Here is a 111,924-nt window from a genome sequence, read left to right as displayed (position 1 = left end):
CTTTAATCCGACGCTGAATACGTGGGCACTGTCGTTTCAGGATTTCGATATCATGTGCGAAGTGAAAATGAAGAATCTGGCGCGGGAACAACTCTATCAGTGGGGGATAACGCAGAAGCTGATAGCTAATCCCCTGGCCGAAGAGACCAGGGAATCGGCGAACGTTAAATAATGGCCACACCGCCCGTCACGGCGATGGTCGCACCTGAAATGTAGCTGGCTTCATCACTGGCCAGCATCACATAGGTTGCAGCCAGTTCTGCAGGCTGACCGGCACGCTGCAGCGGCACTTCGCTGCCAAAGTTCTTCACCTGTTCAACCGGCATGGTCGACGGGATCAGTGGCGTCCAGATGGGGCCAGGCGCGACCGCATTGGCACGGATACCTTTTTCAGCCAGTAAGGCTGCCAGGCCGCCAGAGAAATTAACGATGGCGGCTTTGGTGGCGGAGTAGGCGAGCAGCTTCGGTTTCGGCTGGTCAGCATTGATCGAGGCCGTATTAATGATCGATCCACCAGCAGGCATATGCCGTGTTGCCGCTTTAGTGATGTAAAACATCGCGTAAAGGTTGGTCTTCATGGTCCGGTCAAACTCTTCGTCGCTGATCTCATCCAGCGATTCGCGCGTCATCTGATACGCCGCGTTGTTCACCAGAATATTAATCTCACCAAAGGCTTCGACGGCTTTATCGACCAGGGCGTTGCAGTGTGACGCCTCGGTAATATCGCCAGGCACCAGAACCGCTTTCTGTCCCGCTTCTTCAACCAGCCGGGCGGTATCCTGCGCATCCTCATGTTCATCAAGATAAGAGATCAGGACATCGGCCCCTTCCCGGGCAAAGGCAATGGCGACGGCCCGGCCAATGCCGGAGTCGCCACCGGTAATAATGGCTTTCTTACCCGCCAGACGGCCTGAACCCTGATAACTCTCTTCGCCGTGATCGGGCTGAGGCTGCATAGCCGCGGTAGTGCCAGGCCAGGTCTGCTGCTGTTCGGCAAAAGGGGGTTGTGGACGCTGAGTGGATGACATGACTATTCCTCCGTCAAAAGGTGGGACAAGCCTGTCAGGGCATCAAACCCTGACAGGCGAGTCATTACAGTTTCGGTGGTGTGACGCCGTCAATCTGCTCTGACTGCGCACCCGAACCGGGACGGGCATTGCCGAGCAGCGGCTCATCACCCAGAATATCTGGCTGCTGTTTCGCGCTGAACTGACCATGGCCATCGTAAGCCGGGCCACTGCTCCAGCGACCTTCCGGCAGCGGTTTCTCCAGCGAGGTATTCAGACAGTAGTAAGAGTGCTCCTGCGCCTCATGCTCCTGCGGGAAGCTGTTCGGGATCGGCAGCGACGCGTTCAGTCCGCCCATCTCTTCGATCACCGCCAGCCACTGCTGCTGGTGCATAGTGTCACGGGCGATCAGGAAGGAGAGGAAGTCCTTCATGCCCTTGTCTTCCGTCATATTGTAGAGCCGGGTAGCCAGTACGCGGCCCGTGGCTTCTGCGGTGACGTTAGCCAGCATATCGGCCGCCACGTTGCCGGACGCATAGATATGACTCATATCAAAAGGCATGCCGTTGGCGTTAACCGGCATCGCAGCCAGACCGGAAGAGAGGATATGGCGCGGGTTCATTCCACCCAGAATTGCATTAACTACCGGATCTTTCGCTGACGCTTCCTGGTAAGAGAGCGGGGCGCCTTCAAGGTTAAGCGCCACGGCGTAGCCCAGCATTTCGATATGGCTCAGCTCTTCGGTAGCGGTCGAGATCAGCAGATCACGAATCCGCACATCACCGCGCGCGCCCATCGCCTGGAAAAAGTATTGCATCGCTACACGAATCTCACCTTCGACGCCGCCGATGGCCTGCTGGAGCAGCATGGCAAATTCTGGATCGGGTTTCTCTACACGAACCGGGAATTGAAGTTTTGATGAATGATGAAACATGATTATTTTCCTCGTCTGCGTTTGCAGTGGATGCAGAAAAAGCCTGGACACAGATATCGGATAAATAAAGCGAAACGACAGCAATTAACCGGAATTTCAGGTTGAATAAATGGCGAAAACGGTGTTTTCCGGAGCTATATCTGGTCCGGTGGGGCAGGCAATCTTAGCGGTGTGAAGGGGACAAGTGATTCAGAGCAGGAGGAATAAAAAAAGCCCCATAACAGGGGCTGATTCCGGACGGGAAAAGCATCCATGCTAATTCGCGTTCCCTCATAACAGACACAGATTTTTAGCTGTCGCTGGTCGCCGAAGCGCGCTGCAGAACATGTTCAAGCGCCTGACGGTAAATATCCTGCTTAACCACGTCACGCTCACTCTCCAGGCGGTGAATCAGGCCCAGCACAATGTCTTTATCGGAGACATGGGTTTTCGCATGGGCAAGTTCGGCATGGACTGCGGCGATAACCTGTTTTTCAGTGGTCAGCGCTGTGCCAGAGTTCATGAAGTAATCAGAAATCTGAGACTCTGTATTCATCGTTGTTTGCATGTCAGGCCTCATAAGAAATGGGGGGAAGAATGCGTCGATTCAGATCCGGTCACCGGCTGACGCAAAAAAAAATGCATCTGAAGGTGGAAATCCACAACACCTTCAGATGCGGTGCAAAGCACCTTTCGTTACAAGTGATTTAACATCACGAGACAAAGTTATACAAGAATCGCAAAGTTGTACAATGAAATTTGACAAAATTTAACTGGTCGGTGGTGTATGTAAAAAGCATGTTTAAAATGAAAAAAGAGGTTTTCGATGGTTAATTGAATAAATACAGTGAGTTGGTGAGGTTTTCAGAGGGGTGGCGATTTTCAGGCCAGCAGGCTGGGGATTGTGCTGACGACACATCAACGCGTTAAAATCGCTTTTTTCCGCAGATTTCAGCCAAAGTTGTACAGGTTTCAACGCTGGAAAAGTGGCGGGTGCGATTGTGCTGCTGCAATCCTGGCCGTCTGACAGGCCATGCCGCATAATTCACTTCCCACGCCTGATGCAGAAGGCTAAGGTTGACCCCTTATTTATCACAAGGAAATGATCATGGTTCACGACTATTTCGCAATTCCGCCTGCGGGCATGACTCAGGAACAACATAAACGTTCGGTCGCCGTGGCTGCTGCTCTGTCAGTGGCAAAGGAGTCCGTCAGCGCCTCCACCTCTGCAACCGGCTCAAAAACCGCCTGGGATCTGCAGGCCGTGGCGAATGAAGTTGCTAATCTGGCCGACGCGATTCAGGATGCGCTGGAGAGTGACAGCGAGGTGTAAACACTAACCGGTATCGTCTGAGGCTGCTGCGGAGGCGATGCAGGACAGGGCGGTGGCAGCGTTCAGGAGCCGATAAAGTCCGGCAATCGGACGCTGCCGGAAAATCCGCTTATTCCATTGCGGGTGGCTCATATTTAATATACTGACGCAGGGCATCATGGATAGCCTGGTTATTGCCCTCTTCCAGACCGCGTTCGGCATACTCTTTCGCCAGCGCCGCCAGTACATCGTCAAACTTCCCTTTGTAATTGAGATTATTCAGCGCAATTTGCTGACCGAGTATCGCTTTTAATACCGTAGTCTCAACCCTTAACTGCGCAACTGCCTCTTCCAGATGTTTGATTCGATCGTCGTCTGCCATAATCCCTCCATGCTTAAAAAAGCAGAATAACCAGCCCGCCCGTAATATTCAAACCTCTCCGAATGCCAGAGAAGCGTTGTCAGATTTTCCTTAAGTAAAAATAATCAGCCGGTGAATTTATAAGATTCTTTACTGTAAGAAGAAATCGACGCTATTCCGGCGATGCGGCGAAAGTAACCCGTTTCCGCTTACTCTGACGGCAATGCGAAAAAACGTTTAAAAAAAAGTGCATTACCATCAACCCTTTCGCTTAAAGATGTTCCATGTCACTTGATTAAAAGGGGGATTAGCTATTACTGTGTTTATATACAGTAATCTGAAAAAGGAGCGAAATTATGGAATTCATTAAACCTGCGGACATTCGTGCCGTTATGCCTTTACCGCTATATATCGAACGTGTGCCGTGCGGGTTTCCATCCCCGGCGCAGGATTATGTCGAACAACGTATTGATCTCAATGCGCTGATGGTCCAGCACCCCAGCGCCACCTATTTTGTCCGGGTCAGCGGCGAGTCAATGATTGAGGCGGGCATCAATGATGGTGACATGCTGGTGGTCGACAGTTCACTCACCGCCTCACACGGCGATATTGTGGTCGCCGCGGTCGAAGGTGAATTCACCGTTAAACGTCTCCAGCTTCATCCCTGCCTGCAACTGATGCCGATGAATACCAAATTTAAACCGATCGCTATCCAGACCGAAGATGCGCTGGAGGTGTTTGGCGTTGTGACCTTTGTTATTAAAGCGACCCACTGACCATGTTCGCGCTGGTCGACGTAAACAGCTTTTACGCGTCGTGTGAGACCGTTTTCCGGCCTGATCTTAAAGGTAAACCGGTAGTAGTGCTGTCGAACAACGACGGCTGCGTGATTGCGCGCAGCGCCGAGGCAAAGAAAGTCGGCATCAAAATGGGCGCGCCCTATTTTAAGATGCGTGAAGAACTAACGCGTCACGCGGTGCAGGTCTTCAGCTCAAATTATGCGCTCTACGCCGACATGAGCCATCGGGTGATGACCATACTGGAAGAGATGGCGCCGTCGGTGGAGATCTACTCGATCGACGAGGCGTTTATGGATCTCACCGGCGTGCAGAACTGTATGGCGCTGGAGACCTTTGGTCGCCAGGTCAGAGAACGAATAGGCAAAGAGACCCATCTGACCGTGGGCGTCGGCATTGCACAGACCAAAACGCTGGCCAAGCTGGCGAATTTTGCGGCCAAAAAGTGGAGCAAAACCGGCGGCATTGTCGACCTGTCGGACCCTGAACGACAAAAAAAGCTGCTGGCGCTGATTGATGTGGCGGAAGTCTGGGGCGTGGGTCATCGGATCGGCAAACGGCTCAACGCCATGGGCGTCATGACGGCGAAAGATCTGGCCGATCAAAGCACCGAGGCCATCCGCAAACAGTTCAGCGTCGTGCTGGAGCGCACTGTCAGAGAGCTGCGTGGCGAATCCTGCCTGGAGCTGGAGTCAGTGACGCCGGTAAAACAGCAAATCATGTGTTCGCGCTCGTTTGGCAGCCGTATCTCCGACTACGATCAGATGCGCGAGGCTGTCTGCGCGTATGCCGAGCGCGCGGCGGAGAAGCTGCGCCGTGAGAATCAATATTGCCGTCAGGTAGGGGTATTTGTGCGCACCAGTCCGCATGCGACTGACGAACCCTTTTATGGCAATCAGTCGATGGAGCAACTGCTGATTCCGACGCAGGACACACGCGACATCATCAGAGTTGCAATGGCGTGCCTGGATAACATCTGGATTGAGGGACATCGCTATATGAAGGCGGGCATCGTGCTGGGGGATTTTTTCAGCCAGGGCGTGGCTCAGTTTGATCTGTTTGACGAACATCAGCCACGCCGCAATAGCGAAGAGCTGATGAAGCTGATCGACACAGTCAATAAGCTCGGCAGCGGGAAGCTGTGGTTTGCCGGGCAGGGGATCAACAAAGCCTGGTCGATGAAACGCGAGATGCTGTCGCCTGCCTATACCACCCGGATAACCGATCTGCCTGTGGTTGCGCTTAAGTGAAGGCTGACCCGATGTTCCTCTGCTGCTGAAGCCGCGGCCTCTGCTAAAAGCTTTTTTTATCACGCGATTAAAGTGGCAGGAAGTTATGCTTTGCCTGACCCGGTGAGTAGTTTTTCATCGGGTATTTTAAGCAAATTACCAGGTAAATATAATGGATTTCAGGCAGTTTGAAGCCAGAGTGATGCTCTGGCCCGCAATACATTTCACAGCAATCATAAAATCCCGCCATCATGACGAATATGAGATTTATGCGATCGACGATAACAGCAATATAAAAACCCGACTCTTTCTCTGTTTTGCTGACAATGAAAACCACGCCAGCCTGCTTATTAAGCAATTTACGTTATGGCTGATAAAAATAAACGCGCTGAAGCGCAGCCAGCAGCGGGAAAAAGGCCGCACAGAGACAACATCCTTATCTGAATGAATCGCGTCCGGCTTGCACCGCAGACCAGACTGCGGCGAATCATACTAACGCGTCCGGGAAATAACGGGCCGTCTGCGCGTGACGGGTGGCGGACGGCCTGGCTTGTTACCCGCGCCTGGGATAGAATCGCCATTGATTTTGACAGCAACACACCTCCCCAGGCCGGTAACAATGACCACGACAGCCACAACGTATAAAAACAAAGAGCGGGGACGCCCCAGAGAGTTCGGGATCGAACAGGCTCTGGATCACGCCATGATCGTTTTCCGGCAAAAAGGGTATCACGCGGCCTCAATGAACGATCTGGGTGAGGCGATGCATCTCTCCGCAGGCAGCATCTATAAGGCGTTTAAAGATAAGCGCTCGCTCTTCCTGCTGGTATTCGAACGCTATCTGTTGCTAAGAAATAGTGAGTTGCACCGTCGTCTGGCACCCTGTGCCAGCGGGCGGGGGAAAATAACCGAGCTACTGCAATTCTACCTGGATTCGGCGCGTGCCACAGAGGGGCGTTGCGGCTGTCTGGTCGTCTCCAGCGCGATTGCGCTGCAGACGATGGATCAGCCACTCGCGCAGCGCATTGATGAGGTCGTTCAGCGTAATCAGCGCTTCCTGGTCTCGCTGCTGGAGCTGGGGCAACAGGATGGATCTATCGATAACACGCTGGACAGCGAGGCAGCAGCCGGTTTAATTCTCTGTATTGCTTTTGGATTGCGGGTGGCAGGTAAGGTCAGCGATGTGACTAACGAAGAAAAGACGCTGGCGCTGGCATTGAAAGTACTGGGGTAACCTGCTAAGGCTGCTCAATCAGTAAACAGACTTCCCGGACCGGGGCTTCCAGACAGAGAAATTCTGCACTTTCCTTTCCCCTCATCTGATTATGTGCCAGGCTTTCACGCTTTATCCTGTAGCGAAGAAAATTAAGGCGCGTTTCGTGAAAACCTCAATCTTACTGACACTTGTGGCAGCCATTGGCTGTTCTGTTTTTGCTGCCCGTGGTGGGTTTGAAACCCCTACAGCGAAACATCCAAAAACGCTGCAGGTGACTGAAAACGGGGAGCCGCTGACGCGCTGACCGTGAAGACAGGTGGGGAGAAGCCGACGAGGACCGGTTAACGACCAGATGGCCGGCCGATGAGTGCAGAGCAATAGCACTCATCAATCTGCGTGGAAGCCGTTTCAGGCCGATACAGGAGCCGGGTGCAGAGCGTTGCAATTCACGTTCTGGTCACGTTCTGGCCGACATGCACTATTCCACTGCCACGCTGTCCCTGCTTCTCTGGCTGAGAGGCCAGGCGCGTGCCCGGCACCCAAAATAAACAGCAATGACCCGCACATAACTAACGATAATCTTTAAGGGAAACCGGTGCCTGCCCGGTTTCGACCAGCCAGTTTAATTCGGCACGGTCGCGCGTTGAGGATTCGATAAAACCTTTGAGCCAGTTGCGCGCATCGGCAATCTGCGTGACCCGCTCATCGTTGCGCTCCTGTTCGGCCATTTCGCTCAACTGGCGAATCAGTGCTACCAGCGTAATCTCCTGTTCGTCAAAAGCCAGATTAATTGCAGCTTCACCAAGAATCATATGACCCGTTGTTTTGTCGTGATAAACCATCTGCACCCTCCTGATTAAGTAGCGATATAAAGAGTCTAGTTAAAGGCGCTCTGGACTAAAAGGTGGGAAACAGCAGGGCGCTATGATTAAAATTTACCGAAAATAAAGTGAACCTTTAATCGAGGCGGTAAACCACTCATATCAAAGCATAAAAACAGGCTGAGGTTTTTTGTGAGAAATAAGATGAACTATTATGCTGGTTAAAAAAGCTGGGAGTTGCCGGAAATTCAGATAAGGGCGGAACAGCGCATTTCGTTATCAGATTATTATCTGCACCACTATCCGCACGGTTGCCTGCCATATTATGGCCAAGCCGTAGCGGATATTTCTGATTTATAAACCACCGGGGAATAAAACCAGGACTGTGCACCACTTCGTGCCAGGCGCAGACAAAAATAAAGCCGCCCATGGGCGGCTTTATTCATCGGGCAACAGCGATCGGATTATTTCTTCGGTACTTCAGAGACCGCTTTAACGTCCGCTTTATTAATCTGCTGCTTCACGCCATTTGCATCGGTATAAGCCAGCAGGCCGGCATCCGATTCAGAAGGCTTGCCATCACTAATAATGGTGCGTCCATCGTTAGTCTGAATCGCATAACTGGTACGGGTGCAGCCGGTTAATACGGTCATACCAATCAATGCGGCGAGAGGTAAAATCAGCGCTTTTTTCATCTTATTCACCTTATATTAGTTGTCGAGTTCACTCATATTACTGATCTCATTACGATTGATCTGCTCAGTTTTTCCTGTCTGAGCATCGCGGTAAGAAACCAGACCAGTATCTGAATCAATCTGCGGTTTGCCATCGGTGACAATCGTGCGGCCATCGGTGGTCTTAATCGACTGGTTTGAGGCACAACCTGCCAGCGTACCTAAAGAGAGAGCCAGCAACGCAATGGCTGACAGGGATTTCATTTTCATTTTTTCTGCTCCATGAAGTATATCCGAACGTTTACAGCATAGTCGGCTTTATCAGGTTTGCTGGCCCTGTCGCGTCTCGCTGCCTGTTTTTTAAACAAAACCGGAGTGTGTGGTGCTGATTAGGGGGTATGACGACGTGAAATAGCATTTATTGCAAATGTACCCAGCCGTTCTGTGCCATTTCAGCAGAAGATGCGCTGTATCAAAATAAGATCGATGCTGATGCGGGAAATAAGCACGGCAGCCAGAGCGGATATTTCCGTAAAAGCCAGAATAGCTGTGCGGAAATAGTGAGCAATGGGGTGAATGTCTGGCGGGATTCACAGGTCCGATACCCTGAAGGCTATCGGACCCGTGGAGAAGCGGATCAGAGGATGGAGTCTTCGCCCGCTTTGGCGGCCGCTTTTTCTGCTTTCATGGCGCTGACCGGGTCTGATGCGCTCAGCCAGCGGTCAAATTTCTGGTAGGTGTCGATAAAGGTTTTAAAGTAGCTGCTGGCGATGGTGGCATTCTCTTTGTGGTTCATAAACGCCACTGCCAGCTTAAATGCATCTTCGTTATCAAATTTCATGTTTGTCTTCCTCGCTTAAGATCTATAGAGCGTAGCCTGAGAACGCGGCCTGTGCATTCAGACAACCGTCTGAAAAGGCGCAATAATTCAGCCTGACTGACAGCATCTGCCAGATTGGCGTGGATTCCCACTTACTTCGCGCCCAATCCTTCTTATAATGCCAGCTTCACTCGTGAAGGAGACCCGCTTATGTTGAAAGGATTAACCGTTGCCGCGGTGCTACTGCTGTCAGGCTGTAGCCTGATGCATAAACAGCCGCCGTCGCCGCAGACCCTGCACTATCGCTGCGGAACCATGCCCCTGACCGTGACGCTGGACGAGGCGCAGCAGCAGGTCAGTTTCATCATGGATGGGCAGCCTCTGACGCTGAAGCAGACGGTATCCGCTTCCGGCGCACGCTACAGCGATAACACCTATGTGTTCTGGTCCAAAGGAAACGGCGCATTTATCGAACGTAACGATAAAATTGTCGTGAATGATTGTGAGCTGCAACCTGCCAGCTGACTTGTTATCTGAATAGGCGAGCATTATGAGCGACAGCGAAACGCTACACACCATTGCCCATCTGCGGCGTGAATATACCCGCGGTGGATTGCGTCGTAAGGATCTGCCGGACGATCCGATCGCGCTATTTGAACAGTGGCTAAGCCAGGCCTGCGAGGCAAAACTGCCCGATCCTACCGCCATGACCGTGGCAACCGTAGATGAGCAGGGCCAGCCGTGGCAGCGTATCGTGCTGCTGAAGCACTACGATGCGCAGGGCATGGTGTTTTACACCAACCTCGGCAGCCGTAAGGCGCTGCAGCTGGCGCACAATCCGCGCATCTCTCTGCACTTCCCGTGGCACTATCTGGAGCGTCAGGTGATGGTGCTGGGTGAAGTGGAAAAACTGTCGCCCCTCGAGGTGCTGAAATATTTCCACAGTCGTCCGCGCGACAGTCAGATTGGTGCCTGGGTGTCGAAGCAGTCAAGCCGTATTTCGGCACGCGGTATTCTGGAAGGAAAGTTCCTGGAGCTTAAACAGAAGTTCCAGCAGGGCGAAGTGCCGCTGCCCAGCTTCTGGGGTGGCTACCGGGTGAAATTTCACACGATGGAGTTCTGGCAGGGTGGCGAACATCGTCTGCACGATCGTTTCATCTATCAGCGCGATCACGACGGCTGGAAAATCGACCGTCTGGCACCCTGAATCTGCACGATTCGCCCCTATCAGCGCTGGCACAGAAAGCGTCAGCGCTTTATGCTATAGCCCTGATTTTTTTCGATTCCGCAACTCAGCGGAAAGCTGTGTACCAGCATAGGTGCAGTCTGATCAATTTGGAGTCAGTAATGACCAGCAGTAACCTGATACAACAATTGCAGGAGAGGGGCCTAATCGCCCAGGTGACGGATGAAGACGCGTTAACAGAGAAACTGGCGCAGGGGCCAATTTCGCTCTATTGCGGCTTTGACCCCACTGCTGACAGCTTGCATTTGGGCCATCTGGTACCGCTGCTCTGCCTGAAGCGTTTTCAGGATGCCGGCCACAAGCCGGTGGCGCTGGTCGGTGGTGCAACCGGCCTGATTGGTGACCCGAGCTTCAAAGCCGCAGAGCGTAAACTTAATACCAGTGAAACCGTCAACGAATGGGTTGAAAAGATCCGCCAGCAGGTGGCGCCATTCCTCGACTTCGATTGCGGCAGCAACAGCGCCATCGCCGCCAACAACTACGACTGGTTTGGCGGCATGAACGTGCTGACCTTCCTGCGTGATATCGGCAAGCACTTCTCCGTTAACCAGATGATCAACAAAGAAGCGGTGAAGCAGCGTCTGAACCGTGACGATCAGGGCATCTCCTTTACCGAGTTCTCCTATAATCTGCTGCAGGGCTATGACTTCGCCTGTCTGAACGAGCTGCACGGTGTGTCCCTGCAGATTGGTGGTTCTGATCAGTGGGGCAACATCACCTCCGGTATCGATCTGACCCGTCGTCTGCATCAGAACCAGGTCTTTGGCCTGACCGTTCCGCTGATCACCAAGTCTGACGGCACCAAATTCGGTAAAACCGAAGGCGGCGCAGTCTGGCTGGATGCGAAGAAAACCAGCCCGTACAAGTTCTATCAGTTCTGGATCAACACCGCGGATGCTGACGTCTATCGCTTCCTGAAGTTCTTCACCTTCCTGAGCATGGAAGAGATCAACGCGCTGGAAGAAGAAGATAAAAACAGCGGCACCGCGCCACGTGCGCAGTACGTGCTGGCTGAGCAGGTGACGCGTCTGGTGCATGGCGAAGCCGGTCTGTCGGCGGCGAAACGTATTACTGCCAGCCTCTTCTCCGGATCCGTGAGCGAAATGACCGAAGCCGATTTTGAACAGCTGGCGCAGGATGGTATGCCAACTATCGTGCTGGGCGCTGACGATGATCTGCAGCAGGCGCTGGTGAAAGCAGAGCTGGTGCCGTCCCGTGGCCAGGCGCGCACCATGATCGGCTCCAATGCCGTTTCACTGAACGGTGAAAAGCAGTCCGATGCGGAGTACCGCTTCAGCGACAGTGACAAACTGTTTAACCGCTATACGCTGCTGCGTCGCGGCAAGAAACATTACTGCCTGATTAACTGGCAGTAAGATTTCAGGGCCGGTTTCCGGCCCTTTTTTTATGGCAAGGCAGGACAGGGCAAACAAGTGAAAAATATTTTAGCGATTCAGTCGCACGTTGTTTTTGGTCACGCCGGTAACGCGGCGGCTGAGTTTCCGATGCGCCGTATGGGCGCAAACGTCTGGCCGCTGAATACCGTGCAGTTTTCCAACCATACACAATATGGCCACTGGACCGGCACGGTGATGCCTGCAACGCATTTAACCGACATTGTTAAAGGCATTGCTGACATCGACCGCCTGAAGACCTGTGACGCGGTCCTGAGCGGTTATCTGGGCTCGGCAGAGCAGGGCGAGCAGATTCTGCAGATTGTCCGTCAGGTCAAAGCGGCCAACCCGAATGCCTGGTACTTCTGCGATCCGGTCATGGGCCATCCGGAGAAAGGCTGCATCGTGGCGCCGGGTGTGGCGGAGTTTCACTGTAAAATGGCGATGCCTGCCAGCGACATTATCGCCCCGAACCTGCTTGAACTGGAGATGCTGAGCGAGCGCACCGTCACGGACGTCGACGCGGCGGTAGACGCTGCGCGGGCACTGATTGCCCAGGGACCACGCGTAGTGCTGGTGAAGCATCTGGCGCGTGCGGGTCGTCGCAGCGATCGCTTTGAAATGCTGCTGGTGACGGCGGAAGATGCCTGGCACATCAGCCGTCCGCTGGTCGATTTCGGTGTCCGTCAGCCGGTCGGCGTGGGCGATCTCACCAGCGGTCTGCTGCTGGTGAATCTGCTACACGGCAAATCATTGCAGGATGCGCTGGAGCATGTCACCGCAGCGGTATACGAGGTGATGCTGAAAACCCATCAGATGGGCGAATATGAACTGCAGCTGGTGGCGGCACAGGATGCCATCGCCACGCCGACGCAGCACTTCGCGGCAGAAAAACTGTAACGCATCAGGGCCGGATAACCGGCCCTGTTGACTCAGGCTAAGCCTTCCGCCTTAAGCGCCGCCTGCACCGCAGGACGTTCCGCGACACGATCAAACCACGCGCCCAGCGCCGTAAAGCCGGATAAATCCAGTCCCAGCGCTTTTGCCCAGCGCGTCACCACAAACAGATAGGCATCCGCCACGCTGAAATGCAGCCCCATCAGCCACTGTTTGTCGCGCAGTGACTCATCGACATAGCGGAATTTTGCTTCCAGCTGGTTGCGGGTCTCCGCTTTCACCTCATCGGAGTAACCGGGACGAAACAGTGGCCCAAAGCTTTTATGCAGCTCACTGCCGATGTAGCTGAGCCACTCCACGGTGTGATAACGCGTCAGGCTGCCAACCGGTGCCAGCAGATGGCGATCGGGCTTCAGGTCTGCCAGGTACTGAACAATAGCGACGCCTTCCGTCAGCACAGAACCGTCGCTGAGCTGCAGCGCGGGCACCTGGCCTTTAGGATTGATTTGGCGGAAGTCATCGCCCCGTTCAGTGATTTTTGTGGCCAGATCAACACTCACCTGAGTGAAGTCGAGTCCGCATTCACGCATAACAATATGGGGTGAGAGAGAGCAGGCACCCGCTTTGCAAAACAGTTTCATGACCAGGTACTCCTTGTTGCAATGGGATCCTTGCATAGTAAAGAGTCAAAGCGGGATTACCAGTGACAAAGATCAGGGATCTGCGAAGGGCGTTGCGGCAAGCCATAAAAAAAGCCGGGCAGAGCCCGGCTTAGCTGAAGTGCAGCGTGAATTACGCCTGCACGTTATTTTTTTTCGCGTCAGGATCCTGCGCCATGCGGTTCAGCATCGGCGCCGTAATCAGCATCAGCAGGGCGATCACCGCCGTCACGATACCAATCTGCTGGAATACGCGGCTGTAGGTCGCCAGCGAAATCAGTGGATCGGTAACGTTTTCAGGCACGGCCATCAGGTTTGCCACTTTACCGGCGATCACCGCCGCGCCAGCGGTAGTCAGGAACCAGGAACCCATGATAAAGCCCATCAGACGCTGAGGCACCAGCTGTGCCACCATCGCCAGGCCGAGGCCAGAGATCATCAGCTCACCGATACTCTGCAGCGCATAGCTCAGGATCAGCCAGTTAACGGAAACGATACCGGCATCGCTGGCGAACTTCGCACCCACCGGCAGCACCAGGAACGCAGCGGAGCAGAGCACCATACCAAAGGCAAACTTGTGCGGCATCGGCAGTTTATCGCCCAGCTTGTTATAGAGCGCCGCCAGCAGCGGACTGGCCAGCATAATCCAGAACGGGTTCAGCGCCTGGAACTGCTCGGGGGCAAAAGTAATGCCGAGAATGGTGTGCTCAACGTTGCGGATAGCAAAGAAGTTGAGTGACGTTGGCATCTGCATATAAAGCACGAAGAACAGAATCGCTTCGACCATCAGCAGGAAGGCAACAATCATCTTACGACGTGCCGCACCCTGCAGTGCAAAGGCCTCTTTGGCAAACACCAGCACGATACCCAGGGCAATCACCGCCAGCACCAGTCGTGCGATAGACTGGTGATGCAGCATCCAGTTGGCCAGTGCGATCAGTACGACGATGCCGACCAGCGTCATCAGCAGTTTTCCGATCTGCAACGGAGCGAAATCGGGTTTAGAACCGTAATCCTTAACCATGCGTTTGCAGAACAGGAAGTTAAACAGGGTGATGATCAGACCGATAACGCACAGTGAGAAGGCTACGCTATAACCATATTTCGCCGCTAACCACGGTGTCAGCATCATTGAGAAGAGTGAACCGATGTTGATCGACATATAGAACATGGTGAAAGCACCGTCGAGACGCGGATCATCTTTGTCATAGCAGGTAGAGAGCAGCGAAGAGGGGTTTGCCTTAAACAGGCCGCTACCCACCGCGATGGTCGCCATACCGATGTAGACAATGCTGACGTTATGACCGGAGAACGCCACCAGCGCATAGCCCAGCGCCAGCACCAGGACACCCAGCACGATGACGCGTTTGGTACCCAGCACCTTATCACCGAGCCAGCCGCCAATCGCGACCAGACCATACACCAGCGCACTGAATGAAGAGAACAGGGTAATGGAGTCTGATTCAGACAACCCCAGTTGCTTCACCAGGTAAACCGCCATAATGGCCTGCAGGCCATAGAAGCCAAAACGTTCCCATAACTCAATCGAGAAGATTAAGTAGAACGCCTTCGGCTGTTTAAACGCATTGAGACTGACAGCCTCATCAGTGTGTTTGTTTGCAGTTGACACATGTACCTCAGTTTTTTCATACCCTGTTTCGGGACAGGAATTAAGTCCGCGTCATGTGAGTTTTCCATGCGCAAGATTGTTATTAGAAGGGAAAAGCGGCGACTAATTTGGCTGATTACGGGCGGCAGGGCAAGAATTTTCTGACAACCCGCCCGACCCTGGAATGTTGGGTTAAAAAACTTATAGCAAACTGTTAATTGGTTTTTAATTTTGAGTGTAGTGAAAATAGCAGCGCATTAACGCTGGATAAGCGCCTCGCACTGGAGAGTATTAACATTAACTGCTAATGCGCGGTTAACCAGATAAATAGTTTGCTGAATGATAATCAGGCAGCACTAATGGCAGGTTGCTGGTTAATTCACAGTCAATCTGCCGAATTATCGGACATTACACGCCTGGCATTGCCGCAAAAAACGTCAAATGATGATCCTGTGCACAAACAGATGATTTATTTCAGAAAGGAAAAAAAGAAACCGGTTGCGTCGTCTCGTCTGACGCGGGAGCTGAGGGGGCTCGCAGGCGCAGGCAAGATAAAAATCAGCTCAGCCTGCCGGTGAAAAGCCGCCCGTGCGTGTTAAAAAACGTATCGCGATAATCCGCTTTCAGCTCGCCCTCGACAGAAAATTAACATTACTGTAACCTCTCCATTTCCCCGAGAAGGATCTGTTTATGTCGTCCCCTCTGCGTTTATCTCTGGTTGGTGACTACCGCGCCGATGCGGTTGCCCATCAGGCTATCCCCCTTGCTATTGAACGTGCTGCCCGCTGGCTGAATATCACCGCTGAAGCGGAGTGGATCGCCACTGACCGACTGGATGAGTCAGAACTGCAACTCAGCGACGCCGTCTGGGTGGTGCCCGGTAGCCCCTATCGAAATGATGCCGGCGTGTTTGACACACTCCGCTGGGTGCGTGAAACCGGAAAGCCTTTTCTTGGCTCCTGCGGTGGATTCCAGTATGCGCTGATCGAATATGCGCGCAACGTACTGGGCTGGCAGGATGCCAGTCATGCCGAGACAGACACCGAGGGAAGGATGGTGATTGCCCCGCTGAGCTGCTCGCTGGTGGAACAGCGCGGCGCGGTGAGGTTCGGACCCGGGTCACGCATTGCCAGAGCCTATGGCGCGCTGGAGAGTGATGAAGGTTATCACTGTAACTTTGGTGTTAACCCGGAATTCAGTGCAGCGCTGGGCGATAATACGCTGCGCATTACTGCCTGGGACAACGCGGGCGATGTGCGTGGCGTCGAGCTACCGGATCACCCATTCTATGTCGCGACGCTGTTTCAGTCGGAACGCGCCGCCCTGCAGGACAAAGATTCTCCGCTGGTGATTGCCTGGATGCAGGCGGCGCTGGCGCAACGCTAAACGCGATCACCCTGTGACACTGTCACAGGGTGATGCTCGTCAGCGCAGCATGGCCGGGCGTTTTGCGTTAAAGGACCAGTTATCGATCAGAAACTGCATGCCCAGCGCATCGTTTCGGTTTTTATCCGGTAGCGAGTTGTAGAGTGCATGTGCCGCTTCAACCCGTTCCATATTCAGGGTAATCCCCAGCCCTGGCCCCTCTGGCAGTTCCAGATAGCCATCCCGAATCTGCGGCGCATGCTGCGTCAGCTGCTGCCCATCCTGCCAGATCCAATGGGTATCAAAGGCGGTCAGGCGATCACCGGGTGCGGCGGCCCCCAGATGCGCCACCATCGCCAGCGACACGTCAAAGTGGTTGTTTGAGTGGCAGCCGGTGGTCAGGCCCCACTCATGGCAGAGCTGCGCCACGGTGTGTGCGTTACGCATCGTCCAGAAGTGTGGGTCGGCCAGGGGAATGTCGATGGCATTGAGCTGCAGCGCATGCTGCAACTGTCGCCAGTCATTGGCGATCATATTCGTGGCAACCGGAATGCCGGTGGCCCGCCTGAATTCTGCCAGCGTTTCCCGACCGGAATAGCCATGCTCCGCGCCGCAGGGATCTTCCAGATAGGGGATGCGGCCCGCCAGCTGTTTGCCATAATAAATGGCCTCATCCAGCGACCAGCTGGCGTTGGGATCAACCGTTACCCGGGCCTGCGGGAAGCGCGCCAGCAGGGCGTTGACCGTCTCCACTTCCACTTCGCCGTGATGCACACCGCCCTTGAGTTTGAAATCGCGGAAGCCATAGCGATCCGCTGCCGCCTCCGCCAGCCGCACCACGCCTTCCGCGTCCATCGCTTTCTCATGACGCAGTTGCAGCCAGGCATCACCACCCGCGTGGCCCGCCTGATAGTTCATGCTGGTCAGATTACGGTCGGCGATATAGAACAGATAGCCGAGGACCGGCACCCGATCGCGCTGCTTGCCGCTGGCAAGTAACTCGGCAACCGGCAGATTCAGGTGCTGTCCCAGCAGATCAAGCAGCGCCGCTTCAATCGCCGCGGTGGCGTTGTAAAACTTCTCCGGGTTCATCTGCGGAATATGAATGTCGTCGGTATGCGCGGTCTGCTGGTGTCGCGCGTCGCTGGCAAACAGCGTGGCGATGGTGGCATTCAGCCGCAGGAGTTCGCTGCCCTCAATCTGCGGACGAAAACGCTCAAGCAACGCCAGCGTTGAAGCGTGACAGGGACTTTCGCCGACGCCGGTACGGCCAGCCGAGTCAGTCAGGATCACCAGGATACGGGTAAAGTAGCAGTTGTGTGCGCCGCCAATGTTCAGCAGCATGCTGTCATATCCGGCGACCGGCACTACCCGCATTGTTTTAATGACTGGACTGTCTGACATGTTGATTCTCCATAGGATCGAGGGAAGGCGGGGATGGCTTGCGGCGCAGCAGCAGCCACAGTCCGGTCAGCAACGAGACGCTGGTCAGGGCATAGAGACCGCCGGTAGTGGAGCCGGTCTTCATCTCCAGATAGCCAAACACCGTCGGTGCGAAGAAGCCGCCAAGGTTGCCAACGGAATTCACCAGCGCAATGCCGGGCGCGACAATCGAGGCGGGCAGCTCTCCCTGTGGCATCGGCCAGAAAAAGGTCGCACTGACTTTCGAGCCGATACAGGCCACGATCATCGCCAGGAAGCCAAACCACGGGGAACCCAGCGTGGCCATAAAGGTGCCGCAGGCCGCTACCAGCATGGCGACACCCAGCGCTTTATCGAGTTTGTCGCGGTGGCGGTCTGAAAAGCGGCTCAGCAGGTTAATGGCAATAATGGCGCACAGCCAGGGCACGGCGGTGAGAATGCCGATGCCAAAACTGCTGAAGCCCTGAATGCGCTGAATAATCTGCGGCAGCCAGAACACCAGCGTATAGCCGGTCATGGTCATAGTAAAAAAGATCGCGCAGAAGAACAGCAGGCTGCGATTACGTAGCAGCGACATTTTGCCTGGCTCGCGGTTAAGCTCGTCACGCTGCGTCTCTTCATTCTGCAACTGCTGTACCAGCGCCTGTTTCTCCGCGGCACTCAGCCAGCGCGCCTCGCCAGGTCGTGATACCAGCACCCAGGCAGCCAGAATGCCGACCAGCACCGACGCACCGCCTTCGAGAAACATCACCCACTTCCAGCCAGCGATCCCCAGGAAATTGTGCATCATCAGAATCGCGCCGGTGATGGGGCCGGAGAAGAGAAAGGCACCAGCGGTGGCACTCAGCACCATCGCGGTGGCGCGGCCGCGCCAGGCATTGGGCACCCACTGACGGAAATAGAACAGCACGCCAGGAAAGAAGCCTGCTTCCGCTACGCCAAGTAAAAAACGCAGCAGGTAAAACTGGATCGGTGAGGTGACGAAACCGGTCAGGACCACCACCAGCCCCCAGGTTATCATGATGCGCGTCAGCCAGACGCGGGCGCCGAAGCGCTTCATCATCAGGTTGCTCGGCACCTCAAACAGCGCATAGCCGATAAAAAAGAGGCCCGCGCCCAGCCCAAAGGCCGCCGCGCTGATCCCGGCATCGGTTCGCAACTCCGCTTTGATAAAGCCAATATTGGCGCGGTCGATCTGGTTAATAATCAGCATCACCACCAGCATCGGGATGATATGGGTGAAGAACTTTTTGATGGCGGAGGCGATCAGCTCATCGTGCTGCGGGGACAAGGCGCTATCCATCGGTCTTCCTCGTGAGAAACGTAAAGAAGAGCAAAGTGTAGGGCGCTGAAAAGGCCAGCTCTATGGGCATCCGCCCAGGAGCCGATGGGCGTACGGCCTGGACGGTTGTGTTATCAGTATGTTACGGAGTGGCGTGGGCGAAGCGGCAGAGTAAAACTGTGGCAGCGATCAACTTCTCAGGACCAGGGTTCAGGGGAGACCTGAATGCCAGAAGTCGCGCCGACAGTGAAAGATGTAACAGTGCGGGCAGACAGGTTTCAGCCACTGAACTGACGGCGCTGGGCAATCTCTTCAGCACGCAGCAGCAGCGCCTGCAAATCATCCTCGTCAATATCCAGCAGTTCACCGTCCTGTAAAGCCTGATGCAGATCCGCACGCGTCAGCGGCACCGGCATGGCTACCGGATCGGGTTTAACTTCTTCCGGGGCCAGCGGATGCGGATAGCGACGACCGGCCAGATTATTAAACAGCAGAGCCAGCAGGGCCAGGGTCAGTGAATTGAGCAGGATCGGCGTCAGGACAAAGTGATATCCAAGCTGCTGCACCGAAGGGCCGCCCAGAATAGCGGTCAGCGCAACGGCACCGCCGGGCGGATGCAGACAGCGCAGCTGGAACATTAACAGGATCGCCACACAGGCTGCGACGCCGCAGGCAAGGGCAGGATCAGGGATCAGCTGGCTGACGGTAACGCCCGCCAGCGCTGACAGGCTGTTGCCGCCGACGATTGCCCACGGCTGAGCCAGCGGACTGGCGGGCAGACCAAAGAGTAAAACCGCCGAGGCACCGACCGGCGCGACAAACCACAGGTTCAGTTCGCCCAGCACCCAGTGGCTCAGCAGGCTGGTCAGGATCAAGCCGATACCGGCACCCAGTCCGGCGATCACCACATGCTTTTTACTCACTGCCAGCGGATGTGGCCAGAGGCGCGCCAGAAACAGGCGCAGAGGATGGCTTCCGGCAGAAGCGCTTTTGTTCATTACTTTACTCACTGTGTCATAACATTTTCTTATCGTCAGGGGCGGCGATTTTCCATCATCAACATCAATGTAACAACCCGACAAACTGTACTGTTATTCGTACGAACAGGGAGAGCAGCGAAAAGGGGGATCGGGCAGGAGACGCGTTAGCAGAAGTGATCGCCGGATAATAAAAAACCCGCCGCAGCGGGTCTTTCATCAGTGCAATCACTCGACTTTGTCGGGATACTCGCAGAGATCTTCAATCAGGCAGGAGCCACAGCGGGGTTTACGCGCTACGCAGGTGTAGCGACCGTGCAGAATCAGCCAGTGATGGCAATCAACCTTATACGCCGCCGGAACCACCTTCAGCAGCTTCTGCTCCACCTCTTCCACATTCTTACCCGGCGCAAATTTCGTCCGGTTGCTGACGCGAAAAATATGGGTATCGACGGCTATCGTCGGCCAGCCAAAGGCGGTGTTGAGCACCACATTGGCGGTTTTACGGCCGACACCGGGCAGGGCTTCCAGTGCCGCACGATCTTCCGGCACTTCGCCGTTGTGCTGCTCAAGCAGAATGCGGCAGGTTTTAATCACATTTTCCGCTTTGCTGTTAAACAGGCCGATGGTTTTAATGTATTCCTTCACGCCATCCACACCCAGCGCCAGCATCGCGGCAGGCGTATTGGCCACCGGATAGAGCTTTGCGGTGGCTTTGTTCACGCTGACATCGGTCGCCTGCGCCGAGAGCAGCACCGCGATCAGCAACTCAAACGGCGTGCTGAAGTTGAGTTCGGTGGTCGGATGCGGATTATTCTGCTGCAGCCGACGGAGAATTTCGGTGCGTTTGGTCTGATTCACACCGGTTTCCCGGCAGCGTCCTGAGGCGGCGCGGTTTCAGCCGCCTGAGCACGCAGTGCTGCCCGCTGTTTCATCTTCTGATCGATCAGATATTTTCCGGCCAGCATCATGCCCAGGCCGATAAAGGCGCCTGGCGGCAGCATCGCCAGCAACATTGGCGAGTCGAAATGGACCACTTCGATACGCAGCGACTTCGCCCAGGGACCGAGCAGCTGGTCGGCACCGTTAAACAGCGTGCCGCTGCCGATAATTTCGCGCAGCGATCCCAGCACCACCATGGCGCAGGTCGCGCCCATGCCGATGGCGAAGCCATCCAGCGCGGCAAGCGGGATGCTGCTTTTAGAGGCGACGGCTTCAGCACGACCGACCACGATACAGTTGGTCACGATCAGCGGGATAAAAATGCCCAGCGACTGATAAAGACCATAGGCATAGGCGTTGATCAGCATCTGTACACAGCTCACTACCGAGGCGATGATCATCACATAAATCGGGATACGAATTTCCGATGGCACCCAGCGGCGCGAGGCGGAAATAAAACTGTTGGTCAGGGTCAGCACCAGCGTGGTCGCCAGACCTAAACCCAGCGCGTTGGTGGCGGTTGCCGTGACCGCCAGCAGCGGACAGAGGCCCAGCAGCTGCACCAGCGCTGAGTTGTTCTTCCATAATCCACCGACCAGCAGGCTTTTAGCTTCACTCATTTGCGTCTCCACATACCGGTAACGAAGAGAGTCTCTCCGGAAGCGTTTTCATTAACAGCGCGGTGCGTTTGGTTGCATTGACCACCGCGCGTGGGGTAATGGTGGCACCGGTGAACTGATCGAATTCACCGCCATCTTTTTTAACCGCAAAAGCTTTATCCGCCGGACCATGAACCACTTTGCCATTAAAGCTGTTGATCCAGTCAGAGATACGCAGTTCGATCTTATCCCCCAGACCGGGCGTTTCGTGGTGTTCAATCACCCGCACGCCCAATACTTTACCCTGGAAATCGGCACCGACCAGCATCTGTATCGCACCAGAATAGCCGTCAGGTGCAGTCGTCTCCAGCGCAGCCGCGACCGGCTGGCCACCTTTACGCGCCAGGAAGAGATGGTGCGGCGCACTGTTGCCCAGCGCTGCATCCGTGACAACGTAACAGTCCTGCTGGATGTTGTTGTCATAAAGCTCAACAGGCACCACCTGGTCCAGCAGGTTTTTCTGCTGCAACAGTGTCTGATGTTCCACCGTCGGCTTGGTTACCGTATTTACCACTGCCGTGGCGGCGGTAGTGATCGCGGCAAAAATCGCCAGCGTAACCCCGTTTTTGCGAATCGTCTCCAGCATCGCTTAATCCTTCTGATGGCCGTAAACGCGCGGCTGGGTGTAGTAATCGATGAGCGGCACACAGATGTTCGCCAGCAGCACAGCAAACGCTACGCCATCGGGATAACCGCCAAAACTGCGGATCAGCCAGACCAGCAGTCCAATCAGCGCGCCATACACCAGGCGGCCACGGTTGGTGGTTGAAGCGGTCACCGGATCGGTGGCAATGAAGAACGCACCCAGCATGGTGGCACCGGAGAAAAGATGAATCAGCGGGCTGTTCAGCGATTCTGGTGAGAAGAACCAGCCCAGCGTCGCGCAGAAGGCCAGTGACAGTAGCATGGCGGCAGGGACATGCCAGCGGATAGCATTTTTCCAAAGCAGGAACAGGCCGCCGGCCAGATAACCCACGTTAACCCACTGCCAGCCGAGGCCCGCCAGCACGCCGCTGTAAATCGGCTGCGCCAGCAGATGTTCAGCACTGTGCCCCGCGCGTAAACCAGTTTTAAACGTATCAAGCGGCGTCGCCTGGCTGATGCCATCAACACCCATCTGTAACTGCTGCATGGTTTCACCCGCCAGCGTGTGGCCCTGGAACACCATGCTCAGGCTGTCCATCAGCCCGGGTTTGATCGCCTGAAGCGTATCGGGCGGCAACCAGCTGGTCATCTGCACCGGGAAGGAGATGAGCAGGACCACATAGCCGACCATCGCCGGGTTAAACGGATTCTGGCCCAGTCCGCCATAGAGCTGCTTCGCAATGACGACAGCAAACAGGGTACCGATCACCACCAGCCACCACGGCGCCAGCGGCGGCAGGCTGATACCGATCAGGACGGCGGTCAGCAGCGCCGAGTTATCCGCGAGGGTGCTGGCAACGGGCGCTTTGCGCAGTCGCAGAATCGCTGCCTCTGTCAGCCAGGCGGTCAGCGTCGCCAGTAAGACCTGTAAAAAGGTGCCGTAGCCAAAGAAATAACACTGTGCAGCAAAACCTGGCACCGCGGCCAGCACCACCAGCAGCATGATATTGCCGGTGCTGCGGCGATTATGGGTGTAAGGAGAACTTGCGATACGAAAAGCCATTTAATCCTCAAGCGTCGTAGACGACTGCGCTTTACGCGCTTTGGCACGGGCGATGGCGGCAGCAATAGCGGCCTTGCGCGCATCATCGGGTTGATTCAGTTCAGGTGCCTGTTCAGGTTCTGCATTGGCGTTGTTTGCCTGCTCCTGGGCCTGCTCCGCTTTATCCACCGCAAAATGCGCGGCGGTGGCCAGTGCTGCGGCATCACGTGAAGCGGCATCCGCCTCACTTTCCGCCTGAGCGGCTTTCTTCGCTTTGGCGCGGGCGATGGCGGCCTGAATCGCGGCTTTACGCGGATCGGTCTCAGCGGCGGCGTCATGTGCGGCGTCTGCAGTGCTGTCGGTTGCGGCCTGTGGTGCCTCGGCATTTTCAGCCTGTGCGGCTTTCTTCGCTTTGGCACGGGCGATGGCAGCCTGAACCGCGGCTTTACGCGGATCGGTTTCAGCGGCGGCTGGCGCAGCCTCTGCAGCGCTGTCGCCTGCGGCCTGTGCCTCGGCGTTTTCAGCCTGAGCGGCTTTCTTCGCTTTGGCGCGGGCGATGGCGGCCTGAACTGCGGCTTTACGCGGATCGATTTCAGCGGCGGCGTCCGGCGCAGCCTCTGCAGCGCTGTCGCCTGCGGCCTGTGCCTCGGCGTTTTCAGCCTGTGCGGCTTTCTTCGCTTTGGCGCGGGCGATGGCGGCCTGAACCGCGGCTTTACGCGGATCGCTTTCAGCGGCGGCGTCTGGCACGGCTTCTGCAGCGCTGTCGGTTGCGGCCTGCGGTGCCTCGGCGTTTTCCGCCTGCACGGCTTTCTTCGCTTTGGCGCGGGCAATGGCTGCCTGAACCGCGGCTTTACGCGGATCGGTCTCAGCGGCGGCGGCTGGCACGGCTTCTGCAGCGCTGTCGGTTGCGGCCTGCGGTGCCTCGGTGCCTTCAGCCTGAGCGGCTTTCTTCGCTTTGGCACGGGCGATGGCGGCTTCGACTGCCGCTTTACGCGGATCGACACTGGCCTCAGCCTGGTTATCCGCCGCATCAACCGGCACTGTTTTCTTCGCTTTCGCCCGGGCAATAGCCGCTTCAACCGCCGCTTTACGCGGATCGACGGTCTGACGCGTCACCGGCTGTGTTTCAGCCTGCGCCTCGGCCTGACGCAGACGCGCCTGCGCATGGCGGGCTTCACGCTGGGCTTCAAGCGTTGCCTCATCCGGTTCGGCCGTCTGGCGGGCTTTCACCCGCGCTTTGGCCGCAGCCAGTTCGCTGGTATCGGTGCGGGCAACGCGTTGCTTCGCCTCTTCATGACGCGCTTCACGAGCCTGCTTTTCACGCTCCAGTCGCGCCTGGCGTGCTTCGAAGCGTGCTTTGGCTTCCAGCGTGCGTTTCGCTTCCAGATCGATGGCGCGCAGTTCCGCTTTTTCCTGACGGTAATATTGCACCAGCGGAATATTGCTCGGGCAGACATAGGCGCAGGCACCACATTCGATGCAGTCATCAATATGGTGAGCGCGCGCTTTATCGTGATCGCCGCCCTGGCTGTACCAGTAAAGCTGCTGCGGCAGCAGTTTGGCCGGACAGGCATCGGCACAGGCTGAACAGCGAATGCAGGACTGCTCTTCGTCGTTGTTGCCCATTTCACTGGCAGATGGAGCCAGAATACAGTTGGTGATCTTCACCACTGGCACATCCAGCGATGGCAGAGTAAAGCCCATCAGCGGACCGCCCATGATCACCATCTGACGCGGCGCAGGCGTGAACCCGACCTGGTGTAACAGATGGCTGATCGGGGTGCCGAGACGACTCCAGACGTTACGCGGCTGGGCAATCGCCTCGCCGGTCAGCGTCACAACGCGTTCGGTGATCGGTTCACCATTGATAATGGCCCGCTTAACCGCCCAGGCGGTGCCGACGTTCTGCATCAGCACGCCGATATCGGAGGAACGCCCGCCGTGCGGCACTTCCTTCCCGGTCAGGATGCGGGTCAACTGCTTGGCACCGCCGGAGGGATATTTGGTCGGGATGACCCGGATGTGCAGATCGCGCTCGCTACCCAGCGCCTGCTTCAGTGCGGCAATGGCTTCAGGCTTGTTATCTTCAATGCCAATCAGCACCTGTTCAGCCTGTAACACCCAGGCGAGAATACGGCTGCCTTCCAGGACTTCGGCAGCGTAGTCCTGCATCAGACGATCGTCAGCGGTGATATAAGGTTCACACTCCGCCGCGTTAATAATCAGGGTTTTAACACCGCGCAGGCCGCCCTTCAGTTTGGTGGCGGTAGGGAAACCCGCGCCGCCGAGACCGGCGATGCCGGCGTCGTGAATACGCTTAACAATGTCGGCGCGCGGATGCTGACGGTAGTCAGGCAGCGGATCCAGCGGCATCCAGCGGTCGTCGCCATCTGGCGTCAGGAAAATGCAAAGCTCAGAGAGACCGGAAGGGTGCGCGGTCATATGCTGACCGATATCTTCAATCACGCCGGAGGTGGGCGCATGGACTGGCAGCATGCGGCCAGTGCCAAATGTCAGAGGCTGACCGCGCAGCACTTTGTCGCCAGGCGCAACGCAGATCTCACCTTCATGTCCGATATGCTGTTTCAGTGGGATAATAAAACGGTGCGGCAACGGCAGTTCGGAGAGCGGCGTGCCGTTGGACTGGGTTTTCATTTCCGGCGGATGAATACCACCCTGAAAATCCCAGACCTTCTCTTTTTTCAGGAAGTTAAACAGATTAAGCATGAGTTTCTACCGGGATCACCCGTACAGGAATGGTATTTAAATCCCACTTCCAGTTAGCTGGCGTGGTGGCAACCGGACGCATTTCAATACAGTCAGTCGGGCAGGGCGCGACACAGAGATCGCAGCCGGTGCAGACATCGCTCAGCACGGTGTGCATGGCGCGGGTTGCCCCGACAATCGCATCCACCGGACAGGCCTGAATACATTTGGTGCAGCCAATGCAGTTGGCTTCATCAATAAACGCCACGGTTCGCACCGGCTCTTTCGCCGTTTCATCGCCATCAATCGGCTGCGGTTCAACGTTAAGCAGGGCTGCCAGCTTGAGCATGGTCTGCTCACCACCTGGCGCGCATTTATTGATCGCTTCACCATTGTTACCGACCGCATCCGCATAGGGACGACAACCCGGATAGCCACACTGACCGCACTGGCTCTGCGGCAGGATGGCATCAATCTGCTCAACGATAGGATCTTCTTCGACCTCAAAGCGGCGCGAGGCGTAACCCAGCAGCGCGCCGAACACCAGGCTCAGCGCACTTAATACGGCAACAGCAATCCAGATCGCGGTCATCAGAATTTCACCAGACCGCTGAAGCCCATAAACGCCAGCGCCATCAGGCCCGCGGTAATCAGGGCGATGGAGTTGCCTTTAAACGGGGCAGGAACATTAGCCAGCACCAGCCGCTCGCGCATACCGGCGAACAGCACCATCACCAGCGAGAAGCCGATAGAGGCACTGAAACCATACAGCGCGGCCTGCATAAAGGTGTGGTTAAGGTTGACGCTCAGCAGAGGTACGCCCAGCACCGCACAGTTGGTGGTGATCAGCGGCAGAAAGATACCCAGCAGACGATAGAGCGACGGGCTGGTTTTACGCACCACCATTTCGGTGAACTGCACCACGACGGCGATCACCAGGATATAGGCCATGGTACGCAGATAGACCAGATCCAGCGGCAGCAGGATCAGATGGTTGACCAGCCATGCGCAGATCGAGGCCAGGGTAATGACGAATGTCGTGGCGAGGCCCATGCCAATCGCCGTTTCCAGTTTTTTGGAAACGCCCATAAAAGGACACAGGCCGAGAAACTTCACTAATACGAAGTTATTCACCAGCACGGTGCCAACAAAGAGAAGCAGATAATCGGTCATTTTTTCGCCTGGGAGCCAGAAAGCGGCTTATTATCATTGATAGCGCGGCGTATCTCAACACCTGCGCCATCCGCTGAGCGGCAGACCGCACTCAGAATTAAATTCCTGACATAACTCACAGCGTTATGGCGCGATAAAGGTCGTTTTTACCCGTTTTGAGCGTTTGAAGTAGGGCGCAAACACCGCAGCGGCCAGCAGCGACAGCAGTAATGTCTGGAGGGCACGGCTATCGGTAACCGGCGTAAAGGCAAAGGTTTTCAGCGCCAGCAGCACGGTAATCAGCAGCCAGAGCAGGTAGTGACGCGGCAGGCGGCGGGAGCGCTTAAAGAACAGCCAGCTGATCCAGAGACTATAAGCCCAGACCGCCACGGCGGTGAGCAGGGAAATAGCCCAGTAAGAGAAGAGTGTGCTGCCGTGAGAAAACAGCGCCACACGCCATTCCGGATTAAACAGTGGTGTCAGATACATTGCCAGCACCAGAACGGTGGTTAACAGGGTCATTATCAGCCAGGCCAGCGGCAGCAAAAGCCAGCCACCAATACGCGGCGCAGCAACCTGTTCATTCATCGTGGTTATTCCTGTCTCGGGGAGTCGAAGCGCAGCAGAATAACATGTCCAGAGGGGCACGCCCATCCGGACAAGATCAGCGGGATAAACCGCGATAAATCAGCCGGAAATCAGACCACGTAGCGCCACACCGTTTTAGGGACACAGCCGAGATCATATAACCGTCCGCCAGAGACCAGTTCAGCACGTCGGTGATCGGCAGCCCGGTACATATTGATGATTTCCAGATCATTCGTCAGGGAGTAATTAAGATGATCGAAAAGCTTTTCCAGACTGTCTGAATTATTTACTTTGCGGAATTTAAGCAGGTAATCGTGCGCAGTCATCATTGCCATAACAGATAGAAGTAACAAAGGAGTGCTCAGTATAGGGGGCAAGCTTATGCTGTCCAGATCATGCGGCTTAAAAAAGGCGAAAATCAGATAAAAGCACCTTATTAGTCACTAAAACTCCATATCTGGCTTTTTTACTATTGTCTGAGCCAGCAACTCAGCGTCTCTAACTTAAACACCTCACTAACTAATTACGGACAGAGCCGGCATAAAGCGTTTAAAAGCAGAGGTTAAATATTATTTTTTTTCTTATTCAGCGCTGACAATGCATTAGTGGCTTCTTTCTCACCCTTTTAGCCCAAAAAAATTAACCATTCTGCACTTAGTGCCAGAGAAACGTTTCGCCCCTGACTCAGGCCAGCGATCTACTGTGCGGACTATCACAAATCCCATTTTTTGTTCATCGCAGGCCGGATAACCCGTTTTGTACGCCTGGCTGTAATCGTTTCCAGTGGCAGTAAGCATAAGCGATTCTGTTTATTACAATTATTTAACGAGCAGATTTTTTCTACTCAGCCGTTTTATCCATAACTCCCTCGTCAGTCAAACCGTGTGACTACACGTAACCCCTTTAAATTGCTCTGTTTTGTGAAGTGTGTCGCCATTATGCACGCTTTTTTAGTCCAGTCTAAGCAGGCTCTCTACCCTAAACAGCAAACGCCTTTCAGAGGATTAAAAACTATGTGGAAACGTTTACTTCTGACCACGCTGGTCAGCGCCGCGTTAACCGGCCCGGTACTCGCTGCAGATATGACGGTCGGCTTCTCGCAGGTAGGTTCGGAATCTGGCTGGCGTTCGGCGGAAACCAACGTAGCGAAAAGCGAAGCCAAAAAACGCGGAATCACCCTGAAAATCGCCGACGGACAGCAGAAACAAGAGAATCAGATCAAGGCGGTACGTTCGTTCATCGCTCAGGGCGTTGATGCCATCTTCATCGCACCGGTGGTGCAGACCGGCTGGGAGCCGGTACTGGAAGAAGCCAAAGATGCCAAAATCCCGGTTTACCTGCTGGACCGCGCCATTGTGGTAAAAGACAAATCGCTCTATCAGGCGGTGGTGACGGCTGACAACGTGCTGGAAGGCAAGCTGATTGGCGACTGGCTGGTGAAAACCGTGGGCGACAAGCAGTGTAACGTGGTGGAGCTGCAGGGCACGGTGGGTGCCAGCGTAGCAATCGATCGTAAGAAAGGCTTTGCTGAAGCGATCAGCAACCATCCAAACATTAAAGTGATCCGCTCGCAGTCGGGTGACTTTACCCGCAGTAAGGGTAAAGAGGTGATGGAGAGCTTTATCAAGGCGGAGAACAACGGCAAAAACATCTGCATGGTTTACGCGCATAACGATGATATGGCGATCGGTGCCATTCAGGCGATTAAAGAAGCTGGCCTGAAACCGGGCAAAGATATTCTGACCGGCTCGATTGATGGTGTACCGGATATCTATAAAGCGATGCTGGCGGGTGAGGCTAACGCCAACGTGGAGCTGACGCCAAACATGGCTGGCCCGGCGTTTGATGCGCTGGAAAAATTCAAGAAAGATGGCACGCTGCCGCCAAAAGTGATCAAGACCGAATCTAAGCTGTTCCTGCCTGCCGACGCGCAGAAGGAGCTGGATACCAAAAAAGGCATGGGTTACTGATTCACCGATCAGCCGCAGACCAGCCGCAGACCGCCCTACGGGGCGGTTTTTCATGACGTGAGGCGGAGTGAGCAGAATGACCACGCAAAATGAAACACCGCTGTTATCCATCAGCGGCGTCAGCAAAGGTTTTCCCGGCGTCAAAGCGCTGAATAATGTTTCCTTTGATATCCGTAAAGGGGAGATCATGGCGCTGCTGGGGGAGAACGGTGCCGGCAAGTCCACCCTGATTAAAGTGCTGACCGGTGTTTACAGCCGTGATGCAGGGACCATCACCCTGAATGGTGAGCCGATTACGCCGCATAATACGGCGCAGGCGCAGGAGATGGGCATCGGCACCGTTTATCAGGAAGTAAATATGCTGCCGAACATGTCGGTGGCAGATAACCTCTATATTGGCCGCGAACCGCGCCGCTTTGGCATGATCGACCGTCGCCGGATGGTGCGGGAGGCCGATGCGCTGATGCGGAATTATGGTTTTTCCCTCGATGTGACACGTCCGCTGGGCCACTACTCGGTGGCGATGCAGCAGATTATCGCCATCTGCCGCGCGGTCGATCTTTCCGCCCAGGTTTTGATCCTGGATGAGCCGACAGCCAGTCTGGATGCCAGCGAGGTTGAGATGCTGTTTACCCTGATGGCGCAGTTAAAAGCCAAAGGGATGAGCCTGATTTTTGTGACGCACTTTCTCGACCAGGTGTACCGCATTACTGACCGGATTACCGTGCTGCGTAACGGGCAGTTTATCGCCACCCGCGATACCGCGACGCTGCCGCAGATTGAGCTGATTAAGCTGATGCTGGGTCGCGAACTGCTGGAGACGGCGCTGCAGCGGCAGGGCAGCACGCTGCGCAGCAATCAGCCGGTGGTGTCGTTTGAGGATTACGGCAGGAAAGGCACCATCGAGCCCTTTAACCTGGAAGTTCGTCCAGGCGAGGTAGTGGGACTGGCGGGGCTGCTGGGTTCGGGCCGCACCGAAACCGCCGAGGTGTTGTTTGGTATTCGTCGCGCCGACCGAGGAACAGCGAAGATCAAAGGCAAGGTGCAGCGCATTACTAATCCGGCGAAAGCCTCGCAGCTGGGCATGGGTTTTTGCCCGGAAGATCGTAAGACAGACGGGATTATCGGCGCGGCCTCGGTTCGTGAAAATATTATTCTGGCGTTGCAGGCGCAGCGCGGCTGGCTACGGCCAATTAAGAAGCGTGAGCAGCAGGCGATTGCCGATCGTTTTATCAAGAGTCTGGGTATTCGTACGCCGCATGCAGAGCAGCCTGTGGAGCTGTTATCGGGCGGCAACCAGCAGAAGGTGCTGCTGTCGCGCTGGCTGGTGACCAAACCGCAGTTTTTAATCCTCGACGAACCGACGCGCGGCATTGATGTGGGCGCGCACGCCGAGATTATCCGTTTAATTGAATCCCTGTGCGCCGATGGTCTGGCGCTGCTGGTGATCTCCTCTGAACTCGAAGAGCTGGTCGGTTATGCCGATCGGGTGTTGATTATGCGCGATCTGAAGCAGGTGGCAGAAATTCCGCTGGAGCAGCTTTCGGTAGCGTCGATCGTCAATGCTATCGCGGACGGAGGGGTAAAACATGCTTGAGTCCCCTATGACATCTGAAAAAACGCCACGTCGTAAGCTGAAACTCCCGCCAGGGATGCCGCAAATCGCCGCGCTGCTGTTGGTGCTGTTGATTGACAGTCTGGTGGCCAATAACTTTTTTGCCGTGCATCTGCAGGATGGGCGTCTGTTCGGCAGTCCGATCGATATTCTTAACCGTGCGGCACCGGTTGCCCTGCTGGCGATCGGGATGACGCTGGTGATCGCCACCGGCGGCATCGATCTTTCCGTGGGTGCGGTGATGGCGATAGCAGGCGCGACGGCTGCGACATTGACCGTAGCCGGACACGGTGTGCCGTTTATTATTCTCTGCACGCTGGGAACCGGTTTAGCCTGTGGCGTATGGAATGGCGTGCTGGTGGCGCTGCTGCGTATTCAGCCATTTGTTGCCACGCTGATTCTGATGGTCGCCGGGCGCGGAATCGCTCAGCTGATTACGCAGGGGCAGATTGTGACGTTCGACAGTGACAGTCTTGGCTGGTTTGGTAACGGCTCGCTGTGGATGTTGCCGGTCCCGGTCTGGATCACACTGGTGGTAGCGCTGGCGGTCTGGTTGCTGACGCGCAAAACCGCGTTGGGTCTGTTTATCGAAGCTGTTGGGATTAATCTGCGCGCGGCCCGTAACGCGGGTGTGACAGGCTGGCTGGTGGTGATGTCAACCTACGCCATAAGTGGCGTTTGTGCCGCTGTTGCGGGGCTGATCGTCGCGGCGGATATTCGCGGTGCAGATGCCAATAACGCCGGATTATGGCTGGAGCTGGATGCGATTCTCGCCGTGGTGATTGGCGGTGCGTCGCTGATGGGTGGCCGTTTTAATCTGGTGTTGTCGCTGATCGGCGCGCTGATTATTCAGTCGATGAATACCGGGATTTTGCTCTCCGGCTTCCCGCCTGAGCTGAATCAGGTGGTGAAAGCGGTGGTGGTGATGTGCGTGCTGTTGCTGCAGTCACCACGGTTTATTGCGATGTTGAAACGGAGACGCCCGACATGATTAAACGTCATCTTCCGCTGATGATCACCTTGCTGGTGTTTGTGGCGGGTTACCTGTTTTGTCTGAGTCAGTTTGCGGGCTTTGCCTCCACCCGGGTAATCTGCAATATTCTGACCGATAATGCTTTCCTTGGGATTATCGCCGTCGGCATGACCTTCGTGATTTTATCGGGCGGTATCGATCTGTCTGTGGGTGCAGTGATCGCCTTTACCGGCGTGTTTCTTGCCCGGGCGATCGGTGATTTTCATATCGATCCCTTGCTGGCCTTTGCGCTGATTCTGTCGCTGGGCACGCTGTTCGGCGCCATGATGGGCTGGCTGATCGATGCACTGAAGATTCCGGCATTTATCATTACGCTGGCGGGGATGTTTTTCCTGCGCGGATGCAGTTATCTGGTGTCGGAGAACTCAATTCCTATCGATCATCCGTTCTACAGCATGCTTTCCAGTCTGGCGTGGAAAGTGCCGGGCGGTGGGCGTCTCAGCCTGCTGGCGGTGATTATGCTGGTGGTGGTGTTTGGCGGGATTATTCTGGCGCACCGCACGCGCTTTGGTAACCGGGTTTACGCCATCGGTGGCAATATGACATCCGCCCAACTGATGGGCGTTTCGACCCGTGCGACCACCATTAAGATTTATATGCTTTCCACCACGCTGGCGACGCTGGCCGGGATCGTGTTCTCGATTTATACCTCGGCAGGTTATGCGCTGGCAGGGCTGGGTGTGGAGCTGGATGCGATCGCGTCAGTGGTGATTGGCGGCACGCTGCTGTCGGGTGGTGTCGGTACAGTTTTGGGCACGCTGTTCGGTGTGTTGATTCAGGGGCTGATTCAGACCTGGATTAACTTCGACGGTACGCTGAGTTCCTGGTGGACTAAGATCGCCATCGGGATTCTGCTGTTTGCGTTTATCGCCCTGCAGCGGTTACTGACGGTCATCTGGGATCGTCAGCAGAACGCGCCCGTTAAGCGATTACCTTCCTGAGTTCTTCAGTACTCCGGTCAATGGCGGCTCGCAGGAGCCGCCTTTTACTGCGCAAGGCGCAACACCATTACCGTGACCTCTTCACCCGCTATTTGCCGCTGTTCCACCGCCTGCCATCCTGAACGCTGATAGTACGCCTGTTGATCGGGTGTATAGAGCCACAGTTCACCCATCTGCTGTTGTCTGGCTCGCGCAATCGCCTGCTGTATTAACGCTTTTGCCACGCCCTGACCCCGGAATGCCTTGTCCGTCACCACCTCACCAATCCAGAATTCTCGTGCCGGAATGTCATCCAGTTCATAGCGAATGACGCTACAGGTCGCGACCACCGTTTCGCCATCCGGTGTGGCAATAAGAGTAAATTCTGCCGAAGGTTTCTGATTGCGCTGTTTTAAACGCTCAAGGATGGCAGGCGGGTGAGACCATGCAGGAAGGTGTGACCATTCAGTGTGCAACAGTTGTGCGGTTTGTCCGGCGAAGCCGGGATGTTGGTTTAGCTCGGCAATTTGCATGGCGCTGGCGACCTTTGTTTTGTCAGGCTACAAGCAATACAGGCTGGTGGGGGAAAGTGCAAGTTCATGAAAGGGTTAAGTTATAGCAAAGACTTAGGTTCTCTTTTGTATGACAGGAAAAACAATCGCTATTGGATTTAGGTGCAAGGTCAGGAAAGATATGCCTGATCGCAAAGGATTCCCGCATCCATGCGGATCGGCCGCGCCATCCCTGGCGCGGACGCTTTGCTTTTCAGGCATATCTTTCCTTCCCGGTTGGGCTTGATCATGGCTTTAAAAACATGCGCTGAACTATCAAAATTACGGAATGCCCGTCATTCCCGACTGAATAGCACAGTATTTATCAAAAACCGATGCCGCATAATCCTGCGTCGGCCGTTTCATTAACTTACTTAAGAGCGCTGTTAATTAAAAAATCGAACAGCGCCCTTTAGTTATTAACGTTTCAAACGGTAATACGCTTCGTTCCAGCGCAGTGCGTCTTTAAACGCAGGTAAACGCGTGTGCTCATCAATCACCAGCACTTCAATGTCGTTCATCTCACCGTACAGATACATATCATCCAGCGTCAGCGCCTGGCTGAACACCGTATGGTGCGAGCCGCCGCCCAGAATCCACGCTTCGGATGCAGTCGCCAGTGACGGCTGGGCTTTCCACAGTGCGCGCGCAACCGGCAACTTCGGCAGCGGTTTCGGCTGTTCGATAGCATCCACCACGTTAACCAGCAGACGGAAACGATCACCCATATCAATTACGCTGGCGTTAATCGCGCGACCCGCTGGCGTTGAGAAAATCATGCGCGCTGGATCGGCTTTATCACCAATGCCCAGGAACTGCACATCGATCAATGGCTTCTCTTCAATGGCAATCGACGGGCAGACCTCCAGCATATGCGAGCCGAGAACCAGATCGTTACCGGGTGAGAAGTGATAGGTGTAATCCTCCATAAAGGAGGTGCCACCTTTGCGATCGCCTGCCAGCACTTTGAAAATGCGCAGCAGCGCAGCGGTCTTCCAGTCACCTTCACCTGCGAAGCCATAACCCTGACCCATCAGACGCTGAACCGCCAGACCTGGCAACTGCGTCATGCCGTGCAGCGTCTGGAAGTTGGTGGTGAAAGCGTGGCAGCCTTCCGCTTCCAGGAAACGCTTCAGACCCAGCTCGATGCGCGCGGCATCCAGCACGTTCTGACGCTTTTCGCCGCCGGAAGCGGCAACATCGGTAAAGCGATACAGGCTTTCATATTCGTCGACCAGCGCATTCACGTCGCCATCGCTGACGCCATTGATCACCTCAACCAGATCGCCGACGCCCCAGCCATTCACCGAATAACCGAACTGAATCTGCGCGGCGACTTTATCGCCTTCGGTCACGGCCACTTCACGCATGTTGTCGCCGAAACGCGCGACTTTCAGCTGCTGACTGGCCTGTTTGGTCAGTGCTGCACGCATCCAGTTGCCGAGGCGCTGCTGGCTGGCGCTATCCTGCCAGTGACCGGTCACCACGCTGTGCTGGAGGCCCATACGTGCGCCGATGAAACCGAACTCGCGGCCGCCGTGTGCGGTCTGGTTCAGGTTCATAAAGTCCATGTCCATGCTGTCCCACGGAATCTCCGCATTGAACTGGGTATGGAATTGCAGCAGCGGCTTATTCAGCACGCTCAGGCCACCGATCCACATTTTGGCCGGAGAGAAGGTATGCAGCCAGGTAATGATACCGACGCACTCCTTGTCATAATTGGCATCGCGACACAGAGCCAGCGCTTCATCCGGTGACTTAACCAGCGGTTTCAGCTCCAGACGCAGCGGTAAACCGGCCTGATTTAAACCCTCGACCACCTGACGTGCATTCTGTTCAACCTGGCGTAACGTCTCCGCCCCGTAGAGGTGCTGCGTGCCGATGACAAACCACACGCTGTAGCTGTTTGACTGTTCCATAAAACCACTCCTTTACTTTGAGCCTACCTCAATAGGCTATTTTATTTGTCAGTCTGAACCTGGGCAGTGCTCACACAGGCTGCTTTAGCAACCTGAACGCCCGTCAGGGCGGCCCTGAAAGGGCGAGCGTAGCGAGTCATCCTCACGTACTCCGTGTACTACGGATTGTTCCGCGCTGTCCGTGTCCAGACTGCCTGCAACAATTACGCCTACTGGGATAGGCTCTTAGCGGAAGCGGGGCGTGCGGCGTATTGCGGTTCAGCCGCCACGCACCATTGTTGATAGCGTTGATAAAGTTGTTGATAGCGGGCGACGCGCGCCGGATCGGGCTGCAGCGTCACGGCAATCGGGCTGGCCATCACCTGCTGGGCGTCGGGAACGCTGGCGTGCACACCGGCGGCGACGGCGGCGAAAATGGCCGCACCCAGCGCACAGCACTCGTCAGAGGCGACGATATCCAGTGGGCGATTCATCACATCGCAGCAGGCCTGCATAATTGCCGGGGATTTCCGCGCGATGCCGCCCAGGGTCAGAATGCTCTCGACCGGGATCTGCTGCTGTTCGAAGCACTCCATAATTGCGCGTGCGCCAAATGCGGTGGCGGCGACCAGACCACCAAACAGGGCGGGGGCATCGGTGCCCAGATTGAGGTCGGTAATCACCCCTTTCAGCCGCTGATTGGCATTTGGCGTGCGGCGACCGTTAAACCAGTCCAGCACCACCGGCAGATGGTCGAGCTGCGGGTTTGCGGCCCAGGCCTCGGTCAGATCTTTAATCAGACTCTTTTGCATCTCAGCCAGCTGAGGCTTCAGCTCCGGATGCTGCTGCGCCGCCAGCTGCAGCGGCCAGCCCAGTAAACGGCTGAACCAGGCATAGATATCACCAAAGGCAGACTGACCCGCCTCCAGCCCGATAGCGCCTGGCATTACGCTGCCATCGACCTGACCACAGATGCCTTTGATGTCGCGATCGCCGACCTTTTCGGTATCCGCAATCAGGATGTCGCAGGTTGAGGTGCCGATCACTTTCACCAGCGTATAGGGTTTGGCACCGCCACCGACCGCGCCCATATGACAGTCAAATGCGCCACCCGAGAGCGTCACGGTTTGCGTCAGGCCAAGACGCTGCGCCCATTCAGGGCTAAGCGTGCCGACAGGCAGATCAGCGGTCCAGGTATCGGTAAACAGGGGAGAGTCGAGCTGCTGCGTTAACAGCGGATCCAGCGCATTGAGAAAATCGACATCGGGCAGGCCATTCCAGTCGCCGTGCCACAGCGCCTTGTGACCGGCCGCACAGCGCCCCCGACGCAATTTGTCAGGTGCAGTGGTGCCGCTTAACAGGGCTGGCACCCAGTCGCACAGTTCGACCCAGGAGACAGCGGCGTCACGCACGGCCGCATCTTCACGCGACACGTGCAGAATCTTCGCCCAGAACCACTCTGAGGAGTAAATTCCGCCAATATAGCGGCTGTAATCCTGGAAGCGGCCGCTGTGGCACAGCTGATTGATCTCTTCCGCTTCTTCTATAGCGGTGTGATCTTTCCACAACACAAACATCGCGTTGGGGTTGTCGGCGAACTCCGGACGCAGCGCCAGCACGTTGCCGTCGCGGTCAATAGGGGCAGGGGTCGAACCGGTGCTGTCAACACCAATGCCGACCACGGCGTTGCGCTGATCTTCACTCAGTGCATTCAGCACGCCGAGCAGCGCCTGCTCCATGGCGTCGATGTAATCCTGTGGATGGTGACGAAAACGGTTAGTGTGCGGATCGCTGTATAAGCCCTGTTGCCAGCGCGGATAGCTGAACACCGCACTCTGCAGCTCTTTGCCGCTATGACAATCCACGGCCAGCGCACGCACCGAATCACTACCAAAGTCCAGCCCAAGGGTGATGGCTCCAGCACGCATCGGAATCTCCTGTAGTTAGTTAACTCCTGTATCCTGGGTTCGGCGCGCGAAATCAGTTAGTCATCGCTGGCTGACAATATGCACTTTTCTGTCATCGGCAGTGATTTTGTGATCCATTGCAAAAGTTAAGGTCCGGTTAAATTTGCTGAATATATGGATCATTTTGTCGTGATTTTAAGATGTGATACCGCTCTACATTTTTCTTCGCTAATACCGCTAAAACTAGCCCAGCGTCTGGACAGTCTGTCAGCACATGCCAGCCTAACGCACTGATTTATGGCTGTACCCACAAAACAAAACAAACTGGTAGCGTTTACACCGATTCGTTATTAGCAGCGAAAAATAACCTGGTACCGGAGAGCATCATGCATAAATTCACTAAAGCGTTCGCGGTCATCGGCCTGGCAGCGGTTATGTCACAATCCGCTATCGCCGAGACCATGAAGCTGGGATTCTTAGTCAAGCAACCAGAGGAACCCTGGTTCCAGACTGAATGGAAATTCGCCGACAAAGCGGGCAAAGATCTTGGCTTTGATGTCATTAAAATTGCCGTGCCGGATGGTGAAAAAACCCTGAATGCCATCGACAGCCTGGCGGCTAACGGCGCGAAAGGTTTTGTTATCTGTACGCCCGATCCGAAACTCGGCTCTGCCATCATGGCAAAAGCGCGTGGCTACGGTCTGAAAGTCATCGCGGTCGATGACCAGTTCGTCACCGCCAAAGGCAAACCAATGGATACCGTGCCGCTGGTGATGATGGCCGCGACCAAAATTGGTGAGCGTCAGGGTCAGGAACTCTATAAAGAGATGCAGAAACGCGGCTGGGATGTGAAAACCACCGGCGTGATGGCGATTACCGCCAACGAACTCGACACCGCTCGTCGTCGTACCGGCGGCTCCATGGACGCCATCAAAGCCGCTGGCTTCCCGGCAGCGCAGATCTACCAGGTCCCCACCAAATCTAACGACATCCCTGGCGCATTTGACGCCGGTAACTCTCTGCTGGTTCAGCATCCTGAAGTCAAACACTGGCTGATTGTGGGTATGAACGACAACACCGTGCTGGGCGGCGTGCGCGCGACCGAAGGTCAGGGCTTTAAAGCCGCTGACGTCATCGGTATCGGCATCAACGGCGTCGATGCCATCAGTGAACTGTCGAAAGAGAAGGCGACCGGCTTCTACGGATCGCTGCTGCCAAGCCCGGATATCCACGGCTACAAAAGCAGCCAGATGCTCTACAACTGGGTCAGCAAAGGTGAAGAGCCACCGAAATTCACCGAAGTTACCGATGTGGTGCTGATCACCCGTGACAACTTCAAAACTGAACTGGCGAAAAAAGGACTGATGTAACCCTGAGCCTGCCAGGCAGTTTGTCGCCTGGCATCCTTAATAGCCAATTTCGCGCCGCCCGCCATAACCGGCCGGTGGCGCGAAAGAGTGAGGAAAAACATGAACACTGATTCAGCATTTCTGTCGTTTCATGGCATCAGTAAAACCTTCCCTGGCGTCAAAGCGTTGCAGGATATCTCTTTCGACTGCCGTGGCGGTGAAGTCCATGCTCTGATGGGCGAGAACGGCGCAGGCAAATCGACGCTGTTAAAAATACTTAGCGGCAGTTATCAGCCGAGCGGCGGTGAGATTCGTATTAAAGGCCAGCCGATGAGCTTTCAGCACACCACCGATGCGCTGGACGCGGGCGTCGCCATTATTTACCAGGAACTGCATCTGGTGCCGGAAATGAGCGTGGCAGAGAACATCTATCTCGGTCAGATCCCGCACAAACATGGGCTGGTCAACCGTAAGCTGATGCGTTTTGAGGCGGGCCTGCAACTGAAAAATCTCGGCATGGATATCGATCCCGATATGCCGCTGAAATATCTGTCGCTGGGGCAGTGGCAGATGGTGGAGATTGCCAAAGCGCTGGCGCGTAACGCGCGTATTATCGCCTTTGATGAGCCAACCAGCTCCCTGTCGGCGCGTGAAATCGACAACCTGTTCCGCGTCATCCGTCAGCTCCGTGAGGAGGGCCGGGTGGTGCTCTACGTTTCACACCGCATGGAGGAGATCTTCGCCCTCAGCGATGCCATCACCGTCTTTAAAGATGGCCGCTACGTGCGGACGTTTACCGATATGGCTAACACCCATCACGACGATCTGGTGCAGGCGATGGTGGGACGAAACCTCGGGGATATCTATGGCTATTCATCGCGTGCTAAAGGCGCGGTGCGGCTGGAGCTGGACAAGGTCGAAGCGAAGGGCGTGCGGACGCCGATTTCGCTGAAAGTCCATGCCGGTGAAATCGTCGGCCTGTTTGGCCTGGTCGGTGCCGGTCGCAGTGAACTGCTGAAAGGGCTGTTTGGCGGCACGCGTCTGCGCGGCGGTCAGGTGATTCTGGACGGCAAACCGCTGCCGCTGCGGGAGCCGATCGATGCCATCCGTGCGGGCATCATGCTCTGCCCGGAAGATCGCAAAGCCGAGGGCATTATTCCGGTGCATTCGGTGCGCGACAACATCAACATCAGCGCCCGTCGTCATAACCTTACTGCGGGCTGCCTGATTAAAAACGGCTGGGAAAATAAAAATGCCGACAGCCATATCCGCTCGCTAAACATCAAAACGCCCAGCGCCGATCAGCTGATCATGAACCTTTCCGGCGGCAACCAGCAGAAGGCGATTCTGGGACGCTGGCTGTCAGAGGATATGAAAGTGATCCTGCTGGATGAGCCAACGCGCGGTATCGATGTCGGTGCCAAGCATGAAATCTATAACCTGATTTATCAGCTGGCGAACCGGGGCATTGCAGTGCTGTTCGCCTCCAGCGATTTACCGGAAGTGATGGGCCTGGCCGATCGCATCGTGGTGATGCGCGAAGGTGCCATTGCCGGTGAACTGCTACACGACGACGCCACGGAACAGCAGACGCTGAGCCTGGCGATGCCCAAAACCACTCAAGCGGCCGCCGTGGCCTGACAGGAGATCATCATGGCTTCATCCACGACCTCAAATACGCCGCAGCCCGCTTCACGCGGCGGCCTGCAGTTAGGTCGCATCTGGGACAACTTCGGCATGCTGGTGGTATTTGCACTGCTGTTTATTGTCTGTGCGATCTTTGTGCCGAACTTCGGCTCGTTTATCAATATGAAAGGCTTAGGGCTGGCAATGTCGATGTCCGGCATGGTCGCCTGCGGCATGCTGTTCTGTCTGGCCTCCGGTGATTTTGACCTGTCGGTCGCTTCCGTCATCGCCTGTGCGGGTGTGGTTACCGCCGTGGTGATTAACATGACCGAAAGCCTGTGGATTGGCGTGGGTGCCGGTCTGGTACTCGGTATGATCACCGGCTTTATCAACGGCTTTGTGATTGCCCGCCTCAAGATCAATGCGCTGATCACCACGCTGGCGACCATGCAGATTGTCCGCGGGCTGGCCTATATCTTCTCTGACGGTAAAGCGGTCGGTATCGAAGATGAGCGCTTCTTTGAACTGGGCTTTGCCAACTGGCTTGGCGTGCCTGCGCCCATCTGGCTGACCCTGGCTACGATGCTGATCTTCGGCTTCCTGCTCAACAAAACCACCTTTGGCCGTAACACCCTGGCAATTGGCGGCAATGAAGAGGCGGCGCGACTGGCCGGTGTGCCGGTGGTGCGCACCCGCATTATCATTTTCATTCTCTCCGGTCTGGTTTCAGCGGCGGCGGGCATTATCCTGGCGTCACGTATGACCAGCGGCCAGCCAATGACCTCCATTGGCTATGAGCTGGTGGTGATTTCTGCCTGCGTGCTGGGTGGCGTTTCGCTGAAGGGCGGCATCGGTAAAATCTCCTATGTGGTGGCAGGGGTGCTGATCCTCGGCACGGTAGAGAATGCGATGAATTTATTGAATATCTCGCCATTCTCACAGTATGTGGTACGCGGTCTGATACTGTTAGCTGCGGTGATTTTTGACCGTTACAAACAGAAAAAAGCCTGATTGAGCGAGCAGTTGGTCCGCAGAGGCAGAAGCCTCTGCGGGCTATCCGAACAATAACAGACTGAGTGAGGACGCTATGTATCACCGTGAATTACCGGCCGAGCAGCAAAACCCCTTGTTGCCGGGCTATTCATTCAATGCCTGGCTGGTGGCGGGGCTGACGCCCATCACCGCAGATGGCCCGCTCGATTTCTTTATCGATCGCCCGCACGGCATGAAAGGTTACATTCTGAATCTCACTATCAAAGGTAAAGGGCGGGTATTTGACGGCGAGCGGGCATTTGACTGCGAACCTGGCGAAATGCTGCTGTTTCAGCCGAAAACGGCTCACTATTATGGTCGCGCGCCGGACAACCCGCAGTGGTTTCACCGCTGGGTCTATTTCCGTCCGCGCGCCTACTGGCACGACTGGCTGCGCTGGCAGGATGAGCAGGAGGGCGTGGGACGACTGCTGCTGCCTGAATCGCTGCGTGGCGAATTTGATCGCCTGTTTGCCAGTATCGAACAGACCCACAATTCGGGCCGTCGCTTTGCAGAAGAGCTGGCGATGAACCTGCTGGAACGGCTGCTGCTGCGCGCCGTTGAAGAAGATCCTCGTAGCCATCAGTTAATTCGCGATCCTCGCGTGATTGAAGCCTGCCAGTACGTCACCAACCATCTCGCCAGCGAGGTTAAGATTGAAGAGGTGGCGCGCCACGTCTGTCTGTCGCCGTCGCGGCTGGCGCACCTGTTCCGCGAGCAGATGGGTGTGAACCTGCTGCGCTGGCGTGAAGATCAGCGTGTAATCCGCGCGAAACTGCTGCTGCAGACCACCCAGGAACCGATCGCCTCGGTAGGACGTGAAGTGGGCTATGACGATCAGCTCTACTTCTCGCGGGTGTTCCGCAAGCGGGTCGGCGTCAGTCCCAGCGACTTCCGCCGCCGTAATCAGGATGCGCACGACAGCCTGGCCGCTCAGACCGCCTGGCCGCTGGCGCGAAGTGCTATCTCTTAGTTTTTTCGGGGAATTCCGGCTTGTCGCCATTTGGTTAATAGTCTTAAATCAATCAGGTTATCAACTAAGAGCCTGGTCAATCAGGCTCTGAGAGGAATCCAAATGAGCGATAAATTACGTGTTGGTCTGATCGGCTACGGTTTTGCCAGTAAAACGTTTCACGCCCCGCTGATTGCGGGGACGCCGGACGTCGAGCTGGCAGCCATTTCCAGTAGCGACGCCAGCAAAGTCCACGCCGACTGGCCCGCCGTTAAGGTGGTGGCTGACCCTCAGGCGCTGCTGGACGACCCGACGCTGCAACTGATTGTTATTCCTACCCCCAACGACACGCACTTCCCGCTGGCAAAAGCAGCGCTGAACGCCGGTAAACATGTGGTGGTCGATAAGCCTTTCACCGTGACGTTGTCACAGGCACGTGAACTGGATGCGCTGGCGAAAGCCAAGGGGCTGCTGCTGTCGGTGTTCCACAACCGCCGCTGGGACAGTGACTTCCTGACGCTGAAATCCCTGATTGAGGCCGGTACGCTGGGTGAAGTGCGCTACTTCGAATCGCACTTTGACCGCTTCCGTCTGGAAGTGCGTAATCGCTGGCGTGAAATGAAAGGCGCAGGCAGCGGAATCTGGTATGACCTGGGGCCGCATCTGCTGGACCAGGCGCTGCAGCTGTTTGGCCCGCCGGTCGCTATCACAGTTGATCTGGCAGAGATGCGTCCGGGCGCGCAGACCACCGACTACTTCCACGCGACGCTGACTTATCCGCAGCGCCGTGTCGTGCTGCACGCCAGCATGCTGGTAGCGGCAGAATCTGCCCGTTATACCGTCCACGGCACGCGCGGCAGTTACGTCAAATATGGTCTTGATCCGCAGGAAGATCGCCTGAAGTCAGGTGACTTCCCGCCGCAGGAAGACTGGGGCTATGACATGCGTGATGGCACTCTGACGCTGGTTGACGGAGATTCCCTGACCGAAACGACCCAGCTGACCCAGCCAGGCAACTATCCCGCTTACTATGCGGGCATCCGCGATGCGATTGCCGGACGTGGTAACAATCCGGTGACAGCGGAAGAGGCGATTCATGTGATGGAGCTGATCGAGTTAGGTCTGCAATCTGCCGAGAAACGCCAGACGATGTCGCTGAAGCGCGTTTAATCGGTCGGTGCTTAAAACGCAATAAGTAAAAAAGCGAAACGGGCCGGATATCCGGCCCGTTTTTTGTCGCTACGCTTCAGGATTACTGCACCCGGGCGCGAAGAGCCGCTTTCTCTGCTTCGCTCAGGAACGCAATCGTCAGACCATTTTCCTGCGCCTGACGGATCTGCGCCGCGCTCAGACCGGCAGCCGGAGCGGCGTGATGATACTCATGCGCCAGTTCAATGCCCTGAACCGCAGGATCATCCGTGTTAATCGTCGCCAGAATGCCATGCTCCAGGAAGGTCTTCAGCGGATGGTGCGCCAGTGATGGCACGGTGCTGGTCTGGATATTGGAGGTCAGGCAGGATTCAATACCAATACGGTGCTCCGCCAGGAAATCCATCAGCGCGCGATCTTCAATCGCTTTCACGCCGTGACCGATACGTTCTGCACCCAGCTCCCGAATCGCCTGCCAGATGCTCTCGGGTCCGGCCGCTTCGCCCGCATGGACGGTCACGCGGAAACCGGCATCGCGCGCCTGGGTAAAGTGGCTCAGGAACTCGCTGCCCGGGAAGCCCAGCTCATCACCCGCCAGATCGACCGCGGTGATGTGATCGCGATGGGCAAGCAAACCTTCCAGTTCGCTGAGGCAGGCATCTTCGCCAAAGGTACGGCTCATAATACCGATCAGACGCACGTCGATATCGTGCTGCTGACGGCCTGCGCGCACGCCCTCAATTACCGCTTCAACCACACCGGCAATCGGCAGGTTGTGGGTCATCGCCATATAACCAGGGGAAAAACGCAGTTCAGCATAGTGAATGCCCGCGCGGGCGGCATCTTCGACATTCTCCTGCGCGATCCGGCGGCAGGCATCCAGATCACCCAGCACTTTCACACCCCAGTCGAGCTTCTGCAGGAAGCTCACCAGGTCAGGCTCATTCTGGCCGACCTGCACATGCGGACGCAGCGTTTCCAGCGTGGAAGCAGGCAGGGCGAGGTTAAACTGGCGACCTAAATCGAGAATGGTTTGTGCACGGATGTTGCCATCAAGGTGGCGGTGAATATCAGTCAGAGGAATTTTAGAATCGATCATGGCGCACTCGCTCAGTTGTCGGTGAAGTGCAGAGCATTATAAAAATATCTTGCGCAACAGCGCCAGCTATTTGCGCAACAGCCGCGCCGGATGCTGCTTAATTACGCATAACCGGCGAGCAATGGTTGCCTCGCCGGTTAATATCACTTCTGCAACTGATGGATCGCCGCAATCAGGCGTGAAAGGCCCTCATCAACTTTGCTGCGCGGACAGCCAACGTTAAGACGCAAAAACCCTTTGCCTGCATCACCGTAGGTCGATCCGGGCATAATTGCGACCCGTTGCTGGATCAGCGCCTGTTGCAGGGCCTCTTCAGGAATGCCCAGCGGATTGATATCGAGCCAGGCGAGATAGGTCGCCTCGGGAATGTGCCAGTTCAGTGCGGGAAACTCAGCGTTAAGCCGATTGGCAACCAGTATGAAATTACCATAAAGATAGCTGCGCAGGGCATCCAGCCAGGGTGCGCCTTGTTGGTAGGCGGCAACGTGTGCCGTGACGGCCAGCACGGCCGGAGAAGAAAGGCCGTCAGCATTTTTCAGCGCCTGAAACCAGGCGGCTCTGTCTGCCGCATCCGGGATAATTCCCCACGCACCGGTCAGGCCTGGTACGTTGAAGCTTTTCGACGCCGAGGTAAACAGCGCCCAGTCACTGCGCGCCACGCTGGCCCACGGAGTATGGGGCTGATTACCCACTACCATATCCATATGGATTTCATCGCTGATCACCCGCACGCCGTGACGATCGCAGAGCGCCGCCATCTGTTGCAGCTCAGCTGCTGTCCACACTTTACCGGTGGGATTGTGCGGGCTGCAGAGCAACAGGATCTTGCAGCGCGGGCGCGCCAGCCGCGTCTCCAGCGCGGCCATATCACATCGCCAGCTACCGTTATCCCGCTGCAGCGGCATCTCCAGCACCTGTCGCTGATTGCCGCGTACCGTTTTATAAAAAGCATCGTAGGCGGGGGTGTGGAGCACCACTTCATCATCCGGGTTGCTCCAGCGGCGCAGCATCTGCGCCACCATATAGATCACCGAGGGTCCATAAACCAGCGTGTCAGCATCGGGCTGGTAGCCGAAACGGCTGGACATCCAGTGGCAGCAGGCGGAAAGAAAATCGTCATGCTGCCAGCGACTGTAACCCAACACGCCGTGTGCTACGCGCTGGGCCAGCGCCTGCTGAACCGCTGGCGCAGTTCTGAAGTCCATATCCGAAATGGTAAACGGCAGCAGATCGGGGACGCCAAAGCGGTCAGCCACGAAATCCCACTGGGTAGACCAGCTGCCGCGGCGATCGATGACTTCGTCAAAGTTAAACATTATCGGCTCCGGCACTTCAGGCAGTGACATTCATCAGGTGTGACAGTTCATCTTTCACCGACTGCACCTGTGGACCGATAACCACCTGCAGGCTGGTCTGATTAAGATGGACCACACCTATCGCGCCGTTGGCTTTCAGCGCCGCATCATCCACTTTACTCATATCCGCCAGGGTCAGACGCAGGCGCGTCAGACAATTATCCAGCGAGGTAATATTCTCCACGCCGCCAAGTGCCGCCAGAATAGCTGGTGAGTTATAGCCAGATTTGCCTTTACCGGCATTGCTGACCTGCTGCGCAACCGCACTGGCACTTTCCACTTCGCGGCCCGGTGTTTTGATATTGAAGTGCAGAATGGCGAATCGGAAAATCAGGTAGTAACCAACAAACCATATCGCTGCGACAACGGGTACCCAGTACCATTTGGTCGACAGCCCGTGCAGCACACCAAACACTACAAAGTCGATGATATTGCCGTCTGTATTGCCGATAGTAACGCCCAGTATCGCCATGATGCTAAAGCCAACGCCGGTCAGCAGGGCGTGGATCAGATAGAGGAACGGGGCGACAAACAGAAACAGGAATTCGATAGGTTCGGTGGTGCCGCCAACCACGCAGGCCACCACGCCGGAGATCAACAGGCCTTTAATCTTATGGCGATTCTCCGGGCGGGCGCAGTGATAGATGGCCAGGGCAGCACCTGGCAGGCCACCCAGGAACGCAGGCATTTTACCCTGTGACAGGAAGCGGGTCGCGCTTTCAGCAAAACCGTGGGTTTCCGGGCAGGCGAGCTGCGCCTGGAAAATGGTTAAGGCACCGCTCACGCTCTTGCCACACACATCCAGTGTGCCGCCTGCATCGGTAAAGCGCATGATGGCGACCAGAATATGCTGCAGGCCAAACGGCAGCAGCAGACGTTCGCCGGTTCCAAAGATCATCGGGCCAAAATCACCCGCGCTGTTTATCATCCAGCCTAATCCGGTGATACCCCGCGCGAAAAAAGGCCAGATCAGCGGGACGACCAGTCCCAGTAAACCAATCACCAGCGTGGTGATAATCGGCACAAACCGGGTGCCGCCAAAGAAGGCCAGCGCATCGGGCAGTCGGATGTTATGAAAGCGCTCATGCAGCCAGAACACCACAATACCCACAATGACCGCGCCCAGAATGCCGGTATCGATCGACGGTATCCCCAGGATCGGCTGAACGTTGTTAGCTTTCAGCACGGCGGCATCGGTGGTTGGCAGAATGCCGTGGATATTGAGCCAGAAGTTGATGCTGAGGTTTAGCACGGCATAACCCACAAAGCCGGCAAACGCTGCCACGCCCTTGTTCTCGCGCGCCATACCCAGCGGAATCGCAATGGCGAACATCACTGGCAGATAGCTAAAGGCGAACGATCCCAGTTTGGCCATCCAGAGAAACAGATATTGCAGCCAGGGGTGATCCAGCACAGGTAACAGGGTCAGGACATCACGACTGCTCAGCGAACTGCCAATCCCGAGCATGATGCCGCAGAAGGAAAGCAGGGCAACCGGCAGCATAAAGGTTTTGCCCAGACTCTGGAAAAATTCCCAGACGGACATTTTTTGGTGAGAGGGTGACATGAACGCTCCTGGATAAACGGACCACTGAGTGAAGTGGCGGGATGATAAAACGTTTTACCTGGATCTTATGCGCGCTGAATCACACTCTTCAGGTCATGGACGATATAATTCTGACGTTATAAGGTGTAACGTTTTACCTTGTTTTCTAATGCTGTAATTCAGTTGAGTAATCTGATGAGTAAAATCACCATCAATGATGTTGCGGCGGCGGCGGGCGTGTCGGTGACCACGGTATCGCTGGTGTTATCCGGCAAAGGACGGATCTCTGCGGCCACCATGGCGCGCGTGAACGAGGCCATTGAGCAACTCGGTTTCGTGCGCAACCGTTCGGCAACCATGCTGCGCGGGGGTGAGAGTGGCGTGATTGGCTTGATCGTCCGCGATCTCAGCCAGCCATTTTATGCCGAAATGACGGCAGGTCTGAGTGAAGCGCTGGAGAAGCAGGGCAAATTGCTGTTCCTGACGCAGAGCGGCGCCCAGGGACAGCATCTGCATCGCTGCTTTGAGTCACTGGTCGCTCAGGGAGTGGATGGCGTGGTGCTGGGAGGCGGTGCCGATAAGGCCAGCCAGATTGTGACACGGGCCAGAGAGGTGAATATGGCCTTAGTCTGTGCCGCGCGCGCCAGTAGCCTGGATGAGGTAGACGCTATCCGCCCCGATAATGCTCAGGCTGCGCGTCTGGCCACAGAATACCTGATTCGTCAGGGGCATCAGCGCATTGCCTGGCTGGGCGGCCATAGCGCATCACTGACACGGGCAGAACGTCTTGGCGGCTACTGCGCCACCCTGCTGCAATATGGGCTGCCGTTCCGGCCTGAGTGGATTATTGAATGCGGTAACACGCAAAAAGAGGCGGCGGAAGCAGCGGTACAGCTGTTTCAGCACCATCCGCGGCTGACTGCCGTGCTGGCCTATAACGCCACTACCGCGCTGGGATGCTATTTTGGGCTGTTGCGCACCGGGCGAACATTCGCCCGGGGTGCAGTCGACAGCTATTACGATCAGCAACTGGCTCTGATGGGCTTTGGCGATGAACCGCAGGCGGAACTGACCGATCCGCCGCTGACGTTTGTCACCAGTTCAGCCCGGGAGATTGGCCGTGTGGCAGCTGAGCGTATCCTGCAACGGATAGCGCAACCGGATGCCGCCCGGCAGAACGTGATTATGCCGCCGCAGCTGGTTATTCGCGGCTCGGCATAAAAAAGGCGACCCGGAGGTCGCCTTTAAAGGAAGAGTAGAGAATTACTGCGGCATCCCTTCGCTGGTCGGCATACCCAGCATATAGCGGGAGAGGAACTGCTCCAGCGTCATTTTGTCGCCGTTCATGTTCACCTGACCGTTGGTATACTGCAGGCTGGTGACGATATTGTTATCCTGCTGCTGGGTCAGGCGGAACATCTGACCCATCGCCGCCAGTCCTTTCACCTGCTGATCTGCCAGCTTCTGTGCGTCATCGGCCTGATATCCTTCAGCCAGTCCCACTTTATGCATGGTTTCGGTCGCCATTGGCATATTGATGACCAGCTTGCTGTCCAGGCTCTTGAGTACCCGATCAACCATGGCGCTGAGTGTCTGGGCTTCGCCGGTCACCGCAGAGGGATCGTTGAAATTAGCGTTCAGGTTAAAGGTGCTTTCACCTTTATCATTTTTCCAGCTCAGCGGGGCGATACTGATCGCAGGTGAGCCTTTCAGTAGCATCGGCAGATTGCTCATCAGAATCTGATGCACACCCGCCTGGTAGCGGATAGGATCTTCCGCGACGCCAGGCTGGCTAAGCAGTTCCTGCATCTGCGCGTTGTAACGATCGGAGAAGGCTTTTACCGCCGGCGCATCAAACTGTGACAGTTTCATCTTCAGCGCTGCCTGACCAAAATCCTGCTTCTGCAGCTGAATGCCTTCAACCTTGTAGTCGATATTGCCGCCAATCTTACCGGCGCTGTTATCGAAAGAGGAGGTGCCTTTCATTTTGTGCAGCGTCAGGGCGTCCTGACCATTGATGCTGGCGTTGACCTTCTCAATATCCACTGACTGGTCGCCAATGCGCACACCTTCCGGGCTGAGATGGGTGTTACCGCTCAGCTTCAGACCATTAATGGTGAACAGCACCGGCTGGCCCATCTCATTTTTACTGGTCAGCGCGAGGCTATCAACGTCACTGTCCAGCGACACTTTGTCGCCTTTGTTATCCGCGCTGACGTTGAAGGTGCCCCCATTGGTGGCAAGACGCTCGCCGCTTTGCGCATTCTGATAATCAACCGGCAGAACGCGCAGCGCCGTATCGGTGGCACCGCTGTAGCCGATACGGGTATCGGCATTAATCAGTGACTTGTTGCCGGTCAGCTCAAACAGCTTTTTCACCGCATCGGTGTTAGCCAGTTCGGTATGAACCGACGCCATGCTCGGGATCAGATTGAAATGCTTCAGCTGAGCAAACGGGAAAGGGCCATGATCGATGGTTTCGTTCAGGATGATGCTCTGGCCTGGTTTAAGCAGGGGATTATCTTCCGTCTGCGAGTTGGCCTGAATCACCAGATTCACTTTGCTGCTGAACACGCCGCGCTGATAGTCCTGATAGCTGATCTTCAGTCGGCTGTTAGGGGCATAAGCATTCAGCTGGGCATTGGCGTTCTGCACCAGCTCATCCCTGTGGCTTTCAATCTGCTTGCCAGTGAACCATGCCGCGCCAGTCCAGACTACGCCCAGTGCGATGATGACACCTACGGCAACATTGGTCTTTTTCATTGCTGATTCGTCCTTATCCTTGAGTCCGCTTATGCCGCAGGTTTACCCCAGCGACTGAAGAAAAACGCCCGCAGGCGTTTAAAAGCTAATAGGTTGAAATAATAGCAGTTAACAGGCACTCCGTCAGCCGCTTCACCCTAAGTCGTTAAATACCCGCGCCAGTCGGCCCGTGCCTGCGACCGTTACGGGGGATTCGCTGGCGGCAATGAAGCAGGATTCACCTGGTTTCAGCGTTACCTGCTGCTCGCCTTTGGCGATCACCGTCTGGCCTTCAATGCAGAACAGCACTGCGGCGCTCTGCTGCGCCAGCGGCTGTGGCTCTGCGTTCAGGGTATGAATGGCAAAGGCAAAATCCTCCACCGGAATCGGGAAGCGCAGCGCGTTGCCCTGTTGCTCCGGCTCAGTCAGCAGGGTGCTGGCAGGCTTCTCTTCAAACTTCAGGTTCGCCATCAGCTCGGCGATATCGATATATTTCGGGGTTAAACCGGCCCGCAACACGTTATCAGAGTTTGCCATCACCTCCAGCGCCACGCCTTTCAGATAAGCGTGCGGGGTCTCCGCGTAGAGGAACATCGCCTCGCCCGGTTGCAGCGTGATTACGTTCAGCAGCAACGGCGAAAACAGGCCGCTGTCGTCAGGATACTCTGCCGCAATCATGCGAATGGTCTGCCACGGCTCACCCTGTTGTGCATCAACCGCGGATTTCAGGATGCCCAGCGCCAGCGATTTCGCCTCACCCTCCAGTGACAGCAGGGTAGAGAAGAGCGCGGCCAGCGTATCCTGATCGGGATGCTGCAGAAAATGGGCTATCTGTGGATGTGCGCCCGCAACCGGCTCCAGCAGTGAGACCATCTCCGTCAGGGTGCGAAAGCCATTCATCGCCTGGAAGGGCGTCAGCGCGTAGACCAGCTCCGGCTTGTGGTTGGCATCTTTATAATTACGCTCAGCAGCCGTCAGCGGAATACCCGCCGCATTCTCACGGGCAAAGCCCACTTCGGCCGCGCGTTTGCTGGGATGGACCTGAATCGACAGCGGCTGATCGGCAGACAACACTTTGAACAGGAAGGGCAGTTCACCAAAACGCTGTGCCACCGCTTCGCCCAGCATGGCGGCAGGCGCGGCATCAATCACGTCACGCAGCGAACGCTCGCTGCCCTGGTCAATCACGGTGGAGGGGCTTTTCGGATGTGCGCCCATCCAGAGTTCCGCCATCGGCAGCCCCTGTGGATTAGCGATTCCGTAAAGCTCAGTCAACGCAGTTTTGCTGCCCCATGCGTAGTTTTGCAGCGTATTGTTCATTTTTTGCATTGTATAACCCTTTATCACGGGAAATTATTGCCAGTATTAAAGCAGAAACTGCCGGTAAAAATACATCTCCAGCGCAAAAGGACGCTAAGCTCTGATAATGTTAAATTATTGTGTATTACTATCCTGACCGCCCGGCAGTCGATCGTAATGACGTACCGGGCGGTCATTCTTTTAAAAACCAGATGAAGGAGACGTATTCATGGCAGCCAATCGCATTGAGAAAGATTCAATGGGCCCCATCGACGTACCGGCAGACAAACTGTGGGGCGCGCAGACACAGCGCTCACTGGAACACTTCCGCATCTCAACCGAAAAAATGCCGACCGCGCTGGTGCATGCACTGGCATTGACCAAGCGCGCCGCGGCCAGCGTTAACCGCGATCTGGGACTGCTGCCCGCTGACCGCGCCGAGGCGATTGTCAGCGCGGCCGATGAGGTGCTGGCTGACAAGCATGCGGATGAATTCCCGCTGGCGATCTGGCAGACCGGTTCCGGCACCCAGACCAATATGAACATGAATGAAGTGCTGGCGAACCGCGCCAGTGAAATCCTTGGCGGCGAGCGCGGAATGGCGCGGCTGGTTCATCCCAACGACGATGTGAACAAGAGCCAGAGTTCCAACGATGTCTTCCCGACGGCGATGCACGTTGCCGCCGTTATCGCCTTGCGCGAACAGCTGATCCCTCAGATTCAGGTACTGAAGAAGACCTTAAGCCAGAAGTCCGACGCCTTCAAAGATATCGTCAAGATTGGCCGTACTCACCTGCAGGATGCCACGCCGCTGACCCTGGGCCAGGAGATTTCCGGCTGGGTGGCGATGCTGGAGCATAACCTGAAGCATATTGAGCAGAGCATTCCGCACGTGGCGGAACTGGCGCTGGGCGGCACGGCAGTAGGTACGGGCCTGAACACCCATCCGGAATATGCGGTGCGCGTGGCGAAGGCGCTGGCCGATCTCACGCAGCAGCCGTTTGTCACTGCGCCAAACAAGTTTGAGGCGCTGGCAACCTGTGATGCGCTGGTGCATGCGCATGGCGCGCTGAAAGGGCTGGCCGCCTCGCTGATGAAAATCGCGAACGACGTGCGCTGGCTCTCTTCCGGCCCGCGTTGCGGCATCGGCGAAATCGCCATCCCGGAAAATGAACCAGGCAGCTCCATCATGCCGGGTAAAGTTAACCCGACCCAGTGCGAAGCGATGACCATGCTCTGCTGTCAGGTGATGGGTAACGATGTGGCGATCAACATGGGCGGCGCATCCGGTAACTTTGAGCTTAACGTGTTCCGTCCGATGGTAATCCATAACTTCCTGCAATCGATTCGCCTGCTGGCGGATGGCATGGACAGCTTTAATCATCACTGCGCGGTCGGTATTGAGCCGGTGCGTGAGCGCATCGATCAACTGCTTAACGAATCGCTGATGCTGGTGACGGCGCTGAATACCCATATTGGCTATGACAAAGCGGCAGAAATTGCCAAGAAGGCGCACAAAGAGGGGCTGACGCTGAAAGGCTCGGCGCTGAAGCTGGGTTATCTTACCGAAGAGGAGTTTGATGCCTGGGTTCGTCCGGAAGAGATGGTCGGCAGCATGAAGTCGTAGGGTTTGAGTGAATCAGAGGCCAGCGAATGCTGGCCTTTTTCATTTATATCGGACAATCGACCCACAGATGCAGTCTGGGGATTAAAAGATTCAGCGGTTCTGCAGCAGGTTTATAACGATGGTTAATGTTATCGGCATCGTAGTTAAGCAATTCACCCAGAACCGGAACCTGGGTGCGATCGCGACAGATAACCAGAATCGGTGAAGGACAGGCCAGCTGAGTCTGTTTTTGTTCATCCGCGCGCCAGACGCGTGCAACCGGCTGGACTTTCACCGGGCGCTTGATTTTCAATCGTGCCGAGGCGGGCAGGGCACGCACGCTTGCCAGCTCCTCCTGCACTTTTTCCGCCCACTGTTCACGTGACCAAGGCGCTTTTGCACGTCCCGACTTCAGGCTTTTTTCCAGCTGGGCGATCACCTCTTCACGCTTGAGATTCTTGATAATGTGCTTGTTGGCCCAGCCGAAACGCAGACTGTCCGGTGCGCTCAGCAGGGTGATAGTGCGATAGGCATTCAGGGTAATCAGCCCGCGAAAATGCTGGTGGACAAACTCAAAACGCGCCTCACTCGGCAGGCCAGAGTCCACCGTAATCAGCTGCTCAAGCCGTGCTTTCAGCTGATTGATGACGTCGACCAGTGCGCCGATCTCCGCTTCCTGCTGCGCGTCGCATTCGATACAGAGCGCGCCAGGTAAGCGCACGGCAGCCTTGGTGCTCAGCTGTTCTGACTGATGCTGCATAAACAGGCGGCAGTAGTGGTCAAGCGCCATCTTTAACGCGCTCTCCCCGAGATGCTGCTCGACGGCAATCCGGGTGATCGCTTCATGTTCGCGACCTTTAACCACCGGCGGCAGGCTGAAGACGCGGGCGATCAGCAGAGGCTGCGCTTCAATCTGCTGACGCAATTCACCCAGCGCCAGTTCCAGGTCATTTACACATTGATGCATATCAGCCACTAAGTCGTAGCGCGTCATGTTGTGCCTCCATAGTTACAACGTCCACAATGTGGCAGAAGCCTGGCGAGGATGCAAGCGCCATATAGTTACAACATACTGAAAGGATTGTACTCAAAACCGTGCGGCCTGCATGGCTATCCAGTCAAAAGGGCATCACGCATTTTGGCTTATCGCAGATCATGTTATAAAAACGGTTCGCCTGCTAACCAGGAGATTGCCTGTGAATCAGAACAACAAACCCGGCATCGCCGCCATTATTACCCTGGGCTGGGTACAGATCCTGTCATGGGGCGGGTCGTTCTACCTGATGGCGGTGATGGCGAATCCGATTGCGGCTGAGACAGGCTGGTCACAGCAGTGGATTTATGGCGCACTCTCGACCGGGATTCTGGTATCGGGCCTGCTGTCACCGCTGGCAGGCAGGATTATCGCCCGCACCGGTGGCCGCCTGTTGCTGGCACTGAGTGGCATAGTGATGGCGGTGGGGCTGATGATCATGGCTTATAGCCACTCTCTGCCGCTGTTTCTGTTTGCCTGGGTAATTATTGGCATCGGTATGGCGATGGGCCTTTATGACGCACTGTTTGCCACGCTCGGCACCTGCTATGGCGGTCAGGCGCGTGCAGCGATCACCGGTATCACCCTGATATCTGGCTTCTGCACCACGCTGGTCTGGCCGGGAACAGCGTTGTTAATTCACGGATTCGGCTGGCGGAACGCGTCGCTGATAATTGCGGCACTGATGGTCGTCTGCGTGCTGCCCGCCTATCTGTTTGCCTTACCCGATAGCCATGCTAAGCGGCCTGTGAAAAAACTGAGTCCACAGCCTGGCACGGCGGAGATTGCGCCTGCGCTGTTCTGGCTGCTGTGTGCCATTTTCACTCTGGCGTCCGTGATCATGACAGCTATTTCCGTGCAGCTTATCGCCTTGTTGCAGGCGAGTGGTCATACGCTGACCTCGGCGCTGGCGATCAGCGCCGTACTTGGCCCGTGTCAGGTGGGATCCCGACTCGTCGATATCGCCTTTAAACGCAGTCATCCCATCCGTACCACCTTTTTTTCCGTCGGGCTGGTGGCACTGGGCTTGCTGTTGCTGGCACTGTTTCCGCAGATGGCGTTGCTGAGCATGGTGTTGTATGGCGCAGGAAATGGCTTACGTGCCATCGTGCGGGGAACTTTACCGCTGGCGATGGTCAAACCAGAGTCCTATGCGATTGTGGTGGGTAAAATGGCCCGCCCGGCGTTGATGGGGCAGGCACTGACGCCGCTGATAGGTGGATATGTGTTTGAAAAGATGGGAGCATCGGCGACGCTGTGGTTGCTTTGCGCCCTGGCAATCTTTAACGTGGTACTGGTTATTGCGCTGAAGCAGCGATTACCGGCGACAGCGGCCACCACGGCATAACGGAACGGTTCTCCTTGCTCCGCAGGAAGAGGGCCGTTAGCAGGCTAAGCACCTTGTGCTATCGGGCCTCAGCCTTTGGTGAATACGTGCCTTGTCACCGCCGGTTTGCTTCAAAAAAGCAACAGTGTTTGTTATATTTATTGCTCATTGATTGTTCACTTATGCGGCAATAAAACAATAAGATGCACCGCAACTCAGGATAAAGAAATGCTTGATTACCGCTTCCCGACAGCTTTGCAAATGGTTCTGAGCGTAGCGATGGCGGAGCAAATGGGAAAACGCTCTACCAGCGCGATTCTGGCCTACGGGCTGGAAGCGAATCCCAGTTTCATACGAAAATTAATGGTCCCGCTGACCCGTGACGGCATTATCGTCTCCACGCTGGGCCGTACCGGTTCGATTCATCTGGGCCGTCCTGCTGCGGAAATTACTCTGCGGGATATCTATGTCTCAGTGATCGAAGACAAAAAAATCTGGGCCGCGCGTCCTGACGTCGCGCCGCGCTGTCTGGTCAGTGCCAACCTCTGCTGGTACTTCAAGTCGATAGCCGATGAAGCCGAGCAGGCGTCGCTGGATGTGCTGGCAAAACGCACCGTGGCAGACGCACTGAACGAACTGAAGAAACGCGACACCAGCAACTGCACCGCCGTGCCGGAACCTGAACCCGAAGAGATTGATGATCTCTGCAAAAAGAGCCGCTGATTAGCGGCTTTTTTTATGCCTGCTGGTCACTAACTTCCTGCCTCAAATCTGCCATAAGCCAATAACTCACTTTCCTGGGGTCGGTTATCACGCTGAATCTGATAAACATTTGAAAATTCAGCATCCTTAACAACATTAATGTTTTTTTCGTTTTCTGAAATGACAGGTGAACACATTCATGTAAAATCTATTTTCTGGTTTTTAGTGGATCTAAAATCTGAAAAGAAGAGACTATTTAGCCACGTATCTACTGCTCACATGAGGCTTCATTATGGATGATGATATAAAAATCATGATGTCCCCGGTTCAGCTCACTGCTGCTCTCTCGGATGAAACGGTTACTGAAGGTGAATCACTCAGTAACCGCTTATACGGTGGGTTGAATCTTGCATTAGGGACACTTGAATTAACCGGAGCAACCGCGCTGTGCATAGCGCCAGATCCATCCGGACTGACAAAAGCGGCATGCGTTGTCGTTGGCGTACATAGTCTGGATAGCATTCATGCTGCGGCTAATCAGGTACTGACAGGCAGAAATACGCGTACAGCAACTTTCCAGTTGGCCACAGCGACGGCTAAAAAGCTTGGCGCCGATAATAAGAGCGCAATGAATATAGGTTTAATGGTCGATATTTCTGTTCCGACGGCCTTTGCCTTTGCTGCCGGAGCGGCACGTGTCGCCTCTGTACGCTTCGGTAAGTTAAAGCTGGCTGAGCATGAAGCCGTTAAAGGTATTAAGGCTGGCGGACATACTATTGCTAAGCATGTAAATATTTCCGAAGCGGATTTGCTCGCGCGTCTTGCGCGAAGTCCTAAAACGCCGCTTGCAAGTTCATTTGTTAATATTGAGCAGGCAGAGCGATTCATAAGCGCCGGTTTGAAAGCGAACCGCTGGAAGATCATCTATTGGGCTGCCGCCAAAAGCGAAAGCATACTGGAATTAAGCTGGCAGTCCCGAACCGTAGTCGGTTATGGTTTCAGGCAAGGCAGTACAACTCGTCTGGAAGCGTATGCTGTCAGGATTGTTTTGCACCGTAAAGTGTTTAACGGCAAACCCTATTATCTTCTGACTTCATATCCTTCTTTCTGAGGCTATCAATGAATAAAAGTTATAAAAATACTGGAACGCTTATTCGGGTTTTTTTTGGTCAGGATTATGATCTTTTTGGGGAAACGGTAGAAGAAGTACTGGACAGTTATTTAGAAACTGAGAACCCAAAAACAGCAGCAAAGGTCTGTCAGGAAGCAGAGTATTTACTGTCCTTAAATGATCAAGCACTTACAGAGGCGTTTGAATCCATCAGTCAGGGAGAGTTCTATCCTGAACCCTGGGGAGAAACAGTACGGACTTTTTTGGAAAAGATAAAAAGTCATTTAAGTGCCAGACTTTAACTTAAAGGATTAACGGGTCATACGGTTAATGACTGTGAGTGGAGTTTTGGCTTAGTGAATAGCAGATGAGGAGAGGGAGCGTAAGACGTGTCAGGACCAGGTTCGCTTTCACTGAAGAGTACCGATGTATGTGGTATGAATTTTAAATTTTATATTATTAATCAATTTATTATTTGGAAAATTCATTCCTGATATCCAGATAAGCAGAACGCTGAAGATCAAAGATGAATAATGATTCAGAGAAACGCTGAATGAAAGATTGAAGCGGCGCTAGCCTGCAAGACGGGGTCTGCTGAAATCAGTGAATCACAGGCAAAAAAAGGGGGCGATCCTATGATCGCCCCCTTTTAACTTTTACGGTTTACGCCGTCACGGACGATGCACTACCTGACCGGAGCGTCACCAGCTTGCGCAGGGCCACATAGAACACCGGCGTCAGGAACAGGCCGAACAGCGTCACGCCGAGCATGCCGGAGAAGACCGTAATACCGGTAACGCCACGGACCTCTGCACCCGCGCCTTCACCCAGAATCAACGGTATTGTACCGGCGATAAAGGCGATGGAGGTCATCACAATCGGACGCAGACGCAGTCGACACGCTTCCAGCGCCGCTTCCACAATCCCTTTGCCCTGAATCTCCAGCTCCCGCGCAAACTCGACGATCAGAATCGCGTTCTTACAGGCCAGCCCCATCAGCACCACCAGTCCGACCTGCACGAAGACGTTGTTGTCACCGCCAGTCAGCCAGACGCCAAACAGCGCAGAGAGCATGGTCATCGGCACAATCAGGATCACCGCCAGCGGCAGCGTCCAGCTCTCATACAGCGCGGCCAGTACCAGGAACGCCAGCAACACGGCCATCGGGAAGACAATCAGCGCGGTATTGCCCTGCGTTGACTGCTGATAACTCAGATCGGTCCACTCGATGTTCATGCCGTTTGGCAATAGCTGACCGGACATCGCTTCGAGCTGACTCATCGCCTGCGCCGAGGAGAGCACGCGTGGGTCGGCATCACCAATCAAATCCGCCGCCGGATAGCCGTTATAGCGGATCACCGGGTCGGGACCGTAGGTGGTGGTAATGTTGACCATGCTGCCAATCGGCACCATCTCACCGCGATCGTTTCGGGTCCGCAGGTTAGCGATATCTTCGATGCTGTCGCGGAAATCCCCGTCAGCCTGCGCCATCACCCGCCAGGTGCGGCCAAAGCGGTTAAAGTCATTCACATACGACGAGCCGAGATAGGTCTGGAGCGTGCTGAACAGCGCGGTCAGCGATACTCCCTGCGCTTTGGCTTTATCCCGGTCTACCTTCACATCAAGCTGCGGAACGTTGGCTTGATAAGAGGAGATGGGGAAGTGCATCCCTGGCGTCTGCATGATGCTGCCCGACAGCGTATTAATCGCCGTCTGCAGTGCGCCATAACCCAGACCCGCGCGGTCCTGCACATAGAGCGAATAGCCCGAGCCCTGGCCCAGCCCCAGAATCGGCGGTGGCATAATCGAGAAGCCAAAGCCCTGCTGGATTTGAGCGATCTTCGCATTGATCTCAGCGTTGATCTCCGCCGCCGTATGTTTGCGCTCATTAAACGGCTTCAGACCGAAGAACACCGTGCCGCTGTTCGGCGTATTGGTGAACTGCAATGCATTCAGGCCAGGGAACGCGACCGCATAGGCGACGCCTTCGGTCTGCATACCGATTTCGCTCATCTTACGAATCACTTCATCCGTGCGCGCCAGAGAGGAACCTTCCGGCATCTTCACGCCACCAATCAGGTAGAGCTTATCCTGCGTCGGAATAAATCCACCCGGCACGGTGTGGAACATAAATCCGGCACCCGCCAGCAGCAGAATATAGACGCCAAACACGGCGCCACGGCGACGCAGCGTACGGCCCACCAGCGATTCATAACCATGGGCACTGCGCTGGAAGAAGCGGTTAAACGGCCGGAACAGCCAGCCAAACAGCGCATCAATGATCCGCGTCAGCCGGTCTTTCGGCGCGTGATGATCTTTCAGCAGCATCGCCGCCAGCGCAGGCGAGAGCGTCAGCGAGTTAATGGCAGAGATCACTGTAGAGATGGCGATGGTAGTGGCGAACTGCTTATAGAACTGCCCGGTGACGCCAGAGAGAAACGCCATCGGCACAAACACCGCGCACAGCACCAGCGCAATGGCGATGATCGGCCCGGAGACCTCACGCATCGCCTGATGCGCAGCGGCGCGCGGCGACAGCCCCATCTCAATGTTACGTTCGACGTTCTCCACCACCACAATGGCGTCATCCACCACGATGCCAATCGCCAGCACCAGCCCGAACAGGCTCAGCGTATTCAGCGAGAAGCCAAGCAGATAGAGCACGCTAAAGGTACCGACTATCGAAACCGGCACCGCCAGCAGGGGAATGATCGAGGCGCGCCAGGTCTGCAGGAACAGAATCACCACCAGCACGACCAGAATGACCGCTTCCAGCAGGGTCTGCACCACGGCTTTAATCGAGTCACGGACAAACACCGTCGGATCGTAAGGCGCGGCCCATTTCACGTCGTTGGGAAAGCGGGTCGCCAGTTCATCCATTTTGGCGCGAACCGCATTGGAGAGGTCGATGGCGTTGGCGCCAGGCGCCTGGAAGATGCCGATACCGACCGCATCTTTGTTATTCAGCTGCGAGCGCAGGGCATAGCTGCCCGAGCCCATCTCAATCCGCGCCACATCGCGCAGCCGCACCAGCGAACCATCTTCCGAGGTTTTCAGGATGATATCGCCAAACTGCTGCTCGCTCTCCAGTCGTCCCTGGGTGTTGATTGACAGCAGAAAATCGCTCTGTTTTTTCAGCGGCTCGGCACCCAGCTGACCGGCAGAGACCTGCACGTTCTGCTCCTGCATCGCCGTTACCACGTCAGAGGCGGTCAGACCACGCGCCGCCACTTTATTAGGATCAAGCCAGACGCGCATCGCATACTCGCCTGCGCCGAAAATCTGGATCTGACCGACACCCGGCAGCCGGGCCAGCTCATCTTTCACCTTGAGGGTGGCGTAGTTACGCAGGTAGAGCGAATCGTAGGTATTGTTCGGTGAGAACATGTGGACGACCAGCGTCAGGGTCGGCGACATCTTCTGGGTGGTGATCCCCAGCCGACGCACATCTTCCGGCAGTCGGGCTTCCGCCTGCGCTACGCGGTTCTGCACTTGCACCTGCGCCTGATCAGGATCGGTGCCTGGACGGAAGGTGACGGTGGTCACCAGCACGCCGTCAGAACCGGCTACTGACTTCATGTACATCATGTTTTCGACGCCGTTGATTGCCTCTTCCAGCGGCGTCGCCACGGAATCCGCAATCACTTTCGGGTTAGCGCCTGGATACTCGGCGCGCACCTGTACGCTGGGTGGCACCACGTCGGGATATTCACTGACTGGTAGCAGCGGGATGGCAATCACCCCGGTCACAAAAATCAGGATCGACAGCACCGCAGCAAAAATGGGCCGGTCGATAAAAAAACGGGAAAAGTCCATAGCGGCCTCGGGTTATTGAGCGGCTGCCGCACGCATGGCGACCGGCTGAGCAGTGACCGGCATGCCGGGCATAAATACTTTTTGCAGACCGGCGATGATGACCTTGTCGCCGGATTGCAGACCCGATTTAACGATGCGCAAACCATCCACCATCGCGCCAGGCTGGATATCGCGCCGCTGCGCTTTACCTTCGCCATCCACCACGTAGACATATTTGCGATCCTGGTCGGTCAATACCGCTTTATCATCGATCAGCACCGCCTCGAACTGCGCGCTGCCGGGCAGACGCACGCGGGCAAACAGGCCAGGCGTAAACTGCCGCTGTTGATTGTCGAGCAGGGCGCGCATACGAATGGTGCCGGTGCTGGCGGTCAGCTGGTTATCCAGAAAGTCAATTTTGCCCTGGTGCGGGAAACCCTGTTCGCCGACCAGCGCAATCTCAACCGGCAGCGCATGGCGCTGCTGGCCCTGACGCGCCATCGCCTGATAGTTCAGGAAGGTGTTCTCATCGACATCGAAATAGACATACATCTGCTGCTGCGACACCAGCGTGGTTAACACACTGGCGCTGTCGCCGGCGGTCACCAGGTTACCGGCGGTGATCATCGCCCGGCTGGCGCGGCCATCAATCGGCGCGGTAACGCGGGTGAAGTCGAGGTTCAGCTGCGCCATATCGACCGCGGCCTCTGCGGCCAGCACATCCGCCTGCGCCTGGCTGGCGGCAGAACGACGCTGCTCCCACGCTTCGCGGGAAATCGCCTGCGTGCCGATCAGCTTCTCGCTGCGGCCCGATTCGCTGCGGGCCAGACTCGCCTGACTGCGCGCCCGGGCCAGTTCCGCTTTGGCCTGCTCCAGCGCCGCGCGGTAACTCCGGTCATCAATGGTAAACAGTACCTGACCTTTTCTGACCTCATCGCCTTCACGATAGTTAACGGCATCAATGTAGCCAGAGACGCGCGGACGCAACTGCACGCTCTGCACCGCTTCAACCCGGCCATTGAAATTATCCCACTGACTGACCGGTTTGATCAGCACGGGTGCGGCACTCACTTCAGGCGGCGGGGGAGCGGCGTTTTGCGCCACACCCTTATCGCAGCCGCTCAGTTGCGTGATGAGCAGTACCATCCCTAAGAGGGTTAAACCCTGACGAACCCGGTTCGTAATCATTGTTGTTATTCCGCGATAGATATAAACAGGCGGCCTGCAGGCCAATATTTGCAACTTTTAAGATTGCAATTAATCGCGGTGAGTGTAGGCTTGCGTGGCTGGCAACTGCAAGAATAACAGATACACTTTATGTGCGGTTTAGGGCAGGGCGATGAAAGCCTGAACAACTTAGCTAAAACCCCACAAATAGTGCGGCATTTAATGTACTAATAAAACTTGCATTAAATGGCATAGTCAGCCACCCTTAAGTGTAACTGCAACTGATACTAATACTTTTCGCCACGGCGACAGGAGAGACTGGAATGATGAGTGATGCTTTTATTCACGATTTAATCGACTGGATTGATAACAACATCGAAGCACGTCTGGATCTGGATACCGTTTCAGAGCGCGCGGGCTACTCCAAATGGCACCTGCAGCGCATGTTTAAAGAGCACACCGGTTATCCACTGGGTGAATACATCCGGGTTAAGAAGCTGAAGAAATCAGCCGACCGCCTGACCAGCACTGATGAACCGATTCTCAATGTGGCTATCTCGTTAGGTTTCGACTCCCAGCAATCCTTTAACCGCAGCTTCAAACGCCAGTATGGCGTCGCGCCGGGTGCATGGCGTCGGCACAGCGGGGATTCGCACGCAGCATAACCTCGCCAGGGCCAGCTTGTCTGGCCCGCGCTTTTCTCTGCGCGCAAAACTGGTATCATCTGCGTCCTGTCGTCACGGATGCCATCATGTCAAAAAAACTCTGGATTGGACTTTTTCTCGTCCTCGCGGCCTGTTTCTACGGCCTTAAACCCTATCTGAATTCCGTTTCAGCCCCTGCCCAGGCGGATATCGCCACCCTGACTGACGCCCATACCGTGGCGCGCTGGGTGCTGCAGCATCAGCAACTGCCGGACTACTACCTCACCAAAAACGACGCGCGCAAGCGTGGCTGGAATCCGGCCAAAGGCAACCTGTGTGACGTGTTGCCAGGCAAAGCCATTGGCGGCGATCGCTTTACGAACCGTGAAAAGCGTCTGCCCGCGCGTGCGGGCCGTCAGTGGTATGAAGCGGATGTGAATTATCGCTGCGGGCATCGCGACGCCGATCGCCTGGTTTACTCCTCTGACGGGCTGGTGTTTCTCTCCACCGATCACTACCGCAGTTTCAGGCAGGTGCCCTGATCATGCTTAATCTGACCTTTGACCTGCGTCAGCTCACCACGCGCGCGGCGTTTTATCAGCAGTTTGCTGAGCAGAGCGGCTGTCCGCAGACCTTCGGACATAATCTGGATGCGTTATGGGACTGGCTGACGGGCGGGATGGCGCTGCCTGCGACAATGTGGTTGCAGCACTATGCCGCGCATCAGGCCGATTTAGCGCCGGTGCTGGCGCTGCTGGGAGAGGCGGCGCAGTCGCTGGAGGGCGAACTGCGCCTGATCATTGATTAAGCGCGTAGCGGCTTGAGCAGCGCAACCAGTGCTTCGCGGGCTGCCAGCGGCAGATCGCCGCCGCCGGTGTAACCATTGTTCTCAATGATGACCTGGTTCAGCCCCACCAGCCAGTCGTAGATATAGTAGGCCGTGTGGTTGGCCGGGGCGGCAGAGAGTCTGGTCAGACGCTGACCGGAACTGAAGCTGACGCTGGGAGCCGGAGGCCGCGAGAAAATCACCTGACCCCGGTTAACGCGGCTGGAAGGGCGTTCATTTTCAGGACGCTGTAAAAAGCCGAGCCAGGCCACAAAATCCCCCAGCACCGTCATCGCCCGCGTCACCTGACGATCCGCGCGTGATTCATGGCTGACGCTCTGCGTATCGGGCTCATGCAGCGCCTGCTGCAGCTTTTGCGCGATATCGGTGCGGAATCCGGCCGTGATCAGCTCTTCAACCAGCCACTCCATCGTTGGCTTATCCACGTTCAGCAACGCCAGCAGGCTGCGGTTTTCCGGCAGCTGACGCAGATGATCCAGCCACAGCAGCAGCACCTGACGCGGATAGTGCTGCGCGCTCTGCAGACTCTGACGCGGCTGAACCGGCGCTTCAGCCGGGCTCTCACTGAACAGGTCAAATTCAAACCCGATGCCAAACTGATTTTCCGGGGCCTGAATACTGGCCGGTTTGCTGCCTTGCAAGGCCGACTGATTGAGCCACAGCTGACGCAGCGCCTCACGCGGCGGCTGCAGGCGCTCCAGCAGCTCGCCATGCAGGCCGGTCCGATGCTGTAAACACTTCAGTAGCGTATCGGCGATATTCTGTTTGCGTGCCGCCTGTTCCGGGCTGGCACCCGCTTCGGTCCAGGGCAATAAACGCCGCTCCACCACAGTGTGCTGAATCTGCGCCAGCTGAGCCAGCAGCATGTCGCGGCGCGCTTCCGGCTGCATCTCATCCTGCAACCAGCTCGCCATGCGGTCGACGCCCGCGCGATCCAGTGCCAGCATCGATCCCCAGTGCTGACCGGGCTGTCCCATCTGACGCTGCACCGCTTCATCCACATTGACCTGCTGATGGCGGGCATCGAAAGGGGTAATCGCCCAGATCAGACGCGGTTTCTCTGCGGATTCCTGTGCGGGCTGCTGACGCTGCCATTCGCGCAGCGTTTCGCTGGCGAGGTCGGCATCCTGACGCTGGCTGGCTGCGGTACAGACCAGCAGCAGATCAATTGCCTGACGCGCGGCGTAAAAACCGGGCAGCAGGGCTCGTTTCTGCTCCAGCAGTTGGGCACGCAGCGGATCCTGCTGCTGCAGGCGCTGACGATCTTCCTGGATTGCCGCGTCACCGGACTGGCCTGGCGCGGGCAGTTCCAGCATATCAGCATCATCATAGAGCGCGGTTCGCGGTGTGGAACTCAGCGGGACCAGCACTTCCAGCGTCAGCAGCGCCAGTAATCCCAGTGGCACGTTCTGCGCCTTACCGATGCGGTTACCATTCAGCGGGCAGACTTCCACCAGCTGCTGTTGATCCTGCTCACTGGCCGGCACAATCAGCTGCTCGGCCGGCAGCAGTGATGTGTCGGTCAGCAGGCTCAGTGGAGCAAGCACCCGGCTGCTGTTACGCAACTGGTGACGCAGATGCAGCAGGGTGCGCAGCATCTCATTCAGTTCAGGCTGACCCGGCCACAGCAGTGAAAAAAGCTGTACCCGGTCGTCAACGCTGAGCCAGGGCGCCAGCTCAACCGCCTGCGGCCAGAAATGACGATCAAGCCGCGCATCGTGGTGCGCACGACGACGGCACCAGGACCAGAGTGTTACCAGCGCGTCGCCTTCCAGACCCGCCAGCGGCGTGGCGAGACGATGACGCTGCAGGCGCTGCAGTGCGCTGTCGATCTGTGCGGTGTCGGGTGTTGTCGCGCCGGCACAGGCGACCATCAGCCGTACGATCTCCGCTTCACTCAGCAGCGTCAGTTCAACCGGCCACTCGTTTGAGAGCGGCTCGCGCTGATGGCTGAAACGGGTGGCGGTAGCAAAATCGAGGTTGCCGGGATTGATATGCTGAAACCAGTTCAGCAGTTTATCACCCATGCGGGTCACTAACTGGCCCTGTGCATCGGCCACCATTTCGTTCAGCAGCCAGGCCTTACCCGCCTGCGACTGGCCAAACAGCGCCAGCGTCACCGGACGCGCCACCTGTTGCGCCAGCGCCTGAGTCTGCACGCGCGCCTGGCGCAGTTGCAGCGTCAGGGTTTCTGCTTCCAGCGCCAGACGCGGCGACTGCTCACGGCTGCTCTCAATCCAGGCCAGACTGTTATTCAGGGCGTCCTGCAACAGGCCAAGACGTTTTGCCAGCGTTTGCGGCTGACGGGGTTTCAGGGCTTTCATCGTTTACACACGCTCCCGCTGTCAATCCAGTATTGCGCATTGGCATTGCCGGTCGCCGACAGGGTATTCAGCTTAAGACTCAACTGCTCCAGCGGCACGCGGGTGCCATCATCCAGGCGGGCATCGCTCAGCACCAGACTTTCCGGGCCGGACGCGTCGGGTCCGGCTTTTACCGCCAGCCGGATGCGCAGCACGCTCTCACCGGCCACTTTACGCGCCAGGGTGGCGTCGTTCAGCGTCAGGCTATAGAGCGGCGAGGCGGGCCAGCGATCGTTATCAAGCTGGCGGAAGCCGAGACAGACGTTGCCGCGAATACGGAAACTGCGCTTTTTATCCAGCACATAGCCGGGATCGTCGAGGTCAATTTCGCTGTAGCAGAGGTTCTCGTCCGTCAGCGCCTGGTTTTCGTCGAGCATGCCAAGATAGCGAATCGTCGAGTAGGGTTCAAAATCGCCTGCGCGGAACCAGAAGCTGCTGAGGCGCAGATCCAGCGCCAGCAGGCAGAGCATCGCGCCGACCGCCGCGGTCGATTTCGGGTTGTCGATGCGGCCATGTTTGTTAAACGGATACCAGTCGCTGGTGTGATAGCCTTCCAGCGACAGTATACGGCTGCCCGGCAGCGGTTGCAGATGACGCACCAGCGCCTGAATGCCCGGGAAGCGCGACGGGCGACCGGTCAGCAGCAGCACGTCACACTGATAGAGCGACACCACTTCACACATTGAACGCAGCGCCGGGATAATCGCCATCCGGTGCTGCATAAATTCACCGTGCAGCTGTGACAGGCTCACCACCAGCGGTACCTGCAGCAGGTCAAAGCGGCTGTTACCGCCCAGCTCGCGCTGAATCTCGCCGTTGACGAAGGCCAGTACCGCTTCGCCCGGCGGCTGATCGACCAGCTCGCCAAACAGTGCGTTGATCTCCGCGTGGCTCTCCAGCGGATCCCAGTTTTCGTAGCGTTCCAGTACCGCCTGCGCCAGCGGAATAAACAGTTGTAAGGTGATCTGCTGACGCAGCGTGGCCTGACCGTCCATGCGGCTGTCGTGACCAAACAGCTTGTTCATCAGCGGTTCCGCCAGCGTCAGGCCCGCTTTCTGCAGATGCTGCTGCAGCGCCGGTAAAATCCACAGCTGAATCACGTCCAGCAGGATATCGTCGCCCGCGACTTTAAAGCCTTCGCGGAACAGCAGTCGCGGCGTGATTTTGACGTTGTTGCCCTGACCATCATCCAGACGATACTGGGTGATGGCGAGGTCAGTAGTGCCGCCGCCGATATCAATCGAGGCGATGCGCAGGCTCTTGCCTGGCAGTTCGTCAGCATCGCGCGGGCGATCCGGACGGGCCATGCTGCTGAAAAAGTCTTCGGCGCGACCGGCAAAGTTGACCTGGGTTTCATTAAACAGCCAGACCATCTGACCACAGGTCGCTTCATCCCACTCCATCTGCACATCCGGCAGCGGTTTCGGATTCTGACGAGGCAGTGATGGTGAAAGGTCATCTTCGTCAGCCAGCCAGCCTTCCGCTTTCCAGACCAGCGCCAGCGCTTCCTGCATCCGGCGGCGGAAAATTTCACGCTCCGGCTTCGGCATCGCTGACGGCAGCGTCAGGATCACATGGCGCAGCTGACGCGGCGCGTGGCTCTGCGGCATGCGCTGACGCTGTGCCGCGCTGTTCATCTGCATCAGCGCCTGAGCCAGCAGCTCACACAGCATAAAGGTCATCAGCGAACTGCGGCTGTAGTGCGGAGAAAAGACCGGCAGTCGATCGTCGGGTGCCAGCGTCGAAAGCGGCTGGCCTTCGTCGTTAAGCAGGGTGGTAAAGGGCGCGGCATAGGCCAGCGGTTCAGCCTGTTCGCCGGGCGTGTTAAAACGCCAGCCTGGCTGATAGCGCGCCTCATCCCACAGATAACGGCGCGGGCTGGAGAGGCCGGTGCTGCCTTCCAGTCCCACACGCTGCAGGGCCAGACGGCTCGCTTCACGGCCGACGCGGGTCAGAGAAGGCCACATAAAGGCCTGCTCACGACCGCTCTCCAGCGAGAAGTTCGCTTTGCCAAAACGGGTCTCGGCAAACTCCAGACGGCTGTCAAACAGCTCGTTGTAAACCTGATGCGGCTGCGACAGATCGCGCAGCTGCAGCTCATAGGTCTGCTTCAGGCCGTTGCTCTCTTCCGGGTGATCTTCCACCAGAATGCCGCAGGTATGGGAGTTACCGACATCCAGAATGATATCGACGTTGACCGCCGGGGTCTGCAGCGTGGCGGCCTGAATATGGATCTCGCTGAGGTCGAGCTGTTCGCCCAGCAGTTCCAGCAGATTGAGGTAGTGCGCCTGATACTCAAACTCGCGCAGCGCCTGATTAATCGCCTGTTCGCGGCGATCGGAGACGCGGTCGGTAAAGGATTCGCGCAGCCAGCCGTCAACCCAGGTCAGGTCAAGAAAATCACCCAGCTCGTAGTTGTGCCAGGCGAGCGCAAAAGTCACACCGTTCTGAGCATCAGCTGGGCTGAGGCCGAGCTGTTCACCGCCATCCTGTTCCGCCACGCAGCGGGTATCAAAGGCCAGGCTGACGCGATGGGTATTGCCCGCTGCATCGGGCGCGGGCAGCGCAACCAGACGCATCCGCGCCCAGTTTTCAGGACCGCCGATAAAACGACGTCCGCTGGCACAGCGCAGCATCGGCAGCGGCAGCCAGCAGGCTGACAGCAGAGAGAGCGAGTCCGCCAGCGCGATATCAGACTCCGGGCGCACCACTTCCGCAGCGCCGCCATCTTCCGGATAGAGCAGGAACTTACCGCTGTTGCCATCGACGTTCAGGCGCAGCAGCGGGCCGTTGGCGGTCTGGCGCACAAACTGGCGGCGCGCCGGGGTATCTGAGAGTTGCAGGCCGAAATCCAGAAACTGCACGCCGCTGTTTTCAATCAGCGAAATTTTTTGTTTGTCATCGATCAGGGGAGCCAGCATCGTTATTTACTCTCACGCTTAATCGTCATCGGGAAGACCCGGTCATCAGCATACTGCGCTTCACACACTGCGGCGCCGATACTCGCATGGCAGACCAGCAGTGGCATACGGTAGCGCGAACTGTTCTGGCACTTCGCCGTGTAGCGGCTTTCAATCACCAGGTTACCGGCGCTGGTCATGGCCGCGCTGACATCCGCTTTACAGGTAGTATTGCCCTGGGCGATCTGCACGCTGCCTTTGCCGTTTTTAAACTGGAAGCGCATTACCGGAGGCTTACCGGTTGGCGTCGGCATCTGGTCGATAGTGACACGCCAGCGGCCATCAATCACCCGTACCTGGCCATCGCGCACCGCATCCGGCGTCACGATCAGGTCATCGGGTTTGGCCGGAACCGGCGCCGTCACCGTTGTGGCAAGGGTAGCAGATGCGTCTGCCGGTGCGGTATCGGTGGTGGTGTTGGCCGGTTTCTGCGGCTGCGATTCGGGAAGTTTTTCCGGTGCTGCCTGCTCGGCAGGTGGGGTGACGGACGGTGTCGCCGCAACCGGTGCCGGAGTCGCAGCAGGGGCCGGAGTGGATACCGTCGCCGGAGCTGACGCTGGCTTCGCAGTGGCAACCGGTGTTTTTACGGGTTCTGAACGATGCAGCAACACGGCCACCGTCACGGCGGCAGCAATCGCCACCGGCGGTAACAGATACCAGACGCGGAAACGGCGGCGAGCCGCTACAGGCGTCGCCGGCTGAGCTTCAACGGGTGCTGCAACCGGCAGCGGTTCAGCCACAGGTTCAGGTTCGGGCTCAGTGATTATCTCTGGTTCAGCGATGACCGGCGCGGCAGGCAGCTCAGGCAGCGGTTCAACCAGCGCCACTGGCAGGTTCTCTTCCAGCGTGTCACGCAGGCATGCCAGCGCGTCATCGCGGCTGCGCGCCTGGGCATCGACAAAGCCCCAGAAGGTGATGACCGGTTTGCCATCAACCAGATAGACATACTGCTGGTCGGGGAATTGCAGGGTTTTGCTCAGCAGCGCACCAAACAGCCGCATTGATGGGTTCTCAGCTGCGCGCGCGCGCGTACTGAGATCCTGCATATCCTGCTGACAGGCGGTGAGCTGTTGCAGCGCCGCGCGACGTTCATGATCGCTGGCACCCAGCCAGGATTTGACCCGGCCGCTAAAAGGGGCATACCAGTCGAGGCGATCGCCCCGTTCATTGGCCTGAGGAATGGCCAGGCAATCTGCCAGTGCGCTCTGACGGCGCAGGCGCAGGGTTTCACGAATTTGCAATGCTGAGGCGTAGACCGGCTGGCCATTTTCACCTAACGCCAGAACTGCATCTAAATTACCGCTGCGCAGAAAAGTTTTTGCCACCTGTTGGGCCCTTATCGGTCGTTGTCTGAGGCAGAAAATCGCGTGTTATCGACGATTAGGTTGATTTTACGCGGGGCAAGGACAAATCAAACGGCAGAAAAAGGGGGTAAATCCACTGTTTTTTTCACCGGCTGACGGAAAAACCACCGCTATTTCAGAGAGTATGACGCAATCAGCCGGATTTGCGCACCAGCAGCAGGTGGGCGATGACGCCGCCCGCCAGTCCCCAGAAGGCCGGACCAATGCCCAGCAGCGAAACGCCGGATGCGGTGATCAGAAAGGTGATCAGCGCGCTGTCGCGTTCGGCAGGCAGATCCAGTGCGCGGTGGAGGCTGCCACCCAGTGTGGCAAGGAGTGCCAGACCCGCCAGCGCCTCAATCAGCACCACAGGCAGGGCACTAAACAGCACGGCGATCAGCGCACCGGACGCGCCCGCCAGCAGATAGAAGATCCCCGCCAGCGCCGCCGCGCGCCAGCGTTGCTGAGGATTTGGGTCGACCTCATCGCTCATGCAGATGGCCGCCGTAATCGCCGCCACGCAGACCGAAAACCCCCCTAATGGCGACAGCAGCAGCGCAATTAATCCGGTCCAGCTCATCAGTGAAGAGACGGGTGGACGGTAGCCGTGCGCCTGCAGCGTGGCGATGCCGGGGGCGTTCTGTGACGCCATCGTCACCAGGAAATAGGGCACGCCGATCCCCAGCAGCGTGGTGAGGGTAAAGTGCGGCATCACGACTTCCGGCATTGTCAGCCTAATCGGCTGCGGCGGAAAGTGGATGGCGTGCTGTGCCAGCGCGACGGCAACACCCACCAGCAGCGTGACCAGAATTGCATAGCGGGCCAGCCAGCGGCGGGCCAGCAGCCAGGCCAGGCACATGCTGCCGCACAGTACAAAGTTACTTTGCAAATCGGCAAAGGTCTGCAGCCCGAAGCGCAGCAGAATACCTGCCAGCATCGCCGCTGCCAGCGAGGCAGGAATGTAGTTCATCAGCCGGGCAAACAGGCCGGTGACGCCGCACAATACGATCAGCAGGTTGGCGAAAACAAAGACGCCTACCGCCTCATTCAGCGAAATGCCGTGAAAACTGGTCGCCAGCAGCGCAGCGCCGGGCGTTGACCAGGCAGCCAGCACCGGCATGCGGTAGCGCAGTGACAGGCTCAGCGAAGCGATCCCCTGCGCAATGCCCAGCACCGACAGCCAGCCGCCAATCTGCGCGGGCGTGGCGCCCGCCGCCTGAAACATCTGATAGATAATCGCGCCACTGCTGCTGTAGCCCACCAGCACAGCCACGAAGCCGGAAACCAGCATCGGCAGGGCAAAACGGGGAGGTTCCGCTCTCGTCATGGTCAGACTCTTTATGAGATTGTGCGTTATAGCGCACATGGTCGCATGATGCGCTATAACGCACAAGTGTTACACTATTGCCATAACGTCACTCACCAGGATGACGAGAAAGCAGGAGAAAAAATGGCGGATTTTCAGCAACACCTGAGCAGCGCGCTCAGACAGTTGCGGCAGGCCAATGGCTGGAGCCTGACGCTGACGGCGGAGCGAACCGGCGTCAGTAAAGCGATGCTGGGCCAGATTGAGCGCGGTGAATCGAGTCCCACCGTGGCGACACTGTGGAAGATTGCCACCGGTTTCAACGTTCCGTTTTCCTTTTTTATCGACGGCAGCGTACTGCCTTCAGGCGCCGCGCCTGGATTCAGTCAGCCCAATGCCGACATGTCGGTACGGTCGCTGCTGCCTTACGATCCGCAACTGCGTTTTGATCTGCTGGCGGTGGAGCTGGCAGCGGGCGCGCAGAGTCATTCTTCGCCCCATGAAGCGGGCTGTGTGGAGCAGGTGGTGATCATCGAGGGCGAACTATTGCTGGGCGTCGGGGATCTCTGGCGACGTCTGCTCGCCGGGGAGGCGTTCCAGTTCAGGGCCGATGTGCTGCACAGCTACCGTAACCCGCTCAGCACGCCGCTGCGCTTCCACAGTCTGATCCACTATCTGCAGCGCCCGGACGTTACAAATTGATACCTGAGCAAACTACACAGTTTACCTTCGTATCTTTATACTTTCGCTTATCGATGGAGACGTGTAATGAGCGATCTGACTGAATCCGCTGCAATGCTGCGCATGCTGGTGGGCAAGCTGGGCCGCCGGTTGCGCGAGTCAGCACCGCCTGGCGAATTAACCTGGTCGCAGGTCGCGGTGCTGGGTCATCTGGTTCGCGATGGGGCGATGACGGTAACGCAACTGGCGGCGGCCGAGGGCGTACGCACCCAGTCAATGGGCGCGACCGTCGCCGGGTTACTGGCGGCAGAACTGGTGACGGGCGAGCCGGATCCCCATGATGGCCGTAAAACCCGCTATCTTCCCACGACGTCCAGCCTGGCGGTGATTACGTCGAGTCGCGCGATGCGCGATGACTGGCTGGTCCGGATGCTGGAAGCGCGACTGAGTCCGGCAGAACAGCAGCAACTGACCGACGTTCTCCCTCTGCTGCAACGACTCACTGACTATTAAATCTGAGGATTCAACATGGCTGTAACCACACTTGATGCAAAAACTGCGCTGATTGTTATCGACCTGCAACATGGCATTGTGGCGCTGCCGCTGGTTCATGAACCGCAGCCGGTGATCGAACGCTGTGCCGGACTGGCTGAGGCGTTTCGCGCGCACGATCTGCCGGTTGTGCTGGTTAACGTGGCTGGTGGGGCGCCGGGCCGCAATGAGCAGGCACGTCACAGCGGCGAATTGCCCGCCGACTGGGCCACGCTGGTTCCGGCGATGACCCCACAGCAAAATGACCTTACGGTCACCAAGAAAACCTGGGGTGCGTTTCACGCCACGGCGTTGCACGATGAGCTGCAAAAGCGCGGCATTACTCAGGTAGTGATTTGTGGTATCGCGACCAGTATCGGCGTGGAATCCACCGCACGACAGGCGTATGAGCTGGGTTACAACGTCACGCTGGCGACCGATGCGATGACCGATCTCAACCTGGATACGCACAACAATAGCGTGAACCTGATCTTCCCGCGCCTGGGTGAAACCGGCAGCTGTGAGGATATTAAGGCGCAGCTGAATTCGCGCGCATGATTGGCGTGTGACATTAAGCGTCGGGCCACCGCGACGGTGGCCCGTTGAGGGCAGCCACAGCTCTTATCAAAAAACTGCGCCACGTTTCTCCCCAGGGGGCCGGACGAAACTCTTCATCAGCAATCGCTGACATAATGACATTCAAATCGTCATCCTCATTCTGAAGCAGGATGTTTATTTCATTCCGCGCTTCAATAACAGGCATGTCATGATCAATATAGCTCTGGAGCATTTCTTCGAGGGTATTGCCAAAGTCGTCATGGTGGCAGCTTAAAAACACTCTTAACATGCCGGTTAGCGCCGGGTATTGTTTCTCGGGTTTATCACCCCATCCACGGATAAGACGTGAGAACATAATGAGGTTTCCCGTTATAATTTATCGGAAGGCGTAACCCAGCGTTAAACCGACGCTGTAATTGCGGCCCGGCGCAGATTCGAAGTAGCGACCATTACTCTCATTCACAATCACTGAACCCACATAGTGCCGATCAAACAGGTTATCGACCCGGCCAAACAGATCCAGCGTCCAGTTCTCAACCAGCCACTTATAGCCACTGTTAACCGCTGCAACGGTGTAGGACGGGGTGTTCACGCTATTCTGATCTTCAGCGGCGATCTGGCTCAGATAACGCACCTCACTGCCTGCATAAAAGCCCTGTTCCAGTAGATAACCGAGTCCGGCGTAAGCCATGTTACGGGCAATACCAGGAATGCGGTTGCCGTCACAGCTGTCGCTGCCGCAGGCGTTAGTGCGATAGCGCGCATCCAGCAGGGTGTAGGCCATCTTCAGCCGCCAGTCCCAGGCAAACTGCTGATCCAGGCTTAACTCCAGACCGCGACGGCGGGTCTGACCGGCATTTTTATAGGTAGTGCGTCCGCCACTGCTGGCATCCGCCACAATCTCATCCTGGGTATCGGTCTGGAACAACGCCGCGCTGATCAAGCCATTGCCGATGCGTTTCTTACTACCAATCTCCAGCGTATCGCTGGTGGCCGGTTTCAGCCCCAGATTCAGACCGGTCGCGCCGTCTGAACGGTAAGAGAGCTCATTAATGGTCGGGGTTTCAAAGCCGCGACCGGCGGAGATCCACGCGTTCCAGCCTGGGTCAAAGGCATACTTCAGTGCCGCAGCGGGCAGCCATTTGTGATAGCGCGCATCACCGCTGTCGTCGCCGTTACCGGGCTGAATATAGAAGTCATTAGAGTCAAAGTTAACGGTGCTGAACCGCACACCCGCATCCAGCGACAGCTTATCGGTCAGTTGCCAGGCGGTCTGCAGATAGGGATCGAGCGTCCACATCAGGTTGCGCTCGTTGCGGCGAAGATTGCCCTGTTCGCCCAGTTGCGTCACCCCGTTGCTGACCGTGAAGTTTTCATAGCCCTTGCGTCGCTCGGTCATGGTTTCGTAGTCGAGTCCGCCGGTCAGCGCCACCGGAATAGACAGCAGCGTGTCGCGATGGGTCCAGCGGGTATCGACGCCCTGATAGTGGCGGGTCAGGGCGATCACGCCACCGGGATGAGACGGGTTGCGCTGCACGGCTGCGGGGATCGACTGGAACTGGGTAGTTTCGCGCATGCCCGCATAGAGCATCACGCTGAGGTCGTCATTTTCACTCATCTGGCGCTGATAACGCAGGCCGCCCTGAGTCTGATCGACAGTCTTACGGGTGTTATAAAGCGGGACGTTGCTGACCACCTGACGTGGATTCTCACGCCACTGCGCCTCGGTTAAGCCGCCGGGATCCTGCGCGTCAATGTGAACGCTGTTAAACAGCAGCGTCAGGGTGCTGACATCATCAATACGCACGCCCAGTCGGGCGTTGCCAAGGTTTTTCTGCGCAGCGCTGTGATCACGATAGCCGTGAGTGGTGAAGCGTGAGGCGGAAACTGTGTAGTTAACATCTCCGGCATGGCTGCCGTCACCGGTCGCGCCGCTGGCTTTGACGCTATTGCGCCAGCTGCCGTAACTGCCATACCAGCTGCTGGCTTCAAGCGTGGTCGGCTGTTGTCCTTGTTGGGTAGTGACATTGATTACGCCACCCGAAGCGTTGCCATACAGCGCAGAGAACGGGCCGCGCAGTACCTCAACATGATCAATCGAGCCGATATCGATATTGGAGGTCTGCGCCTGACCATCCGGCATGGTGGCCGGGATGCCATCCACATAGATGCGCAGCCCGCGTACGCCGTAGGTTGAGCGGGAGCCAAAGCCACGCATCGACAGCTGCAGGTCCTGTGCGTAATTTTGCCTGTTCTGGATCTGCAGACCCGGCACGCTGCTGAGGTTTTCCGACAGGTTAACGCGCGGCGCTGCCTGGCGCATATCGTCACCACTGACCACGCTCAGGGCCGCAGGCGTATCAAGTTCGTTAAGGCCCGTTTCCGGCGGTGCAGCCGTGACGACCAGGGTATTGTCATTATCCGCCGCCAGCAGCGGCAGTGGCAAAATGGCAGGCAACATCAACAGCGTCGCCTGGCGCAGAGAGATTATTTTCATTATATGTGGCCTGAAAAAAGAGAGGATATGAACCAGGTGGAACAATTTCCGCATATGGTAAGGGTTTGATGCGCTGGGGTACATCGTTTCGGGCTGGATTTTTTCTCTGTTTACCGCCAGGCTGGAATCCATCTTTTGCAGTGATCAGGCGTCCGGTTCACCCGGATGCAGACAAAAAACTCACGGGAGTCAGCATGAAACAACCTGAAGTGGCGGTTCTGGGATTAGGCGCAATGGGGCACGCATTTGCCGCAAACCTGCTGAAAAAAGGCTTTCGCGTTCATGGCTGGAACCGCACCCGCGCGCGCGGCGAAGATCTGCTGGATGCGGGTTTGCAGCTGGCTGACTCGCCAGCCGAGGCGGTGCGTGAAGCAGATGTCGTGATCGCCATGCTGTCTGATGGCGACACCACTGAGCAGGTGCTGCATCAGGTCAAAGAGGCGTTTAAGCAGGGCGCGACGCTCTGCCAGATGGGCACCATCGGCGTAGAAAAAACCGACGCGCTGATCGCCTTTTTCGCAGAAAAACGCCCCGATTTGTTACTGATCGATGCGCCAGTCTCCGGCACCAAAGCACCAGCAGAGAATGCGCAGATTCTGGTGCTGGCCAGCGGCGATCAGAGCCGGGCGCAGGCGGCAGAAGCGGTGTTTGCTGCCATCAGTAAAGGTACCCAGTGGCTGGGTGAGGCGGGAAAAAGCACCCGGATGAAGCTGGTCATCAACAGCTGGCTGATTGGCATGATGCAAAGCCTGGCGGAGAGTACCCGGCTGGCAGAGCAGTTCGGCTTTTCCACCGACGATCTCTGGCAGGTGCTGGAGGGCGGTCCGCTGGCCGCACCGTATGCAAAAATGAAGCTCGGGATGATCGCCAGCGACGACTTCACGCCGCAGATGCATCTGGTCTGGGCGCTGAAAGATGCCCGCCTGGCGCTGGATGCCGCAGAGACGCCGCTGCCGGCGCTGGAGAATATTGCACAGCTCTGGCAGCAGGCGGTGGAGGCCGGACACGGTGAAGAGGACCTGGCGGTGATCTACCGCTACCTGAAGGCGCAATGAGTCAGCAGCATTTTGACTTCAGCACGCGTCCGCTGGTGCCGCTGGCGCACGATTACCTGCACGGTGCCAGCGAACCCTGGCACCAGCACGCCTGTGCCCAGCTGATCCACACCCTGAGCGGCGTGGTAAGGGTAGAGACGGAGTATGGCAGCTGGATTGTGCCGCCGAGTCGCGGCGTCTGGCTGCCCGCATTTACCCGTCATGCGTTGCAGATTACCGGCAGTGTGGCGGCGCGCACGCTGTTTATCGATCCGCTGGCGCGTGCCGATCTGCCCGCCAGTTGTCAGGTGGTGCAAATCTCACCGCTGCTGCGCGAGCTGATTGTCACGGCGCTGAGCCTGCCAGAGCGTTACGCCGCAGGCAGTCGGGCCGAGCGGGTGATGGAGTTGATTCTGGATGAAATCCGCGGCATGGACGTGCTGCCCTTTGCCTTGCCGACGCCCGACAGTCTCCGTTTACAGGCGCTGTGCGAGCTGATTCAGCAGACGCCCGGTGAGAGCTGGACGCTACTGCGAGCCAGCGCCCACCTGAATGTCTCGGGCCGCACTCTGGCCCGCCATTTTATGCGTGAAACCGGCCTGCAGTTCAGCGACTGGGTGCGGCGTGCCCGACTGGCTATCGCCCTGACGCGACTAGCTCAGGGCGACTCCGTGCTGCGGGTGGCGCTGGAGCTGGGCTATGAAAGCCCCAGCGCGTTTAGTGCGATGTTTCGTCGTCTGCTGGGCGTCTCTCCGACGGACTACTTTCCGCCTGCAGAAACTGGCCTGCCGCGCTGAGCAGCGCCTGCAGGGCGGCGCGGGCGGTGTCATTGTCGATACTCACTCCCCAGGCTCGCGCGCCACGGGCATCTACGCAGCTGATATAGGCCACCGAGCGGCTGTCACTGCGTCGTCCCAGCGTATGCTCGTGATAGTCCTCAATGGTCAGATGCAGATCAAACGCGCTGCGCAGGGCATTGACCGCCGCCGACAGCCAGCCGTTGCCGCTGCCGGTCAGCATCAGCGATTGCGTCTGATACACCACGCTGGCGCTAATCTGCGTCTGCCCGCCGCTGTCACTCTGGCTGTCAGCCCGCTGTAAGGCCACCGCGGGCTGCGTTACGCCATACTGGCGGCAGAAGAGCTGCCACAGCGCGTAGTGCGTCATCTCTCCGCCGTGCCGGTCAGTCTCCTGCTGAACACAGCGGCTGAAATCCTGCTGCAGCGCTCGCGGCATTTGTAACCCGTGATTCTGCTCCAGCAGCCAGGCGGCCCCGCTTTTTCCCGACTGGCTGTTAACGCGGATCACCGCCTCATAGCTGCAGCCAATGTCGGCCGGGTCCAATGGCAGGTAGGGCATCTGCCACTCTGTTTCCTGCTGTTCGGCGCGGATGGCGAACCCTTTTTTAATCGCATCCTGATGAGAACCAGAGAAGGCGGTGAAGACCAGCTCGCCCGCATAAGGATGGCGCGGATGAACCGGCAGCTGGTTGCAGCGGGTTACCACTTCAATCACCTCATGCATCTGGCTGAAATCGAGCTGGGGCGAAACGCCCTGGGTATAGAGATTCAGCGCCAGCGTCACCAGATCCACATTGCCGGTGCGTTCACCGTTACCAAACAGACAGCCCTCGACCCGGTCAGCGCCCGCCAGCAGCGCCAGTTCTGCGCAGGCAACGCCGGTGCCGCGATCGTTGTGCGGATGCACGCTGATGCAGACGGCATCACGGCGGCTGAAGTGACGGCAGAAAAACTCAATCTGATCGGCATAAACGTTGGGTGTGTTCACCTCTACCGTGGCGGGGAGGTTAATGATCATCGGGCGCTGGGCGTCCGGTTGCCAGACATCGGATACCGCCTCGCAGATCTCCAGCACAAACTCTGGCTCGGTAAAGCAGAAGGTCTCTGGCGAATATTCAAAGGTCCATTGAGTTTCCGGCTGGGCCTCGCATTCGGCGCGGATCTGCCGTGCACCAGCGGTGGCCAGCGCCACGATTTCCGCTTTGCTCTGTTTAAATACCCGCTCGCGAAACAGCGGCGCGGTGGCGTTATAGAGATGTACGATGGCGCGTGGCACACCCTGCAGCGCCACAAACGTGCGGGCAATCAGGTCCTCCCGCGCCTGAGTCAGCACCTGTAACGTCACATCCTCCGGGATACGCTGCTGCTCAATCAGGTCGCGGACGAAATCGAAATCAGTCTGCGACGCCGAGGGAAAGGCGACCTCGATCTCCCGGAACCCGCAGCGCAGCAGCAGATCCCAGAAGGCCATTTTGCGTTCCCGATCCATCGGTTCTGCCAGCGCCTGATTGCCGTCACGCAAATCGGTGGAGAGCCAGCGCGGCGCCTGGGTCAGCTGGCGTGAGGGCCACTGGCGATCGGGCAGGGCGATCAGCGGGGAGGGACGATATTTATCAGCGGGTCGGGTCAGCATAAGAGTCTCCTGTGGTTTTTTTACCAGTCTGCCGACACGCCTCCGGGTCCGCGCGCGCAGGGCTGACAACCTGACGCGCAAAAGTGACAATACCCAGCATGACCTGCATGACCTGCATGACCTGCGTGGCCCTGCGTGCGCTCTGGTTTGGTGAATCCGCCGGGCAGGGTTAGCATGGTCGCCTGTTTATTTGGGTGGACTCATATGCTGATTTTTGACGGTCACAACGATCTGTTGCTTAACCTCTGGCTGCATCATCGTGATGCGCCCGCGCAGGCGTTTTATCAGGGGATTGAACGGGGCCACCTCGATTTTCCGCGCATTCAGCAGGGCGGGCTCGGCGGCGGGCTGTTTGCAATCTTTGTGCCTCCGCAGGAGTACATTGCCCGCACCGTTCCGGCACGTGCCGACGAGCCGTTTCAACCGCTTCAGATCATGTGGCAACAGCTTGAGATCCTGCAGCAGCTGGCTGATGCGTCAGGCGGGCGGGCGCGACTCTGCCGCAGCCATGACGAGATCGTCGCCTGCCGCGCCGCAGGCGTACTGGCGATGGTGGCACACATCGAAGGTGCTGATGCGCTGGATGAGGAGGGCGAGCAACTGCACGCCTTCTGGCAGGCGGGGGTGCGCAGCATCGGGCCATTCTGGAATCTGGCCAGCCGCTTTGGTGAAGGCGTCAGCGGCACCTTTCCTGGCTCGCCCGACACCGGGCCAGGCCTGACCCGCGCCGGAGAGAGGCTGATTCAGCAGGCGAGTGACCTGAAGATGATGATTGACGTGTCGCATATGAATGCAAAAGCCTTTTGGGACACCGCCCGGCTCTCCAGCGCGCCGCTGGTCGCCAGCCACTCCAACGCGCATGCTCTCTGTCCGCAGCCGCGTAATCTGACGGATGACCAGCTGGTGGCAATCCGCGACAGCGGCGGTCTGGTCGGCATTAATTTCGGCAACGCTTTTCTGCGCGCCGACGGTAAACGCGACGCTGACACGCCATTAACAGAAATTGTTAAGCATTGTGATCACATGTTGAAGATAATGGGCAGCGACCATGTAGCCTTTGGCTCTGATTTCGACGGGATTACCCCACCTGCTGCGCTGGGCGATGTCAGCGGATTGCCGCGATTGCTCGCCGCTTTTCAGGAAGCGGGCTATGATCAGACACTGACAGAGAAACTGGCATGGGGAAACTGGCAGCGGGTTTTACATCTGACCGGGCTGTGATAACAATTTCCTGATGTTCCGGGCTTGATCCCGACGCGCCATTGGCGCAACATCTGCCTGGAAATTGTGACGGCGGTCTCATTCAATGCCGGTCACACTGATTTCAGGCAGCTCATTTACTGTTAACCAAGAGGAAGTAACTCATGTGGAAAAAACCAACTTTCGTTGATATGCGTCTCGGTCTGGAAGTGACTCTCTACATCTCCAACCGTTAATCGTTCTGCCCGCCCTCTGAGCGGGCATTTTTTTTCAACTTCTGGTTTTCCTCTATGTTTATCAAAATCCTCGGTTCAGCCGCGGGCGGCGGGTTTCCGCAGTGGAACTGTAACTGCGCCAACTGCCACGGCGTGCGTAACGGCACGATTCAGGCCCAGGCACGCACGCAATCGTCGATTATCCTCAGCGATAACGGCGAAGATTGGGTGTTATGCAACGCTTCACCCGACATCAGCCAGCAGATCCTGCATACGCCAGAACTGACCCGCAAAGGGGTGTTACGCGGCACGGCGATCGGCGCGATTATCCTTACCGACAGCCAGATCGATCACACCACCGGGCTGCTGAGCCTGCGTGAGGGCTGTCCGCATCAGGTGTGGTGCACGCCGGAAGTGCATGGTGACCTCAGCACCGGCTTCCCGATATTTCCTATGCTCACCCACTGGAATGGCGGCTTACAGCACCGTCCCATTGCGCCACTGACGCCGTTCAGCGTCGATGTCTGTGGTGATCTTCAGTTCACCGCAATTCCGATTATCAGTAATGCACCCCCTTACTCGCCGTATCGCGACCGGCCGCTGCCGGGCCATAACGTGGCGCTGTTTATTGAAAACCGCGCGAATGGCCAGACGCTGCTCTACGCGCCAGGCCTGGGCGAGCCGGATGCGGTGATCCTGCCGTGGCTGCAAAAAGCGGATTGCCTGCTGATTGATGGCACCGTCTGGCAGGATGATGAACTGCTGACTACTGGCGTGGGTCATAACACCGGCAAGGCGATGGGCCATCTGGCACTGGCGGAAGAGCAGGGGCTGATGGCACTGCTGGCGTCGCTGCCGGCAAAACGCAAAATTCTGATCCACATTAACAACACCAATCCGATCCTTAACGAGCAGTCACCGCAGCGTCAGTTTCTGACGGAGCAGGGAATAGAGGTGAGCTGGGACGGAATGGCGATCCACCTTCAGGGCTAAAACATGCAGATCACTGACACGCTGTCGCCGCAGGCTTTTGAACAGGCCCTGCGCGACAAAGGCGCTTACTACCATATCCATCACCCGTATCACATCGCGATGCATAACGGTCAGGCAACGCGCGAGCAGATTCAGGGCTGGGTGGCGAATCGTTTCTATTACCAGACCACCATTCCGCTGAAAGATGCGGCGATCATGGCCAACTGCCCCGATCCGGCTACCCGCCGTAAGTGGGTGCAGCGCATCCTCGACCACGACGGCAGCAACGGCGAAGAGGGCGGCATTGAGGCCTGGCTGCGGCTGGGCGAGGCGGTCGGGCTGACGCGCGAAGAACTACTTTCAGAGCAGCATGTGCTGCCGGGCGTGCGCTTCGCGGTGGATGCATATATTAACTTTGCCCGCCGCGCCAACTGGCAGGAGGCGGCCTGCAGCTCACTCACCGAGCTGTTCGCCCCGCAGATCCACCAGTCACGGCTTGATAGCTGGCCGCAGCACTATCCGTGGATCAAAGAAGAGGGCTATTTCTACTTCCGCAGTCGCCTGGGTCAGGCGAACCGCGATGTGGAACATGGCCTGGCGCTGGCGCTGGAATATTTCACCACCGCTGAGACGCAAAACCGCATGCTGGAAATTTTGCAGTTTAAGCTCGATATTTTATGGAGCATGCTGGACGCCATGACCATGGCATACGAGCTGAAACGTCCGCCTTATCACACCGTGACTGATAAAGCGGCGTGGCACACCACCCGACTGGTATAACAGATGAATGAAAACTCGATTGCCGCGTTTCGTCGCGGCTACCGCATGCAGTGGGAAACCGCCCAGGATACCCATGTGGTGCTCTATCCCGAAGGCATGGCGAAGCTGAACGAAACCGCCGCCGCCATCCTTGAGCTGGTGGATGGCAAGCAGGATATCGCCGCGATTATCGCAACGCTGGATAGCCGTTTTCCGGAAGCGGGCGGCGTGGGTGCAGATGTTTTAGAGTTCCTGCAATCAGCCTATGAACAGAAGTGGATACAGTTCCGTGACCCCGCATAAACCTGACGTGAATCCGCCGCTCTGGCTGCTGGCCGAGCTGACCTATCGCTGTCCGCTGCAGTGTCCCTACTGCTCCAACCCGCTGGATTTCGCCCAGCAGGAGAAGGAGCTGACCACCGAGCAGTGGATTGAGGTGTTTCGTCAGGCGCGGGCGATGGGCAGCGTGCAGCTCGGATTCTCCGGCGGCGAGCCGCTGGTCCGTAAAGATCTGCCGGAGCTCATCAAAGCGGCGCGCGACCTCGGCTTCTACACCAACCTGATCACCTCGGGCATCGGCCTGACGGAGAAGAAGCTGGATGCGTTCAGCGAGGCGGGGCTGGATCATATCCAGATCAGCTTCCAGGCGAGTGACGAAACCCTGAATGCGGCGCTGGCCGGTTCGAAAAAAGCGTTTCAGCAGAAGCTGGAGATGGCGAAAGCGGTGAAAGCCCACGGCTATCCGATGGTGCTGAACTTTGTTCTGCATCGTCATAACATCGACCAGATCGACAGGATCATCGATCTCTGCATTGAGCTGGAAGCGGATGACGTAGAACTGGCGACCTGTCAGTTCTACGGCTGGGCGCAGCTTAACCGTGAAGGCCTGCTGCCCACCCGCGAGCAGATCGCCCGCGCAGAGGCGGTGGTGAAAACCTACCGCGAGCGGATGAGCACCACCGGCAATCTGACCAACCTGCTGTTTGTGACGCCAGACTACTACGAAGAGCGCCCTAAGCCCTGCATGGGTGGCTGGGGCGCCATCTTCCTCAGCGTTACGCCAGAGGGCACCGCGCTGCCGTGTCACAGTGCGCGTCAGCTCCCGGTAGAATTTCCCTCAGTGCTGACGCAAAGTCTGGACGATATCTGGTATAACTCATTCGGCTTCAACCGTTATCGCGGTTTTGACTGGATGCCAGAGCCGTGCCGCTCCTGTGATGAGAAAGAGAAAGATTTTGGCGGCTGTCGCTGTCAGGCTTACATGCTGACCGGCAATGCCGACAACACCGATCCGGTCTGCAGCAAATCACCGCTTCACGGCAAAATCCTTGACGCCCGGCGTGAGGCGGATTGCAGCGACATTAAAATTGGTCAGCTGCAGTTTCGTAACCGCAGCAACTCACAATTGATCTATAAAACACGGAACCTCTGATGAAAACGCGTTGCCTGGAGATAAACGGTCTGACGGTTGAACTGGTGCATCAGCCCGATGCCAGCCAGGCCGCCGCCCTGATTCAGGTGGGCGCGGGGAGTCACGACGAACCCGATCGCTGGCCCGGACTGGCGCATCTGCTGGAACATCTGCTGTTCACCGGCAGCACCGGCTGGCCTGATGAGGGTCGGTTGATGAGCTGGATTCAGACGCAGGGTGGCAGGGTTAATGCCACCACGCTGGCCCGGCGCAGCGCGTTCTTTTTTGAGGTCACGCCGTCGCTGCTGGCTGACGGGCTGGCGCGGCTGCAGGATATGGTCTGCCATCCGCTGCTTGATAATCAGGCAATCGGTCAGGAAGTGGCGGTGATTGATGCGGAATATCAGCTATTGCAGCGTCATCAGCCGTCACGCATTGAAGCGGCACTGCTGCACGCCGCCGCGTCACCTGCGGAATTCCAACGGTTCCATATTGGCAGCCGGGCGAGTTTTGGCGACGAGCTCTCTGCACTGCAGCGGGCGTTGCGCCAGTTCCACCAGCGCTACTACTTCGCCAGCAATATGCGGCTCTGGCTGCAGGGGCCGCACTCACTGGATGAGCTGGAACAGCTGGCGCGTAACGTTGCTGCCGCGCTGCCCTCCGGTCAGTGGCGACAGGATCTGCCACCGCCGCAGCTGACCAGCGATACCTGCTGGCAGCTGGCAGAGACCGCACCTGGGGCGCTATGGCGCAGCTGGATACTGGATAACAGTGACGGTGTCACGTTATGGCGTGAATTTCTGCTGGATGAAGCACCCGGATCGCTGCTGGCTACCCTTCGTGAGCAGGGGCTGGCGGAGTCGCTGGAGCTGAAGTGGATCTATCAGGCGGGAGGCGCGCTCTGGCTGGCGCTGGGCGTTGAAACGCATCAACCCGAAACCGTTAATGTCTTGATCGACCGTTATCTGGATGCACTGCGCCAGACGAATGAGCCACAACATCAACACTACCACCATCTGGCGCAGCAGCGATTTGTGACACTGTCACCGATGGAGCAGTTACGCCAGCGCGCAATCGGCTTTGCGCCAGATGAAGCCGTGCCTGCGTTACAGCCGCTGCTGGCGCGTCTCACCGACGCGCCGGGCACGCTGCTGTTCTGCACGTCGCACCCGGCTGAGGAAACCCTTCAGACGCAGGGATTCAGCCTTGCGCTGACCGCCTGGCAGCCAGCCCCGTCTGAGGCGCTACCTCCGGCGCATTTCACATTCTACCCGTTCGAGACTGCCTTAACGTCTGAGCCGCTGCCCGCACAGGCGGTGGCATTGCCGCATCATCAGCCTGATGACCTGCAGGCGACGCTGATCCTGCGACCAGAGTTCTGGTCAACTTTCACCGAAGCGGCAGGCGAAGCGCTGGGGCGGCGGTTACGTCCGCTGTTTGCCGCGTTGCGTCATCAGGGCGGCAACGGCAGCTGGCAGGAGGTGGAGGGCGTGTGGCAACTGACGCTACAACTGACGCCGGATGAGGCGGTGGCTGACCGGGCGCTGAGCCAGATTGTCGCCGTACTGACGCTGCCGGTTGAGGCGGCGCAGCCTTCTTCGGGGGAAAGCATCGCGATTCGTGCACTGCTGCGGCAGTTGCCCTGGCAGCTGGCCGCCACTATTACGCCACATTGCTGGCGGGCGGCGCTGAAAGGCGGCAACGCGGCACTGCATTCACTGATTGCCCGGCGGCTGAGCGCACTGTCGCTGCCGGTTAACCCTGACACGCCGCCAAAGCGCATGACGACGCAAACCGGTATGACGCGCCTGCCACACAGCAGCGCGGACAATGCTCTGCTGCTGTTTATCCCGCTGCATCGACCTGAACAGCTGGCGGCGCTTCGCGCGCTGGCGCTGATCTACGAGCCGCGCTTTTTCCAGCGCTATCGCGTTGAGCAGCCTATCGGTTATGTGGTGAGCAGCCGCTATATGCGCTGTGCCGATGAAGATGGGGTGCTGTTTGCGCTGCAGTCGCCCGATTACAGCGCGCTGTCACTGCTGCGCTACTGCCGCAACTTCCTGCGGTCACTGAACGAGACGCTGGCGGGTTACGATCTGGCGGCACTGAAAGCGCGTCTTCTGAGCCGGGAAGTGGATCAGCCACTGGCGTGCTTACGCGCTGACAATGGCCTGGCAGAACCGGATGCGGCGCAGATTGAGGCGCTGACACTTGCGGATCTGCAACAGCTTCACCGCACGCTGATTCAGGATCGCCGCCGCTGGCGGGTGCTGTTCACCGGCGGCGAGAATGTGTAGCGCCCGGTATAAAGTTGCTGAATTTATTTGAAAATTACCGACAAATCTCTTCACTGTCTATTCCGGGCGAACTGGACCACACTCAATTCACTTTGTCCGCATAAGGAATTGACCGTGAAAAACTTCAAACGTATTGCACTGCCCCTGTTAGCCGCTGCCACCCTCTACGCCCCGTTGTCTCAGGCTGAGGCGATGCACTACCAGCTGAATCCTGAGCATACGTCGGTGATTGTTGCCTGGAACCACTTCGGCTTCTCTAACCCTACCGCTGATATCCCTGATGCAACCGGTAACCTGGTGTTTGATAAAGATCATCCAGAGGCATCACGCGTTGACGTGACCCTGCCAGTCAGCAAAATCGACAGCCACGTGGCTGCGCTGACCAAAGAATTCAAAGGCGCTGAGTACTTCGACACCGCTAAATATCCGACTGCGACCTTCCACAGCACCAAAGTGGTGGCGAAGGGCGACAATAAATTTGATGTTGAAGGCAACCTGACCCTGAAAGGGATCACCAAGCCAGTTACGCTACACGCGACGCTGAACAAGCAGGGCGAGCATCCGATGGTCAAAAAGCAGGCGATTGGTTTTGATGCCACCGGCACCATCAAGCGTTCTGACTTCAAGCTGGACAAATATGTCCCAGCGGTAAGCGACGAGGTCACTCTGACTCTGTCTACTGAAGCCTACGCCAAGTAAGCTTTTTGGGACGTAGCGGCTTGCTGCTACGCCCCTTATTCGTTTTTTCTGCGCCTTCTTCCCCTCTGAAATCTATTCTGCCCGCCTGTTTATCTGCCATAAAATAATCCAGATATCTCCTCATCAATTATCTTCTGAACGCTTTATCTGGCCCGGAACCGGGAAAAATGAGGCGAAAGTCACAAATTTGCAACAGCACGGAATAAGCCACTCTGTGCCGCTGTGTGGCGAAATAAAATTCAGATGCCTTCTGAACTAACTCATTGATTTATATCGTTTCACTCTAATCGGCCTTCACGCAAATAGTGTGATTTTGATCTCAAAAACCGCCGTTCAGACACCCCTGTCAATAACTCCGCCCAAAAAATACCGCTCGTAACTGTGATCTCCTCTGCAAATAGCAACCCCACGAACCGGAAGAATGGCCCTCAGCAGATTAAGCCAGCGAGGTGAGGGAAATGCGAATTGGAATGGTGATCAGTGGCGGTGATGTAACCGGCATTAATAATTTTGTCTTCCAGTTAGGGCGTCTGACGCAGGCGGAGATCGTGATATTTGATGGTGGCATTCCCGGCCTGCTGGCAAATAACCATCGTGATATCAGCCAGCGTGATCTGCTCGACTTTTCCATCGCCCCGATTCCGGTTATGCAATCGGGACGCACGCAAAAGAAACTGGTGCGCAGCGAATATGAATGTATTGCCCGCCAGCTGAAAAGCGCCCGTATTGACGTATTAATTATGGCGGGCGGTGACGGGTCGCTGCAATTTCTCCATACCCTGTCGGAGTCTGGCGTTAATTGTTTCGGCGTCGGCATGACCATCGATAATGATGTCTTCGGCAGTGATTACACCCTGGGTTTTTCCACCGCCTGCGAGCAGGTATTAAAAGAGGTCGCGAAACTGCGGAATACCGGGCGCGCCTTACCTGGCCGGGTATTTATGCTGGAGTTACTCGGCGGCTACTGCGGCGAATTAACCCTGCAGTCGGCGATTAAATCCAATGCGGACATTGCGCTGATCCCGGAGTGCCAGATTCCTTTGCCACAGCTGGCGCAGCGCATCACCCGGCGGCTGGCAGAGCAGAACAGCGTGATCATTCTCTGTTCAGAAGGCTACACCCGCGAATATTCGCCCGGTTTTCAGGGGGCTATCGACACCTTAATCAAACAGCTTGAGCCGCTTATTGGCGTACGCGTCCGTAAAACTATCCTCGGTTACGGGCTGCGGAATGGTGATCCCACCTGCGAAGAGATTTATCAGGGCACCATTATGGCCAGTGAAGTGGTGCGTTGTATTCAGTCAGGAATGCGGAATAAAGCGGTCATTATTAACGGCAGCAATAAACCGATTCCGATTGATTTAATAAGCATGCAAAAACGCCTGGTCGATATTGACGGGCACCATTACAAACTCGCTAAACAACTCAATATATTGTGAGGAGAAAACCATGCTGAAAATATTATGTGTCTGTGGTTGTGGCTTAGGATCCAGTTTTGCGATTGAGATGAGCGCAAAAGCGGTTTTAAAAAAACTGGAGATTGAGGCCGATATCGATCACACCACCATTTCAGAAGCGAATGCCTTTAAGTCGGACATGATTCTGACGCAAAAAGCCTTTGCCGATGTGTTAAATGCCGACGCCAGTCCGGAACAGATTAAGCGGGTCATTATTCTTAACCGGCTCACCGATAAAGCGGAAATAGAGCAGAAGATCCTGGCCTTTTTAAAAGAACGCAACGTAAAGGTCGCCGCCCATGAATAGTGTGATCGACTTCCTGGTAAAAGATCTGCTGGGGCAGGCGTCTATTCTGATCGCCTTTATTGCCCTGATCGGTCTGCTGCTGCAAAAGAAATCCGCAGGCAAGGTGGTGGAAGGCACCTTTAAAACCCTGCTCGGCTTTTTAATTATGATGGCGGGTATCAATATTATTGTGGGAACCCTGACGTTCCTCAATACCATTTTTACCCACGGCTTTGGCATGCGCGGCTATATCACCGATGTTGCCGCCATTGCCGGGCTGGCTAACCGTGAGCTGGGGTCTGAAGTGGCACTGACGCTGCTGGTGATCTTTATCGTCAATATCATTATCGCGCGACTGACGCCCTTTAAGTACATCTTCCTGACCGGCCAGGCCCTGCTGTGGATGGCGACAATTGGCGCGGTGATTGGCTATAAAGCGGGGCTGACCGGTCTGCCGCTGATCCTGACCGGCGGTATCTTTGGCGGGATCATGGCCGTGGTGATGCCTGCGCTGGCGCAGCCGGTGGTACGACGTATTACCGATTCGGACGACGTTGCCCTGGGTCACTTCTGCACCATTGGTTATCTGGTCACTGCGGCGGTCGCCAAAGTGGTCGGCAAAGGATCGCGATCCACTGAAGATCTGAAGCTGCCCGATAACTTCAAGTTTCTGCAGGATACCTATCTGTCGATGGCGCTGGTGATGGTGCCGATGTACCTGATCCCCGCCGTGGCGGCCGGTCCGGCGTTTATCGCCCAGTACAGCAACGGCATGAACTACCTGATGTACGCCTTTATGCAGTCGATTCAGTTCGTGGCCGGAGTCTTTGTGCTCTACAGCGGCGTTCGTCTATTGCTGAACGAGCTGGTGCCTGCCTTCCGCGGTATCGCCATGCGTGTCGTGCCGGATGCCAAACCGGCGCTGGACTGCCCGGTGATGTTTCCCTATGCCCCGAACGCGGTGATTGTTGGCTTTCTCGCCACCACGCTCGGCTCAATTGTCGGCATGCTCGTCTTCCCGATGTTTGGTCTGGCGATGATCCTGCCTGGCCTGCTGACCAACTTCTTTGCCGGTGGCACCGCCGGGGTATTTGGTAATGCCATGGGCGGACGGCGCGGCGCGATGATCGGCGGCTTCGTCCACGGCCTTTTTATCACCATTCTGCCCGCCATCCTGGTGCCGATGCTGGAGAGCTATGGCTTCACCGGTGTGACCTTCAGTGACTCAGATGTCATCAGTACCGGCCTGGTGCTCGGCCACGCCTTCCAGAATAACTGGCTGTTCGTTGCTCTGTTTATTGCCTTTGTTACCGCGCTTGCCTGGTTTGTTAATGGCAAATCCACAAAACCTCAAGAGGAAAAAATCCATGAAACTTTATAACTTCGCCGATCTGTTACAGCTGGCTAAACAGCGCGACTTTAAAGCGGTGGGTTCTTTTAATCTTCACTGCCTGGAGATGCTGCCCGCCTATTTTAAAGCGGCAGAGAAAACCAATAGTCCGTTAATGATTCAGATCTCCACCGGCACGGCAAAATATCTCGGCCATAAATTACTGGTCGATGCCATTAAATCGCTGTCAGAGAGTATGAATGTCCCGACCTGTCTGCATCTCGATCACTGTTCCGATTTAGCGGCAATTCAGACAGCGATTGATGCCGGATTCAGTTCCGTGATGTATGACGGGTCCCATCTGTCAATTGAGGAGAATATTGCCAACACCCGCCGGGTGATTGATATGGCGCGTCCGCACAATGTTTCGGTAGAAGCGGAGCTGGGCGCGATTGGCGGCTCGGAAGATGGTAAATGTGTGGAGATGGAGGAGATTGCGTTTACGCCGGTGGAAGATGCGCGCCGCTTTGTCGAAGAGACCGGCGTCGATATGCTGGCGATCTCCATCGGCACCGTGCATGGGCTTTACACCGGTAAAGCGCATATTCAGCATCAGCGGCTGGCAGATATCACGGCGGCAACCCACACGCCACTGGTGCTGCACGGCGGCACCGGCGTCAGCGATGAAGATATGCGGCTGGCGGTCAGCAGCGGTATTGAGAAGGTCAATGTCGGCACCGAAATGAATGTTCAGTGGGTGGCGCAGTGCAAATCGACCTTTGAAAAAGGCAAGGTCAATGACAGCGTGCGTAATTTCCTGGTGCCGGCCAATGATGCGGTAACCAGTGTGCTGGTAGAGAAGATGCAATTATTCCGGTAATCGCCCGTTTCGGCATCACCGGCTTATTGCGTCAAACCTTTTATAATTACCTATTAATCTGAGCCACCCCGACATGCTACGGGGCAGGAGAGCCTATGTTTGGATTCTTAAAAAAGTCTCCGGCTGTGGAACAACCCAGCGAGCAGCAGCAGGATCATCTGGCGGAATTAAGTCGCGAGAAAATAACGCAACTGGAGCAGCAGCTGGCTATTAATCCGCGTGATGGCGAAACGCAAAAACAATTAATGCTGGAATATAACCGGGCATTAAGCTTATTTGCGAAAAGCCGTCGCTATCGCAATGAAATTGATGCGCTGTTTGTCAAAATCGATGAATTACGCAATGTGGTTCGCCAGTCGATTTAAGGAGAGCTGATGACGATTAAGCAGTTATTGCAAGAGGCAAACGCCATTCAGATTGGTATCGACGCCACGGACTGGCGTCAGGTTATCGCGCTGGCTGCCGAACCCCTGGTCAGTGGCGGCTATCTCGATGCCTCTTATCCTGATGCGGTCATCGCCAATACGCTGGCCCATGGCGCTTACTACGTGTTTGAGGAGGGGATCGCCATTCCCCATGCGCGACCGGAAGCGGGGGTGATCCGCGACTGTTTCAGTATGATTCTGTTAAATGAGCCGATCTCGTTTGAGGGCAGTGACAAAGCGGACATTGTGATTATGTTTGGCGCGCGTGACAGCAATGCCCATATCGAAGAGGGGATCCGCGCGATTGTGTCGCTGCTGGAGGATGAGGAGACGCTGGTCCGGTTACGTCAGGCCAGCAGTGTCGCGGAGGTCATCGATATCTTATGACGCAAAACATCCCCCCCAAACGCGTGGTGCTGGTTAACGGTATTCCGGCATCGGGTAAAAGCACCCTGACGCGCGTGCTGTCACAACACTTTGGCTGGCCGGTGCTGACGCTCGACAGCCTGAAAGAGCCGTTTATGCACGCTTTTGCGCCGGTCGATCGCCAGCGTAACCGGCAACTGGGCTGCGCGGCCTATCAGGCGATCTGGAACATCGTCGCGCAGGCTCCCGCCAGTCAGATCTGGCTGATCGACGCCTGGTTTGGGTTCCAGCCCCGTACGCTGCTGGAGCAGGGACTGAAACAGGCGGGCGTCGAAGAGGTGCTGGAGCTGTGGCTGAAGATTGAGCCGGAGGTGGCGGTGGCGCGCTACCAGGCGCGGCTGTCACAGCGGCTGCCGGGCCATCCAGGGGCTGAGTATCTGCCGGAGCTGCGCCAGCTGGCACAACAGGCCACTCCGATGGCGCTGGGCCAGGTGTATGAGGTTGATGCCTGCGTTCAGGATCACGCTGCCGTCATTCACTGGCTGCAGCAGCAACTGACCAGAACCCGCTACACTTCAGTTCATCATCAGAGGAGTGAGGAGTTGCAGGATGTCGTCGCCCCCTTATCTGCAAACCGGTGAAAGCGCCGTGCTCTACGACGGCGTCTGTAAGCTGTGCAACGGCTGGGTTCAGTTCCTGCTGCGTCGCCATCTGGCGCGGCAGGTCCGTTTTGCCTCGGTGCAGAGCGAGCAGGGCAAAGCGCTGCTGCGCTGGGCCGGACTGCCGGAAGAGAACATCAGCACCATTGTCTACATTGCCGATAACCAGCACTGGCTGCGGGCGCAGGCGGTGTTCCGCGTGATGCAGCACCTGCCGGCACCCTGGCGCGGGCTGGCGGTGCTGCGCCACTTTCCCGACGCGATCAGTAACTTTGCCTACGACCGTATCGCGTTAAACCGCTATAAGCTGTTTGGGCGTTACAGCGCCCAGCACGCTATCCAACCCGATTATCCCGGACGTTTTCTGCATCAGGTTGATACAGCTCACTAATCTTTAACAGCCAGTCGCAGGTGGCAATGAGATCAATGAGAACAATGATGTTATTGTTATGTCCACCGAATGTTAGATAAATGTGATGCTTTCAGGAAGCGGTAAGAGGGATTTATGCCGGTTAATTTCGATCTAAACGATCTCTACGCGTTTCGCGCGCTGGTGGAGTTTGGCAATTTTCGCCTGGCGGCAGAATCGATCTGCCTCTCACAGTCGGCGCTGAGCCGCAGGATAGATAAGCTGGAAACCTCGCTGGGGATCAAACTGTTTGAGCGTACCACGCGCCGCGTCACGCTGACCCTGAAGGGGCATGCGTTTGCTCAGCGCTCGGATAAGTTGCTGGCTGATTTTGAAGAGGTCATGGCCGATCTCAGTGAGGTGAGCTTAGCACGCACCGGCCTGATCACCGTGGCCTGCGTGCCGTCAGCCGCCTACTACTTTATGCCCAACATCATCCGGCTATTTCAGGCGCGCTATCCCCGCGTACGAGTCAAACTGATCGACAGCAGTGCGGCTAACGTTTATGACGCGGTGATTGGCGGTCAGGCCGACTTTGGCATCAGTTTTTCCAGCCGCTCGCAGCCGGATGTGCATTTCCAGCCGCTGATGGATGATCCCTACGTGGCGGCCTGTCGGCGTGACCATCCTATAGCTGGCAAAAAGAGTCTGAGCTGGCAGGCGTTTTATCAGTATGAATGGGTCGGGCTGGATAAAACCTCCGGCAATCGCAACCTGCTGGATCAGGCGCTGCAGGCGATCATGCCGGAGAAACCCTGTATCTGTGAAACCCGGCACGTCACCACCATGCTGGGGATGGTTGAGGCGGGGCTGGGCATTGCTGCCGTCCCCGCCATGTCGATGCCTGGCTACGATCACGCCCTGCTGATGGCGGTTCCATTGACCGATCCGCAGGTGAAACGCACCGTGGGTCTGCTACGTAAAAATGGCCGGTCGCTGTCGCATATTGCGGGCGAACTGGAGAACCTGATTATTGAACAGTATCAGCGTCTCTGACCGGTTTAGACGCTTTCACGGTGTGCAGTCCGCTGGCGTGCACCGCCTGTTGTGCCTCAGAGGAGGCGAGCCAGCGCAGCAGCTTAGCCGCCTCATCCGGCTGCGCTGACTTGCGCACCACGGCACCGGCGAAGCGGGTGGTGTATTGCAGCTTGTCCGGCAGTTCGCCAATAAAAGTGACGCCCGGCACCGGCAGCAGCTCACTGACCTGCTGAAAGCCGATAGCGTATTTACCGGCCGCGACCTCTGAGGCCACCGGGATGCGCTCAACCTTCACCGCTTTCCCCTTAACCTGATCTTCAATGCCCAGGCGGCTGAACAGCTGGCTGCTGACATACTTACCGCTGGCGCTGTCAGAGTAGGCGATGGAGCTGGCGTTCAGCAGAGCAGTACGCAGCGCGCTTTCGCTGCCGATCTTAACCGGCGTGGCACCCTGTCTGATCACCGCGCCGATGCGGGAGTCCGCCAGCTCAACCCGTGAACCCGGCAGCGTCTCGCCCTGTTTTTGCAGATCGCTTAGCGCATCGCCGACCATAATCACCACATCGGCCGGTTCACCGCGCGCCAGTCGGGCCGGAATCGCCTGCGGGGTTTTGCCCATAGACGGACCGGCGACGGTGTTGATAGTGATCCCTTCACGCTGGGCGAAGCGGGGCGAGAGCGTATCCCACGCGGCTTTAAACCCGCCGGAGATCATCACCGTCAGCTCTTTTGCCTGCGCCGTGGTGCTGCCCGCCACGCTGAACAGCAGAGCAGCGTACAGCGACATCGTTTTCAGTTTCATTTTACGTTCCTCAGCTAACGGTTTCATGGGCAGGTGATACGGCACTGCGTGTACGACGATAGAGATAAAGTGTTGCCCCCAGGGCGCAGACTGCGGCAAAACTCATCCAGTAGCCTGGCGAGGCTTTATCGCCGGTCATCTCAATCAGGCCGGTTGACATCACCGGCGTAAACCCGCCAAACAGCGCAGTTGCCAGGCTATAGGCCAGCGAGAAGCCCGCCACGCGTACTTCCGCTGGCATGATTTCGGTCAGCGCCGGGATCATCGCGCCGTTGTAGAGACCATAGATCATTGAAAGCCACAGCAGCACGCCCAGCATCATCGAGAAGCCCGGTGCGGCGGCCAGCATGCTCAGAGCCGGATAGGTGGTGACGATCGCCAGCAGGGTCATGGCGACCAGCACAGGCTTGCGACCAAAGCGGTCGGAGATCGCACCGCCAATCGGCAGCCAGATAAAGTTCGATACCGCCACCAGCAACGTCACCAGCAGGCTGTCAGAGGCGCTGAGCAGCAGCACTTTCTTGCCAAAGGTCGGCGCGTAAACCGTAATCAGGTAAAACGCAGTCGTGGTCATTGCTACCATCAGCATCCCGGCAATCACCACCTGCCAGTTGGCGAGCAGGATGCGGAACACCTGCTTCACATCGGGATGGCTGCGACGGTTGTTGAACTCCTGGGTCTCTTCCAGCTTGCGACGCAGCACGAAAATAAACGGCACAATCAGGCAGCCAAACAGGAACGGAATGCGCCAGCCCCATTCACGAATGGCGCTCTCTTCCAGCACCGCGTTGAGGATAAAGCCCATCGCCGCCGCCACCATAATCGCGACCTGCTGACTGCCTGACTGCCAGCTGGTGTAGAAGCCCTTGCGGCCTGGTGTGGCAATCTCTGCGAGATAGACCGACACGCCGCCCAGCTCTGCACCGGCGGAGAAGCCCTGCAGCAGCCGACCGATCAGCACCAGCAGCGGCGCCCACAGGCCAATACTCTGGTAAGAGGGGATCAGCACGATCATAAAGGTGCCTGCTGCCATGATGGAGAGCGTGACGATCAGCCCTTTACGACGGCCAACCTTATCGATGTACGCCCCCAGCACTACCGCGCCAATCGGGCGCATCAGGAACCCTGCGCCAAACACGGCAAAGGTCATCATCAGTGAGGCGAACTCACTGCTGGCCGGGAAAAAGGTATGGGCGATATAGGTGGCATAGAAACCGAACAGGAAGAAGTCGAACTGTTCGAGAAAGTTGCCTGAGGTAACACGGAATATTGCGCCAATCCTGGCGCGGTGAGTCATGGGTGAGGTTGTCTGCATCAGTAGCTCCAGTAAGGTATGACGCTTTTTGCCGCGCCTGTCACTGAAGAGTGGATCAGCGCCCGGCGCTAAATAAGTGCAAAAAGGGCATCGATTAATGTGCCAGCCGCATGATTGCCAGGCGTTATCACTTAAAGTGTTTCGCATTCAACAGGTTAAATGGCGGGATGGTTTTTTTGTGCCTGTTAGTGAGCCTGAGAGGAGTTTGCGGAAATGTGACAGATTTCATAAGCGTGTTGCAGGCGAATAGGGGGAATCTGGCTTGTCTGAGGCCATCAGCGCAGAGTCTGGCGGCAAAGAGGGTTCAGAACGCAGGCAGCAAGGCGTCAGGGAAAGGTTATGCCAAAAATCTGATGTAAATGTCGGACGCCCGCTACGGTAAACACCACTTCACGGTAGCCAGGCTGCCGGGTTAGCCAGCCTTGCGTTTCAAAGGCACTCAGCAGCGCTGCACCCGCGTAGCCGCCGAGATGGAACCGGCGCTCACTCCAGTCGAGACAGCCACAGCAGGCTCTGCGGCGTCCGGGCTGTGACAGATCAATCTGCAACGCCGCAAACTGCTGCAGACCCAACAGGGTGACAGCGCTGCCTTCCGGCGTGATCCAGCCCTGTTGCGCCATTGCGGCATAGATCTGCACCGCAATCTCACCGGCCAGATGGTCGTAACAGGTGCGGGCGGAGCGAAGCGATGTTGGGGTGGTGCTCGCCGGCGCGGCAATCCGTCGCCAGGACACGCCCATCATGTTCTCAATCAGCGTAGCGATGTCACTGCCGGTCAGTCGGTAATAACGGTGACGCCCCTGCGCCACGCAGACGATCAAGCCGCTGGTGATCAACCGGTTCAGATGGGCGCTGGCGGTTGAGGGCGCCACGTCGGTGACGGCACTGAGTTCGGTGGCGGTCCAGGCGCGTCCATCCATCAGCGCGGACAGCATCTTCACCCGTGACGGATCGGCCATTGCGGCGGCGACGCCCACAATCGCATTCTCAAGTGCTTCGCTATCGTCAGGTGCGTTATGCGGTTGTGGAGTTGCCATCAGATTACAGTGCCCATTCTGTGGTCAGCCCGGCGGCTGATCGATTGTTATCGGTGATCAGGATCAGCTGGTTAGCGTGATCGCTGTATTGCACCAGGATGTTGATTCCGGCATCGGCAAGGCGTGCAGTGATCGCCCCCAGCTCGCCGGGACGCTGTTGCGGTAACCTGCGAATAAGCGGGACGTTAACTGCCTCGACGGCGATACCTTCTGCTTCAAGCACGGCCCGCGCCCGTTCGCCTTCCTCAACCAGAAAATGAGCGTGGCTCTGTTCACCAAAGGAGAACAGGCCGCCGCCTTCCAGGCCAATCCCATGACGGCCCAGCAGCGTGGTGAGCCGGGAAAGTGTGCCTGGACTATTTTGCAGGATGACATGAATATCGAACATGTTAATTTACTCCCTGTTGTGAGGCATATTCTCTGATCAGCGTGACGATGCGAAGACGGTAACCGGCAAAAAGGGTCTCGCGGCCTTCACGCTGTGCGGCCTGGTGACAGAGGTTGCGCTTCCAGGCCAGCACCGATTCTTCATCGCGCCACCAGGAGAGCGAGAGAATTTTTTTCTCATCGGTCAGGCTTTGAAAGCGCTCAAGAGAGATAAACCCGCTGTTTTGCATCAGCAGCGGTTTAAGGTCGGCAGCCAGTTGCAGGTAACGCATCTGGTGTTCGGGTCGGGCTTCGGCTTCAAATAGTACGGCAATCATCGCTATCCTCCTTTGGGTGATAGCGCAAAAATAGCGGGCGGGGCGGGTTGATGCTTCGTCCGGTAACGAAATATGGCTGCAGGGGCGACCTCCAGCCGGTGCAATCTTGTAATGGAGCAGATGATATGTTCAGCGGACTCAGTGCGTTCCCCCTTACTCCCTTTGCGGCAGGCAAGCCCGATGAGGCGGCTTTTTTGCGGCTGCTGCGCAGGCTGACTGATGCAAAAGTCGATTCCCTTGGCGTGCTGGGGTCCACCGGCAGCTACGCCTATCTCACCCGCGCGCAGCGCAGGCGTATCGCAGAACTGGCGGTGGAACATGCAGAGTCGATTCCGGTGATGATCTGCATTGGTGCGGTGGGCACTGACGAGGTGCTGGCGCTGGCGGAGGACGCGCAACAGGCGGGCGCGGCCGCGTTACTGCTGCCGCCGCTGGGTTATCAGACGTTGAATGAAGATGAGGTGTTCACGCTTTTCGAGACCGTAACGCGACACGCCTCTGTGCCAGTCTGTATCTATGACAATCCCGGCACCACCCATTTTACGTTTTCCGATGCGCTGCTGAGCCGGATCGCCGCACTTTCCGGTGTCGGGTCAGTGAAAATTCCTGGGGTACCGGCGGAGCAATCTGCGGCTAACGATCGCCTCGCTCAGCTGCGCGGCACGCTGCCAGATTCCGTGTCGATTGGCGTCAGCGGCGATGCTTCTGCCGCCAACGGGCTGATTGCGGGCTGTGATGGCTGGTATTCGGTGTGCGGCGGACTCTTTCCGCGCGTTGCAAAAGCGATGACCGAAGCGGCGGCCGCAGGCGACCATCAGAGCGTCAGGGCGCAGTCCGATCGCCTGCAGCCTTTATGGGCGCTGTTCCGCCAGCATGGCGGCAGTTTCCGGGTGATCAGCGCCGCGGCGGGGCTGCTGGGACTGACCGAACGCGACTGCCTGCCGCGCCCGCTGCAGCCGCTCTCCGATGCGCACTGCCAGCAGATTGCTGACGTGCTCGCGGCACTCGACCTCTCTTAAGATCCCGCGCCAGAAGGCATTAACCGTGGCGCACCAGGTTAAAGCCTTCTTCCTCCTTCGGCGCTTCGAAATAGCGGGTAATCAGCGCGAACTGCTCGTCTGTTGCGGCAAAGGCGTGTTCGCCGCCCTGATTTCGGGCGTGCAGGCGCGATTTACACAGCGCATCCGGTACGTCCAGATAATGCAGGCGATGGTCGGCAGAGGATGCCTTAATCACCGACATCATCCAGTCGCGATTCGCCCGGGTGTTGGCAGGAAAATCGAGCACCACCGACACCCCTGCGTTAAGCAGCGCGACCAGATGAGGCGTCATCGCCTTTCTGAGTTTTGCCGCATAGCGCACGTAATCGGCCACCGACTGCATCTCGTCCTGATAGAGCGCGGCGAGCCACTGGTCCTCGCTGATCACCACGCAACCGGGGGCGGCACTCAGCTCCGCCGCCAGCGTCGATTTCCCGGAGGCAATTTTTCCACACAGCAGATGCAGCGTGGCGGGGGCAAAAGTCATGGTCATATCACTCCTGTGTCAGCCTGATAGTGAACCGCGCGCATTACGCGAAGGGAAAGTAAAGCAGGTCTCGCCGAAGCGGGATTCAGGCTAACAAAACAGGGGAGAGATAAGCAATGAGAGGCAAAAAGTTGCTGGTGAGTAAAACCCGGATTTACCGCGCGTAACAGTCTCTGCTGCTGCGGGCGTTACTGCATTCAGAAAAAACCGCGGCTTTCGCTGGGCATGTTGACACGCCTGAACGGGGAAGTGCGGTCAGGCGTTGAGTGCAATATCAGATACGCTTTCAGAAAGGGGTGAATCGGCGCTGAACAGCTGGCAACTGACTTCATTTTTGTGCCATCAGCAACGTCAGCAGTTCGCGGCAGCATGCCTCTTCTTCTGCACTGTCTGCGGATGCCAGATGGCGCAGCAGTTCCATACAGCTTTTTTCCTTGCCCGCTTCCAGTAACTCTTCGATCAGAAAGTTGAGTTTGTCCTGTTCAGACACCGCAAAGGATGAACTAAACTCATTTTTGACCGGGCCACTGTGATTCACCGGCAACGTGAGGGTGTTTTGCATTGGCATAATATTGTCCTGTTTCGGGTTAAAAAATGTTCGGCGATTGCTATTAAACTTATACAACGATCCGGAATTTGTACAGAAATCTGCCCGATTGATTTTCAGGACGAAGCTAAGCGCAGCGCGGTTGCGGCGTAAATGTCAGCTAATCATTAAGTTAGCGGGAGAAGGAATTTCAGAAAAATTCTGCGGGCCTGAGGCAGGATGCGGAGACGGGAAAAACCAGGTCAGTCCTGCGTCAGGTCAACAGGCGGCCCACCGGGCCGCATGCACTATTTAGCGGTCAGGAAATCTTCGCGCTGCGGTGTAAACGTATCCAGTAATGTGCCCGCCTCAAGACAGACACAGCCATGAACCACATTGGGCGCTTTATAGAGCGTATCTCCTGCGCCCACCTCACGCGTTTCACCATTGATGGTGAAGGCAAAACGTCCGCTCAGCACATAGGTCAGCTGCTCGTGGGGATGGTGATGCAGCGGGCCGACAGCCTCTTTCTCAAAAATCACTTCTACCGCCATCATGGTGCCGCCGTACGCCAGCACGCGGCGGGTCACGCCGTTGCCCAGATCTTCCAGTGGTCGCTCTTTATGGTAGATAAACATCGCAATCCTCCTGCGGTTGCCCCTGCTGCGGTGACCGTTTTGTGATGGATCTCACAGCACTCGGGTGAATTAGTTTATGCACTTTAGTGGTTTTTCACTAAAATGAAACGGTGTTTCAATTAATTTATAAGGGTAGATCATGAAAATCGCGTTAATGATGGAAAACAGCCAGGCCGCTAAAAACGTTACCGTGCTGAAAGAACTGGAAGGCGTCGCACAGCCGCTGGGCCATCAGGTCTTCAACGTCGGTATGAGCGATGAGCAGGATCACCACCTGACCTATATTCACCTCGGCATTCAGGCCAGCGTGTTGCTCAACAGCCAGGCCGTGGATTTCGTGGTCGCGGGTTGCGGCACCGGGCAGGGCGCGCTGATGTCGCTTAACATTCACCCGGGCGTCGTCTGCGGCTACTGTATCGATCCGGCGGATGCCTACCTGTTTGCCCAGATCAACAACGGTAATGCCTTATCTCTGCCGTTCGCCAAAGGCTTTGGCTGGGGCGCTGAACTTAACCTGCGCTTTATCTTTGAAAAAGCCTTCACCGGCGAGAAGGGCAATGGCTATCCGCCAGAGCGTAAAGAGCCGCAGGTGCGTAATGCCGGTCTGCTGAATCAGGTCAAAGCTGCCGTGATCAAAGAGAACTACCTCGACACGCTGCGCGCCATCGAACCTGAACTGGTGCGTACTGCCGTTAGTGGCCCACGCTTCCAGCAGTGTCTGTTTGAGCATGGCAAAAATCAGGAAATCGTCGCTTTTGTGCGTCAGCTGACCCACTAACGCATCCGGGGTCATAAGGCCGGTCTGACCGGCCTTTTTTTATTCTCTCTTTCCCGACATCAGCTGAACGTCAGCTCTGCTGCGCCAGCGCCGGATTGTAATGACGACTCGCCTCTACCAGCATCCGGGTGTAGGGCATCGCGGCGCGGTCGGCCACCAGCGTCGGCACATCCAGCGTCTCCAGCACCTTGCCCTGTTGCATAACCGCTACGCGATGGCAGAGGTGCGCCACCACGCCGAGATCGTGCGTCACCATCAGATAGGTCAGGTTCTCCTGCTGCTGCAGATCGCTGAGCAGATTGAGGATCTCCGCCTGCACCGAAACATCCAGTGCGGAGGTCGGCTCATCCAGCAGCAGCACGCGCGGCTCTAAAATCAGCGCACGGGCAATCGCCACGCGCTGACGCTGACCACCGGAAAGCTGGTGCGGATAACGCGTCTGCCAGGCGCGATTCAGCCCGACCTTATCCAGCATCGCCACGACGCGCTGCTGGCGCTGCCCGATACCCTGAATCTGTAATGGCTCTTCAAGGATATCGCCCAGCGTATGACGCGGATGCAGGGAGCCATAAGGGTCCTGAAACACCATCTGCACCTGACGGCAGCGCGCCCGATCGATGCGGTGCGCCAGCGGCTGGCCATCAATGGTCAGCTCTCCCTGCCAGTGATTAAACAGGCCCGCCAGACACTTCAGCACCGTGGTTTTACCCGAGCCTGACTCACCGACCAGTCCGAAGATTTCACCCTGTTTAACCTGCAGGCTGACGTCGAACAGCACCTGATTACGGCGACCCTCTTCACCAAAACTCAGGTTGAGATTTTTCACCTCAATCATCGTAACTCCTTAGTCAGTTAGCCAGCTGGCGTGACGTTGTAACACCGGCAGACGCGTGCGCCGCCGATCAAGGTCGGGCAGTGCTGCCAGCAGTCCCTGGGTGTAGGGATGCTGCGCGCGGTCAAGTTCGCTGGCGGCCAGCGACTCCACCACGCGCCCGGCATACATCACCAGCACCCGATCGCAGAAGCTGCGCACCAGATTGATATCGTGACTGATAAAAATCAGTCCCAGACCGCGCGCTTTCACCAGATCATCCAGTAGCGCCAGCACCTGCAGGCGAACCGAGACATCCAGCGCAGAGGTGGGCTCATCGGCAATCACCAGTTCCGGCTCGGTGATCAGCATCATGGCGATCATCACGCGCTGCCCCTGACCGCCGGAAATCTCATGGGGATAGAGCTGATATACCCGTTCAGGATCGCGGATCTGCACCTCCTCCAGCATCGCCAGCGCCCGCTGACGTGCCGCCGATTTCTGGCCGCGATGGTGACTGCGCCAGGCTTCGGCAATCTGCTCGCCAACCCGGATCACTGGATTCAGCGAATATTTCGGGTCCTGCATAATCATCGAGATACGTTTGCCACGAATGGCGCGCATCTCTGCCGGGCTGGCGTGCAGCAGGTCGATATCGCCAAACTGCATCCGGCTCGCCTCAATGCGCGCCTTAGCCGGATGCAGCTGCAGCAGGGCGCGACCCACGGTCGATTTACCGGAGCCGGACTCACCGACAATCGCCAGCTTCTCCTGACCGAGCTGAAAGGAGACGCCACGCACCGCCGGGGTTATCTGGCGTCCGTTAACAAAGTTCACGTGCAAATCGCGCACGTCGAGCAACGGCGAGGCGTTACTCACTGCGGGGATCGAGCAGGTCACGTAGGCCATCTCCTAAGAAGTTAAATGCCAGGCTATTAATCAGGATCGCCAGACCGGGAACGGTCACCACCCACCAGCACTCCAGCATGTAGGTGCGGCCACTGGCGATCATCGCGCCCCATTCCGGATCCGGCGGCTGCGCGCCCAGCCCAAGAAACCCCAGCCCGGCGGCGGTGAGGATAATGCCCGCCATATTCATGGTGATGCGGATAATTACCGACGGCAGGCAGAGCGGAATAATGTGCTTCCAGAGCACCCGCAACGGCGACGCGCCCTGTAAGCGCACCGCCGAGATAAAGTCCGCCTGACGCAGCGACAGCGTTTCAGCGCGGGCCAGACGGGCTATGGGTGGCCAGGCAGTGAGCGTAATCGCGATCACCACATGCTCCAGACCCGGCCCCAGCGCGGCAACAAAGGCCAGCGCCAGTACCAGGCTCGGGAAGGAGATAAAGATATCGGTGACGCGCATCAGCACGCCGTCGACTTTGCCGCCAAAATAACCGGCGGTGACGCCCAGCAGCAGGCCCAGCGGCCCGACGGTGACCGATACCAGCAGCACGATGTAGAGCGTGATGCGTGCGCCCCACACCAGGCGACTGAAGATATCCCGGCCAAACTCGTCGGTGCCGAACCAGTGGGCCGCGCCGGGAGGCGTCAGCGCATTGTTCAGATCCTGAACCAGCGGGTGATACGGCGCGATCCAGGGCGCGAACAGCGCCACGATGCAGAGCACCAGCACTATGCCACCACCAATCGCGGTCAGGGGATTACAGGCCATGCGCCAGAGGAAATAGCCGCAGCGGGCAGCAAAACGCTGACAGCGCACCAGCCGCTCACGGGAATGACTCACAGACCCAGCGTCAAAAGAGATCGTCATACTTTGGTCCTCGGATCGAACACCTGATAGAGCAGGTCGGAGATCAGGTTAAGCAGCACAAAAATCAGGCCCACCACCAGCACACAGCCCATCACCGCATTCATATCGCCCAGCATCAGGCTGCCGGTGAGGTAGGAGCCAAAGCCGGGCCAGGAGAAGACGGTTTCAATCAGCACCGCGCCCTCCAGCAGCGAGCCATAGGCCAGCGCCACCACGGTCAGCAGCTGCACCAGGATATTGCGGAAGGCGTGCTGCCAGATCACCTGCCATTCAGTCAGGCCTTTGACCCGCGCGGTCAGAATGAACTCCTGCGACATCTGCGCGAGCATAAAGCTGCGCGTCATGCGGCTGATATAGGCCATGGAGTGAAAGCCAAGCAGCGAGGCGGGCAGCACCAGATGATTCAGCGCATTCCAGAATACCTGGCTGTTGCCCGCCAGCAGGGCGTCAATCAGCATAAAGCCGGTGCGACGTGGCACGATGCCATCCAGGCTGAAGTCCACCCGACCTGCGCCGCCGACCCAGCCGAGATGGGCATAGAACAGCAGCAGGCCAATCATGCCGACCCAGAAGATTGGGGTGGAGTAACCGGCCAGGCTGAGCATCCGCACCACATAGTCGATGACGCTGTTGCGACGCGCCGCCGCCAGCACACCCAGCGGCACGCCCAGTCCTGCGCCAATCACAATCGCCAGCGTGGCCAGCTCTACGGTTGCCGGAAAGACGCGCACAATGTCATGCACCACCGGCTGACCGGTGAGCAGCGCATGGCCGAGATCGCCATGCAGCAGCGCGTTAAGGTAGATGCCAAACTGCACCCACAGCGGTTTATCAAAGCCGAGCTGGTGATAAACCTGCTGATAGGTGGCCTGATCGGCGTCGGGGCCGACAATCGCCAGCACCGGATCCAGCGGCATTACCCGGCCAATAAAAAAGGTCAGCAGCAGCAGGCCGAACAGGGTAATCACTACCTGCACCGCGCGATGGCTGATGCGGCGGCACTGAGTTCGGGTCAGGGTCAGGATCATAGGGTGCCTCCCGCTTTGGCTTCAGGGGTTTTCCAGACATCGCGGAGGAAGGTGGTCGCTGAGGGATGCGGCTGATAAGCCTGCACCCGGTTACTGACCACCACGGAGTCGAGCATTTGTGAAATCGGCATCAGTGCAGGCACCAGCTGGTCATAGCGCTGCTGGATGGCGTAATAGGCCTGCTGCTGGCGGGTTTTGTCGCGCTCTACCAGCGCCTGATCGATCATGCTGTTGAGCTGTGCGTCGTAGAAACCGGTGCGCCACCCCTGGAAGTTGGTTAGCCGGGCGCTGTCAGCATTATTCGGGTTATAGACCAGCGCGCGCAGACTGGAGTGGGGATGTGGCTCCACGCCGCTGCCGCCGCGCCCGACCAGCAGACTGAACTGGCGATCGCGCATCGCGCCATAGATCTGGTTACCGGTGCCGGTGATGATTTTTGCGCGGATCCCGCCCTGGAGCAGCGTCGACTGCACCGCGATAGCGATGTTCAGAAAGGGCTGATCGGCCAGCACCCGCAGCGTGGTGTCGAAGCCGTCCGGATAACCCGCTTCAGCCAGCAGTGCGCGGGCGCGCGGCACATCGAGCCGGTAACCGGGATCGGGCAGCGTGGCGGGCATGCCAGCCTGAATCGGGCGCTGATGCAGCTCGCCATAGCCGGTCATCAGGCTTTTATTGATGCCCTGATAATCGACCAGGTAGCGTACCGCCTCCCGCACTTTGATATTGTCGAAGTGCGGATCTTTCATGCTCATCGCCAGGTAGTAGATCGTTCCTTTTCTTACCGCATCAATGGTGAGGTCGGGGTCGTGCCGCAGGGCGCGCACGTCGGGGATCGCCATGTTACTGGCGATATCCAGATCGCCTTTCTCCATCATCAGCCGCAGGGTCTGCGACTCCTGCAGATGGCGGAACACCACCCGCGACATCTTCGCCTCGCCGCGCCAGTAATCAGCCGCACGACTCATGCGCAGCACATCTTTTGCCTGCCATACATCCAGCCGGAACGGGCCGGAGCCCGCTTCATGGGTGGTGAGCCAGCGGTTGCCCCAGTCGCCATCCACCTCATGCTGCTGCACGGTTTTGCTGTCCAGCACCACCATGCTGCCCAGCGCCGCCAGCGAGTAGATCACCAGTTGCGGATCGTTAGGTCTGGGAAGGGTGATCACCAGTGTGCGGTCGTCGGGCGCGGTAATCATCTGGTCAACATTGTCGTGGCTGAAGCCGTACGATTTCCACACCGACGCCTGCGCCAGGTTCAGATGCAGCACCCGCCGCATCGACCAGACCGCATCGGCGCTGGTGAGCGGATTGCCGGAGTGAAACCTGACGTTGTCGCGCAGGTGAAAAGTCAGGGTGCGGTTATCCGGACTGACTGACCAGCGTTCCGCCAGCGCCGGGCGCACCTCGGTGAGTTGCTGCGGGTTCAGCTCGACCAGTCCGTCATAGAGATTTACGACAATGCCGACCACTTCGTTGCCGGTCATAGCGGCCGGATCCAGGGTGAGCAGGTTATTCATATTCATGCCGACGATCAGCTGGTCATCCGGGGTCTTTGCCTGGATTGACGCGCTGCCCGTCAGCACCAGCAGCGTGATCAGCCACGCGCCACATCGTTGTGTCAGGGTCATAGGTAAAGTCCAGCAGGTCAGAGGTTTTCCCGTTTACGACTCTGCCTGCTGCTGGCCACCGGGATGGCAGGCAGCAGGCGGGCGACGGGGTTATTATTGTTTGCCGTACTTCGGTAGTGCGATTTACCAGCGGTTCAGCGTGTGCGTCTCAATCCAGCTGAAGTTAATATCCTCACCCAGCCCGCTGTGGGTGGGCAGGGTGACAAATCCCTGATCGTCCATCGGGTCGATCAGGCTGTTGAGGTAGGCGGGCGGTGTTTCATAATCCAGGAAGGGATGCAGCAGGCCGCGCTCATACCAGCGGCAGTTACGGATCGCCCCGACCACCGCCAGGCTGGCCGCACCGTTGCCGTGCACTTCGCAATCCATGCCAAAGGCTTCAGCCAGATTCGCCACTTTCAGGGTGGGCGAGATGCCGCCTACGCCGTTGGCACCGGCTCGCAGAATGTCGCAGGCTCCGGCACGCACCCAGTCGGCGCGGCTGTGATGTTTACCGCCCAGGCTCTCCGGACCAAGCACGTCGATAGAAAGGTTTTCGGCCAGCCAGGCGTAAGAGGCCATGCTCTCTTCCTCCATCGGCTCCTCGAACCAGGCGAAATTAAGCTTTTCCAGCGCCTTGCCGATGGTCAGCGCGTCACTGCGGCTGTACCAGTGGTAGCCATCCAGCATCAGCGCGATATCGGGGCCCACCGCTTCACGCACCGCCGCGCAGGCTTTGATATCCATCGCCGGGCTGGGTGCGAAGGAGACCGGCGGCATCCAGGTGTGTAGCTTGATCGCCTGATATCCGCGCGCCACCAGCTTTTCCGCGAACTGCGCATACTCATCCGGCGTTGATAATCCACCGCTCAGCTCGTCACCACACATGGTGCTGCCGTAAGCCGGGATCTTCTCGCGATAGCCGCCCAGCAGTTTGTGGACAGGCTGTTTCAGCTTCCGTCCAATCAGATCCAACAATGCCTGCTCCACAGCGGAGAGCGCCCGCTCGGTGAGCTGATGGGCGCTGCCGCGCTGCCAGTGCACCAGATCCTGCCAGAGACGCTCCCGGTCAAAGGCGTTCTGACCGATCAGCACTTTGCGGAAAAAGGCATTAACCACATGGGATCGCACCACTTCCGGCGGCGCAAAGGCGTAACCACAGTCGCCTTCCTCGCTGGTCAGGGTCAGTAGCGCCATCTGCGCATCATTTTCCGGGCCAGGGTGGGAGTGTCCGGCGCTGTCGGCGCAGCGTTGGGTGGGATAGGTAAAAAGGGTGACATCAATGGCGCTGATCTTCACGGTTAAGCTCCTGTGGCAGTCTGTCCTGATGAATTATTAAAACGCTGTTTCATTTTCAATCTAGCCTTCACAATTCATTAACGCATTAGCCAAAACGATACGATTAATGGCTAATATGTGTGCAACTGCCCAGGGTGTTGTGAACATATTCACGAAAGCTGACCGTTTTGTGAGCAGCGACACGCTGCGCTTTTTCCTCTTAAGGGATCTCTTTGAGCGAAACTCCGCCAGTTAACCCCGCCGCAAAAAACATTTAACCGGATGACTTCCCCTGACCCCTGTTTTAGGTGATAGTAACGCCGCTTTACATTAATAATTCTCATTATCATTTGTGCGGGTTTTTACAATGAAAAAATGGTTTTTAGCGCTGGGGCTGCTCACGCTGGCAGGGACGGCTTCGGCCAAATTGATTACCGATGTCGCAGGCCGTCAGGTCGAGGTGCCGCAGGAGGCAAAACGCATCATTCTGGGTGAGGGCCGTCAGATGTATCTGCTGGCGGCATTTGAACCCGATGCCCCATTTAAACGGGTGATTGGCTGGCGTGACGACTTCCCGAAAGCGGACTGGGACGGTTATCAGGCTTACGAAAAACGCTATCCGGAAATTAAAAAATTACCGACCTTTGGCGGGGCGAAAGATGGCACTTTCAACGTCGAGCAGGCGTTAACCCTGAAGCCCGATCTGGTGCTGATGAATCTGGAATCCAAAGCCGCCACCGATGAAGGCAAGCTGATTGAAAAACTGCAGGCAGTAGGCGTGCCGGTGGTGTTTATCGATTTCCGCGAAGCGCCGATGGTGAATGCGGAGAAAAGTATCCGCATCATGGGCGAACTGGTGAACAAACCGGCGCGTGCCCAGGAAATTATCACCTTCCGCCAGCAGCAGATTGACCTTGTCACCTCGCGTCTGAAGAACTTTACCGGCTACCGCCCGAAAGTGATGATTGACCGTGCAGGCGGCTACAGCGACGAGTGCTGCATGTCGTTTGGCAATGAAAACTTTGGTCAGATGGTCGAGATCGCGGGCGGTCGTAACATCGCTAAAGATCTGATCCCTGGCACCTTCGGCACCGTTAACCCGGAACAGATTATCGCCAGCCAGCCGGATGTGGTGGTAGTGACCGGCGCTAACTGGAAGAATTACAATACCGTGGGAAAATGGGTCGGCGTCGGTCCGGGTGCCAATGTCACCGAGGCTACCGCGCGTCTTAAGGGGCTGATGATGCGCGATGCTTTTAAAACCCTGCCGGTGGCGCACAACGGCAATGTCCACGCCATCTGGCATCAGTTCTACGACAGCCCTTACCAGTTTGTGGCTATCCAGGCGCTGGCGAAATGGCTGCATCCCGATCTGTTTGCCGATCTGGATCCGGACGCCACCTTCCGCACGTTCCACGAGAAGTTCCTGCCGCTGCCTTATCAGCCAGGATACTGGGTCACTTTACCCGCTGATAAACCCTGACAGACCGGCGATGACAGGGACGTCATCCGCCTGATTTGCAATTCCTCCTGAATAAACCCTCTGTTTCTCTTCAGATTTACTAATCTTTTACAGGCGCGGAGTCAGTTGCTCTGAGCAGCGCGACGTCTGACGCGGTCCGCATTCACGTTAAAAATGGAGAGAAACATGCGCAATACCCTGGGAAGATCGGCCTTTGCCGTGACGCTGTACGCTCTGCTGGAGCCGGTGCCGCTGGGCTTTTTTGTCGCGGCCTGGCTGTTCGATATTCTCTATAGCCAGACCTTTGTGTTGTTCTGGACGGATGCCGCAGGCTGGCTGATTGCGCTGGGACTGATACTGGCGATTGTGCCGCGACTCATCGCGCTGGTTTATCTGTTCCGCGGCAGTGACAGTGCGGAAAAGAGTCATTTCTGGCTCTGGCTGGTGGCGATTGTGATCGCTATCGTCAATGCGTTTATTCACAGCCGTGATGCCGCCGCTGTCATCCCGCTGGGCGTGACGCTTTCGACGCTGGTGGTAGCGCTGCTGCTGCTGGCGAATGTGCAACTTGCGTTACGTCAGCGTAGCGCTTAAGGAGGAGCCACCATGAAGATACCGCATAAAACGTTGCTCGCGCTTACCCTGACAGCACTGCTGGCAGGCTGTGATGATGGTGCGCTGGTCGATCCGCAAAAGCAGATCGGACCGAATCCCGAACTGCCGCAGGCACAGAACTTCTTTATGCCGCCGATGCAGGTGCCGGAAGGCACGCCATGGAAAGCGGGCGAAATGCCAAAAGTGGCTGACGGGCTGAAAATCGAAAAGATCGCTGACAATCTGCAGCATCCGCGTCAGGTTTATGTTCTGCCGAATAACGATGTGCTGGTGGCGGAATCCAACGGCCCGGCCAAACCCACTACCCGGCCTAAACAGCTGATTATGGGCATTGTGCAGAAAGCGTCAGGTAAGGGCGGCGCTGGCGGCAACCGGATTACGCTGCTGCGCAACGTCAATGGCAAATGGGAGCAGCACCGCTTTATTGAGAATCTGCACTCGCCGTTTGGTATGCAGCTGATTGGGAATACGCTTTACGTCGCGAATGCTGACAGCCTGGTGAAGTTCCCCTATCGCGAAGGGGAGACGGAGATCCGCACCGCGCCTGAAGAGGTGACGGAACTGCCGGGCGGGCCGATTAACCACCACTGGACCAAAGCGCTGTTGGCCAGCCCCGATGGCAGCAAGCTCTATGTGGGTGTCGGCTCCAACAGTAACGTCACCGAGAACGGCATTGGCGCAGAGTATCGCCGCGCCGCGGTGCTGGAAGTGGACGCGGCCAGCGGTGCCAGCCGGATCTACGCCAGCGGATTGCGCAATCCGACCGGTTTACAGTGGGAACCGCAGAGCGGAAAACTGTGGGCCATCGTCAACGAGCGTGATGAAATCGGCTCCGATCTGGTGCCTGACTACATGACCTCAGTGCAGGACAAAGGCTTCTATGGCTGGCCCTACAGCTACTTTGGTCAGCATGTGGATACCCGTGCCGAACCGCAGCGTCCCGATCTGGTTGAGAAAGCGATTAAGCCTGATTTTGCCCTGAGTTCGCATGTCGCTCCGCTGGGGCTGCTGTTCTACGGCGCAGATAACATGCCGCAATACCAGGGCGGTGCGTTTATCAGTGAACATGGCAGCTGGAACCGTACGCCGCTGAATGGCTACAAAGTGGTGTGGGTGAAATTTGAAAACGGCAAGCCAGTGGGTCAGCCGCAGACGGTGGTCTCGGGCTTCCTGACGGACGACGAAAAGCAGGTGCGTGGATTACCGGTCGGTCTGGCCAGCGACAAACAGGGCGGTGTCCTGATTGCTGACGATGCGGGTAATACCGTGTGGCGAATCAGCGCCGCAAAGTAAGCATTGCGCTGCTTTTTTAAGCAGAAAGCAGGCATAAAAAAAGGATTTGGCATTTCGCCAAATCCTTTATTTTTTGTTCGCTACCCGGCTGGTAACCGCGCTGCGAACGAGGTGCTCAGCACTCTCCACAAACAAGATTGTAAAATGTGCGGCTAAGGATTTCAAGTTTCGCCAAAATGCTGTATGTTTATACAGGTGTTGAGTGTTGAGCATCGCCTCATTGTCGACTGGCCGCTCCCAGGGGCACGGTTTTAAAATCCCGGCAGGCATCAGGTGGTGCTGGCCTGTGGCTTTAACCATGAGTGCCGCTCAGCTCTCTCCACAAAGATGTGCTTAGGCGCCCGGCGGGTAGAGTCAAAGCCCTGGTTGCCGAACAGCGCGCTCCTGTAAAAGGAGAAGGAAAGTGATGGAACTGACTAAGCTGATTCTGGATCTTATCCGGGTCATCTTGCAGATCATCGTTGCCCTTATGCAACTGACCGGTCACGCAGGTTAACCGGAACTTGAAACAAGGCGGAGCTAACCACTCCGCCTTTTTTCTTTGTCAATTCTCTGTCATCGGAGGCGGGTAAGGTGGTGCGGCAAAGCACGCCGCCGGGGCGCTGCTTATCCAGACCGGGAGTTTTATGTCCATTGCCGCCGTTATGCCCGCCCGATTAGCGCACACCTGGATTGATGAGAGTGTGAAGATGCGCGAAACCACTGTGGGTCAGCAGTGTGAGATCCT

Annotated in this window: 111 protein-coding genes (2 of these 111 running past the window's edge); 57 read left to right on the top strand and 54 right to left on the bottom strand. The window is 57.0% G+C overall.

Annotation, left to right across the window (positions count from 1 at the left end; all coding sequences use genetic code 11):
• Nucleotides 1-172 carry the final stretch of a UV damage endonuclease UvsE gene (locus ACVKSX_RS04185; RefSeq protein WP_354438415.1) on the top strand. 839 nt of this gene lie to the left of the window's left edge, so the window shows 172 of its 1,011 coding nt (coding positions 840-1,011); its start codon lies off the left edge, out of view; the stop codon is at nt 170-172.
• On the opposite strand, the gene ACVKSX_RS04180 is transcribed toward ACVKSX_RS04185, so the two are convergent.
• The 3 genes from ACVKSX_RS04180 to ACVKSX_RS04170 all read right to left on the bottom strand — a co-directional run bounded on the left by ACVKSX_RS04180 (nt 165) and on the right by ACVKSX_RS04170 (nt 2,488).
• Nucleotides 165-1,028 (bottom strand): glucose 1-dehydrogenase, encoded by an 864-nt coding sequence (locus tag ACVKSX_RS04180; RefSeq protein WP_033767129.1) that lies wholly within the window; start codon nt 1,026-1,028, stop codon nt 165-167. The two genes, ACVKSX_RS04185 and ACVKSX_RS04180, sit on opposite strands and share 8 nt — an antisense overlap.
• A gap of 64 nt (nt 1,029-1,092) precedes the next feature.
• Nucleotides 1,093-1,941: a manganese catalase family protein gene (locus ACVKSX_RS04175; RefSeq protein WP_354438414.1), complete on the bottom strand. Its 849-nt coding sequence runs from the start codon at nt 1,939-1,941 to the stop codon at nt 1,093-1,095.
• A 289-nt stretch (nt 1,942-2,230) separates the two neighbouring features.
• The gene (locus tag ACVKSX_RS04170) at nt 2,231-2,488 is read right to left on the bottom strand and encodes a biofilm development regulator YmgB/AriR family protein (RefSeq protein ID WP_022625723.1); all 258 of its coding nucleotides are present in this window, start codon (nt 2,486-2,488) and stop codon (nt 2,231-2,233) included.
• Nucleotides 2,489-3,028: 540 nt separating this feature from the next.
• On the opposite strand from ACVKSX_RS04170, the gene ACVKSX_RS04165 reads away from it, so the two are divergent.
• Nucleotides 3,029-3,253, top strand: coding sequence for a hypothetical protein (locus tag ACVKSX_RS04165; RefSeq protein WP_010245468.1), 225 nt, complete (start codon nt 3,029-3,031; stop codon nt 3,251-3,253).
• 109 nt (nt 3,254-3,362) lie between these two features.
• On the opposite strand, the gene ACVKSX_RS04160 is transcribed toward ACVKSX_RS04165, so the two are convergent.
• Nucleotides 3,363-3,614, bottom strand: a complete 252-nt coding sequence (locus ACVKSX_RS04160; RefSeq protein WP_010670062.1) for a hypothetical protein — start codon at nt 3,612-3,614, stop codon at nt 3,363-3,365.
• Nucleotides 3,615-3,949: 335 nt separating this feature from the next.
• Between ACVKSX_RS04160 and umuD the strand changes: the two genes are divergently transcribed.
• The 4 genes from umuD (at nt 3,950) to ACVKSX_RS04140 (ending at nt 6,853) form a co-directional block, all read left to right on the top strand.
• Complete coding sequence (gene umuD / locus ACVKSX_RS04155; RefSeq protein ID WP_010245460.1) at nt 3,950-4,369, top strand: translesion error-prone DNA polymerase V autoproteolytic subunit; 420 nt, start codon at nt 3,950-3,952, stop codon at nt 4,367-4,369.
• 2 nt (nt 4,370-4,371) lie between these two features.
• Nucleotides 4,372-5,640 carry a translesion error-prone DNA polymerase V subunit UmuC gene (umuC, locus tag ACVKSX_RS04150; protein WP_010245457.1) on the top strand — a complete coding sequence of 423 codons (1,269 nt, stop codon included), beginning with the start codon at nt 4,372-4,374 and terminating at the stop codon, nt 5,638-5,640.
• Nucleotides 5,641-5,821: 181 nt separating this feature from the next.
• Nucleotides 5,822-6,067 (top strand): hypothetical protein, encoded by a 246-nt coding sequence (locus tag ACVKSX_RS04145; protein ID WP_242462205.1) that lies wholly within the window; start codon nt 5,822-5,824, stop codon nt 6,065-6,067.
• 171 nt (nt 6,068-6,238) lie between these two features.
• On the top strand, nt 6,239-6,853 hold the full coding sequence (locus tag ACVKSX_RS04140) for a TetR/AcrR family transcriptional regulator (RefSeq protein ID WP_033771678.1): 615 nt from the start codon (nt 6,239-6,241) through the stop codon (nt 6,851-6,853).
• Nucleotides 6,854-7,404: 551 nt separating this feature from the next.
• Here ACVKSX_RS04140 and ACVKSX_RS04135 read toward each other — a convergent pair.
• The 4 genes from ACVKSX_RS04135 to ACVKSX_RS04120 all read right to left on the bottom strand — a co-directional run bounded on the left by ACVKSX_RS04135 (nt 7,405) and on the right by ACVKSX_RS04120 (nt 9,171).
• The gene (locus ACVKSX_RS04135) at nt 7,405-7,677 is read right to left on the bottom strand and encodes a hypothetical protein (RefSeq protein ID WP_010670065.1); all 273 of its coding nucleotides are present in this window, start codon (nt 7,675-7,677) and stop codon (nt 7,405-7,407) included.
• A gap of 443 nt (nt 7,678-8,120) precedes the next feature.
• Entirely contained in the window at nt 8,121-8,351 is a 231-nt protein-coding gene (locus ACVKSX_RS04130) for a YgdI/YgdR family lipoprotein (RefSeq protein ID WP_010245445.1), read from the bottom strand.
• Nucleotides 8,352-8,366: 15 nt separating this feature from the next.
• Nucleotides 8,367-8,600 carry a YgdI/YgdR family lipoprotein gene (locus ACVKSX_RS04125; RefSeq protein WP_010245442.1) on the bottom strand — a complete coding sequence of 78 codons (234 nt, stop codon included), beginning with the start codon at nt 8,598-8,600 and terminating at the stop codon, nt 8,367-8,369.
• Nucleotides 8,601-8,967: 367 nt separating this feature from the next.
• A complete protein-coding gene (locus ACVKSX_RS04120) occupies nt 8,968-9,171 on the bottom strand; it encodes a hypothetical protein (RefSeq protein WP_003848989.1) in 204 nt (67 codons plus the stop codon).
• A gap of 189 nt (nt 9,172-9,360) precedes the next feature.
• On the opposite strand from ACVKSX_RS04120, the gene ACVKSX_RS04115 reads away from it, so the two are divergent.
• The 4 genes from ACVKSX_RS04115 (at nt 9,361) to pdxY (ending at nt 12,690) form a co-directional block, all read left to right on the top strand.
• Entirely contained in the window at nt 9,361-9,675 is a 315-nt protein-coding gene (locus ACVKSX_RS04115; protein WP_010245432.1) for an MliC family protein, read from the top strand.
• 25 nt (nt 9,676-9,700) lie between these two features.
• Nucleotides 9,701-10,357, top strand: coding sequence for a pyridoxamine 5'-phosphate oxidase (gene pdxH, locus ACVKSX_RS04110; RefSeq protein WP_010245431.1), 657 nt, complete (start codon nt 9,701-9,703; stop codon nt 10,355-10,357).
• A gap of 140 nt (nt 10,358-10,497) precedes the next feature.
• A complete protein-coding gene (gene tyrS / locus ACVKSX_RS04105; protein WP_010245429.1) occupies nt 10,498-11,772 on the top strand; it encodes a tyrosine--tRNA ligase in 1,275 nt (424 codons plus the stop codon).
• 57 nt (nt 11,773-11,829) lie between these two features.
• Nucleotides 11,830-12,690, top strand: a complete 861-nt coding sequence (pdxY, locus tag ACVKSX_RS04100) for a pyridoxal kinase PdxY (protein ID WP_010245428.1) — start codon at nt 11,830-11,832, stop codon at nt 12,688-12,690.
• Between the two features lie 32 nt (nt 12,691-12,722).
• Here the strand turns inward: pdxY and gstA are convergent, their stop codons facing one another.
• Both gstA and dtpA read right to left on the bottom strand, forming a co-directional pair.
• A complete protein-coding gene (gstA, locus tag ACVKSX_RS04095; protein ID WP_010670069.1) occupies nt 12,723-13,328 on the bottom strand; it encodes a glutathione transferase GstA in 606 nt (201 codons plus the stop codon).
• A 151-nt stretch (nt 13,329-13,479) separates the two neighbouring features.
• Nucleotides 13,480-14,976, bottom strand: a complete 1,497-nt coding sequence (gene dtpA / locus ACVKSX_RS04090) for a dipeptide/tripeptide permease DtpA (RefSeq protein WP_010245419.1) — start codon at nt 14,974-14,976, stop codon at nt 13,480-13,482.
• A gap of 669 nt (nt 14,977-15,645) precedes the next feature.
• Here dtpA and ACVKSX_RS04085 point away from each other — a divergent pair.
• Nucleotides 15,646-16,341 carry a CTP synthase C-terminal region-related (seleno)protein gene (locus ACVKSX_RS04085; protein WP_010670071.1) on the top strand — a complete coding sequence of 232 codons (696 nt, stop codon included), beginning with the start codon at nt 15,646-15,648 and terminating at the stop codon, nt 16,339-16,341.
• 39 nt (nt 16,342-16,380) lie between these two features.
• Here ACVKSX_RS04085 and ACVKSX_RS04080 read toward each other — a convergent pair whose 3' ends face one another.
• The 12 genes from ACVKSX_RS04080 to ydgT all read right to left on the bottom strand — a co-directional run bounded on the left by ACVKSX_RS04080 (nt 16,381) and on the right by ydgT (nt 28,001).
• On the bottom strand, nt 16,381-17,724 hold the full coding sequence (locus ACVKSX_RS04080; protein WP_022625715.1) for an enolase C-terminal domain-like protein: 1,344 nt from the start codon (nt 17,722-17,724) through the stop codon (nt 16,381-16,383).
• Nucleotides 17,702-19,045, bottom strand: coding sequence for an MFS transporter (locus ACVKSX_RS04075; RefSeq protein WP_010670073.1), 1,344 nt, complete (start codon nt 19,043-19,045; stop codon nt 17,702-17,704). Before ACVKSX_RS04075 ends, ACVKSX_RS04080 begins: the two co-directional genes overlap by 23 nt.
• Nucleotides 19,046-19,302: 257 nt before the next feature.
• A complete protein-coding gene (locus ACVKSX_RS04070; protein WP_010670074.1) occupies nt 19,303-20,022 on the bottom strand; it encodes an HPP family protein in 720 nt (239 codons plus the stop codon).
• 207 nt (nt 20,023-20,229) lie between these two features.
• Complete coding sequence (gene nth / locus ACVKSX_RS04065; RefSeq protein ID WP_010245402.1) at nt 20,230-20,862, bottom strand: endonuclease III; 633 nt, start codon at nt 20,860-20,862, stop codon at nt 20,230-20,232.
• The gene (locus ACVKSX_RS04060; RefSeq protein ID WP_354438406.1) at nt 20,859-21,563 is read right to left on the bottom strand and encodes an electron transport complex subunit E; all 705 of its coding nucleotides are present in this window, start codon (nt 21,561-21,563) and stop codon (nt 20,859-20,861) included. The genes nth and ACVKSX_RS04060 overlap by 4 nt, the downstream gene beginning before the upstream one ends.
• Nucleotides 21,556-22,188 (bottom strand): electron transport complex subunit RsxG, encoded by a 633-nt coding sequence (gene rsxG / locus ACVKSX_RS04055; RefSeq protein ID WP_010245397.1) that lies wholly within the window; start codon nt 22,186-22,188, stop codon nt 21,556-21,558. Before rsxG ends, ACVKSX_RS04060 begins: the two co-directional genes overlap by 8 nt.
• Before the next feature lie 3 nt (nt 22,189-22,191).
• Nucleotides 22,192-23,250 (bottom strand): electron transport complex subunit RsxD, encoded by a 1,059-nt coding sequence (gene rsxD / locus ACVKSX_RS04050; RefSeq protein ID WP_010670076.1) that lies wholly within the window; start codon nt 23,248-23,250, stop codon nt 22,192-22,194.
• Nucleotides 23,251-25,956: an electron transport complex subunit RsxC gene (gene rsxC / locus ACVKSX_RS04045; protein ID WP_354438404.1), complete on the bottom strand. Its 2,706-nt coding sequence runs from the start codon at nt 25,954-25,956 to the stop codon at nt 23,251-23,253.
• A complete protein-coding gene (gene rsxB, locus ACVKSX_RS04040) occupies nt 25,949-26,527 on the bottom strand; it encodes an electron transport complex subunit RsxB (protein ID WP_010245386.1) in 579 nt (192 codons plus the stop codon). Before rsxB ends, rsxC begins: the two co-directional genes overlap by 8 nt.
• Nucleotides 26,527-27,108 carry an electron transport complex subunit RsxA gene (gene rsxA, locus ACVKSX_RS04035; protein WP_003853423.1) on the bottom strand — a complete coding sequence of 194 codons (582 nt, stop codon included), beginning with the start codon at nt 27,106-27,108 and terminating at the stop codon, nt 26,527-26,529. The genes rsxB and rsxA overlap by 1 nt, the downstream gene beginning before the upstream one ends.
• A 123-nt stretch (nt 27,109-27,231) precedes the next feature.
• Complete coding sequence (locus ACVKSX_RS04030; RefSeq protein WP_010245382.1) at nt 27,232-27,675, bottom strand: DUF2569 domain-containing protein; 444 nt, start codon at nt 27,673-27,675, stop codon at nt 27,232-27,234.
• A 110-nt stretch (nt 27,676-27,785) separates the two neighbouring features.
• Nucleotides 27,786-28,001, bottom strand: coding sequence for a transcription modulator YdgT (gene ydgT / locus ACVKSX_RS04025; protein WP_003853427.1), 216 nt, complete (start codon nt 27,999-28,001; stop codon nt 27,786-27,788).
• A gap of 687 nt (nt 28,002-28,688) precedes the next feature.
• Between ydgT and ytfQ the strand changes: the two genes are divergently transcribed.
• The 4 genes from ytfQ to yjfF all read left to right on the top strand — a co-directional run bounded on the left by ytfQ (nt 28,689) and on the right by yjfF (nt 33,234).
• Nucleotides 28,689-29,645: a galactofuranose ABC transporter, galactofuranose-binding protein YtfQ gene (ytfQ, locus tag ACVKSX_RS04020; protein WP_010245380.1), complete on the top strand. Its 957-nt coding sequence runs from the start codon at nt 28,689-28,691 to the stop codon at nt 29,643-29,645.
• A 76-nt stretch (nt 29,646-29,721) separates the two neighbouring features.
• Complete coding sequence (locus ACVKSX_RS04015; RefSeq protein WP_010245377.1) at nt 29,722-31,242, top strand: sugar ABC transporter ATP-binding protein; 1,521 nt, start codon at nt 29,722-29,724, stop codon at nt 31,240-31,242.
• On the top strand, nt 31,235-32,251 hold the full coding sequence (gene ytfT / locus ACVKSX_RS04010) for a galactofuranose ABC transporter, ATP-binding protein YtfT (RefSeq protein WP_010245375.1): 1,017 nt from the start codon (nt 31,235-31,237) through the stop codon (nt 32,249-32,251). The genes ACVKSX_RS04015 and ytfT overlap by 8 nt, the downstream gene beginning before the upstream one ends.
• Nucleotides 32,248-33,234 (top strand): galactofuranose ABC transporter, permease protein YjfF, encoded by a 987-nt coding sequence (gene yjfF / locus ACVKSX_RS04005; protein WP_354438401.1) that lies wholly within the window; start codon nt 32,248-32,250, stop codon nt 33,232-33,234. The genes ytfT and yjfF overlap by 4 nt, the downstream gene beginning before the upstream one ends.
• A 44-nt stretch (nt 33,235-33,278) precedes the next feature.
• On the opposite strand, the gene ACVKSX_RS04000 is transcribed toward yjfF, so the two are convergent.
• From ACVKSX_RS04000 to ACVKSX_RS03990, 3 genes are all read right to left on the bottom strand, one after another.
• Nucleotides 33,279-33,746 carry a GNAT family N-acetyltransferase gene (locus tag ACVKSX_RS04000; RefSeq protein ID WP_191917067.1) on the bottom strand — a complete coding sequence of 156 codons (468 nt, stop codon included), beginning with the start codon at nt 33,744-33,746 and terminating at the stop codon, nt 33,279-33,281.
• Between the two features lie 437 nt (nt 33,747-34,183).
• Nucleotides 34,184-35,683 carry an L-arabinose isomerase gene (gene araA, locus ACVKSX_RS03995; RefSeq protein ID WP_354438399.1) on the bottom strand — a complete coding sequence of 500 codons (1,500 nt, stop codon included), beginning with the start codon at nt 35,681-35,683 and terminating at the stop codon, nt 34,184-34,186.
• Between the two features lie 209 nt (nt 35,684-35,892).
• On the bottom strand, nt 35,893-37,590 hold the full coding sequence (locus tag ACVKSX_RS03990) for a ribulokinase (protein WP_022625708.1): 1,698 nt from the start codon (nt 37,588-37,590) through the stop codon (nt 35,893-35,895).
• A 365-nt stretch (nt 37,591-37,955) separates the two neighbouring features.
• Here ACVKSX_RS03990 and ACVKSX_RS03985 point away from each other — a divergent pair, with 365 nt between their 5' ends.
• The 5 genes from ACVKSX_RS03985 to ACVKSX_RS03965 all read left to right on the top strand — a co-directional run bounded on the left by ACVKSX_RS03985 (nt 37,956) and on the right by ACVKSX_RS03965 (nt 43,698).
• On the top strand, nt 37,956-38,939 hold the full coding sequence (locus ACVKSX_RS03985; RefSeq protein WP_010670084.1) for an arabinose ABC transporter substrate-binding protein: 984 nt from the start codon (nt 37,956-37,958) through the stop codon (nt 38,937-38,939).
• Nucleotides 38,940-39,038: 99 nt separating this feature from the next.
• Nucleotides 39,039-40,559 (top strand): L-arabinose ABC transporter ATP-binding protein AraG, encoded by a 1,521-nt coding sequence (gene araG, locus ACVKSX_RS03980; protein WP_354438397.1) that lies wholly within the window; start codon nt 39,039-39,041, stop codon nt 40,557-40,559.
• A gap of 12 nt (nt 40,560-40,571) precedes the next feature.
• Nucleotides 40,572-41,555 (top strand): L-arabinose ABC transporter permease AraH, encoded by a 984-nt coding sequence (gene araH / locus ACVKSX_RS03975; protein WP_010245363.1) that lies wholly within the window; start codon nt 40,572-40,574, stop codon nt 41,553-41,555.
• A 76-nt stretch (nt 41,556-41,631) separates the two neighbouring features.
• On the top strand, nt 41,632-42,549 hold the full coding sequence (araC, locus tag ACVKSX_RS03970; protein WP_163798414.1) for an arabinose operon transcriptional regulator AraC: 918 nt from the start codon (nt 41,632-41,634) through the stop codon (nt 42,547-42,549).
• Between the two features lie 102 nt (nt 42,550-42,651).
• A complete protein-coding gene (locus ACVKSX_RS03965; protein WP_010670085.1) occupies nt 42,652-43,698 on the top strand; it encodes an oxidoreductase in 1,047 nt (348 codons plus the stop codon).
• A gap of 82 nt (nt 43,699-43,780) precedes the next feature.
• On the opposite strand, the gene add is transcribed toward ACVKSX_RS03965, so the two are convergent.
• The 3 genes from add to malX form a co-directional block, all read right to left on the bottom strand.
• The gene (add, locus tag ACVKSX_RS03960; protein ID WP_346439148.1) at nt 43,781-44,776 is read right to left on the bottom strand and encodes an adenosine deaminase; all 996 of its coding nucleotides are present in this window, start codon (nt 44,774-44,776) and stop codon (nt 43,781-43,783) included.
• Nucleotides 44,777-44,919: 143 nt separating this feature from the next.
• Nucleotides 44,920-46,092, bottom strand: a complete 1,173-nt coding sequence (locus ACVKSX_RS03955) for a MalY/PatB family protein (protein ID WP_354438395.1) — start codon at nt 46,090-46,092, stop codon at nt 44,920-44,922.
• A gap of 16 nt (nt 46,093-46,108) precedes the next feature.
• Nucleotides 46,109-47,698, bottom strand: coding sequence for a maltose/glucose-specific PTS transporter subunit IIBC (gene malX, locus ACVKSX_RS03950; protein WP_010245347.1), 1,590 nt, complete (start codon nt 47,696-47,698; stop codon nt 46,109-46,111).
• 174 nt (nt 47,699-47,872) lie between these two features.
• On the opposite strand from malX, the gene malI reads away from it, so the two are divergent.
• A complete protein-coding gene (malI, locus tag ACVKSX_RS03945; protein ID WP_089414210.1) occupies nt 47,873-48,898 on the top strand; it encodes a Mal regulon transcriptional regulator MalI in 1,026 nt (341 codons plus the stop codon).
• Between the two features lie 42 nt (nt 48,899-48,940).
• Here the strand turns inward: malI and ACVKSX_RS03940 are convergent, their stop codons facing one another.
• On the bottom strand, nt 48,941-50,440 hold the full coding sequence (locus ACVKSX_RS03940; protein WP_307379984.1) for a YdgA family protein: 1,500 nt from the start codon (nt 50,438-50,440) through the stop codon (nt 48,941-48,943).
• A 132-nt stretch (nt 50,441-50,572) separates the two neighbouring features.
• The gene (manA, locus tag ACVKSX_RS03935; RefSeq protein WP_010670091.1) at nt 50,573-51,748 is read right to left on the bottom strand and encodes a mannose-6-phosphate isomerase; all 1,176 of its coding nucleotides are present in this window, start codon (nt 51,746-51,748) and stop codon (nt 50,573-50,575) included.
• A 199-nt stretch (nt 51,749-51,947) separates the two neighbouring features.
• Between manA and fumC the strand changes: the two genes are divergently transcribed.
• The gene (gene fumC, locus ACVKSX_RS03930; protein WP_010245332.1) at nt 51,948-53,345 is read left to right on the top strand and encodes a class II fumarate hydratase; all 1,398 of its coding nucleotides are present in this window, start codon (nt 51,948-51,950) and stop codon (nt 53,343-53,345) included.
• A 43-nt stretch (nt 53,346-53,388) separates the two neighbouring features.
• On the opposite strand, the gene tus is transcribed toward fumC, so the two are convergent.
• A complete protein-coding gene (tus, locus tag ACVKSX_RS03925; RefSeq protein WP_179257556.1) occupies nt 53,389-54,318 on the bottom strand; it encodes a DNA replication terminus site-binding protein in 930 nt (309 codons plus the stop codon).
• A 202-nt stretch (nt 54,319-54,520) separates the two neighbouring features.
• Between tus and ACVKSX_RS03920 the strand changes: the two genes are divergently transcribed.
• The 4 genes from ACVKSX_RS03920 (at nt 54,521) to ACVKSX_RS03905 (ending at nt 57,799) form a co-directional block, all read left to right on the top strand.
• Nucleotides 54,521-55,705, top strand: a complete 1,185-nt coding sequence (locus ACVKSX_RS03920; RefSeq protein ID WP_354438391.1) for an MFS transporter — start codon at nt 54,521-54,523, stop codon at nt 55,703-55,705.
• A gap of 207 nt (nt 55,706-55,912) precedes the next feature.
• Nucleotides 55,913-56,407, top strand: a complete 495-nt coding sequence (locus ACVKSX_RS03915; RefSeq protein ID WP_010245324.1) for an RrF2 family transcriptional regulator — start codon at nt 55,913-55,915, stop codon at nt 56,405-56,407.
• Nucleotides 56,408-56,678: 271 nt separating this feature from the next.
• Nucleotides 56,679-57,497 carry an RNase A-like domain-containing protein gene (locus tag ACVKSX_RS03910; RefSeq protein ID WP_010670095.1) on the top strand — a complete coding sequence of 273 codons (819 nt, stop codon included), beginning with the start codon at nt 56,679-56,681 and terminating at the stop codon, nt 57,495-57,497.
• 8 nt (nt 57,498-57,505) lie between these two features.
• Nucleotides 57,506-57,799 carry a contact-dependent growth inhibition system immunity protein gene (locus ACVKSX_RS03905; RefSeq protein WP_010670096.1) on the top strand — a complete coding sequence of 98 codons (294 nt, stop codon included), beginning with the start codon at nt 57,506-57,508 and terminating at the stop codon, nt 57,797-57,799.
• Between the two features lie 361 nt (nt 57,800-58,160).
• Here the strand turns inward: ACVKSX_RS03905 and oqxB are convergent, their stop codons facing one another.
• Together oqxB and ACVKSX_RS03895 are read right to left on the bottom strand one after the other, a co-directional pair.
• Complete coding sequence (gene oqxB, locus ACVKSX_RS03900) at nt 58,161-61,313, bottom strand: multidrug efflux RND transporter permease subunit OqxB (protein ID WP_354438389.1); 3,153 nt, start codon at nt 61,311-61,313, stop codon at nt 58,161-58,163.
• A 12-nt stretch (nt 61,314-61,325) separates the two neighbouring features.
• On the bottom strand, nt 61,326-62,480 hold the full coding sequence (locus tag ACVKSX_RS03895) for an efflux RND transporter periplasmic adaptor subunit (protein WP_010245312.1): 1,155 nt from the start codon (nt 62,478-62,480) through the stop codon (nt 61,326-61,328).
• Between the two features lie 302 nt (nt 62,481-62,782).
• Here ACVKSX_RS03895 and ACVKSX_RS03890 point away from each other — a divergent pair, with 302 nt between their 5' ends.
• The 3 genes from ACVKSX_RS03890 (at nt 62,783) to ACVKSX_RS03880 (ending at nt 63,911) form a co-directional block, all read left to right on the top strand.
• Nucleotides 62,783-63,124 (top strand): helix-turn-helix domain-containing protein, encoded by a 342-nt coding sequence (locus ACVKSX_RS03890; RefSeq protein WP_009090299.1) that lies wholly within the window; start codon nt 62,783-62,785, stop codon nt 63,122-63,124.
• Nucleotides 63,125-63,210: 86 nt separating this feature from the next.
• Nucleotides 63,211-63,645: a ribonuclease domain-containing protein gene (locus tag ACVKSX_RS03885; RefSeq protein WP_010245306.1), complete on the top strand. Its 435-nt coding sequence runs from the start codon at nt 63,211-63,213 to the stop codon at nt 63,643-63,645.
• A 2-nt stretch (nt 63,646-63,647) separates the two neighbouring features.
• Entirely contained in the window at nt 63,648-63,911 is a 264-nt protein-coding gene (locus ACVKSX_RS03880) for a barstar family protein (protein ID WP_010245304.1), read from the top strand.
• Here the strand turns inward: ACVKSX_RS03880 and ACVKSX_RS03875 are convergent.
• The 4 genes from ACVKSX_RS03875 to ACVKSX_RS03860 all read right to left on the bottom strand — a co-directional run bounded on the left by ACVKSX_RS03875 (nt 63,908) and on the right by ACVKSX_RS03860 (nt 71,982).
• Nucleotides 63,908-66,274, bottom strand: coding sequence for a virulence factor SrfC family protein (locus tag ACVKSX_RS03875; RefSeq protein WP_354438386.1), 2,367 nt, complete (start codon nt 66,272-66,274; stop codon nt 63,908-63,910). The genes ACVKSX_RS03880 and ACVKSX_RS03875 overlap by 4 nt on opposite strands.
• Entirely contained in the window at nt 66,271-69,234 is a 2,964-nt protein-coding gene (locus ACVKSX_RS03870; protein WP_061703987.1) for a virulence factor SrfB, read from the bottom strand. Before ACVKSX_RS03870 ends, ACVKSX_RS03875 begins: the two co-directional genes overlap by 4 nt.
• A 2-nt stretch (nt 69,235-69,236) precedes the next feature.
• Entirely contained in the window at nt 69,237-70,598 is a 1,362-nt protein-coding gene (locus ACVKSX_RS03865; RefSeq protein WP_060680159.1) for an SrfA family protein, read from the bottom strand.
• A gap of 172 nt (nt 70,599-70,770) precedes the next feature.
• Entirely contained in the window at nt 70,771-71,982 is a 1,212-nt protein-coding gene (locus tag ACVKSX_RS03860) for a benzoate/H(+) symporter BenE family transporter (protein ID WP_158131719.1), read from the bottom strand.
• A gap of 84 nt (nt 71,983-72,066) precedes the next feature.
• On the opposite strand from ACVKSX_RS03860, the gene ACVKSX_RS03855 reads away from it, so the two are divergent.
• The 3 genes from ACVKSX_RS03855 to ACVKSX_RS03845 all read left to right on the top strand — a co-directional run bounded on the left by ACVKSX_RS03855 (nt 72,067) and on the right by ACVKSX_RS03845 (nt 73,692).
• Nucleotides 72,067-72,624: a helix-turn-helix domain-containing protein gene (locus tag ACVKSX_RS03855; RefSeq protein WP_045140377.1), complete on the top strand. Its 558-nt coding sequence runs from the start codon at nt 72,067-72,069 to the stop codon at nt 72,622-72,624.
• 66 nt (nt 72,625-72,690) lie between these two features.
• Entirely contained in the window at nt 72,691-73,116 is a 426-nt protein-coding gene (locus ACVKSX_RS03850; RefSeq protein WP_010670105.1) for a MarR family winged helix-turn-helix transcriptional regulator, read from the top strand.
• A 15-nt stretch (nt 73,117-73,131) separates the two neighbouring features.
• Entirely contained in the window at nt 73,132-73,692 is a 561-nt protein-coding gene (locus ACVKSX_RS03845; protein ID WP_010245270.1) for an isochorismatase family protein, read from the top strand.
• Nucleotides 73,693-73,705: 13 nt separating this feature from the next.
• Here the strand turns inward: ACVKSX_RS03845 and ACVKSX_RS03840 are convergent, their stop codons facing one another.
• On the bottom strand, nt 73,706-74,047 hold the full coding sequence (locus tag ACVKSX_RS03840; protein WP_010245256.1) for a contact-dependent growth inhibition system immunity protein: 342 nt from the start codon (nt 74,045-74,047) through the stop codon (nt 73,706-73,708).
• A gap of 21 nt (nt 74,048-74,068) precedes the next feature.
• Nucleotides 74,069-76,189, bottom strand: coding sequence for a TonB-dependent receptor PqqU (gene pqqU, locus ACVKSX_RS03835; RefSeq protein ID WP_354438383.1), 2,121 nt, complete (start codon nt 76,187-76,189; stop codon nt 74,069-74,071).
• A 68-nt stretch (nt 76,190-76,257) separates the two neighbouring features.
• On the opposite strand from pqqU, the gene ACVKSX_RS03830 reads away from it, so the two are divergent.
• Nucleotides 76,258-77,244: an NAD(P)-dependent oxidoreductase gene (locus ACVKSX_RS03830; RefSeq protein WP_354438382.1), complete on the top strand. Its 987-nt coding sequence runs from the start codon at nt 76,258-76,260 to the stop codon at nt 77,242-77,244.
• On the top strand, nt 77,241-78,020 hold the full coding sequence (locus ACVKSX_RS03825) for an AraC family transcriptional regulator (protein WP_064691298.1): 780 nt from the start codon (nt 77,241-77,243) through the stop codon (nt 78,018-78,020). Before ACVKSX_RS03830 ends, ACVKSX_RS03825 begins: the two co-directional genes overlap by 4 nt.
• Here ACVKSX_RS03825 and leuA read toward each other — a convergent pair.
• Nucleotides 77,941-79,656, bottom strand: a complete 1,716-nt coding sequence (gene leuA, locus ACVKSX_RS03820) for a 2-isopropylmalate synthase (RefSeq protein WP_191921246.1) — start codon at nt 79,654-79,656, stop codon at nt 77,941-77,943. The two genes, ACVKSX_RS03825 and leuA, sit on opposite strands and share 80 nt — an antisense overlap.
• 204 nt (nt 79,657-79,860) lie before the next feature.
• Between leuA and ACVKSX_RS03815 the strand changes: the two genes are divergently transcribed.
• The 17 genes from ACVKSX_RS03815 to ACVKSX_RS03735 all read left to right on the top strand — a co-directional run bounded on the left by ACVKSX_RS03815 (nt 79,861) and on the right by ACVKSX_RS03735 (nt 94,017).
• Nucleotides 79,861-80,877 (top strand): dipeptidase, encoded by a 1,017-nt coding sequence (locus ACVKSX_RS03815; RefSeq protein ID WP_236351746.1) that lies wholly within the window; start codon nt 79,861-79,863, stop codon nt 80,875-80,877.
• 143 nt (nt 80,878-81,020) lie between these two features.
• Entirely contained in the window at nt 81,021-81,092 is a 72-nt protein-coding gene (gene pqqA / locus ACVKSX_RS03810) for a pyrroloquinoline quinone precursor peptide PqqA (RefSeq protein WP_010245082.1), read from the top strand.
• Between the two features lie 54 nt (nt 81,093-81,146).
• Nucleotides 81,147-82,064 (top strand): pyrroloquinoline quinone biosynthesis protein PqqB, encoded by a 918-nt coding sequence (gene pqqB, locus ACVKSX_RS03805; protein WP_010245077.1) that lies wholly within the window; start codon nt 81,147-81,149, stop codon nt 82,062-82,064.
• 3 nt (nt 82,065-82,067) lie between these two features.
• Complete coding sequence (gene pqqC, locus ACVKSX_RS03800) at nt 82,068-82,823, top strand: pyrroloquinoline-quinone synthase PqqC (protein WP_010245074.1); 756 nt, start codon at nt 82,068-82,070, stop codon at nt 82,821-82,823.
• A 3-nt stretch (nt 82,824-82,826) separates the two neighbouring features.
• Nucleotides 82,827-83,105, top strand: a complete 279-nt coding sequence (gene pqqD, locus ACVKSX_RS03795) for a pyrroloquinoline quinone biosynthesis peptide chaperone PqqD (RefSeq protein ID WP_187512014.1) — start codon at nt 82,827-82,829, stop codon at nt 83,103-83,105.
• Nucleotides 83,068-84,234 (top strand): pyrroloquinoline quinone biosynthesis protein PqqE, encoded by a 1,167-nt coding sequence (gene pqqE, locus ACVKSX_RS03790; protein ID WP_435530754.1) that lies wholly within the window; start codon nt 83,068-83,070, stop codon nt 84,232-84,234. Before pqqD ends, pqqE begins: the two co-directional genes overlap by 38 nt.
• A complete protein-coding gene (pqqF, locus tag ACVKSX_RS03785) occupies nt 84,234-86,510 on the top strand; it encodes a pyrroloquinoline quinone biosynthesis protein PqqF (RefSeq protein ID WP_354438377.1) in 2,277 nt (758 codons plus the stop codon). Before pqqE ends, pqqF begins: the two co-directional genes overlap by 1 nt.
• Before the next feature lie 114 nt (nt 86,511-86,624).
• On the top strand, nt 86,625-87,209 hold the full coding sequence (locus ACVKSX_RS03780; protein ID WP_010245067.1) for a YceI family protein: 585 nt from the start codon (nt 86,625-86,627) through the stop codon (nt 87,207-87,209).
• Nucleotides 87,210-87,667: 458 nt separating this feature from the next.
• Nucleotides 87,668-88,648: a 6-phosphofructokinase gene (locus tag ACVKSX_RS03775; RefSeq protein WP_154209948.1), complete on the top strand. Its 981-nt coding sequence runs from the start codon at nt 87,668-87,670 to the stop codon at nt 88,646-88,648.
• 10 nt (nt 88,649-88,658) lie between these two features.
• On the top strand, nt 88,659-88,973 hold the full coding sequence (locus ACVKSX_RS03770; RefSeq protein ID WP_010245062.1) for a PTS sugar transporter subunit IIB: 315 nt from the start codon (nt 88,659-88,661) through the stop codon (nt 88,971-88,973).
• The gene (locus ACVKSX_RS03765; protein WP_008925155.1) at nt 88,966-90,333 is read left to right on the top strand and encodes a PTS sugar transporter subunit IIC; all 1,368 of its coding nucleotides are present in this window, start codon (nt 88,966-88,968) and stop codon (nt 90,331-90,333) included. The genes ACVKSX_RS03770 and ACVKSX_RS03765 overlap by 8 nt, the downstream gene beginning before the upstream one ends.
• A complete protein-coding gene (locus ACVKSX_RS03760; protein ID WP_354438375.1) occupies nt 90,320-91,162 on the top strand; it encodes a class II fructose-bisphosphate aldolase in 843 nt (280 codons plus the stop codon). Before ACVKSX_RS03765 ends, ACVKSX_RS03760 begins: the two co-directional genes overlap by 14 nt.
• A gap of 95 nt (nt 91,163-91,257) precedes the next feature.
• On the top strand, nt 91,258-91,527 hold the full coding sequence (locus ACVKSX_RS03755; protein ID WP_010245053.1) for a hypothetical protein: 270 nt from the start codon (nt 91,258-91,260) through the stop codon (nt 91,525-91,527).
• Nucleotides 91,528-91,536: 9 nt separating this feature from the next.
• Entirely contained in the window at nt 91,537-91,974 is a 438-nt protein-coding gene (locus ACVKSX_RS03750; protein WP_033779215.1) for a PTS sugar transporter subunit IIA, read from the top strand.
• Entirely contained in the window at nt 91,971-92,594 is a 624-nt protein-coding gene (locus ACVKSX_RS03745) for an AAA family ATPase (protein WP_187500924.1), read from the top strand. The genes ACVKSX_RS03750 and ACVKSX_RS03745 overlap by 4 nt, the downstream gene beginning before the upstream one ends.
• Entirely contained in the window at nt 92,563-93,003 is a 441-nt protein-coding gene (locus ACVKSX_RS03740) for a thiol-disulfide oxidoreductase DCC family protein (protein ID WP_033757591.1), read from the top strand. The genes ACVKSX_RS03745 and ACVKSX_RS03740 overlap by 32 nt, the downstream gene beginning before the upstream one ends.
• 114 nt (nt 93,004-93,117) lie before the next feature.
• Nucleotides 93,118-94,017: a LysR family transcriptional regulator gene (locus tag ACVKSX_RS03735; protein ID WP_010670120.1), complete on the top strand. Its 900-nt coding sequence runs from the start codon at nt 93,118-93,120 to the stop codon at nt 94,015-94,017.
• Here ACVKSX_RS03735 and ACVKSX_RS03730 read toward each other — a convergent pair.
• From ACVKSX_RS03730 to ACVKSX_RS03710, 5 genes are all read right to left on the bottom strand, one after another.
• On the bottom strand, nt 93,992-94,801 hold the full coding sequence (locus tag ACVKSX_RS03730; RefSeq protein WP_158131710.1) for a molybdate ABC transporter substrate-binding protein: 810 nt from the start codon (nt 94,799-94,801) through the stop codon (nt 93,992-93,994). The genes ACVKSX_RS03735 and ACVKSX_RS03730 overlap by 26 nt on opposite strands.
• 10 nt (nt 94,802-94,811) lie before the next feature.
• Nucleotides 94,812-96,119, bottom strand: coding sequence for an MFS transporter (gene tcuC, locus ACVKSX_RS03725; RefSeq protein WP_088234226.1), 1,308 nt, complete (start codon nt 96,117-96,119; stop codon nt 94,812-94,814).
• Nucleotides 96,120-96,442: 323 nt separating this feature from the next.
• Nucleotides 96,443-97,153 carry an ArsR/SmtB family transcription factor gene (locus ACVKSX_RS03720; protein WP_033757596.1) on the bottom strand — a complete coding sequence of 237 codons (711 nt, stop codon included), beginning with the start codon at nt 97,151-97,153 and terminating at the stop codon, nt 96,443-96,445.
• 4 nt (nt 97,154-97,157) lie between these two features.
• Nucleotides 97,158-97,541 carry an amino acid-binding protein gene (locus ACVKSX_RS03715; protein WP_010245033.1) on the bottom strand — a complete coding sequence of 128 codons (384 nt, stop codon included), beginning with the start codon at nt 97,539-97,541 and terminating at the stop codon, nt 97,158-97,160.
• 1 nt (nt 97,542) lies between these two features.
• Nucleotides 97,543-97,857 carry an antibiotic biosynthesis monooxygenase family protein gene (locus tag ACVKSX_RS03710; protein WP_010245030.1) on the bottom strand — a complete coding sequence of 105 codons (315 nt, stop codon included), beginning with the start codon at nt 97,855-97,857 and terminating at the stop codon, nt 97,543-97,545.
• A gap of 125 nt (nt 97,858-97,982) precedes the next feature.
• Between ACVKSX_RS03710 and ACVKSX_RS03705 the strand changes: the two genes are divergently transcribed.
• Complete coding sequence (locus ACVKSX_RS03705) at nt 97,983-98,876, top strand: dihydrodipicolinate synthase family protein (protein WP_045140363.1); 894 nt, start codon at nt 97,983-97,985, stop codon at nt 98,874-98,876.
• A gap of 19 nt (nt 98,877-98,895) precedes the next feature.
• On the opposite strand, the gene ACVKSX_RS03700 is transcribed toward ACVKSX_RS03705, so the two are convergent.
• From ACVKSX_RS03700 to ACVKSX_RS03690, 3 genes are all read right to left on the bottom strand, one after another.
• Nucleotides 98,896-99,390 (bottom strand): AAA family ATPase, encoded by a 495-nt coding sequence (locus ACVKSX_RS03700; protein WP_354438371.1) that lies wholly within the window; start codon nt 99,388-99,390, stop codon nt 98,896-98,898.
• 322 nt (nt 99,391-99,712) lie between these two features.
• A complete protein-coding gene (locus ACVKSX_RS03695) occupies nt 99,713-99,952 on the bottom strand; it encodes a hypothetical protein (protein ID WP_010245020.1) in 240 nt (79 codons plus the stop codon).
• 266 nt (nt 99,953-100,218) lie between these two features.
• On the bottom strand, nt 100,219-100,548 hold the full coding sequence (locus tag ACVKSX_RS03690; RefSeq protein WP_010245017.1) for a cupin domain-containing protein: 330 nt from the start codon (nt 100,546-100,548) through the stop codon (nt 100,219-100,221).
• A gap of 139 nt (nt 100,549-100,687) precedes the next feature.
• On the opposite strand from ACVKSX_RS03690, the gene ACVKSX_RS03685 reads away from it, so the two are divergent.
• Entirely contained in the window at nt 100,688-101,326 is a 639-nt protein-coding gene (locus ACVKSX_RS03685; RefSeq protein ID WP_033767204.1) for an RpiB/LacA/LacB family sugar-phosphate isomerase, read from the top strand.
• A 70-nt stretch (nt 101,327-101,396) separates the two neighbouring features.
• Here the strand turns inward: ACVKSX_RS03685 and ACVKSX_RS03680 are convergent, their stop codons facing one another.
• The 6 genes from ACVKSX_RS03680 to ACVKSX_RS03655 form a co-directional block, all read right to left on the bottom strand.
• Nucleotides 101,397-102,161, bottom strand: coding sequence for an ABC transporter ATP-binding protein (locus ACVKSX_RS03680; RefSeq protein WP_010245009.1), 765 nt, complete (start codon nt 102,159-102,161; stop codon nt 101,397-101,399).
• A gap of 9 nt (nt 102,162-102,170) precedes the next feature.
• Complete coding sequence (locus ACVKSX_RS03675) at nt 102,171-103,037, bottom strand: ABC transporter ATP-binding protein (RefSeq protein ID WP_010245006.1); 867 nt, start codon at nt 103,035-103,037, stop codon at nt 102,171-102,173.
• Nucleotides 103,009-103,914 (bottom strand): ABC transporter permease, encoded by a 906-nt coding sequence (locus ACVKSX_RS03670; RefSeq protein ID WP_159226419.1) that lies wholly within the window; start codon nt 103,912-103,914, stop codon nt 103,009-103,011. Before ACVKSX_RS03670 ends, ACVKSX_RS03675 begins: the two co-directional genes overlap by 29 nt.
• Nucleotides 103,911-104,942 (bottom strand): ABC transporter permease, encoded by a 1,032-nt coding sequence (locus ACVKSX_RS03665; protein WP_263054012.1) that lies wholly within the window; start codon nt 104,940-104,942, stop codon nt 103,911-103,913. The genes ACVKSX_RS03670 and ACVKSX_RS03665 overlap by 4 nt, the downstream gene beginning before the upstream one ends.
• Nucleotides 104,939-106,570, bottom strand: coding sequence for an ABC transporter substrate-binding protein (locus ACVKSX_RS03660; RefSeq protein ID WP_346463736.1), 1,632 nt, complete (start codon nt 106,568-106,570; stop codon nt 104,939-104,941). The genes ACVKSX_RS03665 and ACVKSX_RS03660 overlap by 4 nt, the downstream gene beginning before the upstream one ends.
• 123 nt (nt 106,571-106,693) lie before the next feature.
• Nucleotides 106,694-107,848: a mandelate racemase family protein gene (locus ACVKSX_RS03655; RefSeq protein ID WP_354438368.1), complete on the bottom strand. Its 1,155-nt coding sequence runs from the start codon at nt 107,846-107,848 to the stop codon at nt 106,694-106,696.
• A 346-nt stretch (nt 107,849-108,194) separates the two neighbouring features.
• On the opposite strand from ACVKSX_RS03655, the gene ACVKSX_RS03650 reads away from it, so the two are divergent.
• The 4 genes from ACVKSX_RS03650 to ACVKSX_RS03635 all read left to right on the top strand — a co-directional run.
• Nucleotides 108,195-109,310 (top strand): ABC transporter substrate-binding protein, encoded by a 1,116-nt coding sequence (locus ACVKSX_RS03650; protein ID WP_033771754.1) that lies wholly within the window; start codon nt 108,195-108,197, stop codon nt 109,308-109,310.
• A 165-nt stretch (nt 109,311-109,475) separates the two neighbouring features.
• Entirely contained in the window at nt 109,476-109,883 is a 408-nt protein-coding gene (locus ACVKSX_RS03645) for a hypothetical protein (RefSeq protein WP_010244987.1), read from the top strand.
• 12 nt (nt 109,884-109,895) lie between these two features.
• Nucleotides 109,896-111,197 carry a PQQ-dependent sugar dehydrogenase gene (locus tag ACVKSX_RS03640; protein ID WP_122888891.1) on the top strand — a complete coding sequence of 434 codons (1,302 nt, stop codon included), beginning with the start codon at nt 109,896-109,898 and terminating at the stop codon, nt 111,195-111,197.
• Between the two features lie 626 nt (nt 111,198-111,823).
• Nucleotides 111,824-111,924, top strand: the 5' portion of a protein-coding gene (locus ACVKSX_RS03635) for a DapH/DapD/GlmU-related protein (RefSeq protein ID WP_010244979.1). 532 nt of this gene lie beyond the right edge of the window; 101 of the gene's 633 nt are visible here — the first part of the coding sequence; its start codon is at nt 111,824-111,826; the stop codon falls past the right edge of the window.

Source organism: Pantoea sp. PvP021, assembly GCF_054056055.1.
Note: the sequence above shows the minus strand (reverse complement) of the source record. Positions and strands in the feature narration are given on the sequence as shown.

Bases quoted from the DNA above. Each gene is read 5' to 3' on its own strand.
- ACVKSX_RS04180 (WP_033767129.1), bottom strand. From the start codon at position 1,028: ATGTCATCCACTCAGCGTCCACAACCCCCTTTTGCCGAACAGCAGCAG.
- ACVKSX_RS04175 (WP_354438414.1), bottom strand. From the start codon at position 1,941: ATGTTTCATCATTCATCAAAACTTCAATTCCCGGTTCGTGTAGAGAAA.
- ACVKSX_RS04170 (WP_022625723.1), bottom strand. From the start codon at position 2,488: ATGCAAACAACGATGAATACAGAGTCTCAGATTTCTGATTACTTCATG.
- ACVKSX_RS04165 (WP_010245468.1), top strand. From the start codon at position 3,029: ATGGTTCACGACTATTTCGCAATTCCGCCTGCGGGCATGACTCAGGAA.
- ACVKSX_RS04160 (WP_010670062.1), bottom strand. From the start codon at position 3,614: ATGGCAGACGACGATCGAATCAAACATCTGGAAGAGGCAGTTGCGCAG.
- umuD (WP_010245460.1), top strand. From the start codon at position 3,950: ATGGAATTCATTAAACCTGCGGACATTCGTGCCGTTATGCCTTTACCG.
- umuC (WP_010245457.1), top strand. From the start codon at position 4,372: ATGTTCGCGCTGGTCGACGTAAACAGCTTTTACGCGTCGTGTGAGACC.
- ACVKSX_RS04145 (WP_242462205.1), top strand. From the start codon at position 5,822: ATGCTCTGGCCCGCAATACATTTCACAGCAATCATAAAATCCCGCCAT.
- ACVKSX_RS04140 (WP_033771678.1), top strand. From the start codon at position 6,239: ATGACCACGACAGCCACAACGTATAAAAACAAAGAGCGGGGACGCCCC.
- ACVKSX_RS04135 (WP_010670065.1), bottom strand. From the start codon at position 7,677: ATGGTTTATCACGACAAAACAACGGGTCATATGATTCTTGGTGAAGCT.
- ACVKSX_RS04130 (WP_010245445.1), bottom strand. From the start codon at position 8,351: ATGAAAAAAGCGCTGATTTTACCTCTCGCCGCATTGATTGGTATGACC.
- ACVKSX_RS04125 (WP_010245442.1), bottom strand. From the start codon at position 8,600: ATGAAAATGAAATCCCTGTCAGCCATTGCGTTGCTGGCTCTCTCTTTA.
- ACVKSX_RS04120 (WP_003848989.1), bottom strand. From the start codon at position 9,171: ATGAAATTTGATAACGAAGATGCATTTAAGCTGGCAGTGGCGTTTATG.
- ACVKSX_RS04115 (WP_010245432.1), top strand. From the start codon at position 9,361: ATGTTGAAAGGATTAACCGTTGCCGCGGTGCTACTGCTGTCAGGCTGT.
- pdxH (WP_010245431.1), top strand. From the start codon at position 9,701: ATGAGCGACAGCGAAACGCTACACACCATTGCCCATCTGCGGCGTGAA.
- tyrS (WP_010245429.1), top strand. From the start codon at position 10,498: ATGACCAGCAGTAACCTGATACAACAATTGCAGGAGAGGGGCCTAATC.
- gstA (WP_010670069.1), bottom strand. From the start codon at position 13,328: ATGAAACTGTTTTGCAAAGCGGGTGCCTGCTCTCTCTCACCCCATATT.
- ACVKSX_RS04085 (WP_010670071.1), top strand. From the start codon at position 15,646: ATGTCGTCCCCTCTGCGTTTATCTCTGGTTGGTGACTACCGCGCCGAT.
- ACVKSX_RS04080 (WP_022625715.1), bottom strand. From the start codon at position 17,724: ATGTCAGACAGTCCAGTCATTAAAACAATGCGGGTAGTGCCGGTCGCC.
- ACVKSX_RS04075 (WP_010670073.1), bottom strand. From the start codon at position 19,045: ATGGATAGCGCCTTGTCCCCGCAGCACGATGAGCTGATCGCCTCCGCC.
- ACVKSX_RS04070 (WP_010670074.1), bottom strand. From the start codon at position 20,022: ATGAACAAAAGCGCTTCTGCCGGAAGCCATCCTCTGCGCCTGTTTCTG.
- ACVKSX_RS04060 (WP_354438406.1), bottom strand. From the start codon at position 21,563: ATGAGTGAAGCTAAAAGCCTGCTGGTCGGTGGATTATGGAAGAACAAC.
- rsxG (WP_010245397.1), bottom strand. From the start codon at position 22,188: ATGCTGGAGACGATTCGCAAAAACGGGGTTACGCTGGCGATTTTTGCC.
- rsxD (WP_010670076.1), bottom strand. From the start codon at position 23,250: ATGGCTTTTCGTATCGCAAGTTCTCCTTACACCCATAATCGCCGCAGC.
- rsxC (WP_354438404.1), bottom strand. From the start codon at position 25,956: ATGCTTAATCTGTTTAACTTCCTGAAAAAAGAGAAGGTCTGGGATTTT.
- rsxB (WP_010245386.1), bottom strand. From the start codon at position 26,527: ATGACCGCGATCTGGATTGCTGTTGCCGTATTAAGTGCGCTGAGCCTG.
- rsxA (WP_003853423.1), bottom strand. From the start codon at position 27,108: ATGACCGATTATCTGCTTCTCTTTGTTGGCACCGTGCTGGTGAATAAC.
- ACVKSX_RS04030 (WP_010245382.1), bottom strand. From the start codon at position 27,675: ATGAATGAACAGGTTGCTGCGCCGCGTATTGGTGGCTGGCTTTTGCTG.
- ydgT (WP_003853427.1), bottom strand. From the start codon at position 28,001: ATGACTGCGCACGATTACCTGCTTAAATTCCGCAAAGTAAATAATTCA.
- ytfQ (WP_010245380.1), top strand. From the start codon at position 28,689: ATGTGGAAACGTTTACTTCTGACCACGCTGGTCAGCGCCGCGTTAACC.
- ACVKSX_RS04015 (WP_010245377.1), top strand. From the start codon at position 29,722: ATGACCACGCAAAATGAAACACCGCTGTTATCCATCAGCGGCGTCAGC.
- ytfT (WP_010245375.1), top strand. From the start codon at position 31,235: ATGCTTGAGTCCCCTATGACATCTGAAAAAACGCCACGTCGTAAGCTG.
- yjfF (WP_354438401.1), top strand. From the start codon at position 32,248: ATGATTAAACGTCATCTTCCGCTGATGATCACCTTGCTGGTGTTTGTG.
- ACVKSX_RS04000 (WP_191917067.1), bottom strand. From the start codon at position 33,746: ATGCAAATTGCCGAGCTAAACCAACATCCCGGCTTCGCCGGACAAACC.
- araA (WP_354438399.1), bottom strand. From the start codon at position 35,683: ATGGAACAGTCAAACAGCTACAGCGTGTGGTTTGTCATCGGCACGCAG.
- ACVKSX_RS03990 (WP_022625708.1), bottom strand. From the start codon at position 37,590: ATGCGTGCTGGAGCCATCACCCTTGGGCTGGACTTTGGTAGTGATTCG.
- ACVKSX_RS03985 (WP_010670084.1), top strand. From the start codon at position 37,956: ATGCATAAATTCACTAAAGCGTTCGCGGTCATCGGCCTGGCAGCGGTT.
- araG (WP_354438397.1), top strand. From the start codon at position 39,039: ATGAACACTGATTCAGCATTTCTGTCGTTTCATGGCATCAGTAAAACC.
- araH (WP_010245363.1), top strand. From the start codon at position 40,572: ATGGCTTCATCCACGACCTCAAATACGCCGCAGCCCGCTTCACGCGGC.
- araC (WP_163798414.1), top strand. From the start codon at position 41,632: ATGTATCACCGTGAATTACCGGCCGAGCAGCAAAACCCCTTGTTGCCG.
- ACVKSX_RS03965 (WP_010670085.1), top strand. From the start codon at position 42,652: ATGAGCGATAAATTACGTGTTGGTCTGATCGGCTACGGTTTTGCCAGT.
- add (WP_346439148.1), bottom strand. From the start codon at position 44,776: ATGATCGATTCTAAAATTCCTCTGACTGATATTCACCGCCACCTTGAT.
- ACVKSX_RS03955 (WP_354438395.1), bottom strand. From the start codon at position 46,092: ATGTTTAACTTTGACGAAGTCATCGATCGCCGCGGCAGCTGGTCTACC.
- malX (WP_010245347.1), bottom strand. From the start codon at position 47,698: ATGTCACCCTCTCACCAAAAAATGTCCGTCTGGGAATTTTTCCAGAGT.
- malI (WP_089414210.1), top strand. From the start codon at position 47,873: ATGAGTAAAATCACCATCAATGATGTTGCGGCGGCGGCGGGCGTGTCG.
- ACVKSX_RS03940 (WP_307379984.1), bottom strand. From the start codon at position 50,440: ATGAAAAAGACCAATGTTGCCGTAGGTGTCATCATCGCACTGGGCGTA.
- manA (WP_010670091.1), bottom strand. From the start codon at position 51,748: ATGCAAAAAATGAACAATACGCTGCAAAACTACGCATGGGGCAGCAAA.
- fumC (WP_010245332.1), top strand. From the start codon at position 51,948: ATGGCAGCCAATCGCATTGAGAAAGATTCAATGGGCCCCATCGACGTA.
- tus (WP_179257556.1), bottom strand. From the start codon at position 54,318: ATGACGCGCTACGACTTAGTGGCTGATATGCATCAATGTGTAAATGAC.
- ACVKSX_RS03915 (WP_010245324.1), top strand. From the start codon at position 55,913: ATGCTTGATTACCGCTTCCCGACAGCTTTGCAAATGGTTCTGAGCGTA.
- ACVKSX_RS03910 (WP_010670095.1), top strand. From the start codon at position 56,679: ATGGATGATGATATAAAAATCATGATGTCCCCGGTTCAGCTCACTGCT.
- ACVKSX_RS03905 (WP_010670096.1), top strand. From the start codon at position 57,506: ATGAATAAAAGTTATAAAAATACTGGAACGCTTATTCGGGTTTTTTTT.
- oqxB (WP_354438389.1), bottom strand. From the start codon at position 61,313: ATGGACTTTTCCCGTTTTTTTATCGACCGGCCCATTTTTGCTGCGGTG.
- ACVKSX_RS03895 (WP_010245312.1), bottom strand. From the start codon at position 62,480: ATGATTACGAACCGGGTTCGTCAGGGTTTAACCCTCTTAGGGATGGTA.
- ACVKSX_RS03890 (WP_009090299.1), top strand. From the start codon at position 62,783: ATGATGAGTGATGCTTTTATTCACGATTTAATCGACTGGATTGATAAC.
- ACVKSX_RS03885 (WP_010245306.1), top strand. From the start codon at position 63,211: ATGTCAAAAAAACTCTGGATTGGACTTTTTCTCGTCCTCGCGGCCTGT.
- ACVKSX_RS03880 (WP_010245304.1), top strand. From the start codon at position 63,648: ATGCTTAATCTGACCTTTGACCTGCGTCAGCTCACCACGCGCGCGGCG.
- ACVKSX_RS03875 (WP_354438386.1), bottom strand. From the start codon at position 66,274: ATGAAAGCCCTGAAACCCCGTCAGCCGCAAACGCTGGCAAAACGTCTT.
- ACVKSX_RS03870 (WP_061703987.1), bottom strand. From the start codon at position 69,234: ATGCTGGCTCCCCTGATCGATGACAAACAAAAAATTTCGCTGATTGAA.
- ACVKSX_RS03860 (WP_158131719.1), bottom strand. From the start codon at position 71,982: ATGTGCGCTATAACGCACAATCTCATAAAGAGTCTGACCATGACGAGA.
- ACVKSX_RS03855 (WP_045140377.1), top strand. From the start codon at position 72,067: ATGGCGGATTTTCAGCAACACCTGAGCAGCGCGCTCAGACAGTTGCGG.
- ACVKSX_RS03850 (WP_010670105.1), top strand. From the start codon at position 72,691: ATGAGCGATCTGACTGAATCCGCTGCAATGCTGCGCATGCTGGTGGGC.
- ACVKSX_RS03845 (WP_010245270.1), top strand. From the start codon at position 73,132: ATGGCTGTAACCACACTTGATGCAAAAACTGCGCTGATTGTTATCGAC.
- ACVKSX_RS03840 (WP_010245256.1), bottom strand. From the start codon at position 74,047: ATGTTCTCACGTCTTATCCGTGGATGGGGTGATAAACCCGAGAAACAA.
- pqqU (WP_354438383.1), bottom strand. From the start codon at position 76,189: ATGAAAATAATCTCTCTGCGCCAGGCGACGCTGTTGATGTTGCCTGCC.
- ACVKSX_RS03830 (WP_354438382.1), top strand. From the start codon at position 76,258: ATGCGCTGGGGTACATCGTTTCGGGCTGGATTTTTTCTCTGTTTACCG.
- ACVKSX_RS03825 (WP_064691298.1), top strand. From the start codon at position 77,241: ATGAGTCAGCAGCATTTTGACTTCAGCACGCGTCCGCTGGTGCCGCTG.
- leuA (WP_191921246.1), bottom strand. From the start codon at position 79,656: ATGCTGACCCGACCCGCTGATAAATATCGTCCCTCCCCGCTGATCGCC.
- ACVKSX_RS03815 (WP_236351746.1), top strand. From the start codon at position 79,861: ATGCTGATTTTTGACGGTCACAACGATCTGTTGCTTAACCTCTGGCTG.
- pqqB (WP_010245077.1), top strand. From the start codon at position 81,147: ATGTTTATCAAAATCCTCGGTTCAGCCGCGGGCGGCGGGTTTCCGCAG.
- pqqC (WP_010245074.1), top strand. From the start codon at position 82,068: ATGCAGATCACTGACACGCTGTCGCCGCAGGCTTTTGAACAGGCCCTG.
- pqqD (WP_187512014.1), top strand. From the start codon at position 82,827: ATGAATGAAAACTCGATTGCCGCGTTTCGTCGCGGCTACCGCATGCAG.
- pqqE (WP_435530754.1), top strand. From the start codon at position 83,068: ATGAACAGAAGTGGATACAGTTCCGTGACCCCGCATAAACCTGACGTG.
- pqqF (WP_354438377.1), top strand. From the start codon at position 84,234: ATGAAAACGCGTTGCCTGGAGATAAACGGTCTGACGGTTGAACTGGTG.
- ACVKSX_RS03775 (WP_154209948.1), top strand. From the start codon at position 87,668: ATGCGAATTGGAATGGTGATCAGTGGCGGTGATGTAACCGGCATTAAT.
- ACVKSX_RS03770 (WP_010245062.1), top strand. From the start codon at position 88,659: ATGCTGAAAATATTATGTGTCTGTGGTTGTGGCTTAGGATCCAGTTTT.
- ACVKSX_RS03765 (WP_008925155.1), top strand. From the start codon at position 88,966: ATGAATAGTGTGATCGACTTCCTGGTAAAAGATCTGCTGGGGCAGGCG.
- ACVKSX_RS03760 (WP_354438375.1), top strand. From the start codon at position 90,320: ATGAAACTTTATAACTTCGCCGATCTGTTACAGCTGGCTAAACAGCGC.
- ACVKSX_RS03755 (WP_010245053.1), top strand. From the start codon at position 91,258: ATGTTTGGATTCTTAAAAAAGTCTCCGGCTGTGGAACAACCCAGCGAG.
- ACVKSX_RS03750 (WP_033779215.1), top strand. From the start codon at position 91,537: ATGACGATTAAGCAGTTATTGCAAGAGGCAAACGCCATTCAGATTGGT.
- ACVKSX_RS03745 (WP_187500924.1), top strand. From the start codon at position 91,971: ATGACGCAAAACATCCCCCCCAAACGCGTGGTGCTGGTTAACGGTATT.
- ACVKSX_RS03740 (WP_033757591.1), top strand. From the start codon at position 92,563: ATGTCGTCGCCCCCTTATCTGCAAACCGGTGAAAGCGCCGTGCTCTAC.
- ACVKSX_RS03735 (WP_010670120.1), top strand. From the start codon at position 93,118: ATGCCGGTTAATTTCGATCTAAACGATCTCTACGCGTTTCGCGCGCTG.
- ACVKSX_RS03730 (WP_158131710.1), bottom strand. From the start codon at position 94,801: ATGAAACTGAAAACGATGTCGCTGTACGCTGCTCTGCTGTTCAGCGTG.
- ACVKSX_RS03720 (WP_033757596.1), bottom strand. From the start codon at position 97,153: ATGGCAACTCCACAACCGCATAACGCACCTGACGATAGCGAAGCACTT.
- ACVKSX_RS03715 (WP_010245033.1), bottom strand. From the start codon at position 97,541: ATGTTCGATATTCATGTCATCCTGCAAAATAGTCCAGGCACACTTTCC.
- ACVKSX_RS03710 (WP_010245030.1), bottom strand. From the start codon at position 97,857: ATGATTGCCGTACTATTTGAAGCCGAAGCCCGACCCGAACACCAGATG.
- ACVKSX_RS03705 (WP_045140363.1), top strand. From the start codon at position 97,983: ATGTTCAGCGGACTCAGTGCGTTCCCCCTTACTCCCTTTGCGGCAGGC.
- ACVKSX_RS03700 (WP_354438371.1), bottom strand. From the start codon at position 99,390: ATGACCATGACTTTTGCCCCCGCCACGCTGCATCTGCTGTGTGGAAAA.
- ACVKSX_RS03695 (WP_010245020.1), bottom strand. From the start codon at position 99,952: ATGCCAATGCAAAACACCCTCACGTTGCCGGTGAATCACAGTGGCCCG.
- ACVKSX_RS03690 (WP_010245017.1), bottom strand. From the start codon at position 100,548: ATGTTTATCTACCATAAAGAGCGACCACTGGAAGATCTGGGCAACGGC.
- ACVKSX_RS03685 (WP_033767204.1), top strand. From the start codon at position 100,688: ATGAAAATCGCGTTAATGATGGAAAACAGCCAGGCCGCTAAAAACGTT.
- ACVKSX_RS03680 (WP_010245009.1), bottom strand. From the start codon at position 102,161: ATGATTGAGGTGAAAAATCTCAACCTGAGTTTTGGTGAAGAGGGTCGC.
- ACVKSX_RS03670 (WP_159226419.1), bottom strand. From the start codon at position 103,914: ATGACGATCTCTTTTGACGCTGGGTCTGTGAGTCATTCCCGTGAGCGG.
- ACVKSX_RS03665 (WP_263054012.1), bottom strand. From the start codon at position 104,942: ATGATCCTGACCCTGACCCGAACTCAGTGCCGCCGCATCAGCCATCGC.
- ACVKSX_RS03660 (WP_346463736.1), bottom strand. From the start codon at position 106,570: ATGACCCTGACACAACGATGTGGCGCGTGGCTGATCACGCTGCTGGTG.
- ACVKSX_RS03650 (WP_033771754.1), top strand. From the start codon at position 108,195: ATGAAAAAATGGTTTTTAGCGCTGGGGCTGCTCACGCTGGCAGGGACG.
- ACVKSX_RS03645 (WP_010244987.1), top strand. From the start codon at position 109,476: ATGCGCAATACCCTGGGAAGATCGGCCTTTGCCGTGACGCTGTACGCT.
- ACVKSX_RS03640 (WP_122888891.1), top strand. From the start codon at position 109,896: ATGAAGATACCGCATAAAACGTTGCTCGCGCTTACCCTGACAGCACTG.